The organism is Halomicrococcus gelatinilyticus, from assembly GCA_024227995.1.
Taxonomy (GTDB): Archaea; Halobacteriota; Halobacteria; order Halobacteriales; family Haladaptataceae; genus Halomicrococcus; species Halomicrococcus gelatinilyticus.
This window is the reverse complement of record CP100467.1, coordinates 226,636-341,978: the sequence shown is the minus strand read 5'-3', so window position 1 is coordinate 341,978 and position 115,343 is coordinate 226,636. Positions and strand designations below refer to the sequence as shown.

Below are 115,343 nucleotides of genomic sequence, written 5' to 3'. Positions count from 1 at the left end.
GACGCCCTTCAGCCGAGCGGTCCGGATGTAGTCCGATTCGAGGGTCTCGATCATCGACGACCGGGTCTGGCGCATCACGTACGCGAAGATGATGACGTTGAGCGATATCGCCGGCAGGACGATGTGGTACGCCCACCCGACGACGCTCTCCGTTGGCGCGACGTACCCGCCGCTGGGGAACAGCGCGAGCGGTGGCGTCGTCAGGAACAGCAACAGCAGCGTCGCACTGACGAACGAGGGGATGCTGACGCCGATGTAGGAGGTGGTCGAGATGATCGAGTCGACCCAGCTGTTCCGCCGGGCGGCCGCCACCACGCCCATCGGGATCGCCACGACGACCGAGATGAGCGTGGCGACGATCGCCAGCTGGAGCGTGCGGTTGAGCCGCGGGATGACCATGTCGATGACCGGCTGGTCCGAGATGAAACTCGTCCCGAAGTCGGCGAGGAAGACGCCGACGACGAAGTCGACGTACTGTACCCAGAGCGGCCGGTCGAGACCGAGCCGCTGGTTGACCTGCTCGATGGACTGCTCCGTCGCTGTCGTCCCGAGGATGATGTTCGCCGCGCTCCCCGGGAGCAGGTGCGTCATCGCGAACACCGCCGTCGCGACGACGTACAGCGACAGGATTGCGATCAGAACCCGCTTCGCGAGGTAGACGAGATTCATGCGTTGATCACGTGGTCACTCTGTTGTCTGCAACGTTCGATCGGGGGGCTGTCACGGACCGACGTCGGCCACCGACGACGGGTGGACCCACCGGCGAGTGTTCGCCAGTGCTCCGTCCCGACCGCGTCGACGGTGACTGGTTGTGGTTTCGGGTCATGGAATGGAAGCTGGGAACCAGGTCGCGAGGCGACCCGACGTCGACTCACGGGCCCTGCGGAGCTTTCGACGAGAGCGCCACCTTCGAGAGGTACGACCGGGACGTCGTCGGCATCATCTCGTACTCCTGCACGTAGCCCTGGGCCGCGCCGAAGACGTCGAGGAAGGCACAGGTGAGCCACGCGCCCTCGTTGTGATGGACCTGCTGACACGTCTTCAGGTGGTTCGCACGCTCTTTCTTCGACGTCGCCCTGAACGCCTTCTCGAGCGCGTTGTCGTACTTCTCGTTGGACCAGCGGGCGGTGTTCCACTGACCGTCGGACCGGAGTGCGAGCATCGGGACCGTGGTGTCCTCGACGCGCATCACCCAGGTGCTCATGTACCAGACGTCGTCCTTGTTCCAGTACTCCGACAGCCAGGTGTCGGGCGTGACCAGCTTGATGTCGAAGTTGATGCCGACGTTCTTCATCTGCTGCTGGAACACCTGCGTGATGGGGCCCTTCTCCGGCGTCTCCCCCTGCGAGTAGTACAGCGTCGGCAGGTCCAGGCCGTTCCCGTGTCCCGCCTCCTGTAGCAACGACTTCGCCTTCTCGGGTTGTGCCTTGGCACCGAACGGGTCCTTGATGTTCTCCGCGTAGAACTCGTGGACGGGGGAGATCGGTGAGTGGTGGCCCTTCGCCCCGCGCCCGGAGATGGCAGTCAGCATCTCGTCTCTGTCCATCGCGTACTTCATGGCCTTCCGCACGCGGGCGTCCTGGAACGGCTCCAGATCGGTGTTGAGGACGACGTTGATGAACTTCCCGCTGTGCTCGCTTTTGACCTGCAGGCCGGGCATGTTCTTGGCCTGCTTGAGCGTCTTCGGTGGCAGGGCCCGGAGTGCGTCGACCCGCTTGTCCCTGAGTGCGTTGACCCGCGGTATCGGGTCGGAGATGATCTTCCAGGTCATCTTGTCGACGTACGGCAACTGGTTGTCGTGCTCGTCCGTCAGGTGGTAGTCGTCGTTGGCCTCGAACGTGTAGTGGTCGCCCTTCTCGAACTCCACGAGGTCGAACGGTCCGTTGCCGAAGTCCTCGTTCGAGACCCTGTCGAACTTGTTCTCGGCGACATCCTTGGAGACGATGTTGAACGTGCTCCCCGTCTCGGTGACCCGCTTTGGATACGGTGCGTCGGCCCGCGAGAGCGTGAACGTGAGGCGCTTGTCGTCCTCGACCTCGATGGCCGGTTTCCCGTCGTTCACCTGCAGCGGATTGACGTCCTTCTCGCCAGCCGACACCTTGTCCGTGAGGAGCAGGTTGACCGTCGCCACGACGTCCTCGGCGAGCACGTTCTTGCCCGACGGGAACTTCGCGTCGTCCTGGAGAACGAACGTGATCTTCTTCCCGCTGTCTTTCAGGTTCCACTCCTTGGCGAGGTTCGGCTTCGTCTGCAGGTTGTTGTCGACGGTCGTCAGCCGCGAGTACATCGTCTCCTTGAAGACGTAGTCCGTCACCGTGATGCCCTTGAACGGACTGACGGTCTGGGGCGACGTCGACGTGGCCACCCGAAGATGGCCACCGTGCTTCAGTCCACCCTGCGGCGTCGTCTCGCCACCGGTGGTTCCGGTACCGGTGCCGTCTCCCCCACCGTCGCCATCGCCTCCGGCACAGCCTGCGAGGAGCGCGCCGCCACCGACGCCGAGGAGTTGGAAAAACTTTCTGCGGTCCACCTTCGACCGAAGGTCGAGGTCGGCCTCGAACTCGGCCTCGCCATTATCTTGCCCCTTGGTATCAGGACGCATGGTACCTTTGATGACACCATGATAAATAAATCACAGGGGTAGTCCCGGCCAGGTTTCCAAGATTTCCAGACCACCCCCGTCAGCAGGGACCGGGCTTCGACTGACGACGCTCACCTCAGGATCTCCTCCCGTTTCTCCTCGACGTAGCGTTCAAGATCGTGCTCGACGTCCTCGTCGATGGGCGGGCGTTCGTACTCGTCGAGCAGCTCCTCGACGCGTTCGTGGGCGAGCTCGTAGGCCGTCTTCTCGCCCGCGCTCTCCCAGTTGTCGTAGGAGTCGCGGTCGTAGACCTCGGGGATGAGGAACTCGGACTTGCTGTGCTCGAGGGTGTGGCGCTTGTTGAGGAAGTGCTGGCCGGGTTCGACCTCCTCGATCAGGTCCAGCGCGAGCGTCTCCTCGTCGACGTCGAATCCCTCCACGAAACGCTGGACGTACCGTATCCGGTCGCAGTCGAGGACGAACTTCTCCGGGGAGGCCGTCGAATAGGAGTCGAGGACGCCCGCCGCGTGCAGGACGTAGTTGATGCCGCTCGTCATCGTCGTCAGCAACTGTAGCATGGCCTCGCTGCCCTGCTGGTCGTCCATCGTCTTCGCGTCGGTCAACCCGCCGCCGGCCCGCGAGGGGATGCCGTAGTGGCGCGCCATCTGTCCGGCGAACGAGACAAAGAGCGCCCCCTCCGGACTGCCGATGGCGAACGAGCCGTACCGGACGTCGACGTTCGAGCTCGGCAGGCCGTACACGACGGGCGTCCCGGGGTTGGCGAGCTGGGCCATCGTCACGCCGGCCAGTATCTCGGCGTTCGCCAGGGCCATCGCCCCGGCGAGTGTCGCCGGTCCGGACGCCGCGGCCATGACCGCCGGCGACGCGACGACCGGCTGGCCGTGGCGCGCGTACGTGAGGAGGCCGCCGGTCATCTTCGTGTCCCACGTCCGGGGAGAGACGCTGTTGGCTACCGCCGCGAGGTACGGCTTCGAGACGTCCGGGTCGTCGTTCGCGATGCCGACCATCTCGATGCAGGCCTCGGCGCGGTCGGCACCGTACGTCGACCCTTGCGGCGGCATGTCCGAGAGCGTGAGGTTGCGCAGCATCATCTCGACGTGCTTCACGCTCTGGTCGACGTCGTTCGGCTCGCAGATGTTCAGCCCCGACGACTGGACCACGTCCTCCACGTGGGCCAGTTTCACGAACTCCTCGTAGTCCTCCATCCGCGACGGCCGCCGGTCCTCGTCGTACTTGACGACGTTCGGGGGACCACCGGACGGCACCAGCACGTAATCGTCGCCGCCGACGTCTACGTCCGTGCCCTCCCCGCGACCGTGGAGGGTGAAGTTCGCCGGCGCCTCGTCCACGCAGTCCTCTACGAGCGAGCGGGGGAACGTGACCATCCCCTCGTCGTCGACGGAGCAGCCGTTCTCCGCGAGGAGCCGCTGGCCCTCTTCGTGGTCGACCTTGATGCCCATCTCCTCGAGGATCGTGACCGATGCCTCGTGGATGGTCTCGACGCTCGCCTCGTCCAGTCGGTTCATCCGCGGCGGGTCGACGGTACTCAGGTTGTCTGTCATCCTCTAACACGGCACCCCGGTGGGGTAAAGGTGTTTCCCTGGACACACGTCCGCCGACACTGGACGTCACTCGTCCGGTAGAGCGCTCTCGTCGGAGAGAGCGACGCGATGGCGTACCTTTATGCCCTCCTTCGCCATGTGTGAACTCATGCCAGACAGTGACATCGTCGGACCCCCGTCCGACGAGTGGGACCGATATCGGGGCGCGCCGACGGGGACGGACCTCGAGTGCGAGGGCTGGCGCCAGGAAGCCGCCTTCCGCCTCCTGAACAACAACCTGGATCCGGAGGTCGCGGAGCGCCCCGAGGACCTCGTCGTCTACGGCGGGGTCGGACGAGCGGCACGCTCCTGGGACGCCTACGACACCATCCTCGCCGAGTTGCGCGACCTCGGCGACGACGAGACGCTGGTCGTCCAGTCGGGCAAGCCCGTCGGTCGCGTCCGGACCCACGAGCGCGCACCACGGGTCCTCATCGCGAACACCAACATCGTGAGCAAGTACGACACGTACGACCACTTCCGGGAGTTCGAGGACGCCGGACTGACCGTGATGGCGAACTACACGGCCGGTTCGTGGGCCTACATCGGAGCACAGGGCGTCCTCGAAGGGACCTACGAGACGCTCGCGGAGTGTGCACGCCAGCACTTCGACGGCACCCTCGCGGGGCGTGTCGTCGTCACGGCTGGCCTCGGCGGCATGGGCGGCAACCAGCCCCTGGCGGTGACGATGAACCGCGGCGCGTGTCTGGTCGCCGAGGTGAGCCAGGAACGGATCGACCGCCGCATCGAGGAGGGTTACTGCCAGGACGCGACCGACGACGTCGACGACGCGATCGACCGGGCGTGGGCAGCGGCCGAGGACGGCGAGGCGTACAGCGTCGCCGTCCGCGCCAACGCCGTCGACCTCCTGGAGCGACTGTGCGAACGCGACCGCGTCCCGGACGTCCTCACGGACATGACGACCGCACACGACGAACTCGAGGGGTACTACCCGGCGGGATACACCGCCGCGGAGGCCGACCGCCTCCGCGAGGAGGACCCCGACCGGTACGTCGCGGCGAGCCTCGACACCATGGAACGGCACGTCGACGCCATGCTCGCCCTCCAGGAGCGCGGGGCGGCCACGTTCGCTTACGGGAACAACATCCGCGGGAAGGTCGCCAGCGAGCGCGGCCGGGACGACGCGTTCGAGATTCCGGGGTTCGCACCGGCGTACGTCCGGCCGCTGTTCTGCCGGGGACGCGGTCCCTTCCGCTGGGTCGCACTCTCGGGGGAGGAGGCGGACATCGCCCGGACGGACGAACTCGTCACGGAGATCACCGACGACGAGGCCCTCCACCGGTGGATCGAACTCGCCCAGGAGGAGGTCGAATTCCAGGGACTGCCCGCCCGCGTCTGCTGGCTCGGCTACCGCGCCGGCGACGACGGGCTCTCCGAGCGCGCCCGCTTCGCGCTCCGGGCGAACGACCTCGTCGCCGAGGGCGAACTCGCCGCACCCATCGTCGTCACGCGCGACCAGCTCGACGGGGGGAGCATCGCCAGCCCGAACGAGGCCACCGAGGACATGAAGGACGGCTCCGACGCCATCGCCGACTGGCCGATACTGAACGCCCTGCTCAACTGCGCGGCCGGGGCCGACATCGTCGCCGTTCACGGGAGCGCGGGCGCGGTCGGCGAGGTGACGAGCACGAACAACCACGTCGTGCTGGACGGGAGCGACCTCGCCGCCGAGAAGGCCCGGCGCGTGTTCGACGCCGACCCCGCGTCGGCGGTGTTCCGCCACGCCGACGCCGGCTACGACGACGCGATAGCGGAGGCCGAGGCGTCGGGCGTCCACGTTCCGATGCGCGAACGAGGTGACGACCGGTGACTCACGACCTGGTCGTCGCGAACGGGACGGTCGTCTCGCCGGAACAGGGTCGCTTCGAGGCCGACGTGGCGGCCGACGACGGCCGGATAAGCCGCATCGCCGCTCCGGGCACCCTCTCCTCGGCGGGCGAGACCGTCGTCGACGCCACCGACCGGCACGTCCTCCCGGGCGTCGTCGACCCGCACGTCCACCACGGCCTCTTCCGGCCCCTGGCCGAGGAGGCGGACACGGAGTCGCGCTCCGGTCTGGTGGGCGGCGTCACGACCGTGGGCAACATCTTCCGACGCGGCGAGCCCTACGCCGAGGTCATGGACGACTACGTCGCGGCCGCCGAGGAGAACTACCGCCACGACTACTTCTTCACGCTCGGACTGCTGTCCGACCGCCACGTCGCCGAGATACCCGACGTCGTCGACGAGTACGGCATCACGTCGTTCAAGTGGTACGGCAACTACAAGCTCCAGGTGGCAGAGCGGTTCGACCTGGAGCGGAACCTCCTCGACGACGTGGCGGACCGGTTCGTCAGGCGACTGGCCGACCTGGACGGTCCGACCACGCTCGCGTACCACGCGGAGAACGCCGAGATAACCCAGCGACTGAGCCGCGACCTCCGGGAGGCCGGCGCGGACGGCTACGAGGCCATCGTCGAGAAGTTCCCGGGCTACGCCGAGGCGCAGGCGGCGGTCGCGGGAGCGAACCTGGCCAGACAGCACGGCTACGACGACGACTTCTACGTGGTCCACGTCAGTTCGCGGCGCACCGCCAGCGATATCGCCGATCTGCAGTCGCTCGGCTACGGCGTGACCGCCGAGACCTGCACCCACTACCTCGCGCTGACGTGCGACGAGTGCGACCAGCGGATGCGCATCAATCCACCGGTCCGCTCGCAGGCGGACCAGGACGCCCTGTGGTGTCACCTCCGGGACGGGACCATCGACTGCGTCGGCACCGACCACATCGCCAACCGCCGCGACGAGAAGGTCGGCGAGGACATCTGGGACGGGCGCTGGGGGTCGCCGTCCAGCGCCACGATGCTCCCGCTCGTGCTCTCGGAGGGGGTCCACGAGGACCGCATCTCGCTCGAACGCGCCGCCGCCGTGACCAGCACGAACAACGCGAAGGCGTACGACCTCTACCCCCGCAAGGGGACGGTCCGCGTCGGCAGCGACGCGGACCTGGCAGTGGTCGACCTCGAGGAGACCCGGACGGTGACCCCGGACCTGCTCCAGAGCCACGCCGACTACACCATGTACGACGGGTGGACGGTGACGGGGTGGCCCACCCAGACCATCGTTCGGGGGACGCTCGCGTTCGACCGCGGCGACGTCGTCGCCGACCCCGGTCACGGCACCCACGTCGACCGACCGCTCGCCGGTGGCAGCACGTGACGTGCGACGGACACCGCCGGCACACCGGTCTGTTCCGGTGTTCGTCGGTACAGTCGGGCTGACGCGATGGGCATTCTCCGGGGGACCTGTCCGCAACACTCCACGATTCCCGACACCGTCGCGTGAACAGGGTGAGCAACGCGAACCGTCGGCGGGAATCGGTCGTACCAGTATCGGGTCCGCTGCGTACGGGTGCGCGACGACTGCTGGCACGGACCTCGTCCCGCAGTCCCCACTGACCCGACCGCATTACCGGGTAGCGGGTGCGCATCCCCGTCTCGGCTCGGAGCGACGAGTCGAAACGCCCATACTGGCGAGGTGGCAAGCGTCGATGTCGATGGATCGGGGAGGCGGGAAGTCGATTGGACATCGTTCGGTCGCAGCCTGGCATTACAACTCTACTGGCGTAAAGACAAATGTGTTTTATATGATAGGTTTATGAATACACCATTAATATTCGGCTCAAAGTGACAATCCTGCAGCCAGTTGATGCCGCAGACGTCGCGGGTGACGTACGCAGCGCGCCGATGGTGCTGGCGGCCGGTCGATGATGACGGACGAGTCCCACACGCCCGCGTCGGCGACTTCTGCACTCGATCGAGGCTGCAGAAACGGGGGGATAGCGAACGACGCGAGCGATCCGGTACTCCCATCGACGGGAGAGCCCTCGACGTTCGTTGTGTGGTTCTGTCAGGACGTGCCACGTATATGCCAATAGTTAACAGTGTTCGTGCCGCGTCTCGGGCGTGACGGTCATCGATACCGGCGACGAGAGCGAGGCGCTCTCGGGCGACCCCGGCCTCTCCACGATGCTCGACCTCCCGTTCCCGTCGGTCGTCCGGGCACCGACGTGACCGTCGCCGGTCCGCTCGACGCCGGGCGAGGGACCGCCGGCGCGGTCACCCCCTGACGGTCTCCCCCGGCGTCGCGCCGGTTATCTCGCCGTCGCGGACGACCGCCGTCCCGTCGACGAAGACGTCGTAGATACCCCGGGGATACTGCTTCGGGTCCTCGTACGTCGCCGGCGACGCGACCGCTTCGGGGTCGAAGACCACCAGGTCGGCGTCCATCCCCGGGCGGACGATGCCCTTCCGCGAGAGGCCCATCGACCGCGCGGGGAGCGCGGTCATCTTCCGGACCGCCGTCTCCAGGGAGAGGCGGTTCTCCTCCCGGACGTAGGTCCCCAGGACCTTCGGGAACGAGCCGTACACCCGCGGATGGGGTTTCCCGCCGAACAGCCCGTCGGTGATGACGTTCACCCGCTCGGAGGCGAGGATGTCACGGACGTCGTCCTCGTCGATGAAGTGGTTGAGGATGCTCACGCCCAGTTCCTCCTCGGCGAGCAGGTCGCAGACGGCGTACACCGGATTCGTGTCGCGTTCGGACGCGACGTCTGCGATGGAGGACCCTTCGAGGTGCTCGTTCTCCGCGGACTGGACGTTCGTGACCACGACGTTGTCCCACCCGGAGTACGCTCCGGGGTTGTCCCAGCCCTCGATGCGGTACTCCTCTATGTCCCGCCTGATCCGCTCGCGGGCGTCCTCGTCGCGGAGGTAGTCGAGCGCGCCGTCCGGCCCCTTCGCGTGGACCCACGGCGGCAACACGTAGGAGAGGAGCGTACTGGAGGCAGTGTAGGGATACTGGTCCGCGGTGAAGTCAACGCCGCGTTCCCGGGCGGTTTCGACGAGTCCCAGCGCGCGGTCGGTCTTCCCGTGCTGCGGTGGCCCGCCGAGTTTGAAGTGCGAGAGGTGGAGCGGAACGTCCTCGGTCGCGCCGAGGTCGACGAACTCGTCGAGCGCCTCCCAGATGCCACCGCGTTCGCTCCGGACGTGCGCGACGAACGGACGGCCGTACGGCCGGAGTTCGGCGACGAGTTCACGAAGCTCGTCGGTGTCCGCGTACGAACACGGCGTCAGCACCAGCGCGGTCGACAGTCCGAGCGCGCCGTCGTCCAGCGCGTTGCGGACGAGGCGACGCATCTCCGACAGTTCGTCCTCGGTGGGGTCCCGGTCGGCCATCCCCATCACCTCGAAGCGCACCGTCCCCTGGCCGACCAGCGTGGCGACGTTCGGGGCGACGCCGTCGGCAGCCACGGCGTCGAGGTACTCGTCCACGCTTCCCCACGTCCACTCGCGGTCGGTCGAGCCGGCGAGGCCGCTCAACTGCTCGGCCCACTCCTCGGCGGCGCCGTCGCGGTGGAGCGGCGCCATGGAGAAGCCGTCCTGGCCGAGCACCTCGGTGGTGATTCCCTGACGTATCTTCGGCGCGAGCGTCGGGTCCTCGAACAGGCGGAGGTCGGAGTGGGAGTGCGTGTCGACGAACCCCGGACAGAGGACGTCGTCGTCCACGTCGACCCGTTCGGCCGCGTCGACGTCCGGTTCGCGGACCCGTTTCGTGAACGCTATCTCGCCGTCCCGGACGCCGACCGACCCGCGGTACCACGGCACTCCCGTTCCGTCCACGATTCGTGCGTCGACGAAGACCGTGTCGACCGACATGCACTGACGGACAAGTGGTGGGGGTAAAAAGGTAGGCCAGGACGGCACTCCCAGCGGCGGCGGGCGAACAGCGCGGCAGCCCCCCGTTCGGCGTCCGTCCCGTCGGCGGCTCTCGGCACGGCGTTCTCGTCGCCCGTGTCACGCGATAGCTGCGTTCTGGATGCGCTCCAGATGACCGTATCTTTATACGTCCCGTCATCGCACGTTGCCATCATGCGTACCAGTGACACGCAGGGGGGCCAGCGACGATGACGGTCACCGTCGACGGCTCGCTCGACGTCGGCGACGTCGTCGCCGTCGCGCGGAATCGAGAACGGGTCGCGCTGGACGAGCAAGCCCGCGAGACGATGACGGAGAGCCGGCGGGTCGTCGACGACATCGTCGACGCGAACGACCGACCGGTGTACGGGGTGAACACGGGGTTCGGCGACCTCTACGACGTCGCCATCGACCCGGCCGACGGCCGGACGCTCCAGGAGAACCTCCTCGCGGCGAACGCGACGGTCGGCGAACCGCTCCCGGTCGACGAGGTGCGGGCGGCGATGCTCGCCCGTGCGAACGTGTTCGCGACGGGCTACTCGGGCGTTCGGCCGACCGTCGTCGACCGGCTCTGTGACTGCCTGAACGCCGGCGTCCACCCCGTCGTCGGCGACGGGGGGAACAGCGACGACTACGGTGCGAGCGCGGGCATCGGGTACGTCCTGACTGGCGAGGGTGAGGCGTTCCGCGACGGCCGACGCCTGTCCGCCGACGAGGCGCTGCGCGAGGCGGACGTCGACCCGCTCGCGCTCGAACCGAAGGAGGGGCTAGCGTTGATGGACGGCCCGGGGCTGATGACCGGTCGGCTCGCGCTCGCGGTCCACGACGCCGGCGAACTCCTCGCTGCCGCCGACCTCGCCGGTGCATTCACGTTCTCGCTCGTCGGGCAGATGCCCAGCGCGTTCTCCGAGCGCGTGACCGAGGTCCGTCCCCACGAGGGTGACGCGACCAGCGCGAGGGTGGTCCGGGAGGTGCTCGACCTGGACCCCGAACGGGACGCGACCGTGGCACAGGACCCGCTCTCCATCCGGACCATCCCGCAGGTCCACGGGGCCGCCAGGGAGGCGCTCGCGAAGGCACGGTCGGTCGCCGAGACGGAACTGCGGAGCGCGGCCGACAACCCGCTGGTGTTCCCGGACGGCGTCGTGCTGTCCAACGGCGGGTTCAACGGCCAGCACGTCGCTGCCGCCGCCGACGCGCTCGCGAGGGCACTCGTGAAGGTCGGTCACGTCGTCGAACGACGGGTCCACCTCTACGTGCAGGGCCGGGGGTCGTCGCCGCCGTTCGTGGCCGCGAACCCTGGTCTCGAACAGGGACTGGTACGGGCGCACTACTCGGCGGCGTCGCTCGTCCGCGAGGCGGCGACGCTCGGTACGGCGAGCGACCGGACCTCGATCGTCTCCGGCGGCCAGGAGGACGTCCAGAGCATGGGGACGATCGCGACGGACCACCTGGCGACGACGGTCGAGAAGCTTCGGGCCGCGGTCGCCGTCGAACTCCTCGCTGCGATCGAGGTTCGACGCATCGCCGACGTGAACCTCTCACCTCGCGCGGACGCCATCGTCGACGGCCTCGCCGGCCGGATCGACGAGGAGGAGACGACTCGACGGATCGACGCCGCCGCGACGCTCGTGGCCGACGGGACGGTGTCGTCGCTCGCGCGCGACGAAGGAGTTGACCTGCCGTGACCCAGGCGACAGCGACGCCGTGACCCAGGGTGGCGAGCCAGCTAGTCGGCGCGCGTCCCGTCGCGTCGGACCTCCTCGACGAGCGCGCGCCGTTTCAGCAGCGCGAACCCGGCCACGATGACGACGAAGCCGGCGACCATGGACGGTGTGACCGGTTCGTCCAGGAGCGCCCACCCCGCCACCGTCGCGACGACCGGCGTGAGGTACGTGACGAGGTTCATCTCCAGGGCGGTGAACCGGCGGAGCATGGAGAAGTACATCGCGTAGGCCAGGGCGCTGGACGCGACGCCGAGGTACACCGTCGCCAGGACGACGGCGACCGGGATGGTCGCGTCGGGGACCCGCTCTCCGGTCGCGAGGCTTCCCGCGTGCAGCGTGAGTGCGCCGACGACCATCGCCCACGCGGTGAGCGGCGTGCTCGAGAGCGACGTCGACCACCGCCGGACGAGGACGGTCCCCAGCGCCGTCGCGACGGCGGCGACGAACACGATCCCCGTCCCGACGACGGTCGATGCGAGGAGGGTCGTCGCGTCGGGACCGACGAGGATGGCGACGCCCAGGAGGCCGAGCAGGACGCCCAGAAGCCCCAGCGACGTCGGGCGTTCGTCGGGCAGGATACCCCAGGCGAAGGCGACGGTGAGCAGCGGGATCAGCGAGAAGACGATGCTCGCGACGCTCCCGGTGGTGAACTGCTGGCCGACGAAGCCGAGGCCGTTGCCGAGCGCGACGAACTGGCCGAGGTTGCGGTAGCGAGACACGCGTCCGATCCGTGCACGCGAGCGGTGCTGTTCGCTCGGCGACCCCGATCGTCTGCGGATACGCCGCGAGACGTGCAAGAATTGTGTTGGGCCGGGACTTCATCCTTTGCACGGGGGTCGGAGATTCCCCGACCGTGGATTTATTACGTTTGTGATTCTCTACCACACTATGAGTTCAGGGAGGACGCCCCCCGACGAGACGGAGGTCCTGATCGTCGGTGCCGGCATCGTCGGTTGCAGTACCGCCTACCACCTTGCCGAGCGTGGCCGCGAAGACGTCACCGTGGTCGACCAGGGACCGATCCCCGAGACGGGCGGGTCGACCGTCCACGCTCCGGGCGGTCTCGTCCAGACGTCTGCGAGCAAGCTGATGAGCGAGTTCGCACAGTACTCACAGGAACTCTACACCGACCTCGGCGGCTTCGACGCCGACGGATTGCTGGAGCTCGTCTCCTCGCCCGAGCGGCTGGACCAGGCCCGACGGCTGGCCGACTACGGTCGCTCCTGGGGCGTTCGCGGGGGCGAGGTCCTCTCGCCCGAGGAGGCGACCGACCTGAATCCGCTCGTCGACGAGGGCGAGATCCTCGGCGCGTACTACAGCCCCGACGACGGACTGATGCGCACCGTCGAACTGCTGGAGGCGCTGGCCGACCGCGCCCGGAGCGGCGGCGCGACGTTCCACGAGCACACGACGGTGACGGACGTCGAGACGGAAAACGGCGCGGTGCAGACCGTCGTCACCGACCGCGGGCGCATCGCCTGCGACGAACTGCTCGTCGCGAGCAACATCTGGGCGCCGCTGTTCGGCGAGATGGCCGACGTCGACGTCCCGCTGGTTCCGTGCGAGCACCAGTACGTCGTCACCGAGTCGTTGCCCGAACTGGAGGGAGCCGACGAGGAGGCGCACCTGACGGGGCTCCGGTACCAGGAGGCGTCGCTCTACTTCCGCCAGCACGGGGAAGGGTACGGCGTCGGCTCGTACAACCACGCGCCGCGACTCGTCGACCCGCACGACCTGCCCGACCTCCAGGAAGCACCGGAGTCGACGCCCGTGTACGACTACTTCGTGGGGAAAGAGCAGGACCGCGACCCCATCCGGATGATGGCGAACCAGCCGTTCCGCGAGGACGACTTCGACGACGCCTGGGAGGACGCGCGTCGTCTCATCCCGGCGCTCTCGGGCGCAGAGGTCGACCGGTCGTTCAACGGCGTCTTCGCCTTCACGCCAGACGGCATGCCCCTCGTGGGCCAACCAGAGAGCGTCGACGGCCTCTGGATCGCCGCGGCGGTCTGGTTGACCCACGCCGGCGGCGTGGGGCGGGCCATGGCGGAGTGGATGGACGAGGGCTACCCCCGAACGAACCTGCTCGGTGCCGACGTCAACCGCTTCCAGGAGCACGCCGGCAGTCGACGGTACGGCTGGGACCGCAGCGCCTACGCCTACGACACCGTCTACGACCTGGTTCACCCGCGCGAACCAGCGACGGCAAACCGGGGACTTCGAACGGGGCCGTTCTACGACCGCCAGACTGCCCTCGACGCCGAGTTCTACGCCGCCGCGGGCTGGGAGCGGGCGCGGTGGTACGGTGCGAACGAGGGCCTGCTGGACGCCTACGGCGACCAGATCCCCGAGCGGTCGGGATGGGAGGCGCAGTTCTGGTCGCCGGTTGAGGCCGCCGAACACCTCGCGGTCCGCGACGGCGTCGGGCTGTTCGACCTCTCGAACTTCACCAACGTCGACGTCACCGGGCCGGGCGCGCTGGATTTCGTCCAGCGGGTCTGTACCAACGCCATGGCCATCGACGTCGGCGACGCCCGGTACACGCTGCTGTGCACCGAGCGAGGCGGCATCCTCGGCGACGCGACGGTCGTGCGGCTGGCCGAGGAGCGATACCACGTGCTCGCCAACAGCGGGGCGGCCGGCACCGAGCAGCTCGCGTGGCTCCGCGAGCGGGCCCCTGACGACGGCTCGGTGACCGTGACCGCCGACGTCTCGGGCCGGTGTGCGGTCGGCGTCTGGGGACCGGACGCCCGCGAGATGCTCGCGCCGCTGGTGGAGGCGGACCTCTCGAACGACGCCTTCCCCTACTTCACCGGCCAGGACACCTACCTCGAAGAGGTGCCCGTGACCGCGCTTCGGGTGTCCTACGTGGGCGAGCTGGGCTGGGAGCTGCACACGGGGACGGAGTACGGCCGCAAGCTCTGGGAGTACCTGCAGGAAGCAGGAGCGGAGTACGACGCGGTGGCGATGGGCGACGGCGCGCTCGACACCATGCGCCTCGAGAAAGGCTATCCGCTGGTCGGCGTGGACATCTCCCCCGAGTACGACCCGTTCGAGGCGGGACTGGACTTCGCGGTCGACATGGACACCGAGTTCGTCGGCCGCGAGGCGCTGCAGGCGGTCGCCGACGAGGGGCCCAACCGGACGCGCACCGCCGTGACGCTCGACGCCCCGGATGCGGTCGTGTTCAACGGCGCACCGGTCTTCGTCGACGACGAGACCGTCGGGTACGCAGCGAGCGCAGACTACGGCTACAGCGTCGGCCGGGGCATCGTCTCCAGTTACCTCCCCGTCGAACACGCCGACCCGGGGACGAGCGTGGTGGTCCAGTACGAGAACGAGCGCTACCCCGCGACGGTCCGCGAGGAACCGCTGTTCGACCCCGGCCGCGACCGACTGCTCCGGTGAGAGGACCCGCACAGCGCCGATTGTTGACGTTTCGCAGACATTATTCTTATTGTCCAGACAAGAGAAGCCCACGTGACGCATGACAGGAGCTAACAAACCACCCGATCGGACCGGGACGGTCATCATCGGCGCAGGAATCGTCGGATGCAGTACCGCCTACCACCTCGCACAGCGCGGCCGCGGTGACGTGACCGTGCTCGACGCGGGACCCATCCCGAAGACGGGGGGCTCGTCGGTGCACGCACCGGGCGGGCTCTTCCAGACGACGCCGAGCAAGCTGATGGCCAACTGGGCGCAGTACACCCGGGAACTGTACACCGACCTCGGGGCGTTCGACGCGGTCGGCGGGATCGAGATCGCCACGACCGACGAGCGGATGGAGTTCCTCGACCGGCGGATGGACCAGGCGACGGCGTGGGGAATCGACGGCGCGGAACGGCTGACGCCGGCAGAGGTCGCGGACCGCGTCCCGCTCGTGGACCCGGACGCGATCCGCGGCGGGTTCTACGTCCCCACTGACGGCCGGATGAACAGCGTCGACCTGCTGGACGCACTCCGGCAGGGTGCGGAAGACGGCGGTATCGAGTTCCACGAGCACAGGGCGGTGACGGACGTCGAGACGGCGAACGGCGGAGTCAAGGCCGTCGTCACCGACCGCGGTCGCATCGCGTGCGACGAACTGCTCGTCGCAGGCAACATCTGGGCACCGCTGTTCGGCGAGATGGTCGACGTCGAGATTCCGCTGACGCCCTGTGAGCACCAGTACGCCGTCACGGACGAACTCGACGTCCTGTCCGACGCCACCGAGGACGTCGACCACCCGTTCCTCCGCCACCAGGACGCCGCGATGTACTTCCGTCAGCACCGGACGGGCTACGGTATCGGCTCGTACAACCACGAACCGCTGCTCGTCGACCCGCACGACATCGACGACCGCGAGGATGCGATGGAGGAGTCGCCCGTGTACGACTACGTTCCGGGTCGTGGGTCGAATCACGACCCCATCCGGATGCCGTCGACCCGACCGTTCACCGAGGAACACTTCGGCGACGCCTGGGCGGAGACCGTCCGCGTGCTCCCGGACCTCGACGGCGCGTCGGTCGAGAAGGCGTACAACGGAATGTTCTGTTTCACGCCCGACGGCATGCCGATACTGGGCGAGGCGCCGTCGGTCGACGGGTTCTGGGTCGCCGCGGCCGTCTGGCTGACCCACGCCGGCGGCGTCGGGCGGACGGTGGCCGAGATGATGGACGCGGGTAGCGCGAGCGAGAACGTGGTCCCCGCGCACATCAATCGCTTCCAGCCCCACTCGGGGAGCGAGACGTTCGTCCGCGACCGGGGATACCGCCAGTACGACACCGTCTACGACGTCGTCCATCCGCGGGAGTCGGCGGTCACGAATCGGGGGCTCCGCACCGGCCCGTTCTACGGCCAGCAGTCCGCCCTGGACGCCGAGTTCTACGAGGCCGACGGCTGGGAGCGCGCGCGGTGGTACGGCGAAAACGAGAGCCTGCTGGACCGCTATGGCGACCAGATTCCCGAGCGGACGGGGTGGGAGGCGCGGTTCTGGTCGCCGATCGAGGCCGCCGAACACCTCGCGGTCCGCGACGGCGTCGGGCTGTTCGACCTCTCGAACTTCACCACAATCGACATCGAGGGGAGCGATGCGGCCGAGTTCGCACAGCGCGCGTTCACGAACGACATGGCCATCGACGTCGGGGACGCCCGATACACGCTGCTGTGCAATCCTCGGGGGAACGTCCTGGGCGACATGACGGTCGTGCGCCTGGCCGAAGACCGATACCACGTGCTCGCCAACAGCGGCGCAGCAGGAACGGAACAGCTCGCCTGGCTGCGCGAGCAGGCCGACGGCGACGACGCCGTCTCGGTCACGAACCGCGTCTCGTCCAGGGCCGGCGTCGGCGTCTGGGGACCGGACGCCCGCGAGTTGCTCGCGCCGCTGGTGGAGGCGGACCTCGCGAACGACGCCTTCCCCTACTTCAGCGCCCAGGACACCTACCTCGAAGAGATACCGGTGACCGCACTGCGCGTGTCCTACGTGGGCGAACTGGGCTGGGAGCTGCACACGGCGACGGAGTACGGCCGCAAGCTCTGGGAGTACCTCTGGGAGGCGGGCCAGGAGTACGACGCGGTGGCGATGGGTGACGGCGCACTCGACACCATGCGCCTCGAGAAGGGGTTCCGGCTGTACGGCACGGACCTGACGACGGAGTACGACCCGTTCGAGGCGGGACTCGGCTTCGCGGTCGACATGGACACCGAGTTCGTCGGCCGCGAGGCGCTCACGGACGCGGCAGACGGCGCGGTCGAGAAACGACTCGCCTGTCTCACGCTGGACGACACCGACCGCGTGCCGACCGGTGGCGCGCCGGTCCTCGACGGTGCCGGGACCGTCGGCTACACGACGAGCGTCGGCTACGGGTACAGCGTCGGTGCACCGATCGCCTACGGGTACGTCTCGAACGAGTACGCCGAGGCGGGGACGAGCGTTGCGGTGCAGTACGAGAACGAACGCTACCCCGCGACGGTCCGGGAGGAGCCACTCTTCGACCCCGAGCGCGAGCGCATCCTGGGCTGACCATGGCTGACCCCGACGCCAGATTCGAGACGCTCGCGGTCGGCGGAGACGACGACCGGGACCGCCGAGCACCGACCGACGTCGTCGACCCGTTACACCTCTCGACGACGTACACGTGGGACGAACTGGACAAGGACGCCATCGCCTACGAGTACTCGCGCATCGAGAATCCGACGCGGGACGCACTGGAGGAGCGACTCGCCGCGCTCGAAGGCGGCGAGCACGCCCGCGCGTTCGCGTCGGGCACCGCGGCCATCTTCACCGCCGTCCTGACGCAGGTCGGTGCGGGCGGTCACGTCGTCGCGTTCGACGACCTCTACAGCGGCACGGAGCGGATGCTCTCGGAGCTTTTCGCCGCCCACCTCGACGTGGACGTCTCCTACGTCGACGCGCGGGACGCGGCGAACGTCGCCGACGCCGTCCGTCCCGAGACGGGGCTCGTCTGGCTCGAGACGCCGACGAACCCCATGCTGCGGCTGTGCGACGTCGAGGCGAACGCGGCCGTCGCCCAAGAGCACGGGGTGCCGCTGGGTATCGACAGCACGTTCATGAGCCCGTACTTCCAGCAGCCGCTCGACCTCGGTGCGGACCTGGTCGTCCACAGCACCACGAAGTACCTGAACGGTCACAGCGACTCCAACGGTGGCGTCGTCGTGACGTCCGACGACGACGTCGCGGAGTCGCTGTCGTTCGCACAGGGCATCGGCCTCGGGAACCCCCTCTCGCCGTTCGACGCGTTCCTGGTCACCCGTGGGCTGAAGACGCTGGCGCTTCGGATGGAGCGCCACGAGGAGAACGCACTCCGCATCGCGCGCTTCCTCGACGACCACGAGCGCGTTCGCAGGGTCCGCTATCCCGGCCTGGAGAGCCATCCACAGCACGACCTCGCGCGCCGACAGACGTCCGGGTTCGGAGGGATGCTCTCGTTCGAGTTCGACGGGAGCCAGGCCGAGACGGCGGCGTTCGTCGACCGCCTGGAGGAGTTCTCGCTCGCCGTCAGCCTGGGCGGCGTCGAGTCGCTGGTCGAGGTACCGTCGCTCATGACACACGACGAGGTCACCGGGACTGACGCGGACGACATCCCCGAGACGCTCGTCCGCGTGTCGGTCGGCGTCGAACACGCGGCGGACCTGCTCGACGACCTCCGCTCTGCGTTCCCCGATTGATGCGGGCGACCGTTCCACCATCCGTCGGCGCGGTGACAGAACTTTTTTCGTTCCGTTCGCCCACCTTCCGGTATGAGTTTGGTAACCCTTCCCGAGCGTGCCGACGTCGTCGTCGTCGGCGGCGGCATCATGGGGACCAGCGCGGCGTACTTTCTCACGACCGAGACGGACCTCGACGTCCTGCTGGTCGAGAAGGACAAGATAGCCAGCGGTTCGACGGGCGATTCGTCGGCCATCCTCCGCCACCACTACGGCCCGAAGGAGATCTACGCGAAGACCGCGTGGTGGAGCCACCGATTCTACCGCGAGTTCCAGGAGCGGACCGGGGAGGCGATCGCCCACGCGGACAGTCCACTGGTACGGTTCGGCGTCGAGGGGACGCCGGAAGGGGAGTACGCCGACGCCGGCGGCGACGTGCTCTCGTCGCTCGACGTCCCGGTGACGAAGTACGACGCCGACGAGTTCGACGAGCAGTACCCGATGCTGGACCTGGAGGGAGTCGACTTCGCGGTGAGCGACGACGCCGCGGGCTACTCCGACGGGACCGACGCGGCCGGCGGGTTCGCGCGGGCGGCCCAGGACGCGGGCGCGACGGTCGTCACCGGCGTCGCCGTCGAGGACTTCGTAGTCGAGGACGACGCCGTCGTGGGCGTCGAGACGAACGACGGGGCTGTGGCCGCCGAGACCGTCGTGGTCGCCGCGGGGCCGTGGACCCCCCGATTGATGGCCCGGCTCGGCGTGGACGTCCCCATCGAGCGGACGCGGGAACAGGTCCTCGTCCTCGACCCACCCGAAGGGTTCGCCGAGGAGTACCCCGACCTCGTACCGACCACTGGGGCGCCGGGCGGGGACTGGTACATGCGCTCCGACTTCGGCGACGGCGTCCTCGTCGCAACCCATCACACGGACGAGACGGTGAACCCCGACCGATACGACGGGTCGCCCGACCAGGAGACCACCCTCCAGCTCCTCGACGAACTCGAAGGGTTCGCCCCCGAACTCGCGGAGTCGAGGGTCAAGGGCCAGTACTGCGGCGTCTACTCGACGACGCCCGACCACGACTTCATTGTCGACCAGGTGGGCCCCGACGGCTGTTTCGTCGCCTGCGGGTTCTCCGGGCACGGGTTCAAACACGGGCCCGCCGTCGGACGCATTCTCACCGACCTCGTGACGGAAGGCGACACCGAGTTCGTCGACGTCGACCACTTCTCGCTCGACCGCTTCGAGGACGGCGCGGCGGGTCACGGCGGGCCGGGCGACAAGATCTGACCGGGCGAGCGCGCCACCGACGGTGACGCGGAGCCGTCGACGGCGGAGCGCCCACCGCGCCCAGGGTCGACAGCCACCACGGGACCGACCCGCCCCGAACGCTCGGACGGCGCAGCCGCGAGCAGTCGCACCCGTACGTCAGTGTACATATCTTTCTTTCGGGCCAAGAATTTATATCCGATGCGGCAGTCTCCATGATAGTGAGCAACAAACATGGGGGAAGATGAGCGAGAGGAGTATCTCGATCAGGCAGACGACCGCACAGGTGACGTCGACGACCCGCTCCTCGCGGAGATCCAGCAGTCGATCATCGACCTCGACGAGGATCGGACCGAGGAGCTGACGCTCGAAGCGATCGACGAGGGCTACAGCCCCCTGGACATCCTCCAGGATGGGCTGACGAAGGGCGTCAAGACGGTCGGCGACAAGTTCGGACGCGGCGAGGTGTTCCTGCCCGAACTGGCGATGTCGGCCGACTGCATGCGGGCCGGCGTCCAGCACGTCGACCCGCTGCTGTCGGAGATGGACCTCGGCGACGAGGACACCGGCGGTCTCGTGGTCATCGGAACGGTCGACGAGGACATCCACAACATCGGCAAGAACATCTTCGTGACGATGCTGAAGGCGAACGGCTTCGACGTCGTCGACCTCGGCGTCGAAGTACCGAACGAGGAGTTCATCGAGGCCGTCAGAGAGCACGACCCCGACATCCTCGGGATGTCCGCGCTCATGACCATGACGATGGACCATCAGGAGGAGGTCATCGAACTGCTCGAGGACGAGGGGCTCCGTGACGACGTCAAGGTGATGGTCGGCGGCGCGCCCACCTCCCCGGAGTGGAAGGAGGAGATCGGCGCCGACGGCTACGGCGACAACGCCGACGTTGCTGTGAACCGTGCGCTGGAACTCGTCGAAGGCGAAGAGGAACAGGAAGACGTGCGCCATCGACAGACCGGCTGACGGCGTCACGGACCGGTTGAGAAGGCGTTCTCGCAACGGCACCGTGTCACGCAATAACTTTTTGCACGGAGGCATGGACCAACTGTACGTATGAGCGACGAGCCAGCGGTCGACTTCTCCCCGATGGACGAGCAGATCTCGGTCTCGGAGGGGACGACGCTACTCGACGCGGCCGAGGCCGCCGGGATCAGCGTCGAAGCGCTGTGTGGGGGCCAGGGGATGTGTGGCACCTGCAAGATGATCGTCGACGACGGCGAGGAGTGCCTCTCCGACCGCAGCGACGCCGACGAGTTCGTCCTCTCCGCCGACCAGCTCGCCGACGGCTATCGCCTCTCCTGTCGAGCCGAGGTGGAGTGCGGACCGGTCCGGTCGACGGTTCCCAGCTCCACGCAGAACACGGGCGGCATCGTGCTCACGGAAGGCCGCGAGATGGCGGTCGACCTCGACCCCGCTGTGAAGCGATACCACGTCGAACTGTCCGCGCCGACGCTCGAGGACAACGTTGCCGACCGCGAGCGCGTCCGCCAGGGACTCGACGCCACGTACGACCTCACGGTCGAGGAGTTCGACCACCTGACCCACCGCAGCCTCCCGAACGACCTGCGGGCGGGCGAGGTCGAGGACGAGGACGCGCTCGACGTGACTGTCACGGTGTACGACGACCAGGAGGTCATCGACGTAACGCCCGGCCTGGAGGAGACGGCGTACGGCCTGGCGATCGACGTCGGGACCACCACGCTCGCGACGTACCTCGTCGACCTCCGAACGGGCGAGACCGAGGCCGTGAGTTCGCAACTGAACCCCCAGACCACGTTCGGCGGCGACATCATGACCCGGGTCCGGTACACCCGGCGCAACGAGGACGGCCGCGACGAGTTGCAGGGCGCGATCCGGGACGGAGTGAACGAGTGCATCGAGGAGGTGACCGCCGAGGCAGGCGTCGGCAGGGACGAGATCTTCGAGGCCGTCTTCGTCGGGAACACCGCGATGCACCACCTCTTTTTGGGTATCGAGCCGTCCTACGTGGCGGGGTCGCCCTACGTCGCCGCCAACCACGCGCCCGTCGCGGTCAAGGCGCGCGACCTCGACGTCGACATCCACGACGGCGGCTACTGCTACTGGCTCCCGATAAGTGGCGGCTGGGTCGGCCCCGACAAGGTGTCGGTACTGCTCGTGTCCGGCCACCACGAGGAGGACGAGACGACGGTGTGTATCGACATCGGGACGAACGGCGAGATATCGGTCGGTAACGGCGAGAAGATGTGGGTGACCTCCGCCCCTGCAGGCCCGGCCCTCGAAGGTGCCGAGATCACCCACGGACTCCGCGCACAGCAGGGCGCAATCGACCAGGTCGACGTCGACCTCGACACCCGGGAGCCGACGCTCGGAACCATCGGCGACGCCGCCCCGAACGGGATCTGCGGGTCGGGGGTGATCGACGCTCTCGCGGCCCTGTTCGAGGCCGGCCTGGTCGACCGCCGGGGACAGTTCAGAGAGGAGGTGATGGATCACCGGCGCGTCCGTCGCAACGACGACGACGTCGTCGAGTACGTCCTCGCCTTCGACGAGGAGACGGCCGTCGCGGGCGACGTCGTGTTGACGCAGAACGACCTCCGGGAGATCCAGATGGCCAAGGCGGCCATCCAGGCGGGGACACTCGTTCTCGTGGACGAACTCGAAATCGAGCAGGTCGACCGCGTCGTCCTCGCCGGCGGTTTCGGCAACTACATCGACCCCGAATCGGCGATGACGATGGGCCTGTTCCCGGACGTCGAACTCGACAGGGTGGAATCGCTGGGCAACGCCGCCGGCATCGGGGCGAAACTCGCCCTCCTGGACGGCGAGCGCCGCGCGGATGCCGAACGCATCGTCGACGAGATCGAGTACTACGAGATCGCCGGCACCGACGTCTTCCGGGACAAGTTCCTGGAGTCGATGTACCTACCCCACCAGGACTTCGACGCCTATCCCCACGTCAGGGAACGGATCGAGACGCTTCGCTCGGTCGACGACGTCAGGACGATGGACGACTGACGACGCCGACCGTGGTGGACGTCCCGTGGGCGAGAGACGTCCGCGGGACGGCAACTCCGAACGCAACGACGAAAGGCGCTCGGGGCGCAGTGGTCCCGTCCGATGCCGTTCGTTTAAGTTGGGCACCGTCGAAGGTCGACCGTGATCGGCGTCGTCGCGTGCGAAGCGCTCTACAACGTGATCGAACGGCACGCCCCGGAGGCGACGGTCCGGTACGTGCCGCCGGACCGCCACGAGTTCCCGGTGAACGTCCCGGACGAGACGGCGGTGTCGCGCGTCCTGCAACGGCGAATCGAGGCCGTCGACGACCCCTCGCTCGACCGGATCGTGGTGGCGTACGCCGACGACGGCGAGAACCTCACCGGCCTCCGCTCCGGGCACGCACCCCTCGTGGTCGCCCGGTCGGCGGACTGTCTCTCGACGTTCCTCCCGGAGTCCGGGTCGGGCGTCGGCAGCGAACGGAAGGAGTTCGGAACGTACTACCTCTCGCGGGGCTGGATCGACTGCGCCGTCGACAGTTACAAGCTCCACTGCGCCTACGTCGGCGGAGAACGCGACCTGGTCGACCGGTTCGGACGCGCCGAATCGTCGCACGACGACCTGCGGTTCACGTGGAACGAGGGGAAGCTATACGAACGGGCACTCGACGCCCAGGAACGGGTGACCGGCGACCAGGTCGGCCGCTTCGTCCACCGCATCGTCCAGTACTACGACACCGTCACGCTGCTCGACACCGGCGACCTCTATCCGCTCCACCACGAGTACGCCGAACGGTTCCGGGCGTTCCTCGAACGACTGTCGCGAGATCACGGCGACGGACACGAGGTCGAACTCACCGTCACCGACGCCGACGACGCTGCGCTCGGGGCGCTCCTCTCGTCCGACCCGGACGAGGTCGAGTCGGGACGCGGCGAGAGATACCCGCCCGGGACACCCGTGGTCAGCTAAATACGGCGGGTTGAGCGATGAGAAGATATAAAGCCGTCGTGACCGACACTGTGTGTGATGTTCACGTTTGACGAGGAACAGGAGGTATTCGAGATCGGTGGCGTCACGCTCGGGGGCCAGCCCGGAGAACACCCGACGGCGATGGTCGGCAGCATCTTCTACAAGGGAGATTCGATCCTCGACGACCCCCAGACCGGCGAGTTCGACGAGGAAGCCGCCAGGGAAGCGATCCGGGAGGTCGAGCGACTCTCCGAGCGGACGGGCAACCCGGCGATTCTCGACGTCATCGGCGACAGTCCCCAGGCGCTCAAGAAGCACGTCGACTTCGTCGCCGAGGAGACGGACCTCCCGATGTTCATGGACGGACCGACGCCGACGATCAGGTCCGAGGCAGCGAAACACGTCGGCGAGATCGGCATCCAGGACCGGGTGATCTACAACTCGATCGAGTCCTCGACGAAGGAGGTCGAGATCGAGATCGAAGCGATACAGAACGCGGGTATCGAGACGGCCGTGCTCCTCAGCATCGACACGCAGAACCTCACGCTGCAGGGGCGGTTCGACGCACTCGAGAAGAACCTGGAGGTCGCCGAGGAGGCCGGCATCGAGAACGCGATGGTGGACCCCGCGGTCATCGACATCCCCGACGCAGGGTTCGCCGCCAAGGCGATCTACGAGATCAAGGACCGCTACGGCATCCCGGCCGGCTGTTCGCCCCACAACGAGGTGGTTCGCTGGGAGATGGCCGACCCGATGAGCGGCGACTCGCGACAGCTTCGCCAGGCCGTCGCGAACGCCTCGATCATCTTCATGGGCGCGGATTTCAACCTCTACGGGACGATTCACAGCGCCCCCGAGATGTACGAGGTGGTGTCGATGGCCGACGCCTACGTCGGGTACGGTGCGCAGATGGGCGAGCGCCGGCGGCCGTCGAGCGACCACCCGCTGTTCAGCATCTTCCGGAAAGGCGACAGCTGAACATCGTCGACACCCCCTCAGCGACGACGTCGCTCGAAGCGCCTCGAAACGGTTGCCGGTGGTGCGGTGGGAACTCCTCGCACCTCGCGCGACGAAACTGGCGCTCCGGCCGGTCGGCGGACAGTGTCCAGATGTCGTTACTCGACTCTCGGACGAACGCCCGTTCCGATCGGCGAACCGTTCCCGGATGGCGTGCCCCCACAGCGGGCGTGCACTTCTGCGCCGTGCTGTACCGGACGTCCGTGCACGAACGACCAGCGACTGCAGTGGCGTGCATCCCCGTCACGGCCCGTCGACTCGCGGAGTACAGGACGAGCCGCGACCCCGGCCTCGACGGCACTTCCACGCATCCTGGTCAGTCGACCCCAGCCTCGTTCAGCAGCCGCCGACAGCTCGGCCGCGAGTACTCGACGTCGAAGGTCTCCCGGAGGTACCGGCGAACGAGTTCCGGCGTCCACGCCGACGCGTCGTAGCCGGCGTCCGCCGGGGGGTCCGCCAGTACCGCTTCCACGCGGGCCTGCTGGTCGGGTGCGAGTTTCCGGGGCCGGCCACTCCGGGCCTCGTCCCGGACCGCCTGGTCGATCGGCTGCGCTTCGAGTCGCGTCAACCAGTTGTAGATCGTCTTCCGCTGGACGCCGTGCCACTCGGCGAGTTCGGTCTGGGAGACGCCGTGCTTGTACGCGATGGCAGCCAGGAGTCGCTGCGTCGGCTTCTTCCCCTCGACGTCGTCGAGCGCGTCCTGGAGTTCCTCGACAGTGACGTCCTCGAGTCGGCCCATCGGTCGGTACGACCACAGGCGGGTAAATAATTCTAACGCCTTTCCGGAGTATCGCGCGTCGGGCCTCCCCCATCGGTTCCGACGAGTTCCTGCCGGTTGCAGGTCCGGGGACTGGTCGGCAGTCGTCCGAGGACGCCCGACGGCGGTCGACCACCGCGTGCGAACGACGCCGTACGGAAAGGAATCGCCGTACAGGCGTGGATGCCTCCGGCGACGACCGACGTGACGCTCGCCCGCAGACACGTATTAGAAACCCAACACAAATCCGTTGCTGCTAACACTTATTCGGCTCCCGCTCCGGCCAGAGTGTATGAAATCGAGAGCGCGAAACGGGACACGAAGGGCCACGAGCGGGCGTCGCCGGGAGCACGGGAACGACGCGAGAATCGTCGGGAACGGTCGCCCGCTCTCTTCGAAGCCGTAGCACCATCCATGAGCGAGACGCAGACGCCCATCCGCTACGTACTGGAGAGGTTCGCAAGACCGCGGTGGGGAGCGTTCGCGGGAGGACTCGGTCTCCTCCTGCTGGCACTCTTCCTGCAGCGCGTTCCGGCGCTGTTCATCGGGGTGGCGCTCGACGCGCTCCTGCTGAACGACCGGGCGTACGCGCTGCCGCTGGTCCCCGGGGCGTGGATCCCGTCGACGACGACCGGACAGGGCCTGTTGACCGTCGGCGTGCTCGGAGCGGCGATCGTCGGGGAGAGCGCGGCGAAGTGGTACGGCCAGTTGGTGTACGAGGAGGCCACGCTCCGGACGCTGCACGAGATCCGGACGGAGGCGTACGACACCGCCGCGTCGCTCTCGATGCGTTTCTACGACGCCCGCGATAGCGGCGACGTGCTGAGCGTCCTGCACGACGACGTCACCAACCTCCGCGACCTCTTCTACGGAGCGCGCGACGGCGTCCGCTACGGCGGCGGCGTCGTCAGCGCGTTCGCCTTCATGCTCTTGCTGAACCGGAACCTGGCCGTCGTCGTCGCGGTGCTCCCCGTCGTTCTCGCGGCGACCGGCCGGGTGTACGCGTCGCTGCTGGAGCCACACTACGACGCCATCCGCGAGAGCGTGGGAACGATGAACGTCCGCCTGCGTGACGCCGTCGAGGGGCTGAGTACGGTGAAGGCGTTCACGCGCGAGCCCGCAGAACGGGAGCGCGTCGCGGCGGCGTCCGCCGGGTACAGGGACGCGAAGTGGGCGGGCGTCCGCCTCCGGACCATCTACAACCGCGTCTCGTGGATAATCGCCGCGGTCGGTATCTGGGGGCTGTTCGCGCTCGGCGGCTACTGGATCATCGCGGGGCCGCCGTCCGTCTTCACCGCGGAGCTGAGTCCCGGCACGCTCCTGACCTTCATCCTCTACACGTTCTCGTTCCTCGACCCGACGCGGCGCCTCGCCGTCGACGTCATCGACAAGGTCGAGAACGCCCAGGCGTCGAGCAGGCGCGTCGTCGACGTCCTCCGGAGCGACGACAGACTCGCGGAACCCGACGACGCCCCGGACCTGGTCGTCGAGGAGGGACGCGTGCGCTACGACGACGTCAGCTTCTCGTACGAGGCGAGCGAAGGCGAGACGCTCGGCGACGTCTCCTTCGCGACCGACGGCGGCGAGTTCGTCGGCGTCGTCGGGTCGACCGGCGCGGGGAAGTCGACGCTGCTGAAGCTGCTCTTCCGGTTCTACGATCCCGACGCCGGGACCGTCCGCGTCGACGGCCAGGACGTCGCGTCCGTCGACGTGGAGAGTCTGCGCGAACAGGTCGGCTACGTGAGCCAGGACCCCTTCCTCTTTCACGGCACGGTCGCTGAGAACGTCGCGTACGCGACGGACGCGACCCGCGAGGAGGTGGTCGCGGCCGCGAAGCGCGCCGGCGCTCACGAGTTCGTCCGCGAACTGGACAAGGGGTACGACACCGGGATCGGCGAACGCGGCGCGACCCTCTCGGGCGGACAGCGCCAGCGCATCGCCATCGCCCGCGCCATCGTCGCCGACCCACCCATCCTCGTCTTCGACGAGGCGACCAGCCACGTCGACAACCGGACGGAGGTCGACATCCAGCGGAGCCTGCTGTCGATGTCGGGCGAACGGACGGTGTTCGCCATCGCCCACCGGCTCTCGACGGTCCGCGGTGCCGACCGCATCCTGGTGATGGACGACGGGCGACTCGTCGAGGAGGGGACCCACGACGAACTCGTCGCGGCGGACGGGACCTACGCGCGACTCTGGCGCATCCAGACCGGCGAGGTAGCCGCCGGAAGCGACGGCGTCGCGGAACGGTACGAGGAGGTGCGCGGATGACGGACGCGACCATCGCCGAGAAGGCCGAGAGCGACTATCCCCTGCTCGCGCTCCTCGGGAAGTACGGGCGGTCGGACGGCCACTACTTCGTGGTCGCCGCAGTCGCGGGTGCTGTCTCGAACTTCCTGAGCTACGCGGACGTCTTCCTCATCGGGCTCGGCATCGACGCGCTGTTCAACGACCGGGCGTTCGCGGTCCCGTTCGTCCCGTCGGCGTGGGTGCCCGCCGAACCGCTGCCGCTGCTCGGGTTCGTCACGGTGTTGCTGGTCGCGCTGAACCTGGTCACCAACCTCGGCGCGTTCGTCGAGGAGTACAGCTTCGGCGTGTTCACGCAGCGGTTCCTGCACACGGTCCGGGTGAACGAGTTCGACGCCGTCCAGCGGTTCGAACTCGGGGTCTTCGACGAGAGCCGGACGGGGAACGTCATCAGCGTCCTGAACGACGACGTGAACCAGCTCGACACCTTCCTGAACGTCCTCGTCGGGGCTACCATCTGGATCGTCGTCACGCTCGCCAGCGCGTTCGTCTACATGGCGGTGCTCAACTGGCAGCTCGCACTGTTCGTACTGCTCGCGGGGCCCATCCTCGCCGGCGTCAACGTCTGGTTCTCGAAGCGCCTGGAACCGCTCGAGGACAGGGTCCGGACGGAGCGCGGCGCGTTGAACGCCCGCCTGGAGACGAGCGTCAGCGGCACGGACGTCGTCAAGTCGTTCGCGGCCCGTGACCACGAGTGCGAACGCGTCGAGGCGGCCTCGCGCGACCTCTTCCGGGCGCGGTTCGCCAGCCGGCGAACGGCCGTCTGGCAGGAGCCAGCGAACAGGCTGGTCGCCGGCACCTGGTTGCTGCTGACGCTCGCGCTCGGCACGTACTGGGTCCTCGAGGGCGCGCCGCTCGTCTTCACCGGGACGCTGACGGCCGGCGAACTCGTCCCGTTCCTCTTCTACATGGAACGCATCGCGCTCCCGCTGAAGAACCTCGGCGGCGTCGTCGGCGGGTACAAGTCCGCGAAGGCGTCCGCGAAGCGCATCGAGGGGCTCACGAACGTCGACGGACGCCGCGAGACCGACGCGGACCGCGACCTGGAGCTCGACGGCGGCAGCGTCGCGTTCGAGAACGTCGGGTTCAGCTACCCCGACAGCGACCGGCGGGTCGTCGACGACGTCGACTTCTCCGTCGCGCCCGGAGAGACCGTCGGTATCGTCGGCTCGACGGGGGCGGGGAAGTCGACGCTCGTCAAGCTCCTGCTGCGGTTCTACGGGGCCGACGAGGGGACCGTCGCCGTCGACGGCCAGGACGTCGACGACGTCTCCCTGGAGAGTCTCAGGAACGCCATCGGTTACGTGGACCAGGACGCGCACATGTTCGACGGGACGGTCCGCCACAACATCGCGTACGGGGCCGACGACGCGTCCGACGACCGCGTCGAGGCGGCCGCCAGGGAGGCCGGCGCCCACCGGTTCGTCACGGACCTGCCGGACGGCTACGACACCGAGGTCGGCGAGGACGGCACGAGACTCTCCGGTGGGCAGCGCCAGCGCGTCGCCATCGCCCGCGCCATCGTCGCCGACCCGCCCATCCTCGTCTTCGACGAGGCGACCAGCCACGTCGACAACGAGACGGATCTGGTGCTGCAGGAGAAGCTGGACGAGTTGACCCGGGACCGGACGACGTTCGTCGTCGCGCACCGCCTCTCGACGGTCCGCGGCGCGGACCGCATCCTGGTCCTCGAAGACGGTGCCGTCGTCGAGGAGGGGACCCACGAGGAACTCGTCGACCGGGGCGGCACCTACGCGACCCTGTGGAACGTCCAGGTGGGGAACCTCGACGCGCTCTCCCCGTAGCGGTTCCCCAACGGACGGCCGGCGGGTCGGAAGGACTGCGGGCGCCTGCAGCGGGTCAGCCGAAGGTGAAGACGTGTTCTGCGTCGGCGGTCACCCGGAGGAAGTCCGCCGCCCCGGCGAACCGCGTCGTGACGGCGTCGTCCATCGACTCCTTCTCCCAGTCGAGCATGTCCAGCGTCGTCGTGCAGGCGACGGTGGTGACGAGGTCGTCGCCGCTCGCGACCAGGTCCGCGAGCAGGTCGTAGGGGTCCGGAACGCCGGCGTCGACCAGATGCTGGAAGTCGCCGAGGTCCTTCTCGCCCGCCTGGAGGTGGGTCAGGCCGTCGAACGTGAAGTAGACGATGACCTCGGTCTCCATCGCCAGCGCCACGTGGCCGAGGTTCATCCCCATCGCCAGGCTCTTCGGGTCGTCGCTGTAGACGACGATGCCGATCTTCTGGAGGTCGGCCATGGTCAGGCGACCCGTTCCAGGTAGTGACGGTAGAGCGTCTCGCCGTCCTCCTCGGACTCCTCCTGTTCGAGCAGTTCGATCTCGTCCATCGAGCCGGCCCAGCCGTCGAAGTCGGAGACGGTTCCCGGGTCGGTCGCGACGACCTCGAGCACGTCGCCCGCGTCGAGGCCGTCGACCGCCTGCTTCGCCTTCACGACGGGGAGCGGACAGTTCAGCCCCGTTACGTCGAGCGTATCGGTGATCTCGTATTCTGTGGTCATGCTGTATCGCCGCGTTTGTGCAGTAGAAATACAATATCGGGCTACAAAAGCATGATGTACGGTACCGTGACACATAGGGTAGGCGAGTCCAAGAGACGGGTATCAGCCAGGCACGGCAACCAAGCGTGGACCTTCGACGCCGAGAACAGTCGTGGACTCACGAGCGTCGACGCATAGTGAGGTTGTGCTGCGTTGTAACATTCGGACAACGGTTAAGTGAGTGGAACCCCCACGGTATACGGTAACAACGGATGTGACTGAGGTGAAGGGACACGACGAACCACGGGACGTTCGACCGGGAACAGGCCGACGAGACGTCGGCGGAATCCAGCGTGTCGCCGTACGCCGGCAGAGGCGAGCATGAGGCGAGATTCGCCTGCGGCGGACGGTCGGGAGCGGCGCGTCCGCGAGGCCGTCAGCGACGCGGCCGTCGGGCGGGACGACCTGTACGTCGGCCTCGCCGACCTCGGCGGACTCGGTCCGGTGAGCGTGGAGGGTGGTCGCGCCACCGTCGCAGTGACGGTGCCGGTGCCCGCGCCGGACGTGCGAGCGCGCGTCGAGGACGAACTCCGGGCGGCCGTGCGCGGCGTCGAGGGAGTCACCGACGTCGCAGTCGAGTGGCGGCCCGACGTGGCCGACGACGGTGCCCAGGTCGAAAGACTCCCGGACGTGAAGAACCTCGTCGCCGTGTCGAGCGGGAAGGGCGGCGTCGGCAAGAGCACGGTCGCGGCGAACCTGGCGGCGACGCTCGCCGACGCCGGCCTGGACGTCGGACTGCTCGACGCCGACGTCTACGGCCCGAACGCGCCCGCGATGCTCGGCTGCACGGACTCGACGCCCGCGACGACGGCCGGCGACGAGATCGTCCCCCGGGAGGCACGCGGCGTCTCGGTGATGAGCATGGACTTCATCGTCGGCGAGGACGACCCGGTCATCTGGCGCGGACCGATGGTCGACGACGTCCTGAAACAGCTGACGGCGGACGTGACCTGGGGCGAACTCGACTACCTCGTCGTCGACCTGCCGCCCGGGACGGGCGACGCGCAACTCACGCTCGTCCAGCACCTCCCCGTCACGGGTGCCGTCGTCGTGACGACCCCCCAGCCGGTCGCCGTGGACGACGCCCGGCGGGGCCTCCAGCAGCTCGCCAGGTACGACGTCCCCATCCTCGGCGTCGTCGAGAACATGCACTCGTTCCGCTGTCCGGACTGCGGCGGCACGCACGACATCTTCGGCGAGGGTGGCGGTTCCGACCTCGAAGCCGAGTTCGACGTGCCCGTGCTCGCCCGGATCCCCCTCGACCCCACGGTAGGAGCCGGCGACCACGACGGGGACGAAGACGACCGCGGCGTCTCGCTCCCGCTCGTCGGGCGGTTCTCGCTCCCCCGCACGAGCGAGGAGCGTGCCGGCGGTGACGACGTCTCGGCGATGCCCGGCCCGGACGCCCGTGACGCGACGCGCGCGTCCGTCGACCGGCTCGCGACGGGCGTCGCGGCGCGCGTCGCCCACCTCGTCGAGAGCAGCGAGTAGCATCCCTCCGGCGTCGTCAGGTTCGCCCATCGCCAGGCGAGTACGACGGTACGTCCGGGGAGACCGCCCCCCGACACCACACCGTGGAACGGTCACACGTTCGAGCTTCGATCGGCATCGCACTGCCAATTTCAGCCCTGGTAGCTCTGGTCACCTGGTACGGTTCCGACCTCAGCGGACTTCGACGGATCACCGCCGTCGCGACGGCGACCGTAGACGTTCGTGACCGCCAGTGTCGCCTTCCACCTCGGTCGGAAGACGGGTCCGTGACCCAAATACAGACGGATAATTTCCGTATGCTTATACGATTGCTCTCCGACGAACCGTCTATGCGTCACGTTCGTGAACTGATCGCCGACCACGTCCGAGAAGTTCTCCTCGTGGCAGGCGTCGGTCTGACGCTTCTCGGCGCCGTCGGACCGGGACCTACCGGCCCGGTCGCCGTTGTCGGAATCGTCACGCTCCTGGCAGCGGCAGTTCTCGCGTCACCGCTCGGGGAACTGCTCAGGCCCGAGAGAGGAACCGACCCTTCCGGGCCAGCCAGCGACCTCCGGGAACAGTACGTCGCCGGAGAGATCGGCGAGGAGGAGTTCGAGCGACGGATGGAAACGGTGCTGGCTGGCGATGGCGAGACATTCGACGCCGACCGAGAGAGCGAGAGCCCGGCGAACCCGTCGACGCTCGAAACCCATTCGGAATAAGCGAGCCTGGGCACAATCGCCACGGGGAACTCGACAGTGCAATGACGGTCGAGTCCGTCATCTACAGTGCTATGGCTGCCGCTTCCGGTGCGGACGGGACGGTAGGCGAGCGATCGGCTTCCCGAAAAGTCGGTCGGCGACGCCGTGAACGTGCGGAACGGCTCCGTCAGTCGTCGATCTCTATCTCGACCGCGTCCTCGTGCATCGCTGTGTCGTGTCGGTGCTGGCTCTGGGTCGTCGCCAGGTCCTCCAGCGCGAGCTCGACGTTGCGGACGTTCGCCTTCCAGAACGCGTCGAAGAGGGTGCCGGCGTACGGGATGGACCCGCCGGCGACGTCGACGGTGATGTTCGCAATCATCCGCAGCAGCGTCGTGAACGAGACGCCGAGACGGGCCGATTCGAGGACGATGTACAGCGAGAAGCCGGCGCTCACCACGTCGCCAGCGACGGGCAGGGCACCGAGGATGGGGTCCACGCCGACCCTGAAGTTCGTCCCGGGAACCGTCACGCTCTCGTCGAACACCGTCGCGACGACGCGCATCCGCTCGACCGCCGCCCTGTCGACCGAGTCGGGGAGTTCGCCCTCGAAGTCGACGTCGAACTCCGATGCGAGGTCGTTTCCGGTTTCTCGTTCCATACCTCCCGTCCGGTGCAGACGGGAATAAGCCTGATGCCCACCAGCGAAAGCAGGTGAAGACGGGGCGGGCGTCTGTCGGGAGGAGGTGTCCCGAACGGCGTACGCGCCCGAGCGGCTGAGTGCCGGACCGGCGGCGGCGGCGAGCGGCCACCGACTGGCGGTGGTGAGCAGTCGCGCAACCTGCAGTAGCGACCTGTCGCCGAACTGGCGACGCTGACCGGTCGCACAACTTCACGTCGCGTGCCACTGCCCTGCAAAGAGCTATCCGATAGGCACTGTATCGATGCGGTATGATAGGCGAGTTCAGTATCGTTCGACCGTCCGAGGTGCCGACGGAACAGTTCGACACCTGCGGGACGTCGGTCCGGAAGCTGACGCCCGCACTCGAGTGCACGGAGATGCGGCTGAACCAGGTCGTCGTCGAACCCGGCGAGGTGACGACGCCGCACACCCACGACGGCCAGGAGGAGGTGTTCGTGGCGACGACGGACGGGCAGATCGACATCGAGGGCGACGTGCACGACGTTGCGGAGGGTGGAATCGTCCGCGTCCACGCCGACACCACACGGAACCTCCTCAACCGGACCGAGAACGAGACGCACGTCTGGCTCGCCATCGGCGCGCCGCCGGTCGGAACCGTCGACGACTTCGGCGCGTACGTGGTCGACGACGAGTGAGTCACGGACGACGCGTTCGGCGGATATCCGTCGGGCGCGGTCCGGACGAGGGGACACCCCGCGACGCCGCGTGTCGGCGAGGTCACCGGACGGAGCCGGTCGGACCGTCACCGCGTGCGACCACAGGGTTATGCCTCCCACTCACCTACGGGGTGGTATGGGAGACACGAAAAGCGGCCGGGTGAAGAAAGCTCGCGAGGAAGAGACCCGCCAACTGGCGCGGGAACTCGAGGAGGAGCGCGAGCGCATCGACGAGCCCGAACCGCCGAGCGAGGACGAGGAGGAGGCCGACCTCGAACCGGACGGCGGGCCGGACTCCCGAACGTGTCACCGCCGCGGCTGCGACGAGCCGGCCGCGTACCGCGCACTGGAGCGGTACCAGGAGGAGACGGGGCACGGCGCCGTCGAGGCGGAGGCGCTCCTGTGTCGCGACCACGTCACCGAGGAGCATCCCACGAACCTCGAGGGCGTCTACGAGGACTACGTGTTCCGCGTCGAACCGCTGCCGAGCACCGTCGACTGAGGGCGACGGCTGCGGGTATCGCCCGCGGCGAACGGAAGACGCGTTCGCACGGAGGACTGCCGTTCCGGGGGCACAACCCGTCAGCGAGATTGCAGAACGTGGGGAAGGGCAAAATTTTATGGAGCGTTCGCCCCGCTTACGACTATGTACGTCCTGCTCCAGTCTGGAGAGCAGATAACACGACCGACCTTCTGGCAGATCGGCACGCTCGGGAAGGCACTGTTCTACTACCTGGCGGCGGTGGCGATCGCCATCCTCGCCGTGGGCGTCTACCAGCGGGTGTCGCAGTACACCAGTGGAGAGGCCGACGGCTTCGCCCGCCTTGACGACCTCCCCTCGCGGGTCGTCGCGGCCGGGAAGACCGTGCTCTCGAACGAGACGCTGTTCGACCGCGACACCGTCGGCGGGGTGATGCACGCGTTCGTCATGTGGGGGTTCCTGACCCTGCTCATCGCGACCACCATCCTCGGTATCGACATGGACTTCTACCGGATCGTCACCGGGGACTCGTTCTTCGTCGGTGACTTCTACCTCGCGTACTCGCTGGTGGTCGACGCGATGGGCCTGCTGTTCGTCGTCGGCATCGGGGTCGTCCTCTACCGGCGCTACGCCGCGCGCACCGAGCGCCTGTGGGGTCGTCACACCAGCCTGGAGGACGACCTGTTCGTCTGGACGCTGTTCCTGCTCGGCGTCGGCGGCTACGTCACGGAGGGGATCCGCATCCTCGGACAGGACTTCCCCGACTTCGAGACGGTGAGCTTCGTCGGCTGGGCTGTCGCGCTCGCGTTCGAAGCGAGCGGTATGACGCCGGCGACCGCCCGCACGCTCTACCCGTTCACCTGGTGGTCCCACGCCCTCGTCGCGCTCGCGTTCGTCGCCGCCGTCCCGTACGCCAAGCCGTTCCACATGCTCTCGTCGTTCGCCAACGTCGTCACCCACGACGACGACACCGGAAAGCGGCTGCCGGGGATGCCGGCGGACCTCGACGCCACCAACGCAGCGAGCATCGACGACTTCTCCTGGAAGGAGCAGCTCGACCAGGACGCCTGCACCAAGTGCGGGCGCTGTTCGTCGGTCTGTCCGGCGAAGGCGTCGGACCGGCCGCTCGACCCCCGGAACGTCATCCTCGACCTGAAGACCTACCGCGAGGAGCAGGCGGCCGGCGGCGAGGAGGTGCCCATCATCGCCGATGGCGGCACGAGCGTCATCGACACCGAGACGATGGAGTCCTGCATGGCCTGCATGGCCTGCATGGATGCCTGCCCGGTCGAGATCGAGCACCTGAACAGCTTCACGAAGCTCAACCGCCAGATGGTCGACCAGGGCGACGTCGACGCGAACCTCCAGGACACGTTCCAGAACGTGATGCGCAACGGGAACACGTTCGGCGACCCCGCGCGCAACCGCGCCGACTGGGCCGACGACCTCGACTTCGACCTCGCGGACGCCCGCGAGACTGAGGTCGAGTACCTCTGGTACGTCGGTGATTACCCCAGCTACGACGACCGGAACAAGCAGGTCGCCCGCTCGCTGGCCCGGCTGTTCGAGCGCGCCGACGTCGAGTACGGCATCCTCTACGAGGACGAGCAGTACGACGGCAACGACGTCCGCCGCATCGGCGAGGAGTACCTGTTCATCGAGCAGGCCGGCCACCTCGTCGACTCCTTCGAGGACTGCGACTTCGAGAAGATCGTCTGCACCGACCCCCACTCGTTCAACACGTTCACGAACGAGTACCCGGAGGTCGACTTCGAGGAGTTCGCCGACGACCCGATGATGGAGTTCGAGGTCGAGGACTGGGACGGCGCTCCCGTCCTCCACTGGACGCAGGTCGTCGAAGAACTGGTCGACGACGGCCGCCTCGGGCTGCGGGGCGACGAACTCGACTACACCGTCACCTACCACGACCCCTGCCACCTCGGGCGGTACAACGACGAGTACGAAGCCCCGCGAGAGCTCGTCCGCGCCACGGGCTGTGAGCTCGTCGAGATGCCACGCAACCGCAACGACTCGTTCTGCTGCGGCGGCGGTGGCGGCGGCCTCTGGATGGAGTTCGACGAGGACCCCAAGCCGAGCGAGGAGCGGCTTCGAGAAGCGCTCGAGGACACCGCCGCCGGCGCGGGCGTCGAGAAGTTCGTCGTCGCCTGTCCGATGTGCATGACGATGTACGAGGACGGCCGCAAGACCGGCGGCTACGAGGACGAGATCGAGATCGTCGACGTCGCCGAACTGCTGATCGAGGCGGTGGACGCCCAGGGAGAGCGCGAGGACCACGAAGTCGACCGGGGCGAACCGGAGACGGCCTGAGCCGGGACGTCGTCACCAGCGACCGACCTCCCGACCGACGCCGAGCACGGACCCGAACACGAGGAGGTTCACGGCCCACCGGTCGATGGGATAGCTCCACGTCGCGAGCAGAGCGAACAGCGGCGCGCTGGCGACCAGACACCAGCCGGGATACCACGCGATTCGCAGGAACTGTCGCCGTGAGTCGACGAACGAGTCGGTTGCGGCGGCGACCAGGCCGCCGGCGACGGTCGCGAGCAGGAAGTACGGCGCGAGCCCGAACAGCACGGGCCCCCGCTGGTGTGACGGGAAGTTCGACAGGAACGTGGCGTGAGCGGTTATCTCCAGGACGCCTCCGAGGGCCACGTACAGCCGGCGTCGGGACATCATACGCCGCCAAAATTATTTCGCGTTGACAAGTGCTTTCCGGTGACGCTCCTCACCACTCCTCTTCGCGGGCGTACTGCGCGTCGGTGAGGACGTCGTCGCGCCCGTCGAACTGCTCGCAGAAGATTTCCTCGGACGCCCACTCGCCGAACCCCTCCTCCCACGCGTTCTCCTCGCCGTGAGGTACTCCTGACCGTCGGCCCGCCTGGAGGCGTCCAGGCGAGACTCCGGGCCCGAGGGGTGAAAGTGTTCACCGACCATAACTTTTTGTCGATGCTCCGCTCTTTGACTGGCATGAACCTGAACTGGGAGGAGATCACCCACGTCACGAAAGCAGATCCAGCGAAGGAGCTGCCACGTGACCTGGGAATCCTGGCGGGGACGGACGCCGTGATGGTCGGCGGTTCGGACGGCGTCACCGCAGAGAACACGCTCGATACCATCCGGGCGATTCGAGGGAGCTTCCCGGACAAGCTCGTTTTTCAGGAGCCCCACAGTTCGGACCACGTGTCGACGGACACGATCGAGGCGGTCGACTACCTCGCCGTTCCCGCGGTCTACAACGGCGACAGGGAACACTTCGTCGGAAAGCACCTTGACATGTTCACCGAGGTCGGGAGCAAACCGGACGAGGTGTTCGGGAGCGGACTACCGGTGCTCGGGGACCTCGTCGCGGCGAAGGGCCGGGACGCCGTCGACCGGATAGGAGACAAGATCGTCGGCGAGGGGTACGTCGTGCAGAATCCGGAGTCGAAGGCCGCAGCGGTGACCGGTGCGGAGAGTCCATTCTCGGTCGAACAGGTGGTGGGCGCTGCGCTTGCGACCGAGAACTTCTACGGCTTCCCCCTCTTCTACCTCGAATACTCGGGTACCTACGGCGGCCCCGAGGACGTCGCCGCGGCAGCGAGGTACCTCGACGACGCAGCGCTGCTCTACGGCGGCGGCATCGAGAGCGAGCGACAGACCCGCGAGATACTCGACGCCGGAGCGGACGCCGTCGTCGTCGGCGACTGCTTCCACGACGACCCGGAGCGTTTCCGCGAAACGATTCCCTCGTAGGTCCGTTGGACGGCGAAGCGGTCGGCCGCGGGAGTACCGTCACGGGCGACCGCCGTCGGGGTCGCCGTGGACGCTCCCGCGACAGGGAGGTGCCTCGGCCGGGCGCACCGCGACGGTCGTCTCGCCGCCGCGAACGAGCGGGTCGGCGGCGTCGGCGTGAAGGTACACGACGCCGGGGCGGACCGCCGTGCTGACGCGGGCGGTCGTCTCGACGGTCGCCGCGTCGTTGACGACCGCGACCGCGTCGCCGTCGTCCAGACTGCGGACCGCCGCGTCGTCGGGGTGGACCGTGAGCCGGCAGTCTGACGCGTCCCCATCGGCAACGAACCCGCCCGCGCGGTCGCCGACCACGAGTCGAAGGCCGTCGCGTTCCCCATCGTCGACCGTCCCCTCCGGGTCGAGTGGCACGAACGGCGCGCGCCCGTCGTCCGTCGCGAACGACTCCGCGTAGAGGATGCCGTCGCCCGGGTCGTCGGCGTCGTCACCGCGAGCGGGCCAGCGCCGACTCCGTTCGCCGAGCGCGTCGTAGGAGAGGTCGGCGTAGGTGGGTGCGACGCGGGTCAGTTCGGCGAACGCCGCACGCGGCGTCGCGTGGTCGAACGCGTCGCCGACCAGCCGACGACCGAGGTCGCGAAGGACCGCGAAGTCCGGGCGGGCCTCGCCCGGCGGGTCGGCGACGGGGCGGAGCCGCTGCACCTGGCGGTCGAGGTTCGTCGTCGTCCCCGCCTTCTCGACGCCGGCGGCCGCCGGGAGGACCACGTCGGCGTGGGCGGTCGTCTCGCTCCGCGAGAGTTCGGTGACGACCAGCAGGTCGAGCGCGTCGAGGCGGCGCGCGACGCGGTCCGCGTCGCGCTTGGCGACAGCGGGGTTCTCCCCGACGACCAGTGCGGCGCGTACCTCGTCGCCGAAGGCGGACACCAGGTCGTGCTCTGTGTCGCCCGGCGTCGCCGGCGGGGCGACGCCCCACTCGGCGCGGAGCCGTTCGCGGGCCGCGTCGTCGTCCACCGGACGGTGGCCGGGGAGGCGGTCCGGAACGCAGCCCGCGTCGGTCGCGCCCTGCTCGTTGCTCAGGCCGCGAAGCACGTGCACGCCAGTCCCGGGTCGACCGAGGTTGCCGGTGAGCAGGAGGAGGCCGAGCAGCGCGTCGGCGGTCGCCGTCTCGTCGACGCCGGTACCGGTCAGCACGGCGACCCGGTCGGCGTCGCCGACGGTCGCCGCGACGCTGCGGAGCGTCCCCGGGTCGACGCCGGCGGTCGCAGCCACCGCGTCGACGTCGGGGTCACGCAGGGACGCGCGGAACCGCTCGAAGCCGGTCGTCCGCTCGCGGACGAACGCGCGGTCGACGTCCCCGTTTCCGACGACGAGCGAGCAGAGCACGGTCGCGACGAGCGCATCGGTTCCCGGACGCGGTGCGACGTGGCGGTCGGCGAGCCGCGTCGTCTCGTTCTCGTGCGGGTCGACGTGGACCAGCGTCGCGCCGTCGGTGACGGCCGGACGGACCGCGCTGTCGAACGCGACGGGGTGGCGTGCGGCGGGGTTCGCGCCGGCGACGACGAGGACGTCGGTCTCGCGCAGGTCGGCGAGCGCGTTGGTCGACGCCGGGTAGCCCAGCCTGTCCGCTAGCGTCCGCGCCGTCTCGGCGTGACAGAGCCGCGCCCGGTTGTCGACGTTGTTCGTGCCGAGCGTGCGCGCCAGCTTCTGGAGCAGGTAGTTCTCCTCGTTGGTGCAGTGGGGCGCGCCGAGGAACGCCAGCGCGTCGGCACCCTGGTCGTCCATGACGTCCTCGAACCCGTCGACGACGCGGTCGAGGGCGGTCTCCCAGGAGGCGGGGACGAGACGCCCGTCGCGACGGACCAGCGGTTCGGTCAGGCGCTCGTCGTCGACGGCGTCGAACGCCCGGACCCCCTTCCGGCAGAGTCGCCCGTTCGGGTTGGCCGGTCCCTCGCGGCCGCGCACGCGTACGCCGTCGTGGGTCAGTCGACAGCCGACGGCGCAGAACGGACAGACGGTCGTCGGCGACTCCGCTCCGTCGTCGCTCATCGTCGCAGTCGGCGTCCCTGCGCCTTCACCAGCGCGACGAGATAGCCGAGGCCGGCGCGCGCGTCCCGCGACCGGAGTTCGCCGAGTGCGCCGACGATGCCGACCGGCTCCGACTCGCGTTCGGCCTCCCCGACCGCGCCGAGGACGGTGTTCAGCCCCCGGGCGGTCTCCGGGTCGATATCCAGCGTCGAGAGCGTCGTGGCCAGGTCGACCAGGTCCTCGAGGTGGCCCTCCCGCTGGAGGTCGAGGACGACGTCCAGCGCCTCGACCGTCTCGGACCCGTTCGCCTCGAGGAGCGTCGCGAACTCCGCTATCTCGGCGGGCGAGAGCGACTCGGAGAACGACGTCGCGATGGTGACGAGGTCGTCGAGGTGGCCCTCCCGCTGGAGGGCGACCACGGTGTCGAGTGCGTCGGCGAGTTCGTCGGCGTTCTCCCCGAGGTCGGTCGCGAGCGCGGCCGCCCCGTCGGTCGAGAGGCCGTCGACCGCCGCGACGAGGTTGGCCGTCGACTGCGTGACGTACTCGACCTCCTCGTCGTCGGCGCTGGCGACCACCAGTATCGCCGTCTCCAGCAGCGCGCCGACGTCGTCGCTGCGTTCGATGACGGCCGCGAGGTCGTCGCCGTGCTCGTCGAGCGCGTCGCGCAGCGCCGCCTCGCCGTCGGTCGACGTCGCGCCGTTCCTGTCGCCGTTCGTCGTCGCACCGTCTCCGCTGGCGTTCGCCGTCGCACCGTTGGTGGCCTCGTCGGGGTAGGACTGCGTGGGTTCCGCCATGGTCAGTCGTCCCCCGTGCCGGTCCCGGCGTCGTCGGCCGGCGTCTCGCCGGGTGTCGGCGACGACGCGGCGGCGTCGTCGGCTGGCGCGATGCGGACCGCGGACACCTTGAACTCGGGCGTCGCCGCGCCCGGGTCGAGGCGCTCCTCGTCGGTCAGGCGGTTTACGGCGCTGTCGGCGAAGTGGATGGGTGCGAAGACGGTCTCCGGGCCGACGCGGTCGGTCACCTGCGCGGGGACGGTTATCGCGCCGCGTTCCGATTCGACCCGCACCGGGTCGCCACTCTCGATGCCGTACTCCGCCGCCGTCTCGGGGTGTATCTCGACGAAGTCGCTGGGCGTGTACTCCATGATGCCCTCCTCGCGGTGGGTCATGGTCCCGGTGTGGTACTGGTAGAGCACGCGCCCGGTGGTGAGCGTGAAGGGGTACGTCTCGTCCGGCGTCTCCGCCGGTTCGCTGTAGCCGACCGCGTGGAGGTGGGCCAGGCCGTCGTCGGTGTCGAACTCGTCCGCGTAGAGGCGTTTCGTGCCGGGGTGGTCCTCGTCCCAGCAGGGCCACTGGAGGCCGCCCTCCGCGTCGACCCGCTCGTGGGTCACGCCGCCGTACAGCGGCGTCAGCGAGTTCACCTCCGCCATTATCTCGGCCGTCGAGTCGTAGTCCCAGTCGCGACCCATCCGACGGGCGAGGTCCTGGAGGATCTTCCAGTCGGGCCGCGAGTCGCCCTTCGGCTCCATCACCTGCTTGACCATCTGGACGGTGCGGTCGGTGTTGGTGAAGGTGCCGGTCTTCTCGACGAACGAGCACGCCGGGAGGACGACGTCCGCGTACCGAGCGGTCTCGGTCACGAACAGGTCCTGGACGACGAGGAAGTCGAGGTCCGCCAGCACGTCCTCGGCGTGGTTGACGCCCGGTTCGGAGAGCGCGGAGTTCTCGCCGATGACGTACATGCCGCGGACGTCGCCCTCGTCGGCCGCGAGGAACATCTGGGTCGTGTAGTGGCCGTACTCGGGCGATATCTCGCAGTCCCAGGCGTCCTCGAACTTCGCGCGGACCTCGTCGTCCGCGACGTCCTGGTAGCCGGGGAAGTTGTCCGGGAGCGGTCCCATGTCCCCGCCGCCGCCCTGGACGTTGTTCTGGCCGCGGAACGGTGAAACGCCAGTCCCGGGTTTCCCGAGGTTGCCGGTGACCGCCGCCAGGTTCGCCATCGCCATGACGTTCTCGGTGCCGTGGGAGTGCTCGGTGAGCCCGAGGGTCCACCCGAAGACGCACGTGTCGGCCGCAGCGATGGTCTCGGCGGCCGCCGCTATCTCCTCGGGCGGGACGCCCGTCTCCGCCTCGACGCGCTCGGGCGTGAACTCCTGGACCGACTCCTTCACGGCCTCGAATCCGGTCGTTCGCTCCGCGACGAACTGCTCGTCGTGGAGGTCGTTGTTCACGACGTGGCGGATGATGCCGTTTATCCAGACGGCGTCGTACCCGGGGTCGACGCGGCTGTACTGGGTGGCGTACTCCGCGATCTGGACCTCGCGCGGGTCGAACACCAGCAGGTCCGCGCCGTCGCGGACGTTCTGCTTGATGCGCGTCGCGATGACGGGGTGGGCCTCGGTCGTGTTCGACCCCGTCAGGAGGTAACAGTCGGTCGTCTCCAGGTCCTCCACGCTCACCGAGGCCGCGCCGTAGCCGAAGGTCTTCGCGAGGCCGGCGACGGTCGAGGAGTGACAGAGCCGGTTGCAGTTGTCGACGCTGTTCGTGCCGAGCACCTGCCGGGCGAACTTGCCCATCAGGTAGTTCTCCTCGTTGGTCGCCTTCGAGGAGGCGATGACCGACAGCGCGTCGCCGCCGTGGCGCTCCCTGATGTCGCCCAGCCCCTCCGCGACGCGGTCGAGCGCCTCGTCCCACGTCGCGACGCGGAACTCGCCGTCCTCGCGGACCAGCGGCGACGTCAGCCGGTCGTCGGAGTCGACGAAGTCGTAGCCGAACTTCCCCTTCACGCAGGTCGAGATGCCGTTGACGGGGGCGTCCTCGTCGTCTGTCGGTCGGGCCGCGAGCACCTCCTCGCCGTCCGAGTAGAGGTCGAACCGGCAGCCGACGGCGCAGTAGCCGCAGGTCGTGTCGGCGACGTTCAGTTCCTCCAGCTGGCGGTCGCCGATGGACTGCGCTATCTCGAACAGCGTCCCCTCGGGGAGCGTCTCGGCGGCCGTCCCCTCGGCGACGTGTTCGACGTTCGCCAGCGCCTGCTGTTTCGCGCGCTGCATGTAGCCGGCGACGCCGTCGGGGTCGTCGCTCATGGCCACGACCTCCCGTCGTCGTCGGTCCACGGGTCGGGCGTCGCGTTCTCGGCCGACCCGTCGGAGTTGTCGGTACTGGACCGGATGCCATCGGGGTCGTCGCTAGCGCGTTGGTCCTCGCTACTCGCTCGCTCCTCGCGCTTCTTCGGCGTCATGGGCGCGTCGGGGCCGTCGGACGCGCCAGTCGTCGCGCCGACGCTGTTCGTCTGCGTGAACCCGGGGAGCTGTATCGTCGTCGCGTCCGCCATCCCCGTCTCGACGAGCGAGCCGGTGGGACAGACGGTCGCACAGTGACCGCAGGAGACGCAGGTCGAGTCGTCCATCGTCTCCGCGTCGCTCTGGAAGCCGATGCGGGTGTCCGCGCCGGACCCCTCGACCCGCAGGACGCCCTCGACCTGGACGTCGTTGCAGGCCTCGACGCAGCGGTTGCAGAGGATGCACTTGTTGCGGTCGATCTGGATGAACGACGAGGAGTCGTCGATGGGAACGTATCGGTCGCGGTCGTCGAGGACGCCGTAGCGCGGCTCCTCGACCTCCTCGTCGATGGCCGCGTCCTGCAACTCGCAGCGACCGTTCTTGCCACAGGTCGTACAGCGGAGGTTGTGGTTCGACAGCACGAGGTCGAGGTTCACGTCGCGCGCCTCGCTGGCCCGCTCGGCGTCCGTCCGGACGGCGAGTCCCTCCTCGGCTGGCGTGCTGCACGCCGGGACGACGCCGTGAGCGTCCGTCTCGACCATGCAGGTCCGGCAGGTGCTGCGGGGGCCGATGTCCTCCCGGTCGTAGTGACACAGCGCCGGCACCTCGTCGTCGGTCTCGACGGCCGCGAGCGCGTCGAGCAGCGTCGCGCCGGTCTCGACGGTCACCGCCGTCCCGTCGACGGTGACGGTCGCCGCCTCGTCGCTGCCGACGGGGGGATCGGTCGCGGTCCCCGGTGCGATGTCCTCGGTCAGTGGCGGTACGGTCTCGGTGTCGTGTTCGGAACTCATCGTTGGTCCTCCGTCGTACTGCAGGCACCCGACGGACAGCGGCCGTCGGCGTGGGCCGAAAACTCCGCGCCGAAGGCGGCCATCGCCGTCCGGGTCGGCCGCGCGGCGTCGACGCCGAACGGACAGACGCTCGACGTCTCCATCGCTCGCACCAGTTCCTCGATGCCGGCGGCGTCGTACTCGCCGTCGTAGACGTCCCGCAGGAGCGAGCGAAGCTGGGTCGCCCCCTCGCGGCACGGAACGCAGCGGCCGCAGTTCTCCTCGGCCGCGAACGCCGCGAGCTCGCCGGCGAACGCGACGACGCAGCGGTCCTCGGCGAGCACCTCCACCCGTCCCCCGGTGCCCAGGTCGGCGTCGGCCAGCGCGTCCGGGGACACCCTCACGTCGAACGAGTCCGTGAGGCCGCCGAACCGCCCCCCGACGCAGGCGGCCTTCACCCCGCCCGTCGGCTGGACGGCGTCGAGCGCCGCGTCGAGCGTCGCCGTCTCGGGGAGTTCGACGGTCGCCGGCGACTCGACGTCGCCCTCGACGGTCACGAGCCGCGTCGACGGTCGCTCGCCCGTCCGCACCGCGACCGCGAGGTGCGCGAGCGTGCGCGCCGAGTGGACGAGCGCCGTCGCGTCGTTGAGGGTCGGCAGTTCGTCCGCGTGGCGCAGGCGGGCCTCCAGACGGTGGTTGCCCTCGACGGCCTCCAGCGCCATCGTCGGTTCCCCGGCGCGGTACTCGGACGGACCCGTAACGACGTCGACGGGGGCGTCCGGATACAGGTAGGCGTCCGCGGCCGAGCGGACCCGTTCGACGGCGCGCTCGTCGGCCTCGGAAGCGTAGACGACGACCCGGTCGGCACCGACGGCACGGGCGAGGAGCTCGGCGCCCTCCAGCACCTCGAAGGGGACGCTCCGGAGGAGCAGCGCGTCGGCCGGGCCGCCGTGGGCGTTGACCACGACCGCGACGCCGTCGTCGCCGGCACGCGCCCGACGCCAGTCCGGGGCGACCGGTTCGTCGCGTCGCCAGTCGCCCCAGCCGCGTCCGACGAGTTCGTCCGCCGTCGCCAGTATCTCGTCGGGTGCGGCGTCGACGAAGCCGCCGGCGGCGTCGTGGTCGGACGGGGACGCCGGGCGCCGCCAGCCACAGCCCGCGAGGACCCGGCGTCGGCCGACGTCGATCCCGGCGAGTTCGGCGACGGGCAGCCCCATCGTGTCCGGGGCGTGCTCGACGACGGCGTCCGGGTCGCCGGCGTCCTCGATGGTCTCCCCGGTCAGTTCGTCCGCGACGCGAGCCGCCCGCTCGGGCGTGCATCCGGCGTAGAACGCGGTCCGGCCCGCTGCCGTCGCCGTGACGAGCGGGTCGAGGGCCGCGACGCCGGTCGGTCCGACGCCGGCGACGGAAGCGCCGCTCCCGGACGCTGCATCGCGGAAACCGGAGCGCCAGTCCGGGACGCACAGCTCCACCTGTCGACTCTCGATGCTACTGTCCTGCATGATATCTCCTGACATGGAGTGGCAAGCAATAAAACATGATTATCGTTCGGTACGATTCCGCGACGCGACCAGCGTCGGGGACGGCACGCACGACCGTGTTCCGGACCCGCGTTCGGGGGCGTCGGTCGTGACCCCCCGGGCCGGAGTCCCGACACGTTACTGTGCCTCGCGGATCTCCTCGTTCAATGCCGGGACGACCTCGTGGAGGTCGCCGACGATGCCGTACTCACACTTCTGCATGATCGCGGCCTCGGGGTCGGTGTTGATGGCGAGGATGGTGTCCGCGCCCTTGCACCCGACCATGTGCTGGACGGCACCGCTGATGCCACAGGCGATGTAGATGTCGGGGCTGATCTTCGCACCCGTGAGTCCGATCTGGTCGTCGTGGGGCCGCCACCCCTCGTTGACGGCGGCGCGCGAGGCGCCGACCGTCCCGCCGAGGAGGTCGGCTAGCTCTTCGAGTTTGTCGTAGTCCTCGGGGCCGCCGACGCCGCGGCCGCCGCCGACGACGACCCGCGCCTCGCCGAGCGGCACGCCCTCGACGTCGGACTCCTCCAGTCGGTCGACCTGCACCCGGAAGTGCGAGTCGTCCAGCGACGGACTGAACACATCGACCGCGGGGTCGACCGCGGCCTGGGCCTCCTCGATGGGGTGTTCGTGCGCCGCGGCGGTCAGCAGCTTCGTGTCGGCGTCGAGGCGGGCGTGTTCGACGAGGCTTCCGCCCCAGCGCTGGCGGGTCACCTCGTACTCGTCACCCGTCTCGACGTCGGTGCAGTTGGCGGCCATCGGCAGGTCGAGCGCGGCCGCGGCGTGGGACAGCACCTCGTGACCGCGGTCGCTGCCCGGCGCGACGACCGCGTCCGGGTCGAGCTCCGAGGCGAGTTTCGCGAGGCTCTCGCCCCAGGCCTCCGGCGCGTAGCGGGCGAGGCGGTCGTCGGTCACGTGATGGACCGCCTCGACGCCGTGGTCGCCGAGTTCGTCCGCGACCGCGTCGCCCTCCTCGCCGAAGACCGCGACCTCCACCGCGCCGTCGTCGGCCGCCAGGTCGCGGGCGAGCGTGAGCATCTCCAGGGACGTCTCCTCCGGCAGGCCGCTCTCCTGTTCGACGAAGCCGAGTATCACGCTCATAGCACCTCCACGTCCTCGTCCAGCACCTCGACGACGTCCGGGGCGGCGTCCGGTCCCTCCCCGAGTATCTCGGCCTCGCTGTCGTCCTCGGCCGGCGATTCGAGGCGGATCTTCTCGAACGTCCCCGGGCCACCGTCGCGCTCGGGCGTCAGCGCGGGAACCTCCTGTTTGCGGGCCTGCATCTTCGCCCGCATCGAGGCGTACCGCGGTTCGTTGATGCCCTCCTTCACGCTCACGACGGCGGGCAAATCGACCTGGTAGACCTCCTCGCCGCCGGCGACCTCCCGCTTCGCGGTCGCCGTGCCGTCCTCGACGTCGAGGGACTTGATGCCCGTCACGCAGGGCAGGTCGAGTTCGCGCGCCACGCGGACGCCGACCTGGTAGTTCGCGGCGTCGGCGGACTCGTTGCCGAAGAGCAGCAGGTCGAACCCGACGCCATCGTCGTCGGACTGTTCGCGGACGGCGTCGGCGATGGCCGTCGCGGTTTCCCGCGGACTCCACTCCTCGCCGTCGGTCTCGAGCAGCGTCGCGTCGTCGGCCTGCATCGCCAGGCCGGTCCGGAGCTGCTCCTCCGCCGCCTCCGGGCCGAGGGTGAGCACGGTCGCCGACCCGCCGTGCTCCTCGACCTGCTGGATGGCCTCCTCGACCGCGCACTCCTCGTGGGGGCTCATCGTGAACCCCAGGTTGCTCGTGTCGATGCCCTGCTGGTCGTCCGTCAGTACGATCTTCGCGCCGGTGTCCGGCACGCGCTTGATGCACGCCAGTACGTCCATTGTTCGGTGTTCCGTGTAGTGTGAAATCGCCGCAATCGGTTCGGAGACCGCGGAGGCCTCCGGTCGATGCTCCCCCTAGCTGCGGATGCGCTCGTTCTCCGGGTCGAACAGCGGGCGACTGCCGGCGACCTCGACGGTCACCGGGTAGTGCTCGCCCATGTACTCGACCTGGAGGCTCTGGCCCTCCTCGGCGTACTCCGGCGGGAGGTACGCCATCAGGAGGTGCTTGCCGACGCTCGGCCCGGTGCCCGCGCTCGTGACGTAGGACTCGCGGCCCTCCTCGTCGACGACGACCTCCCCGTCCTGGTCGAGGACGGGTTCGTTACCCAGCATGAAGCGGCGCTCGCCCTCCGCGGACATGTGGTCGTCCACCGAGAGGGTACACAGCGTCGCGGCGTTCTCCTCCTCGATGGCCTGGGCGTACGCCTCCTTGCCGATGAAGTCGGCGTCCTTCACGCCGTGGAACGTCAGCCCCGCCTCGGCGGGGTCGTACTCCAGTTCGAGTTCGTGGCCGTAGAGGCGGTAGCCCTTCTCCATGCGGGCGGTGGTGCCGTAGACGCCCATCCCGACGGGACGGACGTCGTACTCCTGGCCGGCCTCCCAGAGCACGTCCCAGAGGCGCCCGCCCTGGTCCATCGGCGCGTAGATCTCCCAGCCGCGCTCGCCGACGTAGGAGATGCGCAGCGCCCACGCGTCGACCTCGCCGATGGTGATCTCCTGGGCGGTGTAGGGCGGGAACGCCTCGTCGGACATGTCCTCCTCCGCGACGGAGTCGACGAGGTTGCGGGCGTCCGGCCCCCAGACGCCGAGGGTGCACAGCGACGACGACTGGTCGACGAGCTGCACCGAACCGTCCTCCGGGAGGTGCTGGCGGAACCACGCCTTGTCCGAACCGCCCATGCCGCCGCCGGTGATGACGCGGTAGCGGTCCTCGGCCATGCGGACGATGGACAGGTCGGAGACGAAACCGCCGTTCTCGGCGAGGACGGGCGTGTAGACGGACTTGCCGACGTCGACGTCCATCCGCCCGACGGCCATCTTCTCGGCGTACTCCGTCGCGCCCGGACCGACGAGGTCGAAGATGGTGAAGCCCATGTCCCCGACCATGGCGACGTTGTCGCGCATGTGCAGGTGCTCGGCGAGGATGATGGGCGACCACCAGCGCGAGTCCCACTCGTTGGGGCGGGTGAACTCCGAGAGCTCGCTGTTGTACTCCGTCAGCAGGTCGCGGTTGGACTCGAACCACTGCGGTCGCTCCCAGCCGGCGGACTCGAAGAACCGCGCGTCGAGGTCCTCCTGGCGGTCGTAGAACGCGCTCGTCCGGAGCGGCCGCGAGCTCTGCCACTGCTCGGACGGGTGGACGATGCCGTAGATCTTCTGGTAGCCCTCGTGAGCGCGGTTCTTGACGAACTCCCGCGAGGTGCCGTACTCGTAGAAGCGGTTGACGTCCGCGCCGTGCAGGTCGACGTCAGACCAGCCGCGGGTCATCCACTGCGCGACGGCCTCGCCGATGGCGGGCGCCTCCTTGATCCAGACGGCCGCACAGGACCACAGTCCGTCGACGTCCTGGAGCGGGCCGAGCAGCGGCGCGCCGTCCGGCGTGACCGACAGCAGGCCGTCGATCTCGTGGCGGATACCCGCCTCGGGGTCGTCCAGCACCTCGGGGACGATCTCCAGCGCGTCCTCCATGGACTTCTCGAACGCGTCGTCGGTGAGCGGCGGCTGGGTCGGCGACAGCGGTGCCTCGTCGATGGAAGGGATGTCGTCGACGTCCCAGAGGATGGGTCGGTGCTGGTAGGAGCCGACCTCCATGTCGTTGCCGTGCTGGCGTTCGTACATCTGGGTGTCCATGTCCCGGACGACGGGGAAGGAGATCTCCCCCTCGTAGTCCTCGAAGAAGGAGATGGGCCCGACACTGACCATCTGGTGCACTGCGGGGGTGAGCGGAATCTCGACGCCCGCCATCTCGGCGAGCTTCGGGCTCCACAGCCCCGCGGCGATGACGACCTCGTCGGCCTCGACGGTCCCACGGTCGGTCTCGACGGCCTGTATCTCGCCGCCCTCGACGTGGAGGTCGAACACCTCGGTGTTCGGCGAGACGGTCAGGCCGCCGTCGGTCTCGTGGTCGGCCCGCGCCCGCATCACCTCGCCGGCACGGAGCGGGTCGCAGGTACCGGCTCCCTCGGAGTAGAACCCCGCCTCGATGACGTCCGTGTTGACGTACGGCACCATCTCCTCGACCTCCTCGGGCGTGAGCAGTTCCGCGGGTTCGCCGTAGGCCTTCGCCGACTGGACGCGCCGCTTGAGTTCCTCGACGCGTTCCTCGGTGCGGGCGACCTCGATACCGCCGCTGTTCGTGAACGTGTCCATGTCCTCGTACTGCTCGATGCTCCGCTGGGTGAGGTGGGTCATCTCCTTCGAGTGCTCGACGGGCATCAGGAAGTTCGACGCGTGGCCCGTCGAACCGCCGGGGTCGGGCAGCGGCCCCTTGTCGATCAGGAGGATGTCCTCCCGGCCCTGCTCGGCGAGGTGGTAGGTCAGACTGTTCCCGACGATGCCTGCGCCGAGGATGACCGTCCTCGCCTCCGCGGGAAAGTCGCTTCCGCTCATCGGCGACTCACCACGCCCCAGACGCGCGGTTTCCGGTCCTCGATGCCAGTTCCGACCGTGTTACCTGTCAGTTGCATGCTCGTTTCCTTGAGGTCGATTGGCACGATAATAAATGACGGCATACCAGACAGTTCCGTTACAGGACGAGCGACGGCGGCCCCGAACTGCGCCGCTCGACGGCGTCGCCCCGGACCGCCGCGTTCGACAGCAGTACCGCGTTCTCCGGCCGATTTCAGGGTCTGGCGAAACGCGAGAGAGTTCTCCGCCAGCGACCAGAACCCTCACCGGAGTAGAGGCGACGAGGCGACCGCTCCACAGTCCATAATCGAGATTACATATTATGTTTCGAACCGGCTCGGAGACGGTGCCGACGCTGGAGCACGGGAGAGGGAACGAGCGACAGCGCGACGACCACGGACAGCAACGAGCAGGAACGACAGCGGGAAGGGTCGACAGTGGTACAGGGTTGACGACCGTCAGCGCTCCCGGTCGCCCACCGTTCGCTCGGCGGTCCTGACGGCCGCGGCGTTCGCCGCGACGTCGTGGACGCGGACGACGTCGGCCCCGCGCTCGGCCGCCAGCGCCGTGGCCGCCACGGTGGGAGCGAACCTGTCGTCGGGGTCGCTCGCCACTCGCTCGAACATCGACTTGTGGGAGTGGCCGACCATGACGGGCGTTCCCAGGGCCTCGAACTCGGCCAGGCGGTCGAGCAGGGCGAAGCTCTCCCCGGGACGCTTGCCGAACCCGAGACCGGGGTCGACGATCAACTGCGAGCGGTCGATGCCGGCCCGCTCGGCGAGCAGGACGCGCTCGGTCAGGTCGTCCAGCACGTCCGAGACGACGTCGCCGTACTCGTAGCTGGTGTCGGGGTCGACCGGTGCGGAGAGACTGTGCATGCAGACGGCCGGGACGTCGTGGTCGGCGACGACGCGGCGCATCGAGGCGTCGGCGAGACCCGCGACGTCGTTGACCATGTCCGCACCGGCGTCGAGCGCCGCCGACGCGACGGACGGCTTCCGCGTGTCGACGGAGATGGTCGCGTCGAGGTCCGTCAGCCGTTCGAGCACGGGAACGACGCGCTCGATTTCGACGTCGGCGGCGACCGGGTCGGCCCCCGGTCGCGTGGACTCCCCGCCGACGTCCACGACGTCCGCACCTGCCGCGACCATCTCCCGGGCCCGCGCGACGGCGTCGGCCGTCGCGTCGTACGCGCCACCGTCGTGGAAGGAGTCCGGCGTCACGTTCAGGATGCCCATGACGGCGGTGCCGTCCGTCCACGGGTGGTCGCCGTCGGGAGCGTCGACGCCGATGCCGAGCGCGTCGTTCACCTGCTCTGCGAGGCGTCGCTTCTCGCCCGCTCGCCCGCTGAACTCCCGGACGAGGTCGACGAACTGGTCGCGCGTCCCCGAGAGCACCACCTCGACGTGCTGGCTCGCGTGCTCGACGCCGGAGACGACACAGGTGCCGCCCAGCGACAGCATCTCCTCCTTCAGCGTCGCGGCGACGGCGCTGCGGGCGTGGAACCTGACCGTCCGGTCGACCATGCGGTCGGCGGTCGCCCGGCGCGTCGCTTCCGGGACGTCGGCGCTCGACGTGACCGCACGGGCGCGCTCGGGGTCGGCAGTGTTCACGACCCGCGGCGTCCGCGTCCACCGGTCGCGCGCCTCCGCGACGGTGTACAGCGACCCGGTGACGAGGACGCAGTCGGACTCGTCGGCCTGCCAGAGCGCCCGTTCGAGCGCGTCGGGCACCGACCCGAACGTCTCCACGGCGGCGTCGCTACCCCGTTCGAACACGGCCCGGAGCGTGTCCGTCCCCTGCGCGCGGTCGACCGCGGGTTCGCCCAGGTACAGTCGGTCGACGCGGGGGAGCGCGTCGCGCATCGCCGCGTGGTCCTTGTCGCGCATCGCGCCGAAGACGACGTGGAGGTCGTCGTAGTCGTAGCGCAAGAGGAGCGCTGCGAGCTTCGAGCAGGCGTCGGGGTTGTGCGCGCCGTCGAGGACGACGAGCGGGTCGTCGTCCATCACCTCGAACCGGCCGGGCCAGGAGACGTTTCGGATGCCGGCAGCGACGTCCTCCGGCGTCGCGCCGGCGACCTGTCTCGCGAGCGTCGCCGCGATGGCCGCGTTTTCCGCCTGATGCTGGCCGAGCAGCGACGTCCGGGTCTGGACCTCCCAACCGTCACCCACGATGGACACCGACGACTCCGTCCGCGACACCATCCCCGTCTCGGTCGTCACGACGTCGGCGTGCGCCGGCGGTCCGGCGGCCGCGCTGCCGGACGACTCCACGTCGCGGTCGTCCGCCGCCGCGTCGTCGTCGCGCTCGCCGCCGACGGTCACGACGGGCGTCTCCTCGCGGATGGTCCGGAGCGCGGTCCCGGTCGCGCCGGTCACGAGCGGCGCGTCCGCGGGGGCGACGGTGCACTTGTCGCGGGCGATCTCCTCGACCGTCGACCCGATGATGTCGGTGTGTTCGAGGCTCACGTTCGTGACCGCGGCCGCCGCGGGGTCGACCACGCTCGTCGCGTCGTACTTCCCGCCGATGCCGACCTCCAGCACCGCGACGTCGACGTCCTTCCGGCCGAAGTGCCAGAGCGCCATGACCGTCAGCGCCTCGAAGAACGTCGGCGGGTCCCCCTCGACGGACCGGTCGACGACGTATGGCCAGGTCGCCTCGACGAAGCGCACGACCTCGGCCTTCGGAATCTTCCGCCCGCCGACCCGGACGCGCTCGCGGACGTCGTTGAGGTCCGGCGAGGTGTAGAGCCCGACGTCGTGACCCGCTTCGCGGAGGATGCGCGCGAGCGTCCGCGCCGTGCTCCCCTTCCCGTTCGAGCCGGCGACCTGGACGGCGGTCACTGACTCGTGGGGGTCGTCGAGGTGCCCGAGCATCGCGGCGGTCGTCTCCGTTCCCAGCTTGGGTCGCAGCCGCTGCAGTCGTTCCAGCCGGTTCACCGCCTCGTGGTACTCCATGGCACACCACTTCGAAGCGGACGGAAAAAAGTCCCACCGCTCGGTCGGGGCGAACCACAACCAGTCAGCTCCGGTGCACGTCGAAGTCGGACGACGGTCGCGAGGTCGGCGCGTCCGTCGAACGTGCCGGCAGCACAGAGAGGCTCCACGGCCCGCGTACACCGGCATTCTGCGAGGACGACGGCGAACGACGACACCTCCAGGCGCGCAAACCCTTATGAGACGTCTGGGTGAACGTGGCGGGCGTGGAACATTTCGATACGGAGACGAAAGCGGTCCCCTACCTCGACAGACTGGACGCGGAGGGGGTTGCGGCCATCCACGACGCGTCGATGCACATCGTCGAGGAGGTCGGTATCCAGTTGAACCACGAGCGGGCCCGCGAACTGTTCGCGACGCACGGCGCGACGGTCGGCGACGACAACGTGGTGACGGTGCCCCGCGGCCTCGTCGAGGAGCGCGTCGAGATGGCACCCGCCCAGTTCACGCTCCACGCCCGGAACCCCGACAGGGACGTCGTCGTCGGCGGTGACGGGCCGACGGTCCGGGCGCCGGGGTACGGTCCGTCGAACGTCCGCACGTTCACCGGCGGGCGGCGGCGGTCGCGGCTGTCGGACTACGATGACCTCCTGAAGCTCTCCCAGGTCGAGGACGTCATCACGTGCACGGGCTACGACGTCTGCGACCCGGTCGACGTCGAGCAGTCGGCCAGGCACGTCGAACTGCTGGAGCGGTCGCTCGCGCTCACCGACCAGCCGGTCATGGGGCCGACCCACGGCGAGCGGCGCGCCCGGACCTGCATGGACATGGTCGCCATCGCGGTGGGCGACCGCGACCTCTCCCGGCCGTACGTCGCGGGGCTCATCAACACGGTGCCGCCGCGGTGCATCGACACGGAGATGCTGGGCGGGCTGCTGACCTACGCGGAGCACGGCCAGCCGCTGGTCGTCTCGTCGCTGACGATGGCCGGCGCGTCCGGGCCGGCGTCGCTCGCCGCGTCGATGGCCCAGGCCAACGCGGAGAACCTGGTCGGCATCACGCTCGCCCAGCTCGTCAACCCGGGCACGCCGGTCGTCTACGGCGTCCCCTCCTCGAACATCGACGTCCGGTACGGGTCGCTGTCGGTCGGCAGTCCCGAGTCGGCGCTGTTCGCGGCGCTGGCCGGGCAGATGGGCCGCTACTACGGCCTGCCGTCGCGGGGCGGCGGCGCGCTCTCGGACTCGAAGGCGGTCGACTACCAGGGCGGCTTCGAGTCGATGCTCGTCCAGGCCGTCACCGAGTTCAGCGGCGTCGACTACGTCCTCCACTCTGCCGGCATCCTCGAGTCGTACTCGACGATATCGACGGAGAAGTTCGTCCTCGACTGCGAGGGACTGCGGTACCTCGACCGGTTCCGGGACGGCTTCCCGATCGACGGGGAGAGCTTCCCGATGGAGCTGATGGCCGAGGTCGGGTCGGCCGGCCACTTCCTCAGCGAATCTCGCACGCGCGAACGCGCCAGGTCGTCGTTCTACCGGCCGTCGGTCGCCGACAAGCGCGCCCACGACGACTGGGCGGACGACGGCACCAAGTCCGCGTACGAGATGGCACACGAACGGGTCCAGCAACTGCTCGCCGAGTACGAGCGCCCGCGCCTCGACGCCGACGTCGAACGCGAACTCGCGTCGTACGTCGAGAAGCGTCGGTCCGAAGCGGACTGACGCGAGGCCCGTCGAACCTCGTCAGGTAAGACTTTTGACCATCTGGGCGTGACGCACGGCTGCACAGCAGGGCCATTGCGAGGGGACGTCCCTTCCACGACCGCGGCGAGGCGGTCGGCGATTCCACTGCCAGCGTCGCCGTCGTCGCTGCTGCGACGGTCACCGCCGGGATAGGTCCTCCCCTCGGAAACACGTCGTATTCGAGAAACTATAGGTACGCTAACATTGAAACAGCGTCGCGGCGACTGTTGCACCGAACATGTCACCGCCAGACGAGAGTGGGCAGTCGATGCCGACCGACTACGAGATCGCACAGTCCGTCGAGAAGGCACCGATTACCGACGTGGTCGAACCGTTCGGCCTCGGGGAGGAGGACCTCGAGCTCAACGGCGACTACAAGGCGAAGGTGAAACTCGACGCCACCGAGCGCATCCGCGAGGAGCACGACGACGACGGGAAGCTCGTCCTCGTGACGGGGATGACCCCGACGCCGATGGGCGAGGGCAAGACCGTGACGACGGTCGGGCTCGGCCAGGCGTTCAACCAGATCGGCAAGGACGCCCTGGTGGCCATCCGCGAGCCGTCGCTCGGCCCGGTGTTCGGCGTGAAGGGCGGCGCTGCGGGCGGGGGCTACTCGCAGGTACTCCCGATGGAGGACATCAACCTGCACTTCACGGGCGACCTGCACGCGCTCACGTCGGCGCACAACCTCATCTCGACGATGCTGGACAACCACATCAAGCAGGGCAACGAGCTCGACATCGCGGTCAACTGGGTCAACTGGCCGCGCGCGATGGACATGAACGACCGCGTGCTGCGGGAGACGGTGGTCGGCCTCGGCGGGGACGTCACCGGCGTCCCGCGCGAGGACGGGTTCATCCTGACGGCGGCCTCCGAGCTGATGGCCGTCCTCTGTCTCGCGGACTCCATCGAGGACCTCAAGGAGCGCGTCTCCCGCATCATCGTCGCCTACGACGAGGACGGCAACCCGGTCACGGCCGACGACATCGAGGCGACGGGCGCGGTGGTCATCCTGCTGAAGGAGGCGCTGAAACCCAACGTCGTCCAGACCATCGAGGGGACGCCCGCGTTCGTCCACGGCGGGCCCTTCGCGAACATCGCCCACGGCACCAACTCGCTCATCGCCGACGACGTCGCCGCCCACCTCTCGGAGTACCTCGTCACCGAGGCCGGGTTCGGCTCCGACCTCGGCGCAGAGAAGTTCATGGACATCGTCTGCCGGTTCGGCGACATGGAGCCCGACGCCGTCACGCTCGTCGCGTCGGTACGGGCGCTCAAGTACCACGGCAAGGACATGTGGCCGGCCGACCTCGACGAACTCGAGGACGAGGACGTCGCGGCCGTCCGCGAGGGGTTCGAGAACCTCGACAAGCACGTCCGGAACCTCCAGAAGTTCGGCGTCCCGGTGGTCGTGGCCGTCAACCGCTTCCCGGGCGACACGGACGCGGAGGTCCAGGCGGTCCTCGACCACTGCGAGGACGACCTCGGCGTCCGCGCCGCCGAGTCGAACGTCTTCAGCGACGGCGGCGAGGGCGGCATCGACCTCGCGGAGAAGCTCACCGACGCCGCCGAGGAGGAGTCGGCGTTCGAACCGCTCTACTCCGCCGACGACTCCATCAAGGAGAAGATCGAGACCATCGCGACGGAGGTGTACGGCGCCGACGGCGCGGAGTACCACGGCGACGCCGAGGACGACATCGAGCGCATGGAGGAGTTGGGCTACGACGACGTGCCGGTCTGCATGTCCAAGACGTTCCACTCGCTCAGCGACGACCCGAGCAAGAAGGGAGCGCCGGAGGGCTGGACGCTGGAGGTCAAGGAGGTCTACCCGTCCGCCGGCGCCGGTTTCCTCGTTGCGCTCACGGGTGACGTGCTCACGCTCCCCGGCCTGCCCGCCGACCCGGCCGCCGCAGACATGGACATCGACCCGGACGGGACCGTCTCCGGGCTGTTCTAGACGGCCGCGACCGCCTCGATCTCGACCGCCGCGCCCTTCGGGACCGCGCCCACCTCGATCGCACTCCTGGCCGGCGGCTCCTCGTCGAAGAAGCCAGCGTAGGTGTCGTTCATCTCCTCGAAGTCGTCCACGTCGTCGAGGTACACCGTCACCTTCAGGACGTCGCTCATGTCGAGGCCCTCCGCCGAGAGGATGGCCTCGACGTTCTCCAGACACTGTCGTGCCTGGACGGCGACGGGTTCGTCGTCGAGCAGTTCCCCGTCCGCCGTCAGCGGGAGCTGTCCGGCGGTGAACAGGACCGTGCCGTTCGTCGTCGCCTGGCTGTACGCGCCGACCGCCGCTGCCGCGTCGTCGGTGCTGACTGTCCGCTTCATGCCGTTCGACAAACGGAGGACCGACCCAAATACGTGCTGCCGAGCCGTCCGAACCACCTCCTGTCGCGGACGGTACACGACCTGGACCACCGGTGCGGGAGAACTGTCTGGGACGCCGACCCGGGGTCGGCACACTCCACAAGTAGTAGTTTTCCCGATATTTTGTGGGACGGGCGGGGCAGCGCCGCTGTAACCGGCGAACGGCCACCGTCGTTGCAGCGGCAAAACTGCACGACGTAGGACGGTCGATGGCCGCGGCGTTCGGACGGCACTCCTGGCGGACCCCTCGCATCCCAAATTTATTTCCGCTCTCACGTGTGGTTGTGTTTCGAGGTTTCCAGAGATGTACGACACCATCCTGATTCCGTTCGACGGGAGCGACGAGGCGCGACGAGGAGCCGAACACGGGATAGGGCTCGCCGCTTCGGTGGGTGCGTCGGTCGACGCGCTGTACGTCATCGACCTGCCGGGCGTGCCACGAACCGTGTACGTCCGGGACGACGAAGAGTCGCTGCGGGAAGAGTACCGCGCGTACGGAGAAGAGGTCACGAGTCAGGTCGCGGACATGGCGGCAGAGGTGGGCGTCGAGTGCGACACCGCGATCAGAACCGGGGCCCCCGCCGAGGAGATAGTCGACTACGCCGACGACGAGGACGTGGACGCCATCGTCCTGGGAAGCGCGTACCGGGGCAAGTTCGGCGCGGTGCTGGGCGGGACCTCCGAAAAGGTGGTCCGCACGTCGAAGGTTCCGGTCGTCACGACCCGGATGGGCATCGACGACTGACCACCCTCCCCGCCCGGCATCCTGTTCCTATCGACCGCCGCGGACAGTGTTCGACCGGAGCGCCGCCGCAGTCGCCCGAACGCGGTCGCGGCCGCTACGCGGCACCCGCCCCGTCGTTCCGGAATCTGGTCTCCCGGAGGTAGATGACGAGGCTCGCGCTCAGAAAGCACATCCCCGCCACCGCGAGGTTCTGCGACGCCATGGCCAGCAGTGCGACGACCATCAACCCGACCGCGACGACCGCCAGGACCGTTGGGATAACCTGTGTCATACCCGTCAGCTCGATTCCGCTATCGTCGCCGACCGACATGATACTGTCGACGAGCCGTGAGTTTCACCGCTGCGAGAACGAGTGTCTGAACTCCCAGTGGTAGCGACACTCGTCGCAGGTCGCCCACTCGGGCACGTCGAGGCGCTCGGGGTGACGCTGCCCGTGGTTCATGCGACTCCGGCAGACGGGACAGACCAGAGAGACGAGGTCCAGGTCGGTGAACTCCCGGTAGTCGAACTCGGCCGCGCAGCGCGGACAGTCGATGTCGTCCCAGACATCGTGCTGGAGTATCTCGCTGCCACAGCGCGGGCAGTCCATGACGGCGGGCGGCCGCTTGCTCCAGCCGACGCTCCCGTCGTAGGTCGTGGTGTGCGCCTCGGGAATCGAGAGCCGGAAGCTCTCGGGGGTTTCGTCCTGGCGCAGCGGCGCTATCACCCGCTCCGCCACGCGCCGCAGCGTCGCGACCAGACGTCGCAGCGCCGCCATGTTGCGTGCTACCGTGGCAAACGTGATAAGTGGTTTGTCGGCCCGTCTCGCGGACGCTCACGGCGTCCCCTGCCGGAGGGTACGTGCTGACGGAGGACTGGAGACGCCCGGCCCGAAGGAAGCGGGACCCGTCGACGCGAATCGAGAACCACCGACAGGTTTTCCGGGGGGCCGGCCGATTGCAGTGTCATGATAGCGAGACACACGACACGGCTGGCGGCGGCGCTGGCGGGACTCGCAGTCGGGCCGGGCGCGGCCGCGGCGCGACCCATCGGACCGTCCGTCGTCGTCGACGCACCGGGGCGAGTCCGCGCCGCGGCGTCGTTCCTGCTCGTGGTCGCGTTCGGTGGTGTCCTGTTGTATCAGTACGACAGCGTCGTCGACCGGTCCGTCGAGGCCTTCCTGGAGCGGCCCCTGGCCGCGGCCGTCTACGGCGTCCTGGCGTACGCGCTCGTCGGCTTCCTCGGAACGTACGCCTACAGCCAGATGGCGCGGATCGGCGTCGACGTCGCGACCGTGTCGGCCGTCGTCGGCGGCGTCGTCCTGGCACTGGCGGGCTTCGGGTTCGTCGTCGTCGGAACCACCGTCACCGACGTGTTCGGTGCGCGTCGGCCCTGGACGGGACTCGTCGTCGGCGGCGCGCTCAGCGCGGCCGGCTGGTTGCTCCTTCCGCTGCTCGCCGCCGTCGTCGCATGGACCGTCCTGGCCGCCGTCGGCATCGGCGGGCCGGCGCGGAAGTGGGTGCACGCAGATCGGTCCATCGAGTCCGAGCTCGGTTCCTGAGCGGCCGAGAAAGCGATTTCCGTCTGGCTCCCGTGGCCCCGGTATGGGACTCGCGACACCCCTGCTCGTCGGCGTCGTCGCTGCGGGAGCCACGGTGGCCGTGCTGGCCGGGACTGTCGTGCTCGTTCTCATGCTCGTCGCGCTCGCCGGCGTCGCCTACAGAGGCCTGCGCGGCGACGGCATCCGGTGGCCAGGCGACGAGCGCGACGACGACGAGGTCCGGCGTGCGAGCGACGACGAGGAGTGGAAGTACTACTGACGGTCCGAGACGGCGATCTGTTCGTGGCGGTCGAACGTCGCCGAGGGGCCTCCGAGGACGCCAGCGGTGTCTCGGACGGCCGTGGGCTCTCGGGAGGCGCGGTCGAACTGAATCGAGCCACGGACGGTGCAGGAGCGTGACGTGTCGCCGGGGACGGAATCGTCGTGGCGACAGCGTCACGACTGTCGGAACGAAGCAGTGCCGTTGCGGGGTTCGAACGAACCCGAAAAGTCGCCGGAGGGCGTCAGTCGCTGCTCTGTGCGTCGTCGCTCTCCCGGATGTCCGTCACCGTCTCCCTGCTGGTCCGCACGACGTCGACGTCGCCTGCCTCGGTCATGTCCTCGATGCGGTCCGAGAACGCCTCGGATTCGAGGATCTCGTACTCGTTGCTGAGTCCGAGATACACCGTGTAACACATCAGGCACAGGATGACGGCGAAGGGGAGGCCGGTCGTGATGGCTGCCGTCTGGAGCGCGCCCAGACCGCCGCCGTACAGCAGGATTGCGGCGACCGCCCCTTCGGTGACCGCCCAGAAGATGCGCTGGGTCTTCGGCACGTCGTGCTTGCCGCCCGAGGTCAGGTGGTCGATGACCAGCGACCCGGAGTCGGAAGACGTGACGAAGAACGTGACCACGAGCAGCGTGGCGAGGATGCCGGACAGCGCTCCGAGCGGGAACTGGTCCAGCATGGCGAACATCGCCACGGTCTGTCCCTCCGCGTTGTATGGACCGAGCACACCTCCAGCGCCCTGCAGTTCGAGGAACAGCGCGCTTCCGCCGAACGTGGCCAGCCAGACGAACGAGAACAGCGCGGGCAGGAACAGCACGCCGAGGACGAACTCCCTGACGGTGCGTCCCTTCGAGATGCGCGCGATGAACATCCCGACGAACGGCGACCACGCGATCCACCAGCCCCAGTAGAAGACGGTCCAGGCGGTGACGGTTCCGCCGCCCTCACCGATGGTGCCGGTGAAGAACGACAGCGACGCGAAGTTGCCGAGGTACGACCCGAGACCGCTGACGAGTCCACCGAGGATGTAGACGGTCGGGCCGACGACGAGCAGGAACCCGAGCAGCAGGAGCATCAGGTAGAGGTTGATGGTGCTCAGGCGCCGGACGCCGTTCTCGAGACCGGCGGCGACGGACAGCGTCGCGATGGCGGTGATGCCCGCGATGAGCAGTATCTGCGGAACCGTCCCCGTCGGAACGTCGACGATTCCGAGGATGTTGCCGCCCACGTACGACATGCCCCGGTTGACCTGCGCGACCCCGAGACCGAGCGAGGTCGCGAGTCCGAACAGCGTCGCGAACACAGTGACGAGGTCGATGACGTGGCCCGGCCAGCCGTAGATGCGGTCGCCCAGTAGCGGCCAGAAGATCGACCGGAACGTCAGCGGCAGCCCGCGGTTGAACGAGAAGAAGGCGAGTCCGAGACCCACGAGGCCGTAGATGGCCCAGGGCGAGAAGCCCCAGTGGAAGAACGTCTGGGTCAACGCGGCGACGCCCGCGGCACTGGTCTCGGGCTGGGCCTCGTAGAACCCGGGAACGTTCTGGAAGTAGTACATCGGCTCGGACACGCTGAAGAACATGAGGCCGATCCCCATGCCGGCGCTGAACAGCATGGCCATCCACGAGAAGTCGCTGAACTCCTTCTCGGCCTCCACGCCGCCGATCCTGATGTTGCCGTACTTGCTGATGGCGAAGTACAGGATGGTGACGATGAAGACGTTCACCGCGAGGATGTAGAACCAGCCGAACCTGTTGTTTATGAAGTTGAAGATGTCCTCGTACACGCCTGCGGCGTCCGCTCCCAGTACGACCGTGACGGCGATGAACAGCGCGATGATCGCAAGCGCCACGGGGAAGACGACGGGGTGGATGTCGAACCCGTACTTCTGGATGTTCGTGTCGCCCGGTTCCCTGTCGGACTCGGGGTGGAACAGTTCCACCTGCAGTCCATCCGACATCCCGTCGTCGCCGTCCGCCGTCTCTCCGTCGGTCATGAGTGACCACCTCTCGCTGATTCGAGCGTAGGTTCGTACATGCGTATCGTGGTGTGATCGTGTGTTTGGTCAGTTCGTGCGCGAACGTTCCCCGAACCGCTCCGGCCGAGGATTTCGATAGCCCGAATGACAGTTACGTCGCCGTCGTCCACCACTCCCTGTGCCTCGTCCGTGTCGCGGCAATCGCCGAGGCGGGGGATATCGTTGCTCATGACCTGCTGACCGTCGCGACGTCGCACCTCCGTCGAGTGGCCGGTGACCCGTTGATTGTCAACAACTGTCATATGACGGGCCTCGACAGTTGGAACTTTATGAAGTTAAATAAGCGTTGGTATTGAATAATTTGGGTGTTTTTAACACACCCGGCAATCGTTGCCAGGGTGGCGTGGGTGTCGGTGCCGTGATAATTGCCGTGAGTGACACGTCGAAGACGCCGCCCGATGGCGATTGACGGACGATGGTCTCAGACGTCGACAGGGCGGTCGGTGGACACCCTGTTCACCACGTCGACCTGGTAGCCGTGGTCCGCGATGGACTCGATGATGTTCTCGGCGTGACCCGCCCCGCTGGTCTCGACCTGGAAGATGAGGTAGGCCTCGCCGACGTCGAGGTCCTCCAGCGCGCGGTCGTGGCGGACGGTCTGGATGTTGGCGTCGTGGTCCGCGATGACCTCCGAGAGCTCCGCCATCTTGCCGGGTCGGTCCTCGATGTGGACGCGCAGCCGCAGGATCTGCTTCCGACGGGTGAGGGTGTGGACGAGGACGGCCCGGAGCATCGTCATGTCGAGGTTCCCGCCGCACAACAGCGGCATCACGTGCTCGCCGGCCACGTCGAGGTCGTCGCTCAGCATCGCCGCGACGGCGGCCGCGCCGGCCCCCTCGACGACCTGCTTCGCACGCTCCATCAGCAGGATGACGGCGTCGGCGATCTCGCTGTTGGTGACCGTCACCACCTCGTCGACGTGCCGCTCGATTATCGAGAGCGTCAACTCGGAGATGCCGCCGGTCGCGATGCCGTCGGCGATGGTGTCGACCGAGTCGAGCGTCTGCGGCACGCCCTTGTCGAGGCTGTCGGGGACCGTCGCCGCACCGTCGGCCTGGACGCCGACGACGCGCGTCTCGGGTGCGAGGTCGGCGAACGCCGTCGCGATGCCGCTGACGAGTCCGCCGCCGCCGATGGGGACGACCACGGTGTCGACGGAGGGGGCGTCCTCGTACATCTCCACGCCGAGGGTTCCCTGGCCGGCGACGATGGCCGGGTCGTCGTACGCGTGGACGAACTCGGCGGTCGTCCCTTCGGTCAGCTCCTGGGCGTGTGACATGGCCGCCTGGAAGTCGCGACCGACGAGTTCGACCGTCGCCCCGTACCCGCGCGTCGCGTCGATCTTCGTCTGCGGTGCGTTCCGCGGCATGACGATGGTCGACTCGACGCCGAGGGTCGTCGCCGCGAGGGCGACGCCCTGGGCGTGGTTGCCGGCGCTCGCGGCGACGACCCCGTCGACGTCGCCGTCCTCCAGGCAGGCGCGGATCTTGTTGTACGCGCCCCTGGTCTTGAACGAGCCCGTCCACTGGAGGTGCTCGAGTTTCAGGCTGACCTCCTCGGCCTCGGTCATCGATTCGAAAGTGGTGCTCCGTTCGACCGGCGTGTGTTTGACCACCGACGGGTCGTCGAGGCGCTCCTGGGCGGCCTCGATGTCCGCGAAGTCGACGAGGTCGGGGGTGTCCTGGCTCATGGCTCTGTCTCCCGGCGCCGGCGGGTCGCTGCGGGACGGACCGACCACGATGCCGAACCTGTCGAGTCCCGCGAGCACTCGACCGCGGCGCTCGTACGCCTAACGGACGTCGTAACTGACTGATAAGTCCACCGGGGGCGACACCGTGCGTCGACCGGAGAATCGCCAGTCAGTGACCGGATTCACCGTCGTCGGGCGAGGTGGGCCGATTTTCCGTCGGCGAGGACGACGAAGACTGACTGCGCGAAACAAGACGTATCACGTCGCTGGCTAGACGCGTCGGCTCACGGCAGGTCCACGGCGACGTCCTCCTGGATTCCCGCTGCCTTCACCGTGTTGTACAGCAGCATCGTGATGGTCATCGGTCCGACGCCGCCCGGCACCGGCGTGATGACGCCGGCCGTCTCGCGCGCGCTCTCGAAGTCGACGTCGCCGACGAGTTCGTAGCCCTTCTCGGTGTCCGCATCCACGCGGTTGACGCCCACGTCGATCACCGTCGCACCCTCTCCGATCATCGACCCGTCGATGAACTGGGGCCGCCCCGCAGCGGCGACGAGGATGTCGGCCGACCGCGTCTTCTCGGCGAGGTCCCGCGTCCGGGAGTGGCAGACGGTCGTGGTCGCGTTTCCGCCGGGTGCCTTCTGTATCAGGAGGTTCATCATCGGCTTGCCGACGATGTCGGAGCGTCCGACGACGACCGCGTCCTTGCCCTCGGGGTCGACGTCCGCGGCGGCGAGGAGTTTCTGGACGCCGTGGGGCGTGCAGGGCTTGAACCGCGCGTCCCCGGCGACGAGGCGACCGACGTTCTCGGGGTGGAAGCCGTCGACGTCCTTGACTGGGTCGATGCTCCGGAGGACCGTCCGCTCGTCCACGTGGTCGGGGACGGGCATCTGGACGAGGATGCCGTGGACGGCCGGGTCCGCGTTCAGTTCGTCGACGACCCCGTACAGGTCGCCGGCGGGGGCGTCGGCGTCCAGTTCGCGGTGGATGCTCTCGATGCCGAGGTCGTCGCACGCCTGCTGTTTCATCGAGACGTACGTCTCGCTCGCCGGGTCCTCGCTCATCAGCACGGTCGCGAGACCGGGCGTGACGCCCTCGTGGGTCAGCGTGTCGATGCAGTCCGCCAGGTCATCGCGGATCGATTCGCTCACGGCGTTGCCGTCGAGTACGTTCGTCACCGGTACCAGCGTCCGTTGTCGGGGTCACAGTTCATGCTCGTTCACCGTTCCGTGGCCCGGCGGCCGCCGTCGGCGGCCGCTCGCGGGCGACACGGCGTCACAATCGAGATGGACGCTATCAAATCACCGGGTCGACGCGGCCGTTCCACAACGTGTTACTTCGTCGTCAGGTGTTGTCGGCGCGACGAGACGTCCGACGACGGAGTGAGGATGCGCGTCGTCGAGCGACGCGAGAACGCCACCGACAGGCGACAGTGCGCCGACGTCCACCGGATTCGCCGACGAAGACGGCGCGCGTGGTGTCGGTCGCTGGGAAAGACATAACTTCGCCCTGCCCGCCCGTGGTACACGATGACGACACCCGGCGGCAGCGGACGACAGACGCAGCGTCGACAGGGGACCACCCCGCGAGAGCACCCGGCGGACCACGGTCATCGACGGTAGCACCATGTCACTGGGATCATCGTCGACCACGACGGCCGACGGCACGGTCGAACTCCTCGCGGACCCCCGGTTCGAGCTGATGCCGTTCGACAGCTTCGGCGAACAGATGGAGTACCTCCCGGAGGGAGCGTCCATCACGATCACCGCGTCGCCGTCGCTGGGGCTCGAGGCGACGATAGAGTGGTCCGAACGGGCCGCGGCCGAGGGGTACGAGGTAATCCCGCACGTCGCCGCGCGGTACGTGCGCGACGAGGAGCACCTCGACGAGATCGCCGGCCGCCTCACCGACGCCGGAATCACCGACGTCTTCGTCCCGGGCGGCGACCGGGAGGAGCCGGTCGGGGAGTTCGAGTCCGCGTACGAGCTCCTCACGGCGCTGGAGGAGCTCGACCACTCCTTCGAGGACGTGGGAATCACCGGCTATCCGGAAGGCCACGACTTCCTCTCCGACGAGACGCTCGCGGAGTCGATGGCGCGGAAGGAGCCCTACGCGACGTACATCACGACCCAGCTCTGCTACGATCCCGACGCCGTCCTCGACTGGATAACCACCGTCCGCGAACGTGGCGTCGACCTCCCCGTCGAGGTCGGCATCCCGGGCGTGATGAAGTACCAGAAGCTGCTCGGCATCTCACAGAAGGTCGGCGTCGGCGACTCGGTCCGCTTCCTCAAGAAGACGAGCGGCATCCTCGGCTTCGTGCGTCAACTCGTCGGCTCGCGCGGGAAGTACGAACCCGACGGACTCGTCGACGGCCTCGCGCCGTACGCGGACGACCCCGAGTACGGCATCCGCGGCGTCCACGTCTACACGTTCAACCAGGTGCCGGACACCGAGTCCTGGCGACGGGACAAACTGGAGTAGGAGAGATCAGTACCGATTGCGGACGACCCTGCGGAGGCCGCCGCGACGGCGGAACAGCCGCGTGACGAACCGCTCGAAACGGCCGGGTTCGGTCGACGGGGTCGGCATGCCGGGGAGGTAGTTCTCGAATTCGTGCTGGTCGTCCGGAAGCTGGTCGTCTGCAACAGTGTGGTTAGCTGTCGGTTCCATGGCCGAGAGTTGTAACTGCGCGAATTAAAGTATTGTGGCACTATCTAATCAAAGATGGTGAGCATTGGCGCGTCAGGCCGTGACACGGCCGTCGAGGGCGTTCAGGGGTCGCCGTCGACGGTCGGCATGCGTTCGGTGCGATCGGGGGTGGCGGTGCGGGTTCGCTGGACGAGCAGGACGCCGCCGAGGACGAGGGCACCGCCGGCGACGGAGACTGCCGTCACCACCTCGTCGAGGAGGAGCGCGCCGAGGAGGACGGTGACCACCGGTTCCGCGGTGCTGATGATGCCTACCCGACTCGCCGCCAGTCGCTCGACGCCCTCGTAGAAGAGTACGAGCGGCGCGACGGTCCCGACGAGCGCGAGGCCGACGACGATGGCCCACTCGCGGCCGCCGGCGGGCGCCACGAGGCCGTTCGTGATAGCGCCGTAGACGGCCATACTGCCGGTCGTCCCGACGAGGACGCCGGTCATGAGCGCGCGCGGCGTGAGCGTCGACACGAGGACGCGACTCGCGGCCGTGTAGACGGCGTAGCAGGTCGCCGCGCCGAGCGCGAGGGCCACGCCGGCCGGCGCTGCACCGGACGTGTCGGCGCCGACGACCAGCGCGACGCCCGACAGCGACAGGGCGAGTGCGCCCACCGTCCAGCGGGTGACGGTCTCGCGCAGGACCGCCGCAGACAGTGCGACGACGATGGCCGGGTACGTGTACAGTACGATGGTCGCGAGCCCCGCGGTCAGGTACCTGAGCGAGAAGAAGTACAGCAACGTCATCGCGGTGTAGACGACGCCGAGGACGAGCGTCGCTCCCCACTCTCGCGCGGTCGCGGGGAACGACCAGTCGCGGACGCGAGCGAGGACGACCACGAGCAGCGTCGCGAACGCGAACCGGAAGGGCAGTAGCGTCGCGAACGACAGGTCGACGGCCACGGCCAGTTCGCCGAAGATGCCGATGGTCCCGAAGCCGGCGGCCGCACCCAGCACCATCAGCGACCCTTTCGTAGACTCCTGCACGTTCGAAACTTTCCTCCCGTCGGCGTACCGTTTTCGGTGTCGGGACGTCGGGGCCGAGCGACGGCGCGCGCCGTGGACGTCCGTCGCCGCGGGCCGCCGCTCGTCGTGAAACCACAACGTGTAGTTTACCCCACAGGTAGTGGATTGTATTCGCGCCGTATGGACGAACGGGGCGTTACCACACCCGACCGGCCGGCAGGCGCATCACGCCCCATACCCTCCGTTCTCGGGCGGTAGAGCAGTCCACCAGGACGGTCGAGACGGCGGTCGGAACGGAAATGACACCTCCATTTTATGGGTGGTGGTGGTGACACTGGTTGACGATGTCAGACAACGAACCAGCCCAGCAGGCGGAGCACCCGAACTACCCGAGCGTGGACCAGTCGGACCGGACCTTGCCGCGAAACCTCCGGCAGTCCGGCGACCCCGGAATCGAGATGCTGGTCTCGACCCGCGTCCGCAAGTCACCGTTCTTCCACAAGTCCTTCGATGAGAACGACGCCTGGCGTGCGACGGTGTACAACCGCATCTACCACCCGCGGGGGATGGTCAAGCCCGAGGACGGCGGAATGATGGAGGAGTACGACGCGCTGGTCAACCGCGTCACGCTGTGGGACGTCGCCGTCGAGCGCCAGATCCGCGTGAAGGGGCCGGACGCCGAGGACATCGTCAACTACGTCATCACCCGTGACGCGACGGAGATCGAGGAGATGCACGGCAAGTACGTCATCCTCTGCAACGAGGACGGCGGCATCCTGAACGATCCCGTCCTGTTGCGCCTCTCCGAAGACGAGTTCTGGTTCTCCATCTCGGACTCGACGCTCATGCAGTGGCTGCAGGGCGTCAACGTCGGGAAGGACTTCGACGTCGAGATCGACGAGATCGACGTCGCGCCGATGCAGATCCAGGGCCCGCGCTCCGTCGACGTCATGGTCGACCTGGTCGGCGAGGAGGTCAAGGACATCCCCTACTACGGCCTGATGGAGGCGGAGATCAACGGCGCACCCGTGCTGGTCAGCCAGACCGGCTTCTCGGGCGAGAAGGGCTTCGAGATCTACGTCCGCGACGCGATGAAGAACGCCGAGCGGGTCTGGGACCCGGCGCTGGAGTCGGTCCGCGACCACGGCGGCATGCAGGTCGCGCCCGCCCACCACCGCCGCATCGCCGCGGGCATCCTCTCGTGGGGCCAGGACATGGACCACGAGACGTCGCCGTTCCAGGTCAACCTGGCCTACCAGGTTCCCGACGACAAGGAGGCCGACTACATCGGCAAGGAGGAGCTCGAACGGCAGAAGGAACTCGTCGAGAACGGCGAATACCCGTTCAACCTCAAGATGGTCGGCCTGCGCCTCGGCGGCGAGCCCATCACGGACTACGCGCCGGACTTCTGGCTCATCTCGGACCGCGAGAGCGGCGAGGAGGTCGGCTACGTCACGTCGCCGTGGTACAATCCCGAACTCGAACTCAACATCGCGCTCGGCTTCGTGCCGGCCGAACAGAGCGACATCGGCGAGGAGTTCGACGTCCACCTGCCGGACAAGTACGCCGAGGAGCCCGGCGAGCCGGTCCACGCCACCGTCGTCGAGGTGCCGTTCAAGGAGTCGGTGAACCCGAGCGCCCGCGAGAAGGCCAAGATGCACGCCAAAGAGGACGTGACGAACTGATTCCGCACCGCGACGAGCCGAACTGAAACCGACCAGCTTTTTCGGCGTCCGACTGCGCCGAGCCGCATTTGGACGAGTCGCCTGCCGGAACGGAACCGTCGGACGCACAGTAGATCGGCGAGCAAGCAGCCAGCCGACGATGGAACGATCAGGGACTCTTGCGTTCGCTGTACACCGGCCTGAGGTCGGAGACGCCCTTGTCGAAGCCGAGCCAGACGCTGAGCAACGAGGCGACGAACACGAGATAGACCGGGATCCCGACGACCAGCGTGAAAACCAGCGGTGCGACCGCGAGTTCACCCACCCAGTAGAGCAGCCCCACGCCGACGAGTGCGGCGAGCGCCGCCCCCGCGATGCCCAGTCGGAACGCGCTGTGGGCGTCCGGACCTGGCGGTACGTTCGTGCGAGTCATTGGACTGCCTAGGGAGTCGTGCGGTAAAACTCTGTCAGTTCCGGCTGGCTCACCCCCGTGACTCCGCCGCGAACACGAGGAACGGTACCAAACCACTCGCGGTTTGGCGCGGGGACCGGCGGCGGGGGACCCTTCAGCGCCGCCGAAGGTACAAGCCGCTCGCCGCCGACGGTCGACCCGTGCCGACGGAACGACTGCTGGGCGAGCCCGTCGCCGAGGCGATTCGCGAGGACGTGACGAGTCGAGTGCGCGACCTCCAGCGTCGCGGCGTCACCCCGACGCTGGGAACCGTGCTGATGAGCGACGCGGCCGCCGACGAACGCTTCATGGACCTGAAACACGCCGCCTGCGACGACGCGGGCATCGCGACCCGGGACGAGCGACTCGCGCCCGACGCACCCGCGACCGACCTCTATCGCACGGTCGAGGACCTCGCCGACGACGACGCCGTCGACGCCGTGTTCGTCCAGGCGCCGCTCCCGGAGCACGTCGACACCACCGCCGTCAGGCGACGGGTCGACCCACAGAAGGACGTCGACTGCTTCCACCCGGAGAACCTCGGCCGACTCGTGGCGGGCGACCCGCGGTTCGTACCCGCGACGCCGGCCGCGGTCCGTCGCCTGCTCGCCGACTACGGCGTCGAACTGGACGGCCAGGACGTTGTCGTCGTCGGCCGCTCCGCCGTCATCGGCAAACCGCTGGCGAACCTCCTGCTGCAGGACGCGGAAGGAGGGAACGCGACGGTCACCGTCTGCCACTCGCACACGGCGGACCTGGCGGCGGCGACCCGGCGGGCGGACGTCGTCGTGACCGCCTGCGGGGTGCCGGAACTGCTCGACGGGTCGATGCTCGCGCCGGGCGCCGTCGTAGTGGACGTGAGTGCCAACCGACGGGAGACGGAGGACGGTACGGTCGACGTCGTCGGCGACGTCGAGTACGAGAGCGCGCGCGAGACCGCGGCGGCGATAACGCCGGTGCCGGGCGGCGTCGGTCCGGTGACGCTGGCGGCGCTACTCGACAACGTCACGCTCGCGGCGGAACGGCGCGCAGACGGGTAGTCAGTCGTCCGGGCCGTCGCCGCAGAACCGCCGGACGAAGTTCTCCAGCAGCGCCATCCCCTCGTCCGTGAGGATGCTTTCGGGGTGGAACTGGATGCCGACGTGGGGCCGGTCGGCGTGGCGAACGCCCATCACCACGCCGCGCTCGTCGTCCGTGCGGGCGGTCTCGACCAGCGGGTCGGGGAGGTCGTCGCGTTCGACGGCCAGCGAGTGGTAGCGCCCGGCGGTGACGGTGTCGGGGAGGCCCGCGAAGACGCCCGCGCCGTCGTGGCGGACCGTCGAGGGCTTGCCGTGGACGACCGATGGGGCGTGCCCGACCGGCGCACCGTTGGCGGCACAGAGCGCCTGGTGGCCGAGACAGACCCCGAGCGTCGGGTAGTCGAGGTCGCGGAACACGGGCACCGAGACGCCGGCCTCGGCGGGCGTCCCGGGACCGGGCGAGACGACGATGCCGTCCGGGTCGAGGTCGCGGATGCCCGCCGCGTCGACGGCGTCGTTGCGCCGGACGAGCACCTCGCCGTCGTCGGGTGCGTCGACGGCTTCCCCGACGTACTGGACGAGGTTGTACGCGAAGGAGTCGTAGTTGTCGACGACGAGGATGCGGACCCCCATCAGTCGGCCACCTCCCCGTCGGCGACGGCGAGGTCGGCCTGCTCGCCCAGCGCCTCGTCGAGCGCGCGGACGAGCGCCCGGCCCTTGTCGAGCGTCTCGTCGTACTCGGCCTCCGGCACCGAGTCGTGGACGATGCCCGCGCCGACGCGCAGGAAGTACTCCGCCTCGCGCCGGACGAGCGTCCGGATGACGATGTTGAGGGTGGCCCGGTCGTCGAAGCCGAAGACGCCGATGGACCCCGTGTAGGGGCCGCGCCGGGTCGCCTCGAGTTCGTCGATTATCTCCATCGTTCGCGGTTTGGGCGCTCCCGTTATCGTGCCGCCGGGAAAGACGGCGGCCACGGCGTCCGCGAGCGTCTTCTCGGACCGCAGACGCCCCTCGACGAGCGAGACGAGGTGCATCACCTCCGAGTAGCGGTCGACGCGCCGGTACTCCGAGACGTCGACGCTGCCGTACTCGCTGACCTTCCCAAGGTCGTTGCGTTCGAGGTCGACGAGCATCGCGTGCTCGGCGCGCTCCTTCTCGTCGCCGAGGAGGTCGCGCTCCCGCGCAGCGTCCTCGGCCTCGGTCGCTCCCCGGGGCCGGGTGCCGGCGATAGGTTCGGTGAGCAGTCGGAGGCGGTCGTCGACGTCCGGTTCGACGTCGAGCAGGAGTTCCGGCGACGCGCTCACGAGGTCGACGCCGGGGAACTCCACGAGCCCCGAGTACGGCGCGGGGTTCACCCGGCGGAGGGCGGCGTACGCGTCGACCGGATGGACGGCCGCAGGGGCGCGCAGTCGCTGGGAGACGTTCGCCTGGAACGTGTCGCCGTCGCGAACGTACTCGCGGACGCGGCGGACGCGGTCGGCGTACTCGGCGCGCGAGCAGTCGCTCTCGAAGGTGGCGTCCGCGGCCCTGACCGGCGGCGGCCCCACCTCGGCGTCGCCCGCAGTGGCGGCGCGGACCAGTTCGAGCGCGCGTTCGCGGCCGCGTTCGAACGCCCGAACCGGGTCGTCGCCGACGCGGGGACACGCCGTCACGCGGAGCGTGGTTTCGCCGTCCGGTCGCGACTCCTCCCACGCGGCCACCCGGTCGAAGACCCCGAGTTGCAGGCGCGGGAGTCCCCGGTCGTCGGCGGTCGTCTCGGGGAGGTCCTCCAGTTCCCGCGCGATGTCGTAGGAGAGCCACCCGAAGGCGCCGCAGGGGTAGGGAACGTCGCAGTCGCCGCGGACGAGCGTCTCACCGTCGAGGACCGACGCGAGTTCGGCGATGGAGGGCGACGGCTCGACCTCCCCCCTCGTAGCGAGGTCCGACCCGACCTGCACCCTGCGGACCGGGTCGACGGCGAAGTACCCCCAGCCGGACTGTCCGCCGGTTGTCTCGAGGTACACGCCGCCGGACTCCGTCGCATCCGACCCGGCGTCCGGGCCGTCGCGGGCGCGCCTGTAGGCGAGGAACGGGTCGTCGACGGAGACGCGGACCTCGACCGGGACGCGGACGCCCCGGCGGGCGGTGTCGACGAACTCGGCTTCGGTCGTCGCGTGGGCGATTTCCCTGGACATGGTACCGACACGGTCCGGGTTCGGACTGGTCGTGGTGTGAATGGAGTCGAGTACGCCAAAACGTTTTCGTGGCCTGACGGCGCGCCGTACGCCGCGCGCGAACCACCCGTCGCCGGGCGAAATCGACCGCGAGTATTTAAATACCAACACTATTCATACGGGATATTCATGGGGGCGGGTGGAGTGGTAGCTACTAGCATGGCCATCGGTGGAGCGTTCCAGGAACTGGGACAGTTTCTCGACGAGTGCGAACAGGTGGCGGACGCGGTCGAGGACGTCACGCTCACCGACCGCGGTAGCCTGACCGCGGACGTCGAGCTCACGCTCCCCGTAGGAGAGGCGACGCTCTCCACCCCGAGCATCGGGTCGGACGGAACGCTCCGCGTCGGCATCGAGTCGCCCGAGTCGGTGGTCCCGGCGTCCGACTACGACGTCGCCGTCGAACCCACGTGCGCGTCGGTCACCGACGACGGCGCCGTCAGGGTCGTCCTCTCGGCGACGGCCCCCGGGACGAACGGCTCTCCCGCCGACGGGCTCAGCGACGCCCCGTCGAGCGCGCCCGAGGGGGACGGGCGCGACCCGGACGGGTCCGAGTTCAACGAGGAACGGACGGCGGACCAGAAGACGGGCCGCTCGGCGTACGAGGCGGCCCGCGCAGCCGACCCGTCGGAGTCGACGACCACGTCGAAGTCGACCCACGTCTCCGACAACGATCTGCCGCCGTTCAGGGACCCCGAACTGCTGTCGGCGGTGTACGATTCCTGCGAAACGTTCGCCGAGATGGCCGACGAACTGGACATGGACGTGACCGCGGAGACGGTCCGGCGGTACATGATCGACTTCGACATCCACCAGCCGAACTCGTACGCGACGGGCGACGACGCAGAGGACGAGGTCGAAGAGTCGGAGGTCGGCGGGCAGGACGACGAGGGACGGAACGACGGGGAGACTGGCCCGACGGCGCGTGCCGGGAACGGAGCGACCGACGTCGCGGCCGGCACACAGCAGCAGGTCGTCCTCTCGGACGGCGTCGGACTCCCGGACGACGTCACCGTCGAGACCCTCATCGAGACGGTGAAGCAGTCGAACACGATCTGCGAGGTCAGGCGCGAGATCGACGTAGACCACCAGGACGCGCTCGACATGCTGCAGGAGCTCAACCTGCTCGACCTGGTCGTCGGGCGACTCGCCACGGAGGCAGAGCGCACCATCACGCGAGAGGAGGTCGTCGACCGTCTCCGCGCGGCCTCCGCGACGAAATCGCGACCGTAACGGCTGGACTCCTCAGCCGTCGAACCACTCGTCGGCGAGCAGGCCGTACAGGTGTTCGTCCTCCCAGGCACCGTCGACGAAGCACTCCTGACGGCGGGTTCCCTCGTGCTCGAAGCCGAGCTTCTCCAGCACGGCGGCGGACGCGTCGTTCGACGCGGCCACGTGCGCGTTGACCTTGTGGAAGCCGCGCTCGCGGAACGCGTAGTCGAGAAACAGCTCCGCCGCCTCGGTGACGTAGCCGTTCCCCTGGTGTTCGGGCGCTATCCAGTACATCAGGAACCCGACCTGCTTCGATTCGGCGACCCACCCGAACGCGACCACACCGACGGGTTCCGGGTCGTCGCCCGACCGACAGACGAGGAACCGGTACTCGGCGTCGTCGAGTTCCTCCGCGACGTCGTCGGTCGACCGGATGGCGGTGTCCAGGAGCGGCACCCGCACATCGGGGTGGTTGCGGCCGTACTGGACGAACTCGTGGTCTTCGGCCTCGATGGGGTGGAGGGAGACGTCGTCGCCGGTCGTGAAAGCGGGGCCAGGCATGTTCGAACTGGGCGCTAGCCTTCATTTATCCGTTCCGAAACGTTCCGTTCTCGGTCCGCGGTCCGACGCACCCGGCAGTTCGTCGGTCGGAGTCGAACGTTCCCGCGGTGTTCTGGGAGTGCAACAGAATCAAGGGGGTGGTCCGCGTTATCGTACTGAACGGCCGTGACCACCACGATGGCTACCATCACCGAGATCAGGTTCGCGCACGAGGACGGAGCGCTCGCCGACACCCTCCGCGACCTCCCGGACCTCGACGTCACGGTCGTCCGCGAGGCGAGCACGGAACCACAGCGGAACCGGTACTTCCTCGCGCTCGACCACGACGGTCCCGAGGAGGTGCAGGCGGTGCTCGAACGCGACCACACGGTGCGCGAGGTGACGCCGATGCCCGAGTTCGAGGACCGGAACCTGTGGGGCATCGAGTTCGCCCCGGAGACGAAGCTGCTCGGCCCGCGGGTGACCGGCGAGGGAGGGTTCGTCGTGGACGCGCGGAGTTCGGCACCCGGGTCGGGCCTCCGCGGCTGGCACGAACGCTGGCTGCTGCCCGACCGCGAGGCGGTGCACGCGATCTGGCAGTTCGCTCGCGACGAGGGGTTCGAACTGGAGGTGCTCGACCTCCGCAAGCAGGGGTCCGTCGACACGACCTACCCCGCGGCCGACGCGCTCACGGACGAACAACGGACGGCGCTGCTCGCGGCCTACGAACAGGGGTACTTCGCCGAACCGCGCGAGACCTCCCTCCAGGAACTCGCCGACTCGCTCGACCACTCGCCGTCGGCGGTCGCGGGGCGGCTCAAGCGGGGGATGAAGGCGCTCATCGGCGGCAGCCTCGTCGTGGACCCACCCGAACGGTAAACCATAACGATAGGGAATTTAACTATTCCAAAGAAGTTTGTGCAATGCTACCGTATCTCCCCCCACCTGCCAGACGAACGGCGGTCTGACGCGTGAGGGACGAGACGGTCTTCGAAGGGGAGAACGATGGTGATATCGACTCAAGTGTACGTGGAGCATCCGGACCTGGCGCTAGTCCACACGATCCGCTCGCTCCCACACGCCGACATCGGCGTCGTCTCCGACGCGAGCACCGACCCACAGCACGACGTGCACTACTTCTGGATCGAAGCGCCCGACTTCGACGAGGTGGAGGCGGCGCTGGAGGAGGACCACACCGTCGACGACTTCGCGACGGTCGCCGAGTCCGACGACCGCCGAACGTACCGCATCGAGTACAGCGAACAGACGAAGCTGATCTCGCCGGCGACCACGGAGATGGGCGCGCTCACGCTCGACTCGCGCAGCCACTCCAACGGCTGGCGGCTCCACCTGCACCTCGTCGACCACGCCTCGCTGTACGCGCTCGACGAGTACGCCGACGAGCGGTCGATACGGCTGGACGTCCTCGAAGTGCAGCAGATAGAGGACAGCGACCCCCAGTCGGCGTTCGGCCTGACGGGGTCCCAGATAGAGGCGCTGGTGACCGCCTACCGGAACGGCTACTACGACGACCCGCGCGAGACGAGCCTCGAGGAGGTCGCGTCGCTGCTCGGCGTCTCGCGGACGGCGGCCAGCGGACGCCTCAAGCGCGGCTCCGCCCGCCTCATCGAGGAGGTCCTGGTGGACGACCAGGAGTGACGGCTGGTCAATCGCCGTCGGACGTACCGTCAGCGCCGAAGCTCGTGACCTTCGACTGGATCCGTCCGTCGTCGATCTCCGCCGTCGCGTCCTCGGAGTCGGCGAAGTAGTGCGCCAGTTCGTCCATCCGGACGTCGTCGCTCTCGTGGAGGTACGCGAGTTCGGTGAGCGTCAGTTCCTTCCCGCGTTCCAGCTTGGTGCGTAGCTGGTCGACGGTGAGGCTCTGGAACGTCAGGTCGAACTGGACCGTCGCGGCGCGGTCCGCTTTCGCCTCGGCGACGTTGATGCCCTCCGTCAGGACCGTCTCGAAGTCCAGGCCGGTGTCGCTCGTCGCCCGGTAGCAGAACGCGACCGCGGACACCAGCGCGTCGAACGTCTCGGTTCCCTCCGGGCGATTCTCGAAGACGAGCCGTCGGTCGTGGTCGTCCAGTCGGTCGACGAGGAGTTCGAAGTCGAGGAGCGCGTCGTACACGCGGTCGCGGATGCGAGCGCGCGTGTTCCGCTCCGACTGGACGCTCCCCAGGGTCGTCTCGCCCCGGAGGTACTTCCTGTCCGACTCGCTGAGGATGCCGCGGTCGCGTTCGTCGCCAGCCATAATCTATTTCGGGTTACCATCGGGTTTCTACACATATAACGATAACCCATTTCAGATTATCAACGCCAGTTGCGGCGAAACCATTATACAACAGTAGGTAGCACGACATGTCATGGCCACTACCGAGCGGGAGGTCGGCTCGAACGGAGCAGCGGAATCGGCGTTCCACGCGGTCGTCGACGCCGAAACGATACAGCGAACAGTCGCGCTCGTCAGGACGGTCGTCGACGAGTGTCGCGTCCGCCTCGACGCCGACGGCATCCGCATCGCGGCGATGGACCCCGCGACGGTCGCCGCCGTCGACCTCGAACTGCCGGCCGAAGCGTTCGAGTCGTACGACGCGACCGGCGGGCGACTCGGCGTCGACCTGACCCGCCTGGGCGAGGTCGTCGGCATGGCCGACCGGGGACAGCTCGTGAGGGTGCGACTCGACGCCGAGACGCGCACCCTCGACATCGCCGTCGGCGACCTGGAGTACACGCTGGGACTCGTCGACCCGGAGTCGGTCCGGTCGCCGCCGGACACCGACGCGATGACGTTCGACCACAGCGGCGAGGTGGTGCTCGCCGGCGACGAGATACATCGCGCGGTGGAGGCTGCCGACATGGTGTCCGACCACGTCGCCTTCGGCATCGACGCGGGCGAGGAGCGGTTCTACGCCACGGCGGACGGCGACACCGACGACGTCTCCCTGACGCATGACGCGGCGGACTGCGTCGCGTTCGAGCCCGGCGACGCCCATTCGCTGTTCTCCGTCGACTACCTGCGCGACATCGACGGCGAGCTACCGGGCGACGTCGAGGTGACCCTCCAGCTCGGCACCGAGCAGCCGCTCGAGGCACGGTACGAGTTCGCCGGCGGTGACGGGAGCGTCAGGTACCAGGTCGCGCCGCGGATCGCCAGCCGCTGACGACGGGCCGCGTCAGATCTCCGTCCAGACGGTCGTGATGCCGTACCGGGGGACGTGCCAGCGCTGTTCCGGAAGGAAGGTCTCCCGCTGTCGGAGTTCGATGCGCGCGTCGAACAGCGGCGACAGGTCGTCGACGACCGGCGCGGTGTCGGCCACCGGCAGGTGGACGTGGGCCATCCCGTCGAGGCCGCGAACTATCTCCCCGAGCGTCCGGACCAGACGCTCGACCCCTGACCGATCGGTCGCGTCGAGGAACGGCACGAGCGTCACGACGCCGACCCGGAGTTCGGCCGGGTCCAGGTCGACGTTCGCGTCGAAACCGGCGATCGCCCGCGTCAGTCCTCGCCGGAGGCGCTCGGCGTCCGTCCGGTCGACGCGTCCGGCGGCGTCGCCCTCCGATTCCGGATCGCCGCGTCGCGTGCCGTCCGGCGTGGCGACCCGGACGTCCGCGTCACGCCTGGTCGTCCCGGAAGGGAGACAGTAGTCGACGTAGTCGTCGGAGACGGCGTCGGCGAACGCGAGCACGCGCTTCCGGTCGCAGTGCGGGTCGCCGAGGAGACGGCGCGTCGCGATACCCGATATCGTCTCGTCGACGGTGCCGGTGACGAGCAGGAGGCTCCCCTGCCGTTTGAGTCGCTGGAGGTAGGTGTCGATGTCCGGCGGAGCGTCGTCGCCGCGAAGCGGCGATCGGGAGGGGAGCATAACTATCGTAAAGAAGACCAGTAAGCTCACAGTACTTATTCCTGATGGCGATTATCTCGAACTGGGACAGGTCCGCGGCAGGACGTCGTCGGCACCGGAAACGTGCAGTCCCCCGTCCGTTCGACAAGAAAGACCAGCAGCACGGGAGGGCACTCGCCGAACCGAACCGGAACGGACAGGAGGGACTCCCTGGAGAGTGGGGTTATCGGCCCCTACTTCAGGCGGTCGCCGCCACGGATAGGCACGCTTTTTGCACAAGTGGTTGGGACTCTCCATAGAGGACGAGTGGGTACATGTCTGACACCGAGAAGCGACTGAGCGAAGCCGTGCTTCGCGCGATCTCCGACTTCGAAGGTATCGACGAAGCCGAGGGACAACCGCTCTACGAGACGGTCGACCTCGATGCGCTCGACGACCTGTTCCGGACCGATTCGGGCCAGGTCACGTTCCAGTACGTCGACCACGTCGTGACCGTCACCTCCGACGGTGACGTCCGGATAGAGCCCACGGACGACCACTGAGAACGCAGGCCTCGTCTGCTTAGACCCGGACCCATCCACTGCGAACGCGGTGCCGTTGCCGCGCGTGACCCGGGAGGACGCGGGTCGCCGAGCGTCGTTACAGCCGCAACTTCAGCGACCGCCGGCTACCCCCCCGTACCGCTCCCGTTCCCGCTCGCGGAGGCGCTCGCGCCGTATCTTGCCGGTCTCGGTCGTCGGGAGGTCGTCGACGTACTCGACCTCGCGCGGGTACTTGTAGGGGGCGATGCGCTCTTTGACGTGCGACTGCAACGAGTCGGTCAGGTCCGGAGAGGGGTCGTGGCTCTCTGCCGTGACGACGAACGCCTTGACGACAGTGCCGCCCTGGCCGTCGGGGCTGCCGACGACGGCGGCGACGTACACCTCCTCGCGCTCCTGGAGGACGTTCTCGACCTCGGGGCCGGGGACGTTGTAGCCGCTGGCGATGATGAGGTCCCCCCGTCGGGACTTGTACTCGAAGCGGCCGTCGTCGCGGTAGACGAACACGTCGCCCGGGACGCTCCAGCCGTCGCGGACGGCGCCCGCCTGCTCGTCCGGGCGGTCCCAGTAGTCGACGCCGGTCGGGCCGCGCACGGCGAGCAGGCCCGCCTCGCCGCGGTCGGCCGCTTCGCCGGAGTCAGGGTCGACGACCTTGCACTCGTATCCGGGGACGGGGAACCCGGTCGCCGACGGGTCGACGTCGTCGCCGTCGCGGTGACTGACGAAGATGTGCAGCATCTCCGTCGTCCCGATGCCGTCGAGGAGTTCGATGCCGAGCGCGTCTTCGATGCCCTCGAAGGTGCTCGGCGGCAGCGGCTCCCCGGCGCTCACGCCGAGGCGCAGCGAGGAGGCGTCCACGTCTGTGAGACGGTCGGCGTGGTCGCCGAGCAGTTCGTTGTAGGCGGTGGGGATGGACCCGATGACGGTGACGTCGTGAGCCTCGACGGCGTCGAGCAGGTCGTCGGGTCCGGGGTCCTGGACGAGGACGGTGCTCGCGCCGAACCGGAGCGGGAACGCGACGAGCATCCCGTATCCGAAGGTGAACGCCAGCGGCGGGTTCCCGGTGAAGACGTCGTCCGGCGACGGGTCGAGGCAGTAGCGGGCGTACCCGTCTGCGATGGCGAGCATCTGGCGGTGCGTGTGGATGGTCCCCTTCGGGCGGCCGGTCGTCCCACTCGTGTACGCGAGCATCGAGAGGTCGTCGCGACGGGTGTCGGCGGTGTCGAGGGCCGGCGCGGCGTCGGCGACGAGGGCGTCGTAGTCGCGGTAGTCGTGGTCGACGCCCGCCCGGTCGGCGACGACGACCGTCTCTAGCGCGTCGGACTCCGCCATCGCCGCCTCGACGGGGTCGAGGAGGCCGTCGTGGACGAGCGCGGTCGTCGTCCCGGCGTCCTCGACGACGTGGGTCACCTCCTTCGCCTGGAGGAGCTTCATCGACGGGACCGGTATCGCGCCGACCTTCTGGGTCGCGAGGACGCCGACGGCGAACTCCGGGCGGTTCGGGAAGCGGACGAAGACGCGCTCGCCCGGTTCGACGCCGACGCCCCGGAGGGCGTTGCCGAGTCGGTCCACCCGCTCCTGGAGGTCGGCGTACGTGATCGTCTCGCCCTCGAAGTGGATGGCGGGAGCGTCGCCGCGGCCGGCCTCGACGTGCCGGTCGACGAACCCCGTCGCCGCGTTGAGGCGCTCGGGGTAGTGGAGTTCCGGCAGCGCGTGGACGAGGTCCGGGCGGTTCGCCGGGTCCGGGAACCGCTCGACAGGGACGTGCTGGCGCTGGATGCTCTGGTCGTCCAACATGACGACGGGTATGAGACACGATAACACAATAGTGTGTCGACGGTTGCGTCAACGGTCGACGCCGCTAATTTTCGCTGCTGGCACGTGCAGCGGAGAGTTGGGGCAGCCCGTCACCGGTAACGACCGCTTACCGACGGCGGGGGTCCGGTAGGCGCAGTCTAGCGGCGGCGAAAGCGGTCGCAGACCGGGACGGCCGGAGGCGAGCCCCACCGAGAACGCGGGGCAGGTGTGCGGGTCAGGTCACGCCGCCGCCACGCCGCTCGAAGCGTTCGTACTCGCGGCCGACGACGATCTCGCGGAGGTGTTCGACGGCGTTCCAGACGTCCTCGAAGCCGACGTACAGCGGGGACGGACAGACGCGGACGACGTTCGGCGGGCGGAAGTCGACGACGACGTCGCGCTCCGTGAGCGCCTCGCTGACGCGGTACGCCTCCGGGTGTTCGACGGCGACGTGCCCGCCGCGCCGCTCGGGGTCGCGCGGCGTGCCGACGGTGCAGTCGGGGAGGCGCTCGTCCACGAGGTAGGCGAGGTACGCCGTGAGTTCGAGCGAGCGGTCGCGTAGCGCCTCGATGCCGGCCTCGTCGACGACGTCGAGCACGCCAGCCAGGGGCGCGGCGCTCAGGATGGGGATGGTGCCGGTCTGCCAGGCGCCCGCCGACTGCGCCGGCGTGTAGGTGGTCCGCATCTCGAACTGCGTCTCCTTCTCGTGCCCCCACCAGCCGGCGAGCGTTGGCACCTCGCCGTGGTAGTCGCGGTGGACGTACAGGCCAGCGACGGCGCCGGGCCCGGCGTTCAGGTACTTGTAGTGACACCAGACGGCGAAGTCGACGCCGCGGTCGGCCAGCGAGTGGGGGACGACGCCCACGGAGTGGGCGAGGTCGAAGCCGGCGTAGGCGTCGTGGTCGTGGGCGAGTTCGGTGACGCGCTCGACGTCGAGCAGCTGGCCCGAGCGGTAGAAGACGGAGGGCATGAACACGATGCCGACGTCGTCGTGCTCGTCGAGCGCGGCGGCGACGTCGTCCTCGCGGATGGTCCGCCCGTCGCGCGATTCGACGACCACCAGGTGCTCGTCGGGGTCGAGTCCGCGGACGCGCAACTGCGAGCGGATGGCGTAGTGGTCGGTCGGGAAGTCGAGTTCGTTCACGACGACCTTGCGACCGCGGCCCTCGCGCTCGCAGCGGTCGAGGAAGGTGCCGACGAGCGTGTGGATGTTGACGGTCGTGGAGTTGGCCACGACGACCTCCTCCTCGCGCGCTCCCACGAGGGAGGCGAGGCGGTCGCCGACGTGCTCCCCGTAGTAGAACCACGGCGGGTCGCCCTCGGTCCAGCCACGGATGCCGAGGTCGCGCCACTCGTCGACGACGTGCTGGAGCATCTGCTCGGCGTCGGTCGACAGCGGGCCGAGGGAGTTGCCGTCGAGATAGATACCGTCGGGGAGGTGAAACCGCTCCCGGTAGTCGAGCGAGGCCGCCGCGTCGCGCTCGCGGGCGTGCTCGACCCCGGATTCGAACTCGTAGCCCATGGTCGGAGTCCGACGCCCGCCCGGTTGTCTTTTTCGGACTCCCGGGTCGAGCGACGCCTGCACGCGCCGCGAGCGACACTTTCGTCCGGGAGCAGACACCCATCTACGCCTTCGGTGGACGGTAACGTTCACCACCCACAGAAACAGGCGGACAACGACCATCAGCACCCAGTAGTGTGTGGCCCTGTAACGTTACCCGCAGAGATGGTACTTGAACGGACCTTCATCTTTTACTACCATCGTGTCGATTCCCGTTCCCGTCATGTCCGAGCAGGTCGAGACGCTCGATCACGAGCAGTTCGGGGTGAGTCCGGAGCGGGGATTCCTCCCCGATATCGATCCGCTCGCGTCGCTCGAAACGGCGGGGCATCCCCGGTTACGCCGACTCGAGACGGCGGGCGACGACCTCTCGAACCTGCTGGAGCGGGACCGCCTCGGGCCGACCGTCCGGAACCTGGAGGCGCCGCCACCCGGGGCGTTCGACGACCTGTCCCGGCGCGAACTGCACCGGGTCTACACCGTCGCCGGCCTCCTCGCGAACGCGTACGTGCACAGGAACGACGCTCCGACGGTCGACGCGATTCCCGCTGGCGTCGCCGTCCCGCTCTACGAAGCGACCGACCGGCTCGGCCGGACGCCCGTGCTCTCCTACGACGCCTACGTGCTGCACAACTGGACGCGCGAGGACACGAACGGGGGGACGAGTCCACCCAACGTGGCCCCGCTCGCACGGTTCTTCGACGTCCAGGACGAGCGGTGGTTCGTCGCCGTCCACGTCGCCATCGAGAGCGCCGCCGGGCCGGCCGTCGGTGCCATCGGCGACGCACAGCAGGGCGTCCGCGACGACGACGAGGAGCGGGTCCGGGAGGCACTGGGGACGATTGCGGACGCCCTGGACGACGTCACCCGCATCCTCGACCGGATGCCGGAGCGCAACGACCCCGAGGCGTACGGCCAGGGGGTCCGGCCGTACCTCGGGTCCATCTCCGGCGTCCGATACGATGGCGTCGACGCCCTCGACGGCTCGCAGTCGTTCCGCGGCGCGTCCGGCGCGCAGTCGAGCATCTTCCCCGCGCTCGACGCCGCGCTCGGGGTCGACCACGGCGACAATCCGCTCGTGGACCACCTCCTGGAACTCCGGCGGGACATGCCGCCGGGTCACCGCGCGTTCGTCGAGGCGGCCGACCGCGGACCAGACGTTCGGGACTTCGCCGCGACCGCGGGCGACGACCTCCGCGAGGCGTACGACGACTGCATCGACCGCATGGTCACCTTCCGCGAGCACCACGTCGACGTCGTCGAGACCTACCTCGTCGGGCAGGTCGACGAACAGGAGGGAACGGGCGGCACGCCCTTCGGCCGCTACCTCACCTCGTTCATCGACGACACCCGCGAGGCCGGACTGTCAGGGTTCGCAGGGTGAGAACCGTGGACGCGGGCCGCCGGCGTGCAGCGTCAGGTCCTACTCGTCGCCGAAACCGGCCACCAGTCCGACCGGGACGATGACGAGTCCGAGGACGACACCCAGGGTCATCGAACTGTCACCCAGGCTGTAGGTCACTCCGGTCGTCAGTTGACCGAGAAGCAAGAAACCGCTGGCGAGGGCGATGGCGATACCGAACAGCATCATCCGGATACTGTGCATACAGTAGGTGGACAGGTCTATCACTTGGACGTGGACGTACCGGACCGCGCGCGCTAACGGAGGTCCCGCGGTCGAAGCTCCCCCAGTTGCAGCGCGGAACAGCAGACGCCGAGCAGCAACCCAGTCAGGTGCGCCAGCGTGTTCGTTCCGCCGGCGAACGGCGGGAACGCCAGCAGTTTCGCCACGGCCCACCCGGAGACGACCGCGCTCGTTACGAGCAGTCCCAGTGCCACCGGTCGCCGCCGGACCGCGTCGGCCGACAGGACGGTCTCTCGGAGTCGGTAGACCCGTTCGACCGTCCGGAGCAGCCAGACGGCGTACAGCAGCGGCAGCGCCACCAGCACGACCGCGAGCGGACCCGCGGTGTAGCGGAAGACGTCGAGGAACGCGACCGCCAGTCCGTAACAGAACAGGACGCCGACGACGGGCCAGAGCGGGCCGTCCCGGTCGGTGGCGGTCCGCAGGAGGTCGGCGGTCGCGACGAGGAGCACGCCGGCGAACGCGCCGACCAGCGACGAGAAGCCGCGGCTGGTCTGTACGTCCGGGTCGAAGTCCAGCAGCGCCTCGACGGCGAGGTCCAGGCCGAACAGGCTCACCAGCGAGACGAGCGGCGGGACGACGAAGAGGACGGCGAGGAAGCCGCGGCGGAACTCGCGGTGGCGGCCCGCCTCGAGGCTGACGAGGTAGGTGAGCGGGACGACGACGAGGTAGGCGGTCAGGTTGCCGCGGAGGTGGGCCGTCGAACCGTGGACGAAGTGGGTGGTGTAGAGCGCGTGGAGCGCCGGGTCGGCGTAGTCGAGGACGAGCGAGGTGCGGAACGGCGCGCGCGTTTCCATGACCAGCACGAGGACGACCGCGACGGCGGCGACGGCGAGGAGGTCGACGGCGTACGCTTCCGGGGAGAGAGCGAAGCGAGAGTCGTCGGTCTCCCCGGGTTCGTGCCCGTAGACGTCTTCGAGACGCTCCATCCTGAGTGGAACAAACCGTCAACGTGACAAATTTCTTTGGGAGCGGCCGCCGCGGTACCGCGGGTGACCGCCTCTGAAAGGGCCCGTCGTTCCCGGTGCTGCTGGCGTCCCAGGAGCGGTCGCCGGACGCCTACACCGTCCCCGTGAGGAACGTCCCCCGGCCGATGGAGCGGGATGGAACGCCGTCTCGCCCGCGTCGTACCCCGGGTCTCGGCCGTCGACCGTGGTCGCACGCTCGCGCCGCGCCCGGAACGTGAATCGAGTTCTCGTCTGCTCTACCCTGCGGTAGTGAACGTTCGGTGTTCGGCGAGTCGGTCGTACACGCCGCCGAGCACGAGCCCGTAGCCGAGGTAGGCGAGCAGCGTGCCCAGCAGCAACGGGAATCCATCGACGAGCGTCAGGTCAGCGAGTTCGATCTGGTAGACGACGGTGGTCGCGTACCCGGTCCAGAGGACGAGCGCGAACACGAGGCCGTGTGTGACGCCGGATTCGCCCGGCAGCCCCCACGTGAATCCGGCGAAGAACAGCGGCCACGCGATCGCGAACAGCACGACGTACACGAGATACGTCAGCAGTGTCGCCGTGGTACCGCCGGCGAGACACAGCGGCGGGCCGACGGCACAGAGGTTCTCGACGGTCGCGAAGAGGAAGAAGTCGTACCCACCAAGCAGCACGTCGCCGACCAGCAACAGGATGGTCAACACGCCTGTCCCGGCGACGCCACCGCCGAGACTGCTCCGGACTGGGTCCATGGTGGACGGACTACGTCATCGCCACCAATAAATCAGTGGGCGGACTGACGCGTCCGTCGCGGTACCGTCGTCGCTGGACCGACGACTTCGGGGGCGGAACTATACGTCCGGCGAACCACGGTGTGACCGGACCGATGGGGCCGTTCGGCTGGACCGTCGTCGCGACGTTCACGATCAGTCTGACCGCGTGGACCGGCGTCCTCACGCTGGTGTTACGGGCCGAACTGCTCGACCGGATACTGCTGGGGATGGTCGCCCTGGCGGCCGGCAGCCTCATGGGTGGCGCGTTCCTCCACCTCCTCCCACAGGCGATCGCCGACGTCGGGACCGCCGATACCCTCCCGCTGTTCCTGTATCTCATCGGTGGGTTCTGCCTGTTCTACGTACTCGAACAGTTCCTGAACTGGCATCACCACCACGCGACCACGCACGACCGCGAACCGGTCTCGTATCTCGTCCTCGTCTCCGACACCTTGCACAACTTCATCGACGGACTCGTCATCGCGGCCGCCTTCCTCGTCTCCGTCTCGTTCGGCATCACCACCTCCCTGGCGATCGCGCTCCACGAGGTCCCACAGGAGATCGGGGACTTCGGCGTCCTCGTGTACGGGGGTTTCGGCCGCTGGCAGGCGCTCGTGCTGAACTACCTCACCCAGGCGACGGTCATCGTCGGGGGCGTCGTCGGCATCGCACTCCAGGGGTACATCGGGGAGGTCCCAACCGTGCTGCTCCCGTTTGCGGCGGGCAACTTCATCTACATCGCGAGTTCGGACCTCGTCCCAGAGATCAAACGCGAAGCGAACGTTCGGCAGTCGTTCCTCTACTTCGTCGTGTTCCTCGTCGGTATCGGACTGATGCTCACCATCAGGCTCCTGCGGCCGGAGTTCGGCTGAACTGACCGGTGGGCTTCGTCCGACGCCACCACGAACGGGATGACCTCGGGGGACGGCGATCGGCACGGACCGCAGGTCAGGACCTAGAACGGACCGCCGTCCCCGGTGCTGCTGACTACCCACGAGAAGTCACCGGACGGGTACACCTTCCCGGAGAGGAAGGAACCTCTCTCGTCCGTCGAGGGAGCGGGATGGAACGCCGTCACGCCCGCGTCGTTCGCCGGTTCCCGCCCGTCGACGGTGAACGCGACGGCGTACCAGACCGGCTCGGTGAAGACGCCCTCGTACGTCTGACGCTCGCCGGATTCGATCGTCGTCGACGCCGTCAGGTTCCGATGGGCGGGGACGACGACGGGGTCGCCGACGACTGCGCCGGGGCCGTCGCCGGGGTCCGAGCCGATGTCGGTGACGCGCACGGCGATCGCGTGCGGCAGGTCGTGGTCGTTCTCGAAGCGGAGGCTCCCGGCGGGCGGGCGGACTGGAGTGACGAACACCCCGCGAGGCCAGCGACGGCGACAGAGCCGAGGGACGCGAGGATGGTGCGACGGGAAATGGGGGGCACGGTCGGTGCACGGGCCGCCCGGGACATAAAGCATGACCGTTCACTGGACGGGCGGAGTGGACGCCGTGGTCCCATGGCTGGCGCGGAACTCAAGGTATTTTATGCATCACGGTTCGAAAGCGTCGCACAATGACAGCGACGACACGCGATCCCACTTCCGAGACTCTCCCGACGCGGACGCGCTACCGGCAGCGCGTCGCTGCCAGCGCGGTAGCGGACGACGCTCGCACGGGAAACGCCACCGCAGCCCCACCGGGTGGCGGACGCCTGCGACCGGTCGAACCCGGAGTGCGCGGATGAGCCGCTCGTTCGACGAGTCGGTCGTCGTCCCCGTCGCCGACGCGGCGGATGCCCACGCGACGGCGTCCGCGCTCGAGCCGTACGACGTTGAAAGCGTCACGGTTGTCCACGTGGTCGAGAAGGGCGAGGGCGTGCCTGACAAGACGCCGGTCGAGCAATCCGAGGCGGTCGCGGCGGACGCGTTCGAGGCGTTCCGAGAGACGTTCCCCGACGCCGAGACGGCGACGGCCTACCGACGGGACGTGGTCGCGGGCATCGTCGAGGTGGCGGAGGAACTGGACGCCAGCGCCATCGTCTTCCGACCGCGCGAGGGGGGCCGCGTCGTGAAGTTCCTGAGCGGCGACCGGTCGCTCCGCCTGCTGACCGAGGCCGACCGCCCCGTCGTCGCACTCCCCGGGGAGGACGACGGATGACAGGCCAGGACGAGGAGCTCGCGAAGGACCTCGGACTGCTGTCCGCGCTCACCATCGGCGTGGGGACGATGATCGGCGCCGGCATCTTCGTGCTGCCGGGGCAGGCAGCCGCGGCGGCCGGCCCTGCCGTCGCCCTGTCCTTCGTGGTCGGGGGGATCATCTCGCTGTTCACCGCGCTGTCGGCGTCCGAACTCGGCACCGCGATGCCGAAGGCGGGCGGGAGCTACTACTACGTCAACCACGCCCTCGGGCCGCTGTTCGGGTCGATAGCGGGCTGGGGGAACTGGATGGGGCTGGCGTTCGCGAGCGCCTTCTACACGCTCGGGTTCGGGGAGTACCTCGCCACGTTCCTGCCGCTGCCGGCGCTCGCGCTCGGCCCGGTCGGGCTGACGGAGTACCAGTTCGGCGCGTTGCTGGCCGGACTGGCGTTCATCAGTATCAACTACGTCGGCGCGAAGGAGACGGGGAGCATCCAGATCGTCATCGTGACGCTGCTGGTCGGCATCCTCACCGTCTTCTCCGTGCTGGGTTTCCTGCAGGCCGACCTCTCGACGCTGCGGCCGTTCTTCCCGGCCGAGACCGGCGGAGCGACCGCCGTCCTCCCAGCGACCGGCCTGGTGTTCGTCTCCTTCCTCGGGTTTGCGAAGATCACGACCGTCGCGGAGGAACTGAAGAACCCTGGACGGAACCTCCCGCTGGCCGTCGTCGGGAGCGTCCTCATCGTGACCACGATGTACGCCATCATCATGGTCGTCCTGATGGGCGTGATCAACTGGCGACAGCTCACGCCCGAGTTTACGGACAAGCCGGTGCTCGACGTCGCCGAGATCGCCTTCGGGACCGTCGGCCTCGGCGCCGCCGGCGTCGCGGTACTGACGTTCGCCGGCCTGCTGGCGACCGCGTCCAGCGCGAACGCCTCCATCCTCGCGTCCTCCCGCATCAACTTCGCGATGGGACGGGACAAGCTCATCAGCACCAGGCTCAACGAGATCCACCCGAACTTCGCCACGCCGTACCGCAGCATCGCCGTAACGGGCGGTCTCATCCTGCTGTTCATCGTCGCGGGCGACGTGAAGACGCTCGCGAAGGCCGGGAGCGTCCTCCACCTCATCGTCTACGGCCTGCTGAACGTCGCGCTCATCGTGATGCGCGAAAGCGAGGTCGAGGAGTACCAGCCCGAGTTCGAGGTGCCGCTGTACCCCGTCGTCCCCATCGTCGGCGCGGTCACGTCGTTCGGGCTGATCGCGTTCATGAAACCGATCGAGATCGCGCTCTCGCTGGTGTTCGTCGCCGGGGGGCTCGTCTGGTACCTGGTCTACGCCCGCAGCAAGGCGGACAAACGGGGCATCCTGAGTCAGTACGTCCTTTCGCGCGCGGACGACATGCCGGACGCGGCGGTGTCAGCGGCGAGCACCGTCCAGCCCGACGGCGGCGACTACCGCGTCATGGTGCCGCTCGCGAACCCGAAACACGAGAAGGAACTCATCACGCTCGCGAGCGCGGTCGCCAGGCAGCGCGGCGGCACGGTCGACGCCGTCCACATCATCACGGCGCCCGACCAGACCGCACTCCAGTACGCCGCCGACCACGTCGAGGAACTCGAGGAGGACTACCACACCATCCTCGACGAGGCGGAGCGCGACGCGGATACGTTCGGCGTCGACGTCGAGACGCACACCATCGTCTCTCACCGCTCGTTCGAGGAAATCTTCGACGCCGCCCGGGCGCACGACGCCGACCTCGTCGTCATGGGCTGGGGCGAGAGCCTGCACGGGTCGCCAGGCCGCGTCGAGAGCGCCATCGACGACCTGGCCGTCGACCTCCCCTGCGACTTCCTCGTGCTGAAGGACCGCGGGTTCGACACGGACCGCATCCTGGTCCCGACGGCGGGCGGTCCCGACTCGGACCTCTCCGCCGAGATCGCGCGATTGCTGCAGTCCGAGTACGACTCCGACGTCACGCTGCTGCACGTGGCCGACGACGTCGAGGAGGGCACCGCCTTCCTGGAAGACTGGGCCGAGGGCCACGACCTCGTGGACGCCGACCAGCGCGTCGAGACGGGCGACGTCGAGACCGCCATCGAACGAGCGGCCACCGACAGCACCATGCTCGTCGTCGGCGCGACCGAGCGCGGCCTGCTCTCCCGGCTCTTCCGCGGGTCGCTCGTCCTCGACGTCGTCGACGACGTAGAGTGCTCCGTCCTGCTCGCCGAGCGCGCTCGCAAGCGGGACTTCCTCGAGCGCCTGCTCGGCAACGACGCCGGGGAGTAGGAGAGTTCGAAGGGCCTCCCCCGTCGAGCGCCCTACTCCGGGGAGTTCTCCACGAAGGAGAGGACGAGGGAACCGCCCACGAAGAATCCGAGGACGACCATGGACAGCCCCACGACGTTCCCACCGGGCGGCACCGATTAGTTCCCGGCCGCAGTGTAGTATATCTGGACCGTGAGCAGGAGGGCGACGAGCATGAGCCATCGACGTATCGAGCGAAGTGACGCGTCGGAGACCATAGTACGACTTCGGTCTGTTGGTGAATAAAACCAGTTCACTCCATCGGAGAGCCGACCACCACGCGATACGGACCGCCGGTCGGTCGTGCAGGTGTGGAACGAGCCGCTCCCGTCGCTATCACAGGTCGGCGCGTTCGAAGCGCCGGTACCCCAGCAGCGGGCCGCCGACGCCGACGAGCAGGAGCACGAGGACCGACACCAGCGCCGGCGCGGTTCCGATATCAGCGGTGACCGGCGTCACCCGTGAGACGAGCCACTCACCTGTGTAGAAGAGCGCGAGCGTCGGGTTGAGGCGTGGGACGTACGACTCCATCCCGGCAGGGAGCAGCGAGGTCAGCAGTGGGTCGACGACCGCCGGCCAGATTGGCACGTTGTAGGCGAACGCGATGTACGTGCCGGCGACGGCGGCGAGCGCCCGGTATCGCGAGTCGAACGCGGCGGAGGCGCCGACCGCGAACGTCGTCCAGGCTATGCCGTACAGGAGCACCCACGCGGCGACGACCGCGAAGGGGACGAACGGGACCGTCCCCTGGCGGACGACGATGGTCGTCGCCAAGATCGCGAGCAGAGGAACGACCGAGACGAGGAGCATCCCGACGCGCGAAAGTAGTTTGCCGACGAGGACGTCGCAGCGGGTTCCGGGCAGGCCGAGCAGCAGCCTGATGGTTCCGGACTCGCGTTCGCCGGCGACCGCTCCGTAGGCGAGGGCAGCCACGATGACGAACAGGTACGTCGACAGGTAGGCGGGAACGTCCAGTACGGCCTGCAACGGGGGCGACGGCCGGCCGTCGACGGCGTGGTAACTCCCCGTGACGCTCCAGAAGGAGGGGACGACGAGGAGCGAGATGAGGGCGAGCGCGCCCCACAGTAGCCGACTGCGGCGGGCGTGCTCGAAGTCCTCACGGGCGATGGTCCAGGCACGCGAGTCCGGGGTCATGCCATCGTCACCGTCCGTTCCTCGACCGCCGGGCCATCCACAGTCTCGTCGTTCGAGCCGGTGAGTGCGACGAACAGTTCCTCGAGCGGCGTCGACTCGTTGCAGACGTCCAGCACCGTCGCCCCAGCGGCTTCGAGACGGCGAACGACGGCTGCCTTGGCCGTCGCGTCGGTGCAGGATACCCGGAGCGTCCCGTCACGGGCCGTCACGTCGGCGACGCCGTCGACGTTCGCAACGCCGTGGTCGTCCGGTACGGCGTCGACCGTGACGACGAACGTCGACTGTCGGGCCACCGTCGAGCGGAGACGTTCGACGTCGTCGACGGCGACGAGTTCGCCCTGGTTCATGATACCGACGCGGTCACAGAGCGTCTCGACCTGGTCCATGATGTGGCTGGAGAGGAACACGGCGACGCCGCGGTCGCGTTCGGCACGGACGACGTCGCGGAGCAGGCGTGCGCCGGTCGGATCGAGGCCGGCGAGCGGTTCGTCCAGGATCAGGAGGTCGGGGTCGCCGACGAGTGCCATCGCGAGGCCCAGTCGCTGACGCATCCCTTTCGAGAAGCCCTCGACGCGGCGGTCGGCGGCGTCCGCGAGGCCGACGCGCTCCAGAACGGCACTCGGGTCGGCGGTGGCTCGCTTCATGTCGACGGCGAACGCGACGTGGTCGCGGGCCGTGGCGTCCCCATAGTAGCCGAACGCCTCCGGGAGGACGCCAACGCGTTCGCGGACGGCCCGTGGTTCTTCCTGTGGGTCGCGTCCGAGCACGGACACCGACCCCGACGTCGGGCGAACGAGGTCCAGGAGCACGTCGATGGTCGTGGATTTCCCCGCGCCGTTCGGGCCGAGGAAGCCGAACACCTCGCCTCGTTCGACGACGAGGTCCACATCGCGGACGGCGTGGAGGGAACCGTACTGCTTCGTCAACGAGCGGGTTTCGATGGCGGGCATTCGTCCAAAACCCACCACCACAGTTACATAACTCCGTCGGAGAAGTACGGCTGAATCGGCCGACTGCGGCGGGGCGTCGCGACGAACTGCGCACGGACCGGTGACCGTGTGGCTCTATCAACGCCTTCGTTCACGTTCGCCACATGGCCCCCACGCATCCGCAGTTGACGACGCAGGAACGGACGACTCCCTCGTCGACGCCGACGGCGAGGACAGCGACCAGCACTACCTCTCTGGGTTCCACGCCATGGGCAACTTCGTCACGCTGTACGCCGACGGCGCGGTGCGACTCCTCGTCCCCGACCTGGAGTACTCGCGGGCGAGCGCCGACAGCGACGCCGACAGCGTCCACCGGTTCTCGGCGTTCGACTACGGCGAGAAGGTCGTCGAGCACGTCGCGGCGACCCAGCGCGCGAACGAGGCGGCGATGGCGGCCGCCGCGGAGATGTTCGAACGTGCGACTGTCGCCGACGGCGTCCTCCATCTCGACGACGAGGTGCTGACGAGCGAGCGGGTCCGCCGGACCATCGAGGAGACCCTCCGCGACGAGGGCTGCGAGATGGACGAGTGCATCGTCGCCTCCGGCCTGGAGAGCGCCCAGGGTCACGCGGTCGGCACGGGCCCCATCGAGGCGGGCGAACCGGTCATCGTCGACGTCGTCCCGCGCGACCGGGAGACGCGGTACGTCGCGGACATGACCCGGACGTTCGTGAAGGGCGACCCGGACGACGAAGTACGGGAGTGGTACGACGTGACCCGCAAAGCCTTCGACGCGGCGCTAGACGCGGTCGAGCCCGGGGTCACGGGCGCGGCGGTAAACCACGCGGTCTGCGACGTCTTCGAACGCGAGGGGTATCCCACGCTCCGGACCGACGAGGCCACCGACGACGGCTTCACGAGCAGCACCGGGCACGGCGTCGGCCTCGACGTCCACGAACGCCCGAAGCTCAGCTGGGGCGGCGAGGAGCTCCGGCCCGGCCACGTCGTCACGGTCGAACCTGGACTGTACGAGCAGGGAACCGGCGGCGTCCGCCTCGAAGACCTGGTCGTGGTGACCGAGACGGGCTACGAGACCCTGACCGACTACCCGCGGGAACTCGCCGTGGTGTAGCACGGCGGCCGCGGGAGAATCCTCAAGCGTCGGGAGCGCGAAGTGTGCGCCGATGCGCGACGAATTCGAGCTACCGAACGGGGACACCGTCACCGAAGGGGACGTCATCCTCCACGACAACTACCCGTTCCGCGTCGTCTTTCCGGACGACGACGAGTACGCCCTCGAACTCTCGCCGCTGTACTGGGGCGACAGCGGCATGGACGTCCCGTTCCGCGACCGCGACGCGCTCCGCGAACAGTGGGCACCGGACTCGCGGGGAACCCTGACGCCCGAGGAGTGGAGCGAGTGGCTGCGAACGGCGCGTCGCGACGACCGCTTCGGCGACGACGAACTCGACGAACTCGAACGCGAACTGCCGACGGCGGACGGTCCCGTCGAGCGCCTGCGCCGACTGCTCGGACTGTAGCGCCCGCCGGACGGGCGTCTTTTCACGCGGCGAAGCCGGTCGAGGTTTTTAACCCCGTCGCCCCGAAAACCCGTGGCAGAGATGGTCGCCGATAGGATGCGAATCGCGAAAGGACTCGGGGTGAGCGTCGGTGCCTTCGTCCTCTTCGGCGTCGTCACGGGACTCGTCCCGAACCCGCTCTACGTCCGGATGGTCCCCCGGACTGCGCTGGACTACCTCTTCCTCGTGTTCACGGCTGGGTTCCTCGGCGTCTACACCGTCCAGCGCGTCCCCGAGGAGACGCGCGGGGACGACAGCGTCGTCACCCTGAGCACCGTCGCCGGGTTCCTGGCGTTCGGGTGCCCGATCTGCAACGCCCTCCTGCTGGCGCTGTTCAGCAGTTCCGCACTGATGACGTACTTCGACCCGCTCCGCCCGCTGCTCGGGGCGGTCAGCGTCGTCCTCTTCGCGGGACTGCTCTACTACCGTCACACGCGGGCGTGTTCGACGTGTGCGGTCGACCCGTCGTCCGAACCGGACAGCGGGTGACGGTTCCGAGCCGGGCGACGGACGACGACATCGGCGCGCAACCACCGCGCCTTCGGGGGGATTTAACTACCGCTCACGCCTACACCGTCACCGAACAGTGTCTCAACGAAGCCTCGCGGACCGTGTCACGGTGCCGGAGGTCGCGGTGTTCGTCTCCGGCGTCGTGAGCATGGGCATCGAGATCCTCGTCGGTCGCGTCGTCGCCCCCGAGTTCGGGAGCAGCATCTTCGTGTGGGGGAGCATCATCGGCGTCTCGCTCACCGCACTGAGCGTCGGCTACCACTACGGCGGGAGACGCGCGGACGAGCAGGCCACCCCGGGGAAGATCGTCCGGTTGCTGGTCTACACGGCGGTGTACATCGGCGGACTCGTCTGGGTCGGCGACCCGCTCCTCGCGGCCGCCTCGACGATACCACTGCCCGACCGGTTCGCGTCGCTGCCCGCGGTCGTCGCGTACCTGGCCGTCCCGACGTACATCCTCGGATTCTTCAGCCCGTACGCCGCGGAACTGCTCGACGCCGAGACGGTGGGCGGGGCGTCCGGGCACGTGTACGCGGTCGGGACGATCGGCAGTATCGTCGGCGCGTTCGGGACGACGTTCGTCCTCATCCCGGCGTTCGCCACGGTGACCATCGAGTTGCTGTTCGCGCTGTTGCTGCTCGGGACCGCGTTCGCGATCTCGCTGACGACGACGTCGGGCGTCGACCGACACAAGACGGTGACGGTCGTCTGCGCCGTCTCGATGCTGACGGTCGCGCCCGTCGCAGCGCCCGGCGCGGTCGACGTGGTCGAGGAGGAGACCGGCGGGATACCGGGCGACACGATCCACGAGACCCAGACGCAGTACCAGAAGCTAGAGATAGCCGACCGGCGCGGCGTCCGGACGATGTACCTGAACGGCCAGCCCCAGAGCGCGATGGACCTCGATGACCCGTACCGGCACGTGTTCGACTACTCGCGGTACATGCACCTCCCGTTCCTGTTCGCAGACGACCCCGACGAGATCGACCGCGTGCTGTTCGTCGGGGGCGGCGGGTTCACCGGGCCGAAACACTTCGTCCACGAGTACGACGTCACCGTCGACGTGGCCGAGGTGGACCCGGCGGTCGTCCGGGCGGGCAAGCAGTACTTCGACGTCGAGGAGTCCGCGAACCTGTCCATCCACACCGTCGGCGGCCGCCAGTACCTGCAGGAGACCGAGACCGAGTACGACCTCGTCGTCGTCGACGCGTTCAAGAAGGACCAGGTGCCGTTCCAGCTCACCACGCGCGAGTTCATGGAACTGGCGAAAGAGCGCCTGTCCGACGACGGTATCCTGTACATGAACGTCATCTCCGCGCCGTCGGGCAGCGCCTCGCAGTTCTACCGCGCGGAGTACCGGACGATGGAGACGTCGTTCCCCCACGTGTACAGTTTCCCGACGTACGGGTCGGGGAGCCACGTGCAGAACATCGAACTCGTCGCGACGAAAGACCCCGGAGTCGTCACCCAGAGCGAGCTCACGGCCCGGAACCGGGACCGTGACGTCGGCATCGACCTGGCTGACGAGATCGAGCCCTACAGGGCGAGCGAGGAGACGGGCGACGTCCCCGTGCTGCGCGACGACTACGCGCCGGTCGACGAGATGCTGAACGAGATGGCCGGGCGGCAGTACGTCGTCGAGGGAGCGCCGGGGATGAACGCGACTGCCGGGGCGTAGCACGGAGGGGTCGACTGGCGACGACAGCGTCGACAGACAGACGGTCGGCGACGCGTTACCGACCGAACGCTCCGTCGGGACACCCGTGCGAACAACCGCTCGTCCTCGCACCGTCGGACCACGGGTGGCTACGTTGGTGACGGTGCCGGCACGGCCGCGTACATCGAATTAGGTTGACACGTTCGGGCACCGACCGACCGATGGATAGCGGTTTCGACGAGTTTCTCACTCTGCAATTCCCCCTCAGTCATTAACCCCCTCTCCTGCGATGGTCGACCTGCTATGTCAGTCTCCCCGCACGCCGTCCCCCGACGGTCTGCCGTCAGTTCTCTCCATCCGAAACCGCAGCGAGTCTGGACGCCGACCGCCCCATCTCGACGGTGACAGATGGCGGATCGCGCCAAACCGGGACGTCCGACCCGCGAGTGGACGCTACCGCGCCTCGGTCTGTTGGTCGGCATTCTGGCCGGCACGGCGGTTCCGGCGTACTTCCTGCTCGTCGCCCAGCGCGCCCCGCTCGCCTGGGACTTCCGCGCCTATCGGTTCGCCGCCGGACTCGCCCGACGCGGTCGGAGTTTCGTCGGCGTCTCGCCGCCGGTCGGCGCAGGTGAGTTCGTCTACCCGCCCGTCACGGTCCTCGCGTTCTACCCCTTCGCGGCGCTGCCCTGGGAGGCGGCGTATCTCCTGCAGGTCGCCGGCAGCCTCGGGATGGCCGTCGCCTGTGGCCTCCTGATGGTCCGCTACCTGGAGGACCAGCGCGTCGGACTCCGGACGGTCGATAATCTGCTCGTGGTCGGGTTCTGCTCGACGAGCACGTACCCGCTCGTCGTCTACGGCCAGGGACAGGTCGACTTCCTCGTCCTGCTCGGTCTCACCGTCACCTACCTCGCCCACCGGGCGGACCGGGAGCTGCTGAGCGGTGCGGCGCTCGGCGTCGCGACGGCGTTCAAGCTCTTCCCCGTCGTCCTCGGGGTCTGGTATCTCCGCCATCGAGCGTGGCGAGCGGTGGCGGGACTCGTCGCCACGTGCACCGCGACGCTCGCTGCGGGCGTCGTCCTGTTCGGCCTCGAAATGCATCGGACGTACCTGCGCTTCCTGCTCACCGAGCGGAGCCGCGTCGACGAGTTCGAGGCGGGGATGAGTCCCGACTTCTCGGGGCTGACGCTCAGTCGTCCGCTCTCGAACCTGCTCCCGTCAGTCGACCCCGTACTCTACACGCCCATCGCCGTTCTGTTGCTCCTCCCCGTCATCGGACTGGTGTACGCCCGACTCCACACCGAAACGGACCGACTGGTCGCCTACCTCGCCACCATCGTCGCGATGCTCGTCGTCTCACCGGCGACGAACGCGCATCACGTCCTCTACCTGTACTTCCCGCTGGTGCCGCTTCTGTACTGCGTCGACGACCCCGGCGTGACCCGAACGCTCACGGCAGGGACGGTCGTCCTCTCCGTCCCGTTCAGGCCACGGCACCTCACGGAGGCGCTTACGACGCTGGGGGTCCCGTCGGGGACAGTGGCGACGGTTCGTCACGTCGTCCGACCCGCGCTGTCCGTCGCGTCCGTCCCGCTCGTCGGACTCGCCGTCGTCCTTCTGGGATGCGTGCTCTACCGGTGTCGCTGTTATCGGCGGCGACGGCCCGTCGAGGTGCAGTCGACGGGCGACTGACCGTGGTCGGCGGAATCGCCGGCTAGTCCGTGACGACGTCGGCCAGCACGGCGACGGCGGCGTCCGACCGGCAGTTCGCCAGCCACCGCTCGATCAGCGCGGCGACGACGCGCCGGGACGTGACGGCGACGAGGGCCCGCTCCTCGGCCGTCACCTCGCCGCTGGCCTCCAGACGCCGGAGCGCCCTCGAAAGCTCGCGGCGTCGGACCTCCTCGCCCCAGTCGCGAACCGCCTCCTCGGCGTCGTCGCGTTCGCTTCCTGTCATCCTTCGATAGTTGCTCCTCGCCCTCCGAGACGCCTGTCCCGAACACGTTCGTCGCAGACGTCCCTGTCGGGGTCCCGGATAGTATTATCAGTCAGTGCCGCCAGTAACACTGTTGAGTATTATCGACAGGCTACGCCGGGTCCGACGGCCAGAGAGAGGTGTCACTCGCGACGTCGCCGTGGTCACGAGGAGCGTCGGAACAGACTGACGGTCGTGGCTGTCGCGTCCGAGTCGACCGTCCAGCGCGGCGCGGTCGGTGGTGGACGCGAGCGCCTGACGTGGCACGACGTCCGGGAGTGGAGTCGGTTCCGCGGGTCTGGAGAAAGACGAACCGTGACGAGGGTCGAAACTGGTCTCGCCAGCCGTGTTTCCGAGGCCAGCGCTATCAGGCACGACGAGGGCTGGTCGAGAACGACGGTTCCTGCACCGTGAACTAGCAGCCGGAACTATAACCCATATTATATAATTTTGCTATTCTATACTTAAATTTAAGTTGTCGAGAGACGACTCCGGCATGGTACTTCGGTACCGTGTTTCGGATGGAGGAAGAAATCACACACAGTTCCGAATCGCATCGCCTCGAAGACGCCCCGCTGTCGCGACGGCAGTTCGTCCGCCTGTCGGCCGCGACGGCCGGCGCGGTGTCCCTCTCCGGCGTCGGGTCGGCAGACACCACGTCGTCGAAGCTCACCGACCTCTACGGGTTCGTCGTCGAACGCGTCGACGACGACTACGAGATCCCGACGCTGGTCGAACTCCGTCACCCGACGTTCGAGGGGCTCGAGGAGTACGCCGACGAGCGGTTCCGGACGACGAACGAACCGACGGCCGCAGCGTGGCTCCGGTTGACGCCCGCCGAGGTCGGGGAGGTAACCGAACTTCCGGTCGTGACCCGGCTCAGGTACTCGCCGGGGTCGAACCCGTTCTGGCGGCTCGGTCACTACCCCGACGGCGTGTTCCCGGCCGTCGAGGACAGCGTCGACTTCATCGACTACGAGCAGATGATCGACGGCGTCCAGCACCTCGCCGCCGAACACGAGGACAGGGTGCGGGTCAGGTCGTGGGGCCAGAGTCCCGGCCACGAGAACCTCTTCGCGGAGACGGCCGCCGACCCGAAGGAGCTGTGGGTCGTCGAGGTGACCAACGACGTCGACGACGAGGCGGCGTTCCGCGAGAAGGAGAAGGTGTTCTTCTCGCTGAGCATCCACGGCGACGAGCGGTCGGGAGCCGAGGCCGGGTCGCGGTTCGTCGAGCGACTGCTCGAAGGCGAGGAGCCGGCGGTCGAGGCACTCCTGGACGACGTCGTGCTCCTGTTCGCGTACACGAACCCCGACGGGTGGGCGGCGCGCCGACAGGAGTACCTCGTCAACGACGACCCGACGGGGGACCCGGAGCCGGAGCACAACTCCTTCAAGCGCGAGACCGCGACCGGCGTCGACCCGAACCGCGGGTATCCCACCGTCGGGTGGATCGACCCCGCGTACTACCCCGCCGAGCCGAACGGAGCGGACCTGGCGGACGACGCCCCCGGCGTCGACGACGACGTCCCGACGTCGCCGAAGGACTACGAGCGTATCGTGCCCGACTCGCTCGACATCGTCGAGGCGCTCCGCGACTACGAGAACCTCGAGTACGGGTCCGACCTCCACGGGATGTTCTGGTCGGAGAGCTTCATCGAGGGACTCATCGTCAACGACCAGTACGACCACGGCGAACTCCACGACGTCTACGAGCTCAACCGCCGGACGGAGGACCGGATATCGGCCGAAATCGAGAGCGACCTCGAGGCACGTCGCGAGCAGTTCGCGTCGCTGAATCGGGAGTACCTGATCGACGGATTCGGCGTCCCGCCGGAGGAGGCCGACGACATCGACCTCCCCGAACCGGACTCGGCGTACACGTACGGGACCATCTACGACACCATCCGGTACACCACCTCCGGGACGCTCATCAGCTGGATGAGCCACCCCGAGGAGCAGGGCGGTCTCGGGGTCACGATGATGGCCCACGAGATGGGGTGGGACAACCGCGTGTTCGACAGGACGACGTTCCGGCCGTGGCTGGTCGACCTGCAGGTGCGCGGATACCTGGCCGCCATCCGGAGCGTGACGGAACACGCCGCGACCGAGGTGACGGCGGACGTGCGGACGGGCGGCGCGACCACGGCGTACGTCGAGACCGACGCCCTCACGCGACGGTCGAGCGACCTGTCCTTCGAGGAGGGCGACGCGACGACGACCGGCGAGACGGTGACGGTCGACGGACGGTGGACCGCGTCGACGGTCTCCGTCCCCGGCGACGCGCGACAGCTCTCGGTGACGGTCGACTCGCAGGACGGGCCCGTCCTCTCGAAGCTCCGCGACCCGAGCGGGCGCGTCGTTCGAACGCACGCCGCCACCGAACGTCGGGGACGACGGACGATAGAGTGGTCGGTCGCGTCGCCCGCCACGGGAGAGTGGACGGTCGAGGTGAAGACCGTCGGCGGGACCCGGGCGACGCGGGTGACGGTCCAGCGGACGGTCGTCACCGGCGGTGGCGGCGACGTCGACGCACCTGACCCCGAGTCGGTCTTCGGCTACGAGCAGCGCGACTACAGCGTCTCGCCGCTGGCGTACTTCGACGACTACGCGGAGTACGTCGCCGACGCGACGGGGAACGACGGCGGGCGTGGCCGGCGCGGCGGCGGGAATATCACGGACGCGATGACGGGGACGACGGTCGAGGCCGTGAAGGACGGTGCGCTGTTCCGCGGACGGAGCGACCGACTCGCGGTCGAGAACCTCGTCGTCTCGCACGCCGAGGGCGCCGACGAGGAGGCGTACGTTCGCGAGCTCGACCGGTTCGTGGCGAACGGCGGCAACCTCGTCCTCACCGACGCCGGCGTCGCCCACCTCGGCGCGCTCGAGAACGACCTGGCGGCGCCCGTCGCGCCGGACGACGTCACCACCTTCGGCATCTTCATCCCCCACTTCGACGACCGGAACGACGACCATCCGCTCCTGGCAGGCACGCGGAACGTCCAGCGCGAGCTCTACAACGTGCCACCGGTCGGGTATCCGATCTCCGACGCACCCGTCACCGGCGTCGACCGGGCGGCCTTCGAGCGCGCGGGCGGAACGGTCGCGGGCGTCACCGACGGCCCGGAGTCGCTCGTGACCGCGGGGTCCATCGCGCGCGACGACGGTTCGGGCGTCCACGTCCTCGGCGGGATGCTCCCGCCGGCGTACCAGGGTACCGCACACCCGTTCGGGATGCTGGAGTACACGTCGACGTTCCTGAGTCACACCGTGCTGACGAACGCCCTCGGGTTCGAGCAGCGGCGCTTCGTTGACGGGGAACTCGTCGACACGTTCGGCACGCTCGAGTGACCCGACGACGGCGAGCGCGACGGCCGGCGACGTCGCCGCCGTGACGCCGGCGTCCCGTCGCGCTCTCAGACGCCCGCGACTCGGGCCCCATCGCGGTCGCGGAGGCCGTCGGCGCGGCGGCGCTCGCCGGGGAGACCGGCGACGAGACGTACTGGCAGTGGTACGACGAGTGCTGGACGTACGCCAGAGAGCACCTGACCGACCCGAAGTACGGGAACTGGTACGAGCGACTGTAACCGGACGACGAGCGAGACGTGGACCGCGAGGGGCCGGCGGTCGAGCCCGGCTACCACCCCGTGAACAACGCGGCGGTGGCCATCGACGCGCTTGAACGGTAGCGGGTCCGCGACCGCCGGCACGCCGGAGGCAGTTCACCCGTCGAAGCCGCGGAAGACGAGGAGGCCGTAGGTAGCGACGAACACTGCCGGGACGGCGACGATGGCGGCCCCGAGGACGACGCCGAGGACGCCGGTGTTCCGGACGAGCCCCGTCACGAAGAAGGACGCAACGCTACCGGCGAGGAGGTGTGCGAAGCCGAACGACGCGTAGGCGCCGCCGTCGAGCGCACGTTCCACGGTCGATGCGAGCGCCGCGCCGAGCGGGGCGTCGCTGACGACGAGTTCGAACGGGAGGCCGTAGACGAGGTACGAGAGGACGACCACGACGGCGAGCGCGAGCGGTGGGAACACCAGGAACGGGAGCGCCGCGAGCACGACCGCCGTCCGAACGAGGTTCACGCCGACCATCCGCACCGTGAACCGTTCCACGCTCTCGACGAACGCCGGCGGCGCGTCGTCGATGCGGCCCAGGAGCGCCCCGAGGAACCCGGCCTCGAGCGCCGACGTTATCAACAGCCCCACCAGGAACAGCGGCAGGAACGCGAGGACGGAGAGCGGGCCGCCGGCTGCGGCACCGCCCGGACCGCCCGGGCCGTTCGGGAGCGAGACGTACGTCCACAGCGTCGGCAACCCCGTCGGGAAGGGGAACGTCGCGCCGCCACCGCCCCTGGCCGCGAGCGCACGAGCGACCTTCGAGAGCGAGAGGAGGGTCGCAGCGGCGGGGACGACGGCCAGCGGAATCGACGCGGTCGTGACGTCGACGGCGCGTTCGGTTCGGGAGGGCATGACCGGGTGATTACGCGACTCGCATATATTCGTGTCCCTCCAGCGACGGGACCGGGGCGGACGAGCGGGGCCCGCGTCCCCGCGACGGCGGCGACCGGTAGCGGGATGCTGCCGGATTCCAGGGTGGGAAGACGGTGGACGCCTTCGGCCGTACTGGCCAGTCTGACGAATACAACTGACGAGTAATACCGTGAGGGGAACTGAACGCCGGCGGACGGCAACGAGACGACGGTAGACGGCAACGGGCCGTCGGCGAACGGAGGCGACGCAGCCGGTTCCCGCGACGTGACAGTCACGGCAAACAATAAGAGCACGGACCGGACACGGTCCAGATGGCGAACTCATGAACGTACCGGACACCGTCACGACGGCGCTCGCGGACCGGCCGGTCGACGGGCGGACCTGCCTGGAGGCGGGCGCCGGCGTGGGGAACATGACGGCTGCCCTGGTCGAAGGCGGCGCCGAACGCGTCTACGCGATCACGAACGACGCCGACCACGCGACGAAGGTCCGCGACAGGACGGGTCAGGCGTCCAGCGTCGCCGTCCTCGAAGCAGACCTGGAAGCGACGCCGCTGCCCGCGGACGCCGTCGACGTCGTGACCGCGCACGCGCTGTTCAACGTCCTCGAACCGTCGTCGGCCGTCGCGATAGCGGAGGAACTGACGCGGGTCGCCGCGCCCGGCGCACACCTCGTGGTCGACGATTACGCGCCGATACCGACGGACGCCGCCGTCCGGCACCTGTTCGCGATCGAGAACGCCGCCGCGGAGCTGGCCGGCCGTCGCCCGGCGCTGACGTTCTACCCGGTCGACGGGCTCCGCCGCCTGTTCGGCGGCCTCGGCTGGGAGTTCGACCGGACGCGAACGCTGCTCGACCCAGTCCCGTGGACCGAATCCCACTTCTCGGCGCACGTCGACGTCGTCCGGTCGCACGCCGAGGCCGTCCCCGGCGACCTGGGCGAACAACTGGTCGCGGCGGCCGAAGACGTCGCTGCCGAGACCGGGTCGGAGGAGGTCGGCGAGATGTACAGCCTCGCGATGTGGCTCCCGGAGACGACGTCGCGGGCGTAGAACCTGACAGGTCCCCGCCGGACGACGGTGCGTCGGCGGCGATTCAGCGTTCCTCGACGAACGGAAGGGCCTCGATACCGTCGGCGACGTCACGGACGACCGACTGCGCCGGGTCGTACGAGACGAGTCCGGCGTCTGAGAGTTTGGGGAGGTGGGCGTGATGCAGCGACACCTGGACGCGCTCGACGAGGTCGCGAGGCGCGTCGTCGGCCTCCCGTGCCGCCACGGCTTCGGCGAGCTCGGCGGACGAGAGCGGCGGCGACCGTTCGTGAAGCACCGCCAGGAGGATGCGGCGGCGTTCGCTCGCGAACAGGTCGAACAGGTGGTCGGGCGCCAGGTTTCGCTCGCTCGTTCGGATCGAGTCGTACGGTGTCTGGTTCTTTGAATTGCTCATGGTTCTCGAGGGACGGCGTGGATGGCTGCGGACGTGTAGACAGGACCCACCCCACCCGCATAAGATACCGGTCTAAAATATTAGACCAGGCCGCAGTCGCACTCGTTCGCCGGTTCTGAGGAGGAGTCGACCGAACCACTCGCGACGACCACCGAGTGATACTCCTCGGCAAGGTTCGAGGCGCCGACTGCTACGTACGGGCCGGTCGGAAGCATCTTCGCCGTCAACGGAAGCCCCATGGATGTGGAGTCCGTACCTGTCGCCATGGGTTCGACGAACGGGTCGACGCTCGACGCGACGCTCGCCGCCTTCCACGAGACGGACCCGCCCGGAACGCCGCTGACGGCCAGCGAGGTCGCCGAAGAACTCGACTGTTCGCGCCGTGCAGCCTACGACCGCCTGATGCAACTGTCCGACCGGGGCACCCTGGAGACGAAGAAAGTGGGCGCCCGAGGGCGTATCTGGTGGCGGCCAGTCGCGACAGCGGACTCGGACGTTTCGCAGTCACAGGCGATGTCGCTGGTGACCAACGTCATCGAAGACGTCGAGGTCGGCGCGTTCGTGCTCGATGCAGACTTCGACGTGGTGTGGGCGAACGATACGGTCGAGCGGTACTTCGGTCTCGAAGACGTCGACATCGTCGGGCGATCGAAGCACGAGCTGATAGACGAGCACATCCGGGACGTCGTCGCTGACGCCGAGACGTTCACGGAGACCGTGTTCGAGAGCTACGAGGAGAACGCGTCGTCACGCTCGTTCGAGTGCCACGTCACCCCCGAGGACCGACGGGAACGATGGCTCGAACATCGGAGCAGGCCCATCGAAACCGGACGGTACGCCGGGGGACGCGTGGAGCTCTACTACGACGTCACCGAACGGCGGCGGACCAGCGACGTGCTCAACGAGCGCGAACGCGAACTCCGCCGCGAACGCGACCTCGTCGAACAGATCCTCGAATCGTCGCCGGTGGGCATCTCGGTCCTCTCCCGGGAGGGCGACCTCGAACGGGCAAACGAGCGCGCGCAGGCGCTGCGGGGCGTCGACCCGGACGAGGACGACCGCCTCGTCGCCGCGGAGCGCGACATCTACGACGAGACGGGCGAGCCGGTCGCCGACGAGGACCGTCCGTTCTACCGGGTCACCGAGAAAGGCGAGCCGGTCCGCGGCTGGGAGATCCAGCTCGCGGTGCCGGGCGAGAACCGTCGCTGGCTCTCGATCAACGCGACGCCCATCCGGAACGAGGACGGCGACGTCGAGCGCGTGGTCACCACGAGCCAGGACGTCACCCAGCTCAAAGAACAGGCGCTGCGACTCGAACGCCAGCAGGCGGACCTGCGCCGCGAACTGGACGAGGTGTTCGAGCGCATCGACGACGCGTTCTACGCGCTGGACGACGACTGGCGGTTCGCCTACGTCAACGAACGGGCGGAGGACATGCTCGGCACGAGCGCTCCCGAACTGCTCGGACGCGAGTTCTGGGAGGTCTTCCCGAAAGCCGACGACAGTCGCACCGGCGACGCGTTCCACCGCGCGATCGAGCAACAGGAGTCCGTGATGTACGAGGAGTACCTGGAACGGCTCGACGTCTGGCTCTCGGTGACCGCCTACCCGTCGGAGAGCGGGCTCTCGGTCTACTTCCGGGACGTCACCGATCGAAAGGAGCGAGAGCTGGAGCTCCAGCGCTACGAGCGCATCATCGAGACGATCGAGGACGGGGTGTACGTCCTCGACGCCGACTCGCGGATCGTCACGGTCAACAGCGCGTTCGAGAAGCTCACCGGCTACGACCGCGAGGAACTGGTGGGTCAGTTGCCGTCGCTGCTCGTTATCGACGACGAGGACGTGGAGCACGCCGAAACGCTCCACGAAGAGCTCCGGGCGAACGACCGGTCCACCGCGCGATTCGAGGAGGACATAGAGACGCGCGACGGCGACCGCCTCACCGTCGAAGCCCGGTTCGCCCTCTACGAGATGGGAGACGGGGAGACCGGACGCGTCGGGGTCATCCGCGACATCTCCGACCGCATCGAGTACCAGAACCACCTCGAACGACAGCGGGAGCAGCTCTCCGCGTTGAACGACCTCAACGCCATCGTCCGCGACATCACGACGGCGGTCATCGAGCAGTCCACCCGCCAGGAGATAGAGACGACGGTCTGCCAGCGACTCGCCGAGTCGGACGCTTACGAGTTCGCCTGGCTCGCGGAGGTCGATCCCAGGAAGCAGTCGATCGAGCCACTCGTCGAGGCCGGCGTGGACGGATACCTCGACGCCATCCAGCTGTCGGCGGACTTCGAGGAGTCGGTCGGCAGGGGGCCGGCCGGACGAGCGGTCCAGACCGAGGAGATACAGGTCGTCGAGGACGTGTTCGACGACCCCGACTTCGCGCCGTGGCTGGAGCAGGCGCGCGAGTACGGCTACAGTGCCGCGGCGGCCATCCCGATACTGTACGAAGGGACGCTGTACGCCATCCTCGGCGTATACGCCGACCGCGACGGGGCGTTCCAGGGACAGGAACGCACGGTCGTCGGACAACTCGGCGATATCGTCGGCCACGCCATCGCGAGCATCGAGCGCAAGCGCGCGCTCATGAGCGACGAGGTGGTCGAACTCCAGTTCCGGGTCCGGGACGTCTTCGAGTGGCTCGACGTCTCGTCGACCACGGACGGTTCGATCGCGCTCGAACAGACGATCCCGCTGTCGGACGACGAGTACCTCGTGTACGGGACCGCGACCGGCGACTCGACGGCGGCACTCGAAGAGCTCGTCGCGGAACATCCCGCGTGGGAATCGCTCACCGTCATCGCGGAGACCGACGACAGGACCAGGTTCGAGTTCGTCGAGACCGATTCGACGCTGACCGCCACCATCGGAGACCACGGCGGTTACGTCCAGCACGCCCGGTTCGAGGACGGCGACTACAACCTCACGGTCCACCTGGCACCGAGCGGCGACGTCCGGACCATCATCGACGCGGTACGGGAGTCCTACCCCGGCGCGGAGATGGTGACGCGTCGGCAGGTCTCCCGGACGGCCGACGTCCAGCGCAAGGCGCGGCGGGCCGTGATGGAGACGATGACCGACCGCCAGCTGGCGACGCTGGAAGCGGCGTACTACGCGGGGTTCTTCGACTCGCCGCGCGAGAGTTCGGGCGGCGAGGTGGCCGACTCGCTCGACATCAGCGCGCCCACCTTCCACAGCCACATCCGCAAGGCCGAGCGCAAGCTGGTCGCGGCGCTCCTCGGCGAGGACATCCCCGGCGACGCGTAGGAGGCCGTCCACGGGGCCCCGCGCCGGGACGAACCGAGGACGGCTCCAGTGCGGTCGCTGGCACCCGTCGACGACGCGGTGGAGAACACCGGAGACGGCCGGCGGCAATCGGGGCCAGCGTCAGGTCTTCGTCGTCTGTACGTCCGTGAGAAGGGCCTCGCCCTTGTCGGTCACCCGGTAGACGGCCTCGTCGGTCACTGACGTGATGAACGCGTGCTCGGTGAGGAGGTCACACCGGCGTTCGGCGTACGAGAGGTGGATGCCGAGCCGGTTCGCGACGAGAGGTACGTAGTCCGGTTGCGTACGCTTGAACGAGACGAGTATGTTTATATCGACGGGGCGCATCCATTCTGGACGGTCAGTCATACGGACGTCTATCCGCATTATTGTGATGTGCTACCATATATCTATTGCCGGGCGCACCCCGATACCGCAACCGGACACCGTCGAGTGAGGACGACGGGACCGGAACGCGTCGGGGAGACGGCCGGTTTCATCCCCTCGACAGGGGGATTTTAATCCCCGTACGTCTAGTGCGTGACCATGGCGGAGAACGTCGACGCGGAGCAGATTCACCGGTGGATCGACGACGACCTCGTGGAGAACGTCGAACAGGTTCCGGACGAGGCGGCAGAGTTCAACTACGCCATCGAGATGTCGAACATCCTCGTTCACGTCATCCGACGCCAGCCCTCGGGACCCGTCATCATCGGGCAACAGATAGAGTACGGCGAGGACATCCGCTCGCGCATTAGGAACCTCCCCGAGAGCGACCGGAACGAACTCGTCGCGCGCATCCGCGAACTCCTCACCGAGGTGCCGGTCGTCTACGGGTTCCACGACGAGCACGGGGAGAACGTCCGGTTCAGGGACATGAAACAGATCTTCCTCGAGTACCGCATCTACCCCGACGCGCTGAGCCAGCACGCGCTGATGTCCGGACTGGTCGACGTCTGGAAGGCGATGCGCTACCTGGACGACATCGTGACCCTCGTCGACAGCGTGGCGGACTGACGGGGCGACGGAACGGAGCGCGAAGTCCCCCAGGCCCGGTCAGACGGCTGCGACCGCGGTGAACGCGCCGTAGCCGACCGCGAGCGCGAGCGCGAGCGAGCCGACCCACGCCGCGACCGTGTACGCCATCTTGCGCTGGCTGACCGAGGTACCGCCGGCGGCGTAGCCGCTTCCGATGATTCCCGAGACGATGACCTCGTTGAACGAGACGGGGATGCCGAGCAGGATGGCCGTCTGCGCGATGAGGAAGGACGGGATGAGCGCCGCGATGGAGCGCCGCGGCCCGAGCGAGGAGTACTCCTGCGCGAGCGCCTTGATCATCCGGGGCGCGCCGGTCCACGACCCGGCGAGCAGGCCGAGACCGCCACCGACCAGCAGCCAGAAGCGGCCGAACGTCACCGAGTCCCAGAGCGGCAGGAGCGGGCCGACCGCGAGGCCGACCTGACTGCCGCCCGCGGAGAACGCGACGAGCGCACCGAGCGCGAGCAGGAAGTGACGCTGTCCCGCCGTCGCGTCCATGTCGATGTCGAAGGCGATGACCTGTCGACAGCCCGTCGCCACCGTGAGCGACACCGCGACCTGCATCAGCGGCAGACTGGCGAGCGGGAGCTGGGAGACGCCCGCCGCGACGGTCGCGGCGAGGGAGGCGCTCTCGCCCGGCGGGCCGAGGAAGACGAACTTCATGTTCGCGACGGTGAGACCGACGATGCCGGCGAGCAGCGGAACGACGGTCTGCTCGGGTATCCGTTCGTGCCGGAGCAGGCGCGCGGTGGCGTAGGCCAGCGAACCGCCGACGAACGGGACGGCGACCCACAGCGCGACGATCTTCGAGTACATTTCCCACGCCGGTTCGCCGCCGTGAGCGAGTCCGACGCCCACCACCGCACCGGTGACAGTGAACGCGGTCGCGATCGGGTAGCCGGTGTATATCCCGAACGCGACCAGGGCTGCGGCGGTGACCAGCGCGACGACGATGGCCATCGGCGAGAGGACGACCCCGTGGATCAGGTTCTTCCCGATCGTCGCCGAGACGTTCGCTCCCTGGAAGACGGCGCCGGCGAACCCGAAGATGCCGACGACGAAGCCGGCCCGCATCACCGAGATGGCGTTCGCACCGACGGCGGGCGCGAACGGCGTGGAACCGGACGACCCCGCGCCGATGGTCCACGCCATGAACAGGCTCGCGACGGCGGCGACCGCCATGGTGAGCAGCGCACTCGATCCGATCATGTCGTCTTCCCCGTGGTCATGTCCGTACTCCGTGGTCGACTGTCGGTCGATTCCTGACCGATCGTCGCAGATCGGTCGCGAGCGACGTAGCGTGGCGCATCGTCGTCGACGTTCACCTCGAAGACAGGGCGGTTCGCCTCGACCGCGAACCGAAGCGACGCTCCTGCGTGCCCGTCACCGTGTGGCAGGCGGCGGGGACGCCGCCGCAAGTTCGGCCCTGGTGTTGACGTTCGTCGTCGACTCCTCGACTGGTAGCCCGGCGGGCGCGGCGTCCACGGGCACCGTGACGACCGGCTCCAGCGATCCGAGCAACGCCCGTGGCCCGGCCGACGAGGGGAGGCGGTTCCGGACGCGTTCGACCGCCGACGTCCGGTAGAGCGCGTGCAGCGGCTCCGGCGTCCCGTCGGGATGGCGGACCGCAAGCGCCGCCGGGGGCGCGTCGGACGCGTCACCGCGGTCCCGAAGCGTGTCGACCAGCCACCGCACGACCGCCGGCGAGAGCAACGGCATGTCACAGCCACAGCAGAACAGCCAGGGCGCGTCGACGGCGTCCGCCGCGCCGAAGACGCCGGCGAGCGGGCCGTCGAACCCCGCATCGTCGCGCGCGAACGCCACACAGCGGTCCGACAGCGCCGCCGCGCACGTCTCCCGCTGCGCGGCGGTGCGAACGGCGACGACCGGCGACCGGTCCGTGGCGTCCGCGAGCGCATCGACGACGCGACCGAGCAGCGTGCGCCCACCGAACGACGCGACGGCCTTGTTCGCGTCGGCGTCGCCGAACCGGCTGCTCCGGCCGCCGGCGAGGACGACCCCCGTCACGTCCGGGTCCGCGGCCGAGTGCTGTCGTGCGTGCATGGGCCTCAGTCGTCCCCGGTCGACGACGGGTCGTCCGTGGTGAACTGCGACTCGGGGTCCCAGCGCTCGCGGCGGCCGACGGGACCGTCGACGTACCAGGCGTCGTCGTCGCCCTCCGTCTTCGGGGGCGCGATGGGGCGCTTCAGCCACTTCGGGCGGCGCAGGCCGTCGGGGCCGGGCGCGGGCTCGGTCTCCTCGACCCACTCGCGGTAGATCGCCATCGACCTGTCGGTGTCGACGAAGATGTCACCGTAGTAGTCGTCCTCCTTCGCCGGCGTGACCGTCACCTTCTGGTGCCAGCAGTGCATCCCCGAGATGGGGTCGGGGTGGGGTGCGTGCGTGAGGTTCTGGGCGACGCCGCCGTCGGTCCACCACACGCGCTCGGAGTCCGGGTCGTCGCTCTCGAACGGATGGATGCCCTCGGTCTGACGCATCCCCCACATCGACTGGTCGTTGTCGAGGTCGACGGTGACCTTCCCGTAGGGGTCGCCGCCCTCGTCGTAGTCGCCGTCTGCCTCGCCGTCGTCGCGGTCGACCTTCCACTGGCCCATGTGGTGGCTCATCGCCACGATGCCGGGCTTGATGCTCTCGGTCACCCACACCTCGTTGACGTAGTAGCCGATTTCCGTCTCGACGCGGACGAGGTCGCCCGTCTCGACGCCGAGGCGGTCGGCGTCCTTTGTGTGGACCCAGACCGGGTTGTTGTGCGAGATCTCCTCGAGCCACTTCGAGTTGGACGAGCGAGAGTGGATGGCGGTCGGCAGCCGGAACGTCGGCACCAGCACCATCTCGCCGTCGTCGTAGTCGATGTTCTCGGGGTGGACGTGGGACTTGATGTAGTGGGGGATGGTGTACTTGTCGTCGTCCCAGCCCCACTCCTCCAGCGTCTTCGAGTAGAACTGCTGTTTGCCCGTCGGCGTCGGGAACCCGCGCTTGGGCTGGCCGTCGACCAGCACGCCGAGCACGTCCGTGTCGATGTCCGCGACCGACTCGCTCTCGACGACGTCGTACTCGTAGCCCAGGTCGTCGTCTGCGACGGTGTCGACGCCGAGGTCGTCGTCGCCCGTCTCGGGCACGCGGTGGATGGTGTCGTACTCGTCGACGAACACGCCGTCCTCCGCGAGCACGGCGGGGTCGAGGTCGTCGGCGTGGAGCTCGTACTGGTTCTCCTTGGCCTCGAACGCGCCGTGGTGTTTCATGTACTCCAGCGGCTCCATCCCCTTCTCCTCGGCGGCCTCGACCAGGTTCTCCTCGTGCTCGAAGATGTACCGGTAGTACTCGTCGATCGTCATCTGCTCCGGGTCGTCGGACGCCGCGCCGCCGTCGCCGTCCGCCGGGTCGGCAGTCGCCGCGTCGCCGGGCGTCTCGCCCGACGCCGCGGAATCGGCGTCCGTCCCCGACCGGGCGTCCGCGGTCCCGCCGTCGCTGGCGGTGGCCTGCCCCGACTCGTCGTAGGGGCTCTCGAAGTACTCGCGGATGCCGAGTTCGCCGTCCTCGTCGACTCGCCAGGAGAGGTCCATCCAGAACTCGTCTTCCTCCCAGACCTCGCCGGGGTTGGCCTCGTAGGTCCGCTCGACGTCCTCGCCCTCGCGCTCGGCGTACTCCCGCAGCACCGGCTGGCGGTAGGTGACCCAGGTCGCGGCGTGGGTCTCCTGGCTCTGGATGTCGTGGCGCTCGGGGCTGTGACCCATCGGCAGGACGTAGTCGGCGAAGTACGCCGTCTCGTTCCACGTCGGCGTCAGCGCCACGTGCATGCCGACCTTCTCCTGGTCGCTGAGCGCCTCGATCCACGAGAAGCCGTCCGGGTAGGTGTACACCGGGTTGAACACCCGCGTGAAGTACACCGACAGCTTCCCGCGGCCCTCCTTCAGGAAGTAGGGCAGGAGCTGGCTCATCTCGTAGTGGGCGAACGGCCACTCCTTCGGAAGCTGGAGTTCGTCCCAGAGCTTCTGGCGCGGCGGCTCCTTCGGGAGTTCGGGGTCGAACTTGTGCCAGGCGTTCGGGGAGGTGCCGCCCTTCGTGCCGACAGCGCCGGTCAGCACCGACAGGAAGTGCAGCGTCCGCGAGACCTGCCAGCCGCCCTTGTTGCCGGAGGCCGCGGAGCGCCAGATGTGGCTGGCGAAGCGGTCGCCGGCAGTGCCGATCTTGCGGCCGACCTTCGCTATCTTCTCGGCGTCGACGCCGCTCTCCTGGGCGGCGTACTGCGGCGTGAACTCGGCGTAGGTCTCGCCGAGCACGTCGAGGTACGTCTGGAACGTCCGCTCGCGGCCGGGATGCTTCTCGTCGAGGAACTGTTTCCAGTTCACCCAGCGGCGCATGAACTCGGCGTCGTAGAGGTCTTCCTGCAGGATGACGTTCGCCATCGCGAGCAGGACCGCCGCCTCGCTGCCGGGCTGGGTCGGCATCCAGACGTCCGACATGGCGGCCGTGTTCGACAGCCGCGGGTCCATCACCGCGAGCTGCCCGCCCTCCTGCATGCCCTCGATGATGCGCTGGGCGTGGGGGTTGAAGTAGTGGCCCGACTCCAGGTGCGCCGACAGCAGCAGGATGAACTCGCTGTTGGCGAAGTCGGCGCTCGGACGGTCGTACTTGTGCCAGAAGGCGTAGCCGGCGCGCGCACCCGACGAGCAGATGTTGGTGTGGGAGTTGTGGCCGTCGAGCCCCCAGGCGTTGATGACCCGGTCCATGTACTCCTCGTGGCCGGGCCGGCCGACGTGGTAGGTGATCTCGTTCTCGCGGTCGTCCTCGATGGTCTCGCGCATCTCCGAGGCGATGTCGTCGAGCGCCTCGTCCCACGAGACGCGCTTCCACTGGCCGCTGCCGCGCGGGCCGTCGCGCTTGAGGGGGTGTTCGATGCGCTGTGGGTCCTTGATCTGGTTGACCGTGGCGGGCCCCTTCGCGCAGTTGCGACCGCGGCTCCCCGGATGCTCGGGGTTCCCCTCGATCTTCCGTATCTCGCCGGTGTCCTTCTCGATGTAGGTGAGCAGGCCACAGCCCGCCTCGCAGTTGAAGCAGGCCGTGGGGACGACGGAGTAGTCCTGCGGTTCGCCGCTGGACTCGTACTCCGTCCAGTCGTGCCACTCCGACGGGTCGGGGTAGCTCGAGAGTTCGCCGTCGGGGCCGGCGCGCTCGACGCCGTCGACGCGCTGTCGCTGTCGTTGCTTGTTCGTGTCGTCTGTGCGGTTCGAGATGAGGCCCAGCCGCTGGGCCAGTTTCTCGACGCCGCTCGGGTCGAATTCGTGTCCCATGTTATGCGAGCGAAATTGTCTGCGGTGCAGTTATCCAGCAGTACTCGTAGGCGAACAGGCCGACGAGGGCGGCCACCCCGGCGAGCGCGACCGCGACCGGCGTTGCGCTCAGCGCGAGTGCGACGAGCGGCAGGGCGATGCCCACGACGATGCCGCCGCCCCAGAACGCGGTGCTGAACCGGCCGCGGGCGATGCGCGCCGCCGCCTCCTCGGCGTCCTCCGTCTGGTGCGGGGTGAACAGCTCGGAGGCCACCAGCCCGAAGTGGGCCACCAGTCCGCCCGCCAGCACCAGCCGCGACGGGCCGATCAGTTCGTCGAAGCCGCCGAGGCCGAGGAAGGCGGTGACGGCCGCGCCGGCGACGAACGCCTGGACGAGCATGTGCAGGGGCATCGCGGGGCTCTGCCAGAGGTCGCGGCCCTTCGACTGGCTGAACAGGAACGCCGTGTAGACCGCGGTGGCGGCCGCCAGCACCGACCCGACCGCCAGCACGACCGGGTTCACGACGGCCTCGACCTCGAGCAAGCCGCCGAGCACCACCAGTCCGAGGAAGCCGCCGAAGGCGGTGATGATGTACGCGCCCTTCACGAGCCAGGAGTTCCAGTTCGGCCGCAACAACACCCAGTGGAATCGCTTCGGCCGTTCGAGGTCGAGGATGAGCAGCACGCCGGTCAACCCGAGGAACACCGCGCTGACGAGCGAACTCGCGCCCATCAGCGCGACGTCCGGTTCGATGTAGCCGACCGCCATCAGCAGCGCCGGAATCAGGAAGACGCCGGCGGAGATGGACTTGGTCATGGTGTAGGAGTAGACCTCCCAGCCCCAGGACTCGTAGTGGCTCTCGCCGACGTCGTAGACGCGGCGGGCCTCCTCGTGGAGCAGTTCGTAGGCTCTCGTCGTCCGGTCTTTCTTCTCGCTGGTCGTCCCGGTCGACGCCTCGGTGCTGTAGCCGCCGTCGGACGCGACGTCGTCGTCGGCGGCGCACGAACAGTTGCCGCCACAGCCGCAGTCGCCGCCGCAGCCACAGCCGGACCCGGCGTGTGCGTGGCCGCCGTCGGCGCGCGCCTCGTCGTCGCCGGTCGAGAGCGAGACGTCGGAGTCGGCGAGCGACTCGGCGGCCTTCTCGAGGTCGAACTCCTCGCGGGCCGCGCCGTGGGTCTCGACCTTGTTCGGAGCGTCCGACCACATGTAGTGCTCCTCGCGGCCGGTCGAGCCGGGGGTGATCGACCCCTCGTCGCCGTCGACGTAGAACAGTTTGGGCTCGGTCCCCTTCTCCGGCTTGCGCGCCTGTACCTCCTCGCCGGCCACGGTCTCGGCGATGTCGGTGTCCCGGTCCTCGAGGTCGCCGGCGAGGATGGCGTCCTCGGGGCAGACGGTCACGCAGGCGGGTTCGCGTCCCGAGTCGACGCGGTGCGAGCAGTAGTTGCACTTCGCGGCCGTGGACGTCTCGGGGTCGATGTACAGCGCGTCGTAGGGACACCCCTGCATGCAGGCCTTGCAGCCGATGCAGCGGTCGGTGTCGAAGTCGACGATGCCGTCCTCGCGTTCCCAGAGCGCGGTGACCGGACAGACGTCGGTGCACGGCGAGTCGTCGCAGTGGTTGCATCGCATCACCGAGAAGTTGCGGTTCGTGTCGGGGAACTCGCCCTTCTCGATGTACTTCACCCAGGTCTTGTTCACGCCGATCGGATCGTCGTGCTCGGTCTTGCACGCGACCGTGCAGGCGTGACACCCGATACACCGCCGGTTGTCGATGACGAAGCCGTAGTTTGTCATAGTATCATTGTCACTCACGGTACGATACCGT

General features: G+C 68.5%; 94 protein-coding genes and 1 pseudogene (1 of these 95 running past the window's edge). 46 read left to right on the top strand and 49 right to left on the bottom strand.

From position 1 onward, the window contains the following. From NKT36_RS18800 to NKT36_RS18790, 3 genes are all read right to left on the bottom strand, one after another. A protein-coding gene (locus NKT36_RS18800) for an ABC transporter permease (protein WP_327053966.1) crosses the window boundary here: on the bottom strand, positions 1-669 show its 5' portion. 288 nt of this gene lie to the left of the window's left edge; only the first 669 of its 957 coding nucleotides appear in the window; the start codon lies at positions 667-669; its stop codon lies off the left edge, out of view. Between the two features lie 202 nt (positions 670-871). Further along, a complete protein-coding gene (locus NKT36_RS18795; protein WP_327053965.1) occupies positions 872-2,602 on the bottom strand; it encodes an ABC transporter substrate-binding protein in 1,731 nt (576 codons plus the stop codon). A 110-nt stretch (positions 2,603-2,712) separates the two neighbouring features. Next, positions 2,713-4,164: a trimethylamine methyltransferase family protein gene (locus tag NKT36_RS18790; RefSeq protein WP_327053964.1), complete on the bottom strand. Its 1,452-nt coding sequence runs from the start codon at positions 4,162-4,164 to the stop codon at positions 2,713-2,715. Positions 4,165-4,312: 148 nt separating this feature from the next. Between NKT36_RS18790 and hutU the strand changes: the two genes are divergently transcribed. Next, complete coding sequence (gene hutU / locus NKT36_RS18785; RefSeq protein ID WP_327053963.1) at positions 4,313-6,034, top strand: urocanate hydratase; 1,722 nt, start codon at positions 4,313-4,315, stop codon at positions 6,032-6,034. Next, positions 6,031-7,422, top strand: a complete 1,392-nt coding sequence (locus NKT36_RS18780; protein ID WP_327053962.1) for a dihydroorotase — start codon at positions 6,031-6,033, stop codon at positions 7,420-7,422. The genes hutU and NKT36_RS18780 overlap by 4 nt, the downstream gene beginning before the upstream one ends. 899 nt (positions 7,423-8,321) lie before the next feature. Here the strand turns inward: NKT36_RS18780 and NKT36_RS18775 are convergent. Continuing rightward, entirely contained in the window at positions 8,322-9,920 is a 1,599-nt protein-coding gene (locus NKT36_RS18775; RefSeq protein WP_327053961.1) for an N-acyl-D-amino-acid deacylase family protein, read from the bottom strand. 248 nt (positions 9,921-10,168) lie between these two features. Between NKT36_RS18775 and NKT36_RS18770 the strand changes: the two genes are divergently transcribed. Next, positions 10,169-11,647 carry an HAL/PAL/TAL family ammonia-lyase gene (locus tag NKT36_RS18770; protein WP_327053960.1) on the top strand — a complete coding sequence of 493 codons (1,479 nt, stop codon included), beginning with the start codon at positions 10,169-10,171 and terminating at the stop codon, positions 11,645-11,647. 41 nt (positions 11,648-11,688) lie between these two features. Here NKT36_RS18770 and NKT36_RS18765 read toward each other — a convergent pair whose 3' ends face one another. Beyond that, complete coding sequence (locus tag NKT36_RS18765; RefSeq protein WP_327053959.1) at positions 11,689-12,405, bottom strand: DMT family transporter; 717 nt, start codon at positions 12,403-12,405, stop codon at positions 11,689-11,691. Positions 12,406-12,574: 169 nt separating this feature from the next. Between NKT36_RS18765 and NKT36_RS18760 the strand changes: the two genes are divergently transcribed. The 8 genes from NKT36_RS18760 (at position 12,575) to NKT36_RS18725 (ending at position 25,048) form a co-directional block, all read left to right on the top strand. After that, complete coding sequence (locus NKT36_RS18760; RefSeq protein WP_327053958.1) at positions 12,575-15,094, top strand: GcvT family protein; 2,520 nt, start codon at positions 12,575-12,577, stop codon at positions 15,092-15,094. 79 nt (positions 15,095-15,173) lie between these two features. After that, positions 15,174-17,693, top strand: a complete 2,520-nt coding sequence (locus tag NKT36_RS18755) for a GcvT family protein (RefSeq protein WP_327053957.1) — start codon at positions 15,174-15,176, stop codon at positions 17,691-17,693. Between the two features lie 2 nt (positions 17,694-17,695). Beyond that, a complete protein-coding gene (locus tag NKT36_RS18750) occupies positions 17,696-18,859 on the top strand; it encodes a trans-sulfuration enzyme family protein (RefSeq protein WP_327053956.1) in 1,164 nt (387 codons plus the stop codon). A 72-nt stretch (positions 18,860-18,931) separates the two neighbouring features. Further along, positions 18,932-20,128 (top strand): NAD(P)/FAD-dependent oxidoreductase, encoded by a 1,197-nt coding sequence (locus NKT36_RS18745; protein WP_327053955.1) that lies wholly within the window; start codon positions 18,932-18,934, stop codon positions 20,126-20,128. Between the two features lie 213 nt (positions 20,129-20,341). After that, positions 20,342-21,088, top strand: coding sequence for a cobalamin B12-binding domain-containing protein (locus tag NKT36_RS18740; RefSeq protein ID WP_327053954.1), 747 nt, complete (start codon positions 20,342-20,344; stop codon positions 21,086-21,088). 90 nt (positions 21,089-21,178) lie between these two features. Next, on the top strand, positions 21,179-23,122 hold the full coding sequence (locus NKT36_RS18735; protein ID WP_327053953.1) for an ASKHA domain-containing protein: 1,944 nt from the start codon (positions 21,179-21,181) through the stop codon (positions 23,120-23,122). Between the two features lie 141 nt (positions 23,123-23,263). Continuing rightward, complete coding sequence (locus tag NKT36_RS18730; protein ID WP_327053952.1) at positions 23,264-24,070, top strand: DUF1638 domain-containing protein; 807 nt, start codon at positions 23,264-23,266, stop codon at positions 24,068-24,070. A gap of 57 nt (positions 24,071-24,127) precedes the next feature. Further along, positions 24,128-25,048, top strand: a complete 921-nt coding sequence (locus NKT36_RS18725; RefSeq protein ID WP_327053951.1) for a tetrahydromethanopterin S-methyltransferase subunit H family protein — start codon at positions 24,128-24,130, stop codon at positions 25,046-25,048. A gap of 361 nt (positions 25,049-25,409) precedes the next feature. On the opposite strand, the pseudogene NKT36_RS18720 reads toward NKT36_RS18725, so the two are convergent. Beyond that, a pseudogene (locus NKT36_RS18720) lies at positions 25,410-25,826 on the bottom strand (helix-turn-helix domain-containing protein); the annotation flags it as partial. Between the two features lie 432 nt (positions 25,827-26,258). On the opposite strand from NKT36_RS18720, the gene NKT36_RS18715 reads away from it, so the two are divergent. Next, positions 26,259-28,115 carry an ABC transporter ATP-binding protein gene (locus NKT36_RS18715; protein WP_327053950.1) on the top strand — a complete coding sequence of 619 codons (1,857 nt, stop codon included), beginning with the start codon at positions 26,259-26,261 and terminating at the stop codon, positions 28,113-28,115. Next, complete coding sequence (locus NKT36_RS18710) at positions 28,112-29,956, top strand: ABC transporter ATP-binding protein (protein WP_327053949.1); 1,845 nt, start codon at positions 28,112-28,114, stop codon at positions 29,954-29,956. Before NKT36_RS18715 ends, NKT36_RS18710 begins: the two co-directional genes overlap by 4 nt. Positions 29,957-30,011: 55 nt before the next feature. Here the strand turns inward: NKT36_RS18710 and NKT36_RS18705 are convergent, their stop codons facing one another. Further along, positions 30,012-30,407, bottom strand: a complete 396-nt coding sequence (locus NKT36_RS18705) for a DsrE family protein (protein WP_327053948.1) — start codon at positions 30,405-30,407, stop codon at positions 30,012-30,014. A gap of 2 nt (positions 30,408-30,409) precedes the next feature. Next, positions 30,410-30,667: a sulfurtransferase TusA family protein gene (locus tag NKT36_RS18700; protein ID WP_327053947.1), complete on the bottom strand. Its 258-nt coding sequence runs from the start codon at positions 30,665-30,667 to the stop codon at positions 30,410-30,412. Between the two features lie 360 nt (positions 30,668-31,027). On the opposite strand from NKT36_RS18700, the gene NKT36_RS18695 reads away from it, so the two are divergent. Further along, the gene (locus NKT36_RS18695; protein ID WP_327053946.1) at positions 31,028-32,197 is read left to right on the top strand and encodes an Mrp/NBP35 family ATP-binding protein; all 1,170 of its coding nucleotides are present in this window, start codon (positions 31,028-31,030) and stop codon (positions 32,195-32,197) included. Between the two features lie 329 nt (positions 32,198-32,526). Further along, entirely contained in the window at positions 32,527-32,898 is a 372-nt protein-coding gene (locus tag NKT36_RS18690) for an SHOCT domain-containing protein (RefSeq protein WP_327053945.1), read from the top strand. 166 nt (positions 32,899-33,064) lie between these two features. On the opposite strand, the gene NKT36_RS18685 is transcribed toward NKT36_RS18690, so the two are convergent. Continuing rightward, a complete protein-coding gene (locus tag NKT36_RS18685) occupies positions 33,065-33,535 on the bottom strand; it encodes a DUF4112 domain-containing protein (protein ID WP_327053944.1) in 471 nt (156 codons plus the stop codon). A 290-nt stretch (positions 33,536-33,825) separates the two neighbouring features. Here NKT36_RS18685 and NKT36_RS18680 point away from each other — a divergent pair, with 290 nt between their 5' ends. The 3 genes from NKT36_RS18680 to NKT36_RS18670 all read left to right on the top strand — a co-directional run bounded on the left by NKT36_RS18680 (position 33,826) and on the right by NKT36_RS18670 (position 37,042). After that, entirely contained in the window at positions 33,826-34,212 is a 387-nt protein-coding gene (locus tag NKT36_RS18680) for a cupin domain-containing protein (protein WP_327053943.1), read from the top strand. Positions 34,213-34,369: 157 nt separating this feature from the next. After that, positions 34,370-34,735: a hypothetical protein gene (locus NKT36_RS18675; RefSeq protein ID WP_327053942.1), complete on the top strand. Its 366-nt coding sequence runs from the start codon at positions 34,370-34,372 to the stop codon at positions 34,733-34,735. Positions 34,736-34,879: 144 nt separating this feature from the next. Continuing rightward, complete coding sequence (locus tag NKT36_RS18670; RefSeq protein WP_327053941.1) at positions 34,880-37,042, top strand: (Fe-S)-binding protein; 2,163 nt, start codon at positions 34,880-34,882, stop codon at positions 37,040-37,042. 12 nt (positions 37,043-37,054) lie between these two features. Here the strand turns inward: NKT36_RS18670 and NKT36_RS18665 are convergent, their stop codons facing one another. Further along, positions 37,055-37,411 (bottom strand): hypothetical protein, encoded by a 357-nt coding sequence (locus NKT36_RS18665; RefSeq protein WP_327053940.1) that lies wholly within the window; start codon positions 37,409-37,411, stop codon positions 37,055-37,057. 291 nt (positions 37,412-37,702) lie between these two features. Here NKT36_RS18665 and NKT36_RS18660 point away from each other — a divergent pair, with 291 nt between their 5' ends. Continuing rightward, positions 37,703-38,467, top strand: coding sequence for a geranylgeranylglyceryl/heptaprenylglyceryl phosphate synthase (locus NKT36_RS18660; RefSeq protein WP_327053939.1), 765 nt, complete (start codon positions 37,703-37,705; stop codon positions 38,465-38,467). 39 nt (positions 38,468-38,506) lie between these two features. Here NKT36_RS18660 and NKT36_RS18655 read toward each other — a convergent pair whose 3' ends face one another. The 9 genes from NKT36_RS18655 to folP all read right to left on the bottom strand — a co-directional run bounded on the left by NKT36_RS18655 (position 38,507) and on the right by folP (position 53,521). Beyond that, positions 38,507-40,507, bottom strand: a complete 2,001-nt coding sequence (locus NKT36_RS18655) for a molybdopterin oxidoreductase family protein (RefSeq protein WP_327053938.1) — start codon at positions 40,505-40,507, stop codon at positions 38,507-38,509. Further along, positions 40,504-41,280, bottom strand: a complete 777-nt coding sequence (locus tag NKT36_RS18650) for a DUF1641 domain-containing protein (RefSeq protein ID WP_327053937.1) — start codon at positions 41,278-41,280, stop codon at positions 40,504-40,506. Before NKT36_RS18650 ends, NKT36_RS18655 begins: the two co-directional genes overlap by 4 nt. 2 nt (positions 41,281-41,282) lie before the next feature. Further along, positions 41,283-43,568, bottom strand: coding sequence for a formate dehydrogenase subunit alpha (gene fdhF, locus NKT36_RS18645; RefSeq protein ID WP_327053936.1), 2,286 nt, complete (start codon positions 43,566-43,568; stop codon positions 41,283-41,285). Continuing rightward, positions 43,565-44,554 carry a 2Fe-2S iron-sulfur cluster-binding protein gene (locus tag NKT36_RS18640; protein WP_327053935.1) on the bottom strand — a complete coding sequence of 330 codons (990 nt, stop codon included), beginning with the start codon at positions 44,552-44,554 and terminating at the stop codon, positions 43,565-43,567. The genes fdhF and NKT36_RS18640 overlap by 4 nt, the downstream gene beginning before the upstream one ends. Then, the gene (locus tag NKT36_RS18635) at positions 44,551-46,035 is read right to left on the bottom strand and encodes an NADH-ubiquinone oxidoreductase-F iron-sulfur binding region domain-containing protein (RefSeq protein ID WP_327053934.1); all 1,485 of its coding nucleotides are present in this window, start codon (positions 46,033-46,035) and stop codon (positions 44,551-44,553) included. Before NKT36_RS18635 ends, NKT36_RS18640 begins: the two co-directional genes overlap by 4 nt. 156 nt (positions 46,036-46,191) lie before the next feature. Then, a complete protein-coding gene (locus tag NKT36_RS18630) occupies positions 46,192-47,157 on the bottom strand; it encodes an electron transfer flavoprotein subunit alpha/FixB family protein (protein WP_327054149.1) in 966 nt (321 codons plus the stop codon). 2 nt (positions 47,158-47,159) lie between these two features. Further along, positions 47,160-47,936, bottom strand: coding sequence for an electron transfer flavoprotein subunit beta/FixA family protein (locus tag NKT36_RS18625; RefSeq protein ID WP_327053933.1), 777 nt, complete (start codon positions 47,934-47,936; stop codon positions 47,160-47,162). 75 nt (positions 47,937-48,011) lie between these two features. After that, complete coding sequence (locus NKT36_RS18620) at positions 48,012-50,546, bottom strand: GcvT family protein (RefSeq protein ID WP_327053932.1); 2,535 nt, start codon at positions 50,544-50,546, stop codon at positions 48,012-48,014. A 476-nt stretch (positions 50,547-51,022) separates the two neighbouring features. Beyond that, the gene (folP, locus tag NKT36_RS18615; RefSeq protein WP_327053931.1) at positions 51,023-53,521 is read right to left on the bottom strand and encodes a dihydropteroate synthase; all 2,499 of its coding nucleotides are present in this window, start codon (positions 53,519-53,521) and stop codon (positions 51,023-51,025) included. A gap of 245 nt (positions 53,522-53,766) precedes the next feature. Here folP and NKT36_RS18610 point away from each other — a divergent pair, with 245 nt between their 5' ends. Both NKT36_RS18610 and NKT36_RS18605 read left to right on the top strand, forming a co-directional pair. After that, positions 53,767-55,221, top strand: coding sequence for a trimethylamine methyltransferase family protein (locus NKT36_RS18610; protein WP_327053930.1), 1,455 nt, complete (start codon positions 53,767-53,769; stop codon positions 55,219-55,221). Between the two features lie 259 nt (positions 55,222-55,480). Further along, a complete protein-coding gene (locus NKT36_RS18605) occupies positions 55,481-57,199 on the top strand; it encodes a formate--tetrahydrofolate ligase (protein ID WP_327053929.1) in 1,719 nt (572 codons plus the stop codon). Here the strand turns inward: NKT36_RS18605 and NKT36_RS18600 are convergent. Further along, the gene (locus tag NKT36_RS18600; RefSeq protein ID WP_327053928.1) at positions 57,196-57,573 is read right to left on the bottom strand and encodes a Rid family detoxifying hydrolase; all 378 of its coding nucleotides are present in this window, start codon (positions 57,571-57,573) and stop codon (positions 57,196-57,198) included. The genes NKT36_RS18605 and NKT36_RS18600 overlap by 4 nt on opposite strands. A gap of 343 nt (positions 57,574-57,916) precedes the next feature. Here NKT36_RS18600 and NKT36_RS18595 point away from each other — a divergent pair, with 343 nt between their 5' ends. Then, positions 57,917-58,357: a universal stress protein gene (locus tag NKT36_RS18595; RefSeq protein ID WP_327053927.1), complete on the top strand. Its 441-nt coding sequence runs from the start codon at positions 57,917-57,919 to the stop codon at positions 58,355-58,357. 94 nt (positions 58,358-58,451) lie between these two features. Here NKT36_RS18595 and NKT36_RS18590 read toward each other — a convergent pair whose 3' ends face one another. Both NKT36_RS18590 and NKT36_RS18585 read right to left on the bottom strand, forming a co-directional pair. Further along, positions 58,452-58,628 (bottom strand): hypothetical protein, encoded by a 177-nt coding sequence (locus NKT36_RS18590; RefSeq protein WP_327053926.1) that lies wholly within the window; start codon positions 58,626-58,628, stop codon positions 58,452-58,454. Positions 58,629-58,691: 63 nt separating this feature from the next. After that, positions 58,692-59,114 (bottom strand): hypothetical protein, encoded by a 423-nt coding sequence (locus tag NKT36_RS18585; protein ID WP_327053925.1) that lies wholly within the window; start codon positions 59,112-59,114, stop codon positions 58,692-58,694. Between the two features lie 189 nt (positions 59,115-59,303). Here NKT36_RS18585 and NKT36_RS18580 point away from each other — a divergent pair, with 189 nt between their 5' ends. Next, the gene (locus NKT36_RS18580) at positions 59,304-59,897 is read left to right on the top strand and encodes a hypothetical protein (RefSeq protein WP_327053924.1); all 594 of its coding nucleotides are present in this window, start codon (positions 59,304-59,306) and stop codon (positions 59,895-59,897) included. Positions 59,898-59,940: 43 nt separating this feature from the next. Then, entirely contained in the window at positions 59,941-60,156 is a 216-nt protein-coding gene (locus NKT36_RS18575) for a hypothetical protein (protein ID WP_327053923.1), read from the top strand. A 244-nt stretch (positions 60,157-60,400) separates the two neighbouring features. Here NKT36_RS18575 and NKT36_RS18570 read toward each other — a convergent pair whose 3' ends face one another. The 3 genes from NKT36_RS18570 to NKT36_RS18560 all read right to left on the bottom strand — a co-directional run bounded on the left by NKT36_RS18570 (position 60,401) and on the right by NKT36_RS18560 (position 65,068). Further along, positions 60,401-62,158 carry a BCCT family transporter gene (locus NKT36_RS18570; RefSeq protein WP_327053922.1) on the bottom strand — a complete coding sequence of 586 codons (1,758 nt, stop codon included), beginning with the start codon at positions 62,156-62,158 and terminating at the stop codon, positions 60,401-60,403. Between the two features lie 463 nt (positions 62,159-62,621). Then, the gene (ilvA, locus tag NKT36_RS18565) at positions 62,622-63,890 is read right to left on the bottom strand and encodes a threonine ammonia-lyase (protein WP_327053921.1); all 1,269 of its coding nucleotides are present in this window, start codon (positions 63,888-63,890) and stop codon (positions 62,622-62,624) included. A 284-nt stretch (positions 63,891-64,174) separates the two neighbouring features. Next, complete coding sequence (locus NKT36_RS18560) at positions 64,175-65,068, bottom strand: bifunctional methylenetetrahydrofolate dehydrogenase/methenyltetrahydrofolate cyclohydrolase (RefSeq protein ID WP_327053920.1); 894 nt, start codon at positions 65,066-65,068, stop codon at positions 64,175-64,177. Between the two features lie 448 nt (positions 65,069-65,516). Here NKT36_RS18560 and NKT36_RS18555 point away from each other — a divergent pair, with 448 nt between their 5' ends. Then, the gene (locus NKT36_RS18555; protein ID WP_327053919.1) at positions 65,517-66,374 is read left to right on the top strand and encodes a methylenetetrahydrofolate reductase; all 858 of its coding nucleotides are present in this window, start codon (positions 65,517-65,519) and stop codon (positions 66,372-66,374) included. Positions 66,375-66,380: 6 nt separating this feature from the next. Here NKT36_RS18555 and NKT36_RS18550 read toward each other — a convergent pair whose 3' ends face one another. Both NKT36_RS18550 and NKT36_RS18545 read right to left on the bottom strand, forming a co-directional pair. Further along, positions 66,381-66,563 (bottom strand): hypothetical protein, encoded by a 183-nt coding sequence (locus NKT36_RS18550; RefSeq protein WP_327053918.1) that lies wholly within the window; start codon positions 66,561-66,563, stop codon positions 66,381-66,383. 101 nt (positions 66,564-66,664) lie between these two features. Further along, positions 66,665-67,576 carry a DMT family transporter gene (locus tag NKT36_RS18545; protein WP_327053917.1) on the bottom strand — a complete coding sequence of 304 codons (912 nt, stop codon included), beginning with the start codon at positions 67,574-67,576 and terminating at the stop codon, positions 66,665-66,667. A 323-nt stretch (positions 67,577-67,899) separates the two neighbouring features. Here NKT36_RS18545 and NKT36_RS18540 point away from each other — a divergent pair, with 323 nt between their 5' ends. Next, on the top strand, positions 67,900-69,240 hold the full coding sequence (locus NKT36_RS18540; protein ID WP_327053916.1) for a glycine cleavage T C-terminal barrel domain-containing protein: 1,341 nt from the start codon (positions 67,900-67,902) through the stop codon (positions 69,238-69,240). Positions 69,241-69,388: 148 nt separating this feature from the next. On the opposite strand, the gene NKT36_RS18535 is transcribed toward NKT36_RS18540, so the two are convergent. Continuing rightward, a complete protein-coding gene (locus NKT36_RS18535) occupies positions 69,389-69,652 on the bottom strand; it encodes a hypothetical protein (protein WP_327053915.1) in 264 nt (87 codons plus the stop codon). Between the two features lie 179 nt (positions 69,653-69,831). On the opposite strand from NKT36_RS18535, the gene NKT36_RS18530 reads away from it, so the two are divergent. Continuing rightward, positions 69,832-70,710, top strand: coding sequence for a bifunctional 5,10-methylenetetrahydrofolate dehydrogenase/5,10-methenyltetrahydrofolate cyclohydrolase (locus tag NKT36_RS18530; protein WP_327053914.1), 879 nt, complete (start codon positions 69,832-69,834; stop codon positions 70,708-70,710). Here NKT36_RS18530 and NKT36_RS18525 read toward each other — a convergent pair whose 3' ends face one another. Further along, positions 70,711-71,322, bottom strand: a complete 612-nt coding sequence (locus NKT36_RS18525) for an anthranilate synthase component II (RefSeq protein ID WP_327053913.1) — start codon at positions 71,320-71,322, stop codon at positions 70,711-70,713. Further along, the gene (gene pabB, locus NKT36_RS18520) at positions 71,322-72,863 is read right to left on the bottom strand and encodes an aminodeoxychorismate synthase, component I (RefSeq protein WP_327053912.1); all 1,542 of its coding nucleotides are present in this window, start codon (positions 72,861-72,863) and stop codon (positions 71,322-71,324) included. The genes NKT36_RS18525 and pabB overlap by 1 nt, the downstream gene beginning before the upstream one ends. Before the next feature lie 198 nt (positions 72,864-73,061). Here pabB and NKT36_RS18515 point away from each other — a divergent pair, with 198 nt between their 5' ends. Further along, a complete protein-coding gene (locus NKT36_RS18515) occupies positions 73,062-74,135 on the top strand; it encodes a hypothetical protein (RefSeq protein ID WP_327053911.1) in 1,074 nt (357 codons plus the stop codon). Between the two features lie 12 nt (positions 74,136-74,147). On the opposite strand, the gene NKT36_RS18510 is transcribed toward NKT36_RS18515, so the two are convergent. Beyond that, positions 74,148-74,675, bottom strand: a complete 528-nt coding sequence (locus NKT36_RS18510; RefSeq protein WP_327053910.1) for a GNAT family N-acetyltransferase — start codon at positions 74,673-74,675, stop codon at positions 74,148-74,150. Positions 74,676-74,852: 177 nt separating this feature from the next. On the opposite strand from NKT36_RS18510, the gene NKT36_RS18505 reads away from it, so the two are divergent. Together NKT36_RS18505 and NKT36_RS18500 are read left to right on the top strand one after the other, a co-directional pair. Beyond that, positions 74,853-75,533, top strand: coding sequence for a helix-turn-helix domain-containing protein (locus NKT36_RS18505; RefSeq protein ID WP_327053909.1), 681 nt, complete (start codon positions 74,853-74,855; stop codon positions 75,531-75,533). A gap of 126 nt (positions 75,534-75,659) precedes the next feature. After that, positions 75,660-76,313: a helix-turn-helix domain-containing protein gene (locus NKT36_RS18500; RefSeq protein ID WP_327053908.1), complete on the top strand. Its 654-nt coding sequence runs from the start codon at positions 75,660-75,662 to the stop codon at positions 76,311-76,313. A 7-nt stretch (positions 76,314-76,320) separates the two neighbouring features. Here NKT36_RS18500 and NKT36_RS18495 read toward each other — a convergent pair whose 3' ends face one another. Beyond that, the gene (locus tag NKT36_RS18495) at positions 76,321-76,908 is read right to left on the bottom strand and encodes a hypothetical protein (RefSeq protein ID WP_327053907.1); all 588 of its coding nucleotides are present in this window, start codon (positions 76,906-76,908) and stop codon (positions 76,321-76,323) included. A gap of 112 nt (positions 76,909-77,020) precedes the next feature. On the opposite strand from NKT36_RS18495, the gene NKT36_RS18490 reads away from it, so the two are divergent. After that, positions 77,021-77,818: a DNA polymerase sliding clamp gene (locus NKT36_RS18490; protein WP_327053906.1), complete on the top strand. Its 798-nt coding sequence runs from the start codon at positions 77,021-77,023 to the stop codon at positions 77,816-77,818. A gap of 12 nt (positions 77,819-77,830) precedes the next feature. On the opposite strand, the gene NKT36_RS18485 is transcribed toward NKT36_RS18490, so the two are convergent. Next, positions 77,831-78,520 carry a DUF7504 family protein gene (locus NKT36_RS18485; protein ID WP_327053905.1) on the bottom strand — a complete coding sequence of 230 codons (690 nt, stop codon included), beginning with the start codon at positions 78,518-78,520 and terminating at the stop codon, positions 77,831-77,833. A 293-nt stretch (positions 78,521-78,813) separates the two neighbouring features. Here NKT36_RS18485 and NKT36_RS18480 point away from each other — a divergent pair, with 293 nt between their 5' ends. Then, positions 78,814-79,041 (top strand): HalOD1 output domain-containing protein, encoded by a 228-nt coding sequence (locus tag NKT36_RS18480; protein ID WP_327053904.1) that lies wholly within the window; start codon positions 78,814-78,816, stop codon positions 79,039-79,041. A gap of 111 nt (positions 79,042-79,152) precedes the next feature. Here the strand turns inward: NKT36_RS18480 and NKT36_RS18475 are convergent, their stop codons facing one another. Together NKT36_RS18475 and kynU are read right to left on the bottom strand one after the other, a co-directional pair. Continuing rightward, a complete protein-coding gene (locus NKT36_RS18475) occupies positions 79,153-80,835 on the bottom strand; it encodes an acyl-CoA synthetase (RefSeq protein WP_327053903.1) in 1,683 nt (560 codons plus the stop codon). 235 nt (positions 80,836-81,070) lie between these two features. Continuing rightward, positions 81,071-82,357: a kynureninase gene (gene kynU, locus NKT36_RS18470; protein WP_327053902.1), complete on the bottom strand. Its 1,287-nt coding sequence runs from the start codon at positions 82,355-82,357 to the stop codon at positions 81,071-81,073. A gap of 262 nt (positions 82,358-82,619) precedes the next feature. On the opposite strand from kynU, the gene NKT36_RS18465 reads away from it, so the two are divergent. Next, positions 82,620-83,780 carry a PrnB family protein gene (locus NKT36_RS18465; protein WP_327053901.1) on the top strand — a complete coding sequence of 387 codons (1,161 nt, stop codon included), beginning with the start codon at positions 82,620-82,622 and terminating at the stop codon, positions 83,778-83,780. Between the two features lie 39 nt (positions 83,781-83,819). On the opposite strand, the gene NKT36_RS18460 is transcribed toward NKT36_RS18465, so the two are convergent. The 3 genes from NKT36_RS18460 to NKT36_RS18450 form a co-directional block, all read right to left on the bottom strand. Then, positions 83,820-84,002, bottom strand: coding sequence for a hypothetical protein (locus tag NKT36_RS18460; RefSeq protein WP_327053900.1), 183 nt, complete (start codon positions 84,000-84,002; stop codon positions 83,820-83,822). A 53-nt stretch (positions 84,003-84,055) separates the two neighbouring features. Then, entirely contained in the window at positions 84,056-84,970 is a 915-nt protein-coding gene (locus tag NKT36_RS18455; protein WP_327053899.1) for a hypothetical protein, read from the bottom strand. A 275-nt stretch (positions 84,971-85,245) separates the two neighbouring features. After that, a complete protein-coding gene (locus NKT36_RS18450) occupies positions 85,246-85,722 on the bottom strand; it encodes a DUF6789 family protein (protein ID WP_327053898.1) in 477 nt (158 codons plus the stop codon). 134 nt (positions 85,723-85,856) lie between these two features. Between NKT36_RS18450 and NKT36_RS18445 the strand changes: the two genes are divergently transcribed. Next, positions 85,857-86,615 (top strand): ZIP family metal transporter, encoded by a 759-nt coding sequence (locus NKT36_RS18445; RefSeq protein ID WP_327053897.1) that lies wholly within the window; start codon positions 85,857-85,859, stop codon positions 86,613-86,615. Positions 86,616-86,698: 83 nt separating this feature from the next. On the opposite strand, the gene NKT36_RS18440 is transcribed toward NKT36_RS18445, so the two are convergent. Further along, positions 86,699-87,109: a hypothetical protein gene (locus NKT36_RS18440; RefSeq protein WP_327053896.1), complete on the bottom strand. Its 411-nt coding sequence runs from the start codon at positions 87,107-87,109 to the stop codon at positions 86,699-86,701. A 364-nt stretch (positions 87,110-87,473) separates the two neighbouring features. Between NKT36_RS18440 and NKT36_RS18435 the strand changes: the two genes are divergently transcribed. Both NKT36_RS18435 and NKT36_RS18430 read left to right on the top strand, forming a co-directional pair. After that, on the top strand, positions 87,474-87,890 hold the full coding sequence (locus NKT36_RS18435; protein ID WP_327053895.1) for a universal stress protein: 417 nt from the start codon (positions 87,474-87,476) through the stop codon (positions 87,888-87,890). Continuing rightward, positions 87,887-90,160, top strand: coding sequence for an amino acid permease (locus tag NKT36_RS18430; RefSeq protein ID WP_327053894.1), 2,274 nt, complete (start codon positions 87,887-87,889; stop codon positions 90,158-90,160). The genes NKT36_RS18435 and NKT36_RS18430 overlap by 4 nt, the downstream gene beginning before the upstream one ends. 354 nt (positions 90,161-90,514) lie before the next feature. Here NKT36_RS18430 and NKT36_RS18425 read toward each other — a convergent pair whose 3' ends face one another. Both NKT36_RS18425 and NKT36_RS18420 read right to left on the bottom strand, forming a co-directional pair. Continuing rightward, a complete protein-coding gene (locus NKT36_RS18425; protein ID WP_327053893.1) occupies positions 90,515-91,333 on the bottom strand; it encodes an ABC transporter permease in 819 nt (272 codons plus the stop codon). After that, a complete protein-coding gene (locus tag NKT36_RS18420) occupies positions 91,330-92,283 on the bottom strand; it encodes an ABC transporter ATP-binding protein (RefSeq protein WP_327053892.1) in 954 nt (317 codons plus the stop codon). The genes NKT36_RS18425 and NKT36_RS18420 overlap by 4 nt, the downstream gene beginning before the upstream one ends. A 106-nt stretch (positions 92,284-92,389) precedes the next feature. On the opposite strand from NKT36_RS18420, the gene NKT36_RS18415 reads away from it, so the two are divergent. The 5 genes from NKT36_RS18415 (at position 92,390) to NKT36_RS18395 (ending at position 97,698) form a co-directional block, all read left to right on the top strand. Next, the gene (locus NKT36_RS18415; protein ID WP_327053891.1) at positions 92,390-93,394 is read left to right on the top strand and encodes a M24 family metallopeptidase; all 1,005 of its coding nucleotides are present in this window, start codon (positions 92,390-92,392) and stop codon (positions 93,392-93,394) included. A gap of 52 nt (positions 93,395-93,446) precedes the next feature. Beyond that, on the top strand, positions 93,447-93,803 hold the full coding sequence (locus NKT36_RS18410) for a hypothetical protein (RefSeq protein WP_327053890.1): 357 nt from the start codon (positions 93,447-93,449) through the stop codon (positions 93,801-93,803). 81 nt (positions 93,804-93,884) lie between these two features. Further along, the gene (locus tag NKT36_RS18405) at positions 93,885-94,331 is read left to right on the top strand and encodes a hypothetical protein (RefSeq protein ID WP_327053889.1); all 447 of its coding nucleotides are present in this window, start codon (positions 93,885-93,887) and stop codon (positions 94,329-94,331) included. Between the two features lie 97 nt (positions 94,332-94,428). Next, complete coding sequence (locus NKT36_RS18400) at positions 94,429-96,030, top strand: spermidine synthase (RefSeq protein ID WP_327053888.1); 1,602 nt, start codon at positions 94,429-94,431, stop codon at positions 96,028-96,030. 387 nt (positions 96,031-96,417) lie between these two features. Next, positions 96,418-97,698 (top strand): glycosyltransferase family 87 protein, encoded by a 1,281-nt coding sequence (locus NKT36_RS18395; RefSeq protein ID WP_327053887.1) that lies wholly within the window; start codon positions 96,418-96,420, stop codon positions 97,696-97,698. 22 nt (positions 97,699-97,720) lie between these two features. On the opposite strand, the gene NKT36_RS18390 is transcribed toward NKT36_RS18395, so the two are convergent. Beyond that, positions 97,721-97,963, bottom strand: coding sequence for a hypothetical protein (locus NKT36_RS18390; protein WP_327053886.1), 243 nt, complete (start codon positions 97,961-97,963; stop codon positions 97,721-97,723). Positions 97,964-98,502: 539 nt separating this feature from the next. On the opposite strand from NKT36_RS18390, the gene NKT36_RS18385 reads away from it, so the two are divergent. Next, positions 98,503-101,331, top strand: coding sequence for a M14 family metallopeptidase (locus NKT36_RS18385; protein WP_327053885.1), 2,829 nt, complete (start codon positions 98,503-98,505; stop codon positions 101,329-101,331). An 89-nt stretch (positions 101,332-101,420) separates the two neighbouring features. Next, complete coding sequence (locus tag NKT36_RS19290) at positions 101,421-101,567, top strand: AGE family epimerase/isomerase (protein ID WP_407652254.1); 147 nt, start codon at positions 101,421-101,423, stop codon at positions 101,565-101,567. 135 nt (positions 101,568-101,702) lie between these two features. Here the strand turns inward: NKT36_RS19290 and NKT36_RS18380 are convergent, their stop codons facing one another. Continuing rightward, a complete protein-coding gene (locus NKT36_RS18380) occupies positions 101,703-102,455 on the bottom strand; it encodes a hypothetical protein (RefSeq protein ID WP_327053884.1) in 753 nt (250 codons plus the stop codon). 343 nt (positions 102,456-102,798) lie between these two features. On the opposite strand from NKT36_RS18380, the gene NKT36_RS18375 reads away from it, so the two are divergent. Then, positions 102,799-103,527, top strand: coding sequence for a class I SAM-dependent methyltransferase (locus NKT36_RS18375; protein ID WP_327053883.1), 729 nt, complete (start codon positions 102,799-102,801; stop codon positions 103,525-103,527). A gap of 43 nt (positions 103,528-103,570) precedes the next feature. Here NKT36_RS18375 and NKT36_RS18370 read toward each other — a convergent pair whose 3' ends face one another. Then, complete coding sequence (locus NKT36_RS18370; RefSeq protein WP_327053882.1) at positions 103,571-103,921, bottom strand: DUF7344 domain-containing protein; 351 nt, start codon at positions 103,919-103,921, stop codon at positions 103,571-103,573. Between the two features lie 264 nt (positions 103,922-104,185). Between NKT36_RS18370 and NKT36_RS18365 the strand changes: the two genes are divergently transcribed. Then, complete coding sequence (locus NKT36_RS18365; protein ID WP_327053881.1) at positions 104,186-107,191, top strand: PAS domain S-box protein; 3,006 nt, start codon at positions 104,186-104,188, stop codon at positions 107,189-107,191. Positions 107,192-107,311: 120 nt separating this feature from the next. Here the strand turns inward: NKT36_RS18365 and NKT36_RS18360 are convergent, their stop codons facing one another. Continuing rightward, positions 107,312-107,557 (bottom strand): hypothetical protein, encoded by a 246-nt coding sequence (locus tag NKT36_RS18360; RefSeq protein ID WP_327053880.1) that lies wholly within the window; start codon positions 107,555-107,557, stop codon positions 107,312-107,314. A gap of 177 nt (positions 107,558-107,734) precedes the next feature. On the opposite strand from NKT36_RS18360, the gene NKT36_RS18355 reads away from it, so the two are divergent. After that, positions 107,735-108,205, top strand: coding sequence for a DUF2299 family protein (locus NKT36_RS18355; protein WP_327053879.1), 471 nt, complete (start codon positions 107,735-107,737; stop codon positions 108,203-108,205). Positions 108,206-108,244: 39 nt separating this feature from the next. On the opposite strand, the gene NKT36_RS18350 is transcribed toward NKT36_RS18355, so the two are convergent. The 4 genes from NKT36_RS18350 to NKT36_RS18335 form a co-directional block, all read right to left on the bottom strand. Then, positions 108,245-109,435 (bottom strand): inorganic phosphate transporter, encoded by a 1,191-nt coding sequence (locus tag NKT36_RS18350; protein ID WP_327053878.1) that lies wholly within the window; start codon positions 109,433-109,435, stop codon positions 108,245-108,247. Positions 109,436-109,609: 174 nt separating this feature from the next. Beyond that, positions 109,610-110,290, bottom strand: coding sequence for a molybdenum cofactor guanylyltransferase (gene mobA, locus NKT36_RS18345; protein ID WP_327053877.1), 681 nt, complete (start codon positions 110,288-110,290; stop codon positions 109,610-109,612). 5 nt (positions 110,291-110,295) lie between these two features. Beyond that, positions 110,296-113,538 (bottom strand): molybdopterin-dependent oxidoreductase, encoded by a 3,243-nt coding sequence (locus NKT36_RS18340; RefSeq protein ID WP_327053876.1) that lies wholly within the window; start codon positions 113,536-113,538, stop codon positions 110,296-110,298. A 1-nt stretch (position 113,539) separates the two neighbouring features. After that, entirely contained in the window at positions 113,540-115,312 is a 1,773-nt protein-coding gene (locus NKT36_RS18335) for a 4Fe-4S dicluster domain-containing protein (protein ID WP_327053875.1), read from the bottom strand. Between the last annotated feature and the right edge of the window lie 31 nt (positions 115,313-115,343).

Bases quoted from the DNA above. Each gene is read 5' to 3' on its own strand.
- NKT36_RS18795 (WP_327053965.1), bottom strand. From the start codon at position 2,602: ATGCGTCCTGATACCAAGGGGCAAGATAATGGCGAGGCCGAGTTCGAG.
- NKT36_RS18790 (WP_327053964.1), bottom strand. From the start codon at position 4,164: ATGACAGACAACCTGAGTACCGTCGACCCGCCGCGGATGAACCGACTG.
- hutU (WP_327053963.1), top strand. From the start codon at position 4,313: ATGCCAGACAGTGACATCGTCGGACCCCCGTCCGACGAGTGGGACCGA.
- NKT36_RS18775 (WP_327053961.1), bottom strand. From the start codon at position 9,920: ATGTCGGTCGACACGGTCTTCGTCGACGCACGAATCGTGGACGGAACG.
- NKT36_RS18770 (WP_327053960.1), top strand. From the start codon at position 10,169: ATGACGGTCACCGTCGACGGCTCGCTCGACGTCGGCGACGTCGTCGCC.
- NKT36_RS18760 (WP_327053958.1), top strand. From the start codon at position 12,575: ATGAGTTCAGGGAGGACGCCCCCCGACGAGACGGAGGTCCTGATCGTC.
- NKT36_RS18755 (WP_327053957.1), top strand. From the start codon at position 15,174: ATGACAGGAGCTAACAAACCACCCGATCGGACCGGGACGGTCATCATC.
- NKT36_RS18750 (WP_327053956.1), top strand. From the start codon at position 17,696: ATGGCTGACCCCGACGCCAGATTCGAGACGCTCGCGGTCGGCGGAGAC.
- NKT36_RS18745 (WP_327053955.1), top strand. From the start codon at position 18,932: ATGAGTTTGGTAACCCTTCCCGAGCGTGCCGACGTCGTCGTCGTCGGC.
- NKT36_RS18740 (WP_327053954.1), top strand. From the start codon at position 20,342: ATGGGGGAAGATGAGCGAGAGGAGTATCTCGATCAGGCAGACGACCGC.
- NKT36_RS18735 (WP_327053953.1), top strand. From the start codon at position 21,179: ATGAGCGACGAGCCAGCGGTCGACTTCTCCCCGATGGACGAGCAGATC.
- NKT36_RS18725 (WP_327053951.1), top strand. From the start codon at position 24,128: ATGTTCACGTTTGACGAGGAACAGGAGGTATTCGAGATCGGTGGCGTC.
- NKT36_RS18715 (WP_327053950.1), top strand. From the start codon at position 26,259: ATGAGCGAGACGCAGACGCCCATCCGCTACGTACTGGAGAGGTTCGCA.
- NKT36_RS18710 (WP_327053949.1), top strand. From the start codon at position 28,112: ATGACGGACGCGACCATCGCCGAGAAGGCCGAGAGCGACTATCCCCTG.
- NKT36_RS18705 (WP_327053948.1), bottom strand. From the start codon at position 30,407: ATGGCCGACCTCCAGAAGATCGGCATCGTCGTCTACAGCGACGACCCG.
- NKT36_RS18700 (WP_327053947.1), bottom strand. From the start codon at position 30,667: ATGACCACAGAATACGAGATCACCGATACGCTCGACGTAACGGGGCTG.
- NKT36_RS18695 (WP_327053946.1), top strand. From the start codon at position 31,028: ATGAGGCGAGATTCGCCTGCGGCGGACGGTCGGGAGCGGCGCGTCCGC.
- NKT36_RS18690 (WP_327053945.1), top strand. From the start codon at position 32,527: ATGCGTCACGTTCGTGAACTGATCGCCGACCACGTCCGAGAAGTTCTC.
- NKT36_RS18685 (WP_327053944.1), bottom strand. From the start codon at position 33,535: ATGGAACGAGAAACCGGAAACGACCTCGCATCGGAGTTCGACGTCGAC.
- NKT36_RS18680 (WP_327053943.1), top strand. From the start codon at position 33,826: ATGATAGGCGAGTTCAGTATCGTTCGACCGTCCGAGGTGCCGACGGAA.
- NKT36_RS18675 (WP_327053942.1), top strand. From the start codon at position 34,370: ATGGGAGACACGAAAAGCGGCCGGGTGAAGAAAGCTCGCGAGGAAGAG.
- NKT36_RS18670 (WP_327053941.1), top strand. From the start codon at position 34,880: ATGTACGTCCTGCTCCAGTCTGGAGAGCAGATAACACGACCGACCTTC.
- NKT36_RS18665 (WP_327053940.1), bottom strand. From the start codon at position 37,411: ATGATGTCCCGACGCCGGCTGTACGTGGCCCTCGGAGGCGTCCTGGAG.
- NKT36_RS18660 (WP_327053939.1), top strand. From the start codon at position 37,703: ATGAACCTGAACTGGGAGGAGATCACCCACGTCACGAAAGCAGATCCA.
- NKT36_RS18655 (WP_327053938.1), bottom strand. From the start codon at position 40,507: ATGAGCGACGACGGAGCGGAGTCGCCGACGACCGTCTGTCCGTTCTGC.
- NKT36_RS18650 (WP_327053937.1), bottom strand. From the start codon at position 41,280: ATGGCGGAACCCACGCAGTCCTACCCCGACGAGGCCACCAACGGTGCG.
- fdhF (WP_327053936.1), bottom strand. From the start codon at position 43,568: ATGAGCGACGACCCCGACGGCGTCGCCGGCTACATGCAGCGCGCGAAA.
- NKT36_RS18640 (WP_327053935.1), bottom strand. From the start codon at position 44,554: ATGAGTTCCGAACACGACACCGAGACCGTACCGCCACTGACCGAGGAC.
- NKT36_RS18635 (WP_327053934.1), bottom strand. From the start codon at position 46,035: ATGCAGGACAGTAGCATCGAGAGTCGACAGGTGGAGCTGTGCGTCCCG.
- NKT36_RS18625 (WP_327053933.1), bottom strand. From the start codon at position 47,936: ATGGACGTACTGGCGTGCATCAAGCGCGTGCCGGACACCGGCGCGAAG.
- NKT36_RS18620 (WP_327053932.1), bottom strand. From the start codon at position 50,546: ATGAGCGGAAGCGACTTTCCCGCGGAGGCGAGGACGGTCATCCTCGGC.
- folP (WP_327053931.1), bottom strand. From the start codon at position 53,521: ATGGAGTACCACGAGGCGGTGAACCGGCTGGAACGACTGCAGCGGCTG.
- NKT36_RS18605 (WP_327053929.1), top strand. From the start codon at position 55,481: ATGTCACCGCCAGACGAGAGTGGGCAGTCGATGCCGACCGACTACGAG.
- NKT36_RS18600 (WP_327053928.1), bottom strand. From the start codon at position 57,573: ATGAAGCGGACAGTCAGCACCGACGACGCGGCAGCGGCGGTCGGCGCG.
- NKT36_RS18595 (WP_327053927.1), top strand. From the start codon at position 57,917: ATGTACGACACCATCCTGATTCCGTTCGACGGGAGCGACGAGGCGCGA.
- NKT36_RS18590 (WP_327053926.1), bottom strand. From the start codon at position 58,628: ATGACACAGGTTATCCCAACGGTCCTGGCGGTCGTCGCGGTCGGGTTG.
- NKT36_RS18585 (WP_327053925.1), bottom strand. From the start codon at position 59,114: ATGGCGGCGCTGCGACGTCTGGTCGCGACGCTGCGGCGCGTGGCGGAG.
- NKT36_RS18580 (WP_327053924.1), top strand. From the start codon at position 59,304: ATGATAGCGAGACACACGACACGGCTGGCGGCGGCGCTGGCGGGACTC.
- NKT36_RS18575 (WP_327053923.1), top strand. From the start codon at position 59,941: ATGGGACTCGCGACACCCCTGCTCGTCGGCGTCGTCGCTGCGGGAGCC.
- NKT36_RS18570 (WP_327053922.1), bottom strand. From the start codon at position 62,158: ATGACCGACGGAGAGACGGCGGACGGCGACGACGGGATGTCGGATGGA.
- ilvA (WP_327053921.1), bottom strand. From the start codon at position 63,890: ATGAGCCAGGACACCCCCGACCTCGTCGACTTCGCGGACATCGAGGCC.
- NKT36_RS18555 (WP_327053919.1), top strand. From the start codon at position 65,517: ATGTCACTGGGATCATCGTCGACCACGACGGCCGACGGCACGGTCGAA.
- NKT36_RS18550 (WP_327053918.1), bottom strand. From the start codon at position 66,563: ATGGAACCGACAGCTAACCACACTGTTGCAGACGACCAGCTTCCGGAC.
- NKT36_RS18540 (WP_327053916.1), top strand. From the start codon at position 67,900: ATGTCAGACAACGAACCAGCCCAGCAGGCGGAGCACCCGAACTACCCG.
- NKT36_RS18535 (WP_327053915.1), bottom strand. From the start codon at position 69,652: ATGACTCGCACGAACGTACCGCCAGGTCCGGACGCCCACAGCGCGTTC.
- NKT36_RS18525 (WP_327053913.1), bottom strand. From the start codon at position 71,322: ATGGGGGTCCGCATCCTCGTCGTCGACAACTACGACTCCTTCGCGTAC.
- pabB (WP_327053912.1), bottom strand. From the start codon at position 72,863: ATGTCCAGGGAAATCGCCCACGCGACGACCGAAGCCGAGTTCGTCGAC.
- NKT36_RS18515 (WP_327053911.1), top strand. From the start codon at position 73,062: ATGGCCATCGGTGGAGCGTTCCAGGAACTGGGACAGTTTCTCGACGAG.
- NKT36_RS18510 (WP_327053910.1), bottom strand. From the start codon at position 74,675: ATGCCTGGCCCCGCTTTCACGACCGGCGACGACGTCTCCCTCCACCCC.
- NKT36_RS18505 (WP_327053909.1), top strand. From the start codon at position 74,853: ATGGCTACCATCACCGAGATCAGGTTCGCGCACGAGGACGGAGCGCTC.
- NKT36_RS18500 (WP_327053908.1), top strand. From the start codon at position 75,660: ATGGTGATATCGACTCAAGTGTACGTGGAGCATCCGGACCTGGCGCTA.
- NKT36_RS18495 (WP_327053907.1), bottom strand. From the start codon at position 76,908: ATGGCTGGCGACGAACGCGACCGCGGCATCCTCAGCGAGTCGGACAGG.
- NKT36_RS18490 (WP_327053906.1), top strand. From the start codon at position 77,021: ATGGCCACTACCGAGCGGGAGGTCGGCTCGAACGGAGCAGCGGAATCG.
- NKT36_RS18485 (WP_327053905.1), bottom strand. From the start codon at position 78,520: ATGCTCCCCTCCCGATCGCCGCTTCGCGGCGACGACGCTCCGCCGGAC.
- NKT36_RS18480 (WP_327053904.1), top strand. From the start codon at position 78,814: ATGTCTGACACCGAGAAGCGACTGAGCGAAGCCGTGCTTCGCGCGATC.
- NKT36_RS18475 (WP_327053903.1), bottom strand. From the start codon at position 80,835: ATGTTGGACGACCAGAGCATCCAGCGCCAGCACGTCCCTGTCGAGCGG.
- kynU (WP_327053902.1), bottom strand. From the start codon at position 82,357: ATGGGCTACGAGTTCGAATCCGGGGTCGAGCACGCCCGCGAGCGCGAC.
- NKT36_RS18465 (WP_327053901.1), top strand. From the start codon at position 82,620: ATGTCCGAGCAGGTCGAGACGCTCGATCACGAGCAGTTCGGGGTGAGT.
- NKT36_RS18460 (WP_327053900.1), bottom strand. From the start codon at position 84,002: ATGCACAGTATCCGGATGATGCTGTTCGGTATCGCCATCGCCCTCGCC.
- NKT36_RS18455 (WP_327053899.1), bottom strand. From the start codon at position 84,970: ATGGAGCGTCTCGAAGACGTCTACGGGCACGAACCCGGGGAGACCGAC.
- NKT36_RS18450 (WP_327053898.1), bottom strand. From the start codon at position 85,722: ATGGACCCAGTCCGGAGCAGTCTCGGCGGTGGCGTCGCCGGGACAGGC.
- NKT36_RS18445 (WP_327053897.1), top strand. From the start codon at position 85,857: ATGGGGCCGTTCGGCTGGACCGTCGTCGCGACGTTCACGATCAGTCTG.
- NKT36_RS18435 (WP_327053895.1), top strand. From the start codon at position 87,474: ATGAGCCGCTCGTTCGACGAGTCGGTCGTCGTCCCCGTCGCCGACGCG.
- NKT36_RS18430 (WP_327053894.1), top strand. From the start codon at position 87,887: ATGACAGGCCAGGACGAGGAGCTCGCGAAGGACCTCGGACTGCTGTCC.
- NKT36_RS18425 (WP_327053893.1), bottom strand. From the start codon at position 91,333: ATGACCCCGGACTCGCGTGCCTGGACCATCGCCCGTGAGGACTTCGAG.
- NKT36_RS18420 (WP_327053892.1), bottom strand. From the start codon at position 92,283: ATGCCCGCCATCGAAACCCGCTCGTTGACGAAGCAGTACGGTTCCCTC.
- NKT36_RS18410 (WP_327053890.1), top strand. From the start codon at position 93,447: ATGCGCGACGAATTCGAGCTACCGAACGGGGACACCGTCACCGAAGGG.
- NKT36_RS18405 (WP_327053889.1), top strand. From the start codon at position 93,885: ATGGTCGCCGATAGGATGCGAATCGCGAAAGGACTCGGGGTGAGCGTC.
- NKT36_RS18395 (WP_327053887.1), top strand. From the start codon at position 96,418: ATGGCGGATCGCGCCAAACCGGGACGTCCGACCCGCGAGTGGACGCTA.
- NKT36_RS18390 (WP_327053886.1), bottom strand. From the start codon at position 97,963: ATGACAGGAAGCGAACGCGACGACGCCGAGGAGGCGGTTCGCGACTGG.
- NKT36_RS18385 (WP_327053885.1), top strand. From the start codon at position 98,503: ATGGAGGAAGAAATCACACACAGTTCCGAATCGCATCGCCTCGAAGAC.
- NKT36_RS18380 (WP_327053884.1), bottom strand. From the start codon at position 102,455: ATGCCCTCCCGAACCGAACGCGCCGTCGACGTCACGACCGCGTCGATT.
- NKT36_RS18375 (WP_327053883.1), top strand. From the start codon at position 102,799: ATGAACGTACCGGACACCGTCACGACGGCGCTCGCGGACCGGCCGGTC.
- NKT36_RS18370 (WP_327053882.1), bottom strand. From the start codon at position 103,921: ATGAGCAATTCAAAGAACCAGACACCGTACGACTCGATCCGAACGAGC.
- NKT36_RS18365 (WP_327053881.1), top strand. From the start codon at position 104,186: ATGGGTTCGACGAACGGGTCGACGCTCGACGCGACGCTCGCCGCCTTC.
- NKT36_RS18360 (WP_327053880.1), bottom strand. From the start codon at position 107,557: ATGACTGACCGTCCAGAATGGATGCGCCCCGTCGATATAAACATACTC.
- NKT36_RS18355 (WP_327053879.1), top strand. From the start codon at position 107,735: ATGGCGGAGAACGTCGACGCGGAGCAGATTCACCGGTGGATCGACGAC.
- NKT36_RS18350 (WP_327053878.1), bottom strand. From the start codon at position 109,435: ATGATCGGATCGAGTGCGCTGCTCACCATGGCGGTCGCCGCCGTCGCG.
- mobA (WP_327053877.1), bottom strand. From the start codon at position 110,290: ATGCACGCACGACAGCACTCGGCCGCGGACCCGGACGTGACGGGGGTC.
- NKT36_RS18340 (WP_327053876.1), bottom strand. From the start codon at position 113,538: ATGGGACACGAATTCGACCCGAGCGGCGTCGAGAAACTGGCCCAGCGG.
- NKT36_RS18335 (WP_327053875.1), bottom strand. From the start codon at position 115,312: ATGACAAACTACGGCTTCGTCATCGACAACCGGCGGTGTATCGGGTGT.